This window comes from Pseudoalteromonas sp. SG45-3 (assembly GCF_014164075.1).
Classification (GTDB): Bacteria; Pseudomonadota; Gammaproteobacteria; order Enterobacterales; family Alteromonadaceae; genus Pseudoalteromonas; species Pseudoalteromonas distincta.
This window is the reverse complement of record NZ_JACJEN010000001.1, coordinates 895-116,237: the sequence shown is the minus strand read 5'-3', so window position 1 is coordinate 116,237 and position 115,343 is coordinate 895. Positions and strand designations below refer to the sequence as shown.

Sequence of the window (115,343 nt, the reverse complement as noted above, 5' to 3'; positions counted from 1 at the left end):
GCGTAATGGTAAGAGTCGCGATTATCTTTAATAACATAATCAACGACACCTAATTCAAGCATTTGTTGGCGCTTGTACTCATCTATTTTTGAGGTTAAAACAACCGTAGGAATCTTTTTAGATAAAGTATATTTTGCGACTTCACCGTGAGGAGCATCTGGCAAGGTTAAATCAACTAACGCAAGCGTGTAGTCGTATTTTTCTACGTAAGTGGCACATTCAGCTAAAGACCAAGCAAAATCGATTGCCACATCAAGGTATTGTGCAGTTAAGTGGCGAAGTACCTGCTGCACTACTTTACTGTCTTCAACCACTAATACTCTTTGCATAAAGCTTCTCTTTACCTTTAATTAGTTTTACCACAAAACGACAAATACCACGCAATTACTGCAATAGCATTAGTCATAAACATCCGGTGTAGAGTGCACTTATGTGCTTGAAAGCGTAATCCGTTAGATTTTTTGGTGATAGCCTGTATAAAAAATCAATACAAGTAGGCCGCAATATACCTGAATTTTGCAATTAACTAAATAAAGAAAGTAAATCCAAAATAACTATAAAAGCGATTAATACGCGCCTTTCAATGTATTAATACCTTACTTAACCAGTATTATCGGCCACTAGTCTCAATACTTTTGTTATTTAACTCATTTTTATCTTTAATGATGTATCAACAATAATAAGGACACCTAATGAAGCTTAGTCGTATTATCAGTTTACCGATAACCGTTATTGCATTAATAATTAGTACAAGCACGCTTGCCGATAACCAACGTCGTATTGGTGTAGACAGCAAAGTAGTTACCCAACATAAGGCTAAAATTAATGGCCAGCGTTTTAGTTATACCGTAGCTACAGGCACACAACCTGTATGGGATGATAAAGGCGACGCGGTTGCTACACTACAATACACCTACTACACACGTGACAAAGTTGACGACAGGACAGCTCGCCCATTACTTATTTCATTTAATGGCGGGCCGGGTTCGGCTTCTGTATGGATGCATCTTGCTTATACTGGCCCTCGCGTATTAAAAATTGATGACGAAGGCTATCCAATTCAACCTTATGGCGTAAAAGACAACCCATATTCTGTACTTGACATTGCCGATATTGTTTACGTAAACCCGGTAAATACTGGCTATTCTCGCGTACTTGAAAACGAAAAAGGCGAACTGCCTTCCAAAGCAAAACAAAAAGAGTTATTTTTTGGTGTTAATGCCGATATTAAATACCTTGCTGAGTGGTTAAATACTTTTGTAAATAGAGCACAGCGCTGGCGCTCGCCTAAATTTTTAATTGGTGAAAGCTACGGTACAACACGTGTGTCAGGTCTTGCTCATGAGCTTCAAAACAGTCAGTGGATGTACATAAACGGTGTTGTTCTCGTATCACCTACTGACATTGGTATTAAGCGCGACGGCCCGATTAAAGCCGCTAACCGCCTACCTTACTTTGCAGCGACTGCTTGGTATCACAAAGCACTTAACGCCGATTTACAAGCTAAAGATCTTGATGAGTTATTACCTGAAGTTGAAGAGTTTACTGTAAATGAGTTAATCCCTGCGCTTGCTAAAGGTGGCTTTATTAATGCTGATGAAAAGCGACGCATAATTACAAAAATGGCGCACTACGCAGGCTTATCAGAAAAGTTTGTTGAGCAAAATAACTTAGATATTCCAACTCAGTTTTTCTGGAAAGAGCTACTACGTGAACGTGGTCAAACTGTAGGCCGCTTAGATTCTCGTTATTTAGGAATGGATAAAAGAGACGCGGGTGAATCCCCAGACTACTGGGCTGAACTTACCTCTTGGTTACACTCTTTCACTCCTGCAATTAATCACTACTTGCGTGAAGAGCTAAACTATAAAACGGATGTAAAATATAATTTATTTGGTAATGTTCACCCATGGGATAGAACCGGTAATAATACAGGCGAAAACCTACGTTTAGCAATGGCACAAAACCCTTACTTAAACGTGATGATCCAATCAGGATACTTTGATGGCGCAACCAATTACTTTGACGCTAAATATACGTTATGGCAATTAGACCCAAGCGGTAAAATGAAAGACCGTTTGAGCTTTAAAGGCTACAGAAGCGGACACATGATGTACCTTCGCCACGCTGATTTAGAAAGCTCTAATAACGATTTACGTGACTTTATACAGCACGCTTTACCCAAAAAAGGGCAAGCGGCTAAATACTAATATACCTAAAACAAAAAATGGCTCTTTAAGAGCCATTTTTTATGTGCGTTTTTCATATCGTAAACAATAGCTTTTAAGTTGTGTGACTACATCGTTAAAGCACTCTTCCAGCTGCTGTATATAATCACCTTTAACTATTTCACTCTCTGCCTGTGTTTCTATCTGTTGGCATATATTTGCCAACTCAATAGCCCCCACAGACTTTGAAGACGACTTTAATGCATGAGCCTGAAAAGCTAAATCAACATAGTTTTTACTTTTAGCATACGCGTTAGCTAATTTAATTTGCTCCCCTGCTGTTTGTAAAAACGCATTAAATACCATGCAATGTACGCTAGGATCATCACCAAGCATTGCTTTTAGTAGCGTAATATCTAATTGATCAAAACTATCTGAAGCTATACTTTCACCATCTGATTTTTCTGAACGTGTATTGACCATAGTTTGAGAATGCTCCATCAATAACGACTTTAATTTAACAAGCTCAATAGGCTTTGTTAAAAAGCCATTCATTCCACAAGTATAACAATTATCTATGTTGTTTTTGGTAATGTTGGCCGTAATTGCAATTATAATCAGTTCATCAAAATGAGTGTTTTCGCGTATTTTTTTGGCTAACCCTAACCCATCGAGTAAGGGCATTTGAATGTCGGTTAGTAAAATATCAAAGCGTTTATTTTGTATGGCCTCCCAAGCTTGCTCACCGTTACTTACAAAAGTAGAGCACACTCCAAGCATAGTTAATTGCTGTTTTAACACTTGCTGATTTGTAACTTGATCTTCTGCCACTAAAACCTCAAGCGTAGGAAGCGTTACCGCATTTAAGCTCTGCTGTGTTATTTGAGGGGCTTGCACTTGTGCTGGCAAGTCAGTTTGATCAAAACTGTTAAAGTTTAGCGTAAAACAAGAACCTTTGTGCTGCTCGCTTTGTGCGCTCAAAGACCCTTGCATACGCTCTACCAGCTGCTTAGTTATCACTAAACCAATACCGGTTCCATTTACTTTACTGGTTTCAGCGCCTAAGCGGTCAAAAGGTTTAAATAGGCGAGAAATGTCATCTGGAGAAAATCCACATCCGGTATCTATTACATCTATTTCGCATTGTTTATTACTTAACACCCGACAATTAATATTAATACTGCCATTTGGTTTGTTGTATTTAATCGCATTTGAAAGCAAGTTAAGCATCACTTGTTTAAAGCGGCGCTGATCAATATAAATACTCAACCCTTCTAAGGACTCAAAACCGTGAGTTTGCAGTGTTATTGATTGCCCTTTAATAAGCTCAGTGACAAGCTCTACTGACTCTTCTAATATGCTTTTAATAGGCACATAAGAAAAACTAAACTGCATATTACCCGACTCAATAGCTGTTAAATCAAGCACATCGTCTATGAGTAATAGTAAATGTTCTCCAGCTTGATAAATGCTTTTCGCGTTTTCTTTTTGTACTTTATTTGCACTCTCATCATATCCATACAGCTGGGCTAAGCCTAAAATTGCATTTAATGGAGTTCTTAATTCGTGGCTCATACTGGCCATAAAATCTGACTTTGCTTTACTTGCAGACTCAGCTTGAATTCGTAATGCATTTAATTTTTGATGGTTATTCGCAACCTCATCAACCATATTATTAAATGCATTTATTACACTGCCCACTTCATTTTGTTGTTGTTTATCTATATGGCAATCAAAGTCGCCTTTGGCTAAACGTGAAAACCCAAGTTTTAGCGTCCTCAACGGCGATGTAACCCTGTAATCCACCAGCCAAGCCAAACCTATAAAAACGATAACTAAAATAATAAATTGTATATATATTAAGGTGTAATGAAGTTTTGAAGATTCGTTAATTTCATTAGTAAAATTAACAACCAAGCTAATATTAGCCAGCGGTTTGTCTAAAAATATCACCTGTTGAGATAACAGCATGTCGCCGTTTTCATTTGCTCCAACCCAATTATCAAGCGGATACAATTGGTTTTTTGAATCAACATCAACAATTTTAATACTTTTCCAATTAGGGCGAGTTTGAAGTTGACTGTCTATCTCTTCATATAGCTCTGCATATTGCCTAGTTAACAACGGAGTCGTTATAGAAGTCGATAACTGCGCTAAAGAACGCTGAGCAGCCTTTGAAAGCCCATCGTTTACCCAACGCGCTTGTTCAGGTAATGCGTAAAACATAAAAAGACATGCCATAAGCAAGCCACAAAGCAATACAACAATAAAGCTTTGCGCCCTTAAACTACGAAACCCTCTAATTTTCAACATAAAATGAGCGCAAGCCCCACTGAGTTAACTGCTGATACTCTGCTAAAGTTGCAATACTAGGTTTAATAATTGGGATACCTGCAAGTAAATGTTTATGCTCTGCGCTTTGCCCTATATCTAAAATAGCTTGTTGCACTTTTAACTGTATTGCAGCATCAACCCTTGGGTGGGCGACAATTGGGTGGCGACTAATTTCACGCGTTTTATAAAGAATTTTGAGTTTATTTTGTAAGCTTTCTGGTTGTTGTTTAAATGTGCCCATTACACCACCGCCCGCCATTGTTGAGTGCAGTGCTACATTTAAATATACCGATGGATGAGTTTGGACATATACAGGCTTTATTGTTAGCCCGTATAACAATGCTAAATCAGCTCTCATTAATAATGACGCACCTAATGCGTTAGGTGCAGGGAATGCTATTTCAGCGCCCTTTAGTTGGCTTAAATTATCAATATCACTGTCTTTGTTTACGAGCAAAATACCTTGCAGCTTTCGCCCTGCATCTTTTATTAGTGGTAAATACCCCTGTTTTTCGTATGCTACAACACTATGCCATGGGTTCATGTATGCAAAGTCGTACTCGCCATTAGCAAAGGCTTTTTCAAATACAGGAATAGACTCAACTGTAATTAGCTTTATTGTTACCCCTGTTTGCTTACTTACTTGCTTTAACAAAGGTTGCCAAATAGTATTTAGCTTTTGCGGCTCGTATTGCGGCACTACACCAAAGGTATATTCTTGAGCTAATAAGAATGAGCTGTGTATCAAACATAATATAGCCACTAAATACTTCATCAATTCTCCAAATAATAGCGTGTCATTATTGCTTAAGCGTAGTTAAAGACTACTCAACACACCATTAAATTATTATATATTCGATATTTAGCATTGACCTGCTTTGATTACAGGTAGTTTTGGAGTGTATTTTTTATCTGTGAGCATATGATGCAAGTTCATAAATGTGATGTAAGTACTTTTCAATCCGACCTTATTGCTTAGCCAAGTAGGTATTGCCCCATCAGGCAAAGCATATACTTGGTACTCAATATCAAGGCGGCCTTTGTCCTCACTCAGCAGCCAGCGTGCATTTAAAGTAGTAATTCTTATAACGCCATTGTTTTTGGGCTGCTTATTAGGGCGAGCCTTAATAAGCAATTGGCTTTTATTTGCAGTCAGCTGTGAATAACAAGAATAAGTAATGCTATCTCTATCTCTAACAGGCCAAGGAGAATTAAAATAACTGTACACTAAATTTTCTGATGGGCTTATGTGCTTAATAACCTTTACCTGAGATATATTTTCGAGCCATTGGGGTGCGGCATCGGTATCACTAAGTAATTCTAAAAACTCATTGGTGGATACGCCTTTCACGCTCATCTGCGCTTTTACTTCAAAGGTATTATCACTGTGGCTTTGATAATACACACTTACGCCATTTTTGTTTTTATACAAATGCCATATGGGCTCAGCGTAAGTGTTAAAACTAACTAATAAAAAAATAACGAATAAACACTTTTGCAACTGAATTTTATTACAAAAGCGCATCATTTATTTTTGCCAGTAAGGTTCTATGTCAAGTGAAGCAAGGCGACTTTGCTCCATGGCACTGACCAAATATTCAGACTTTTGTTCAAGCCATGACTGGATTTTAGCAAGCTGTTCGTCCTCTTGCCCTGCACATAATTGCTTTAAATACTCAAGCGTACTTAATTCATAAATACCATGAGAAATATCAAGCCAAGGCAATCTAAACTCTAGGCGTTCTTCTTTATCAAATAACGATCCTAAACAGTTACCGCTCAGTAGGCTATTTTCAAGCTGAGTTCGTAGGTTTAAATACGAAGCGACATCGAGTGTTTGCTCCTTTGGAAGCAACTCGTGCAGGTTTTTCCAGTCTTTATTGAAAAGCCTATTGGCAATAGACGACACATTTTGCTCAGCCGCTTGAAGCTCTGCTTGCCCCCAGTCTTTACGCCATTGCTTATCGATTAACCAGGTAGTTAACGATAGTAATAAACGATTATAACGTGCGCTGTGAAACAGTGCATTTATATCGTCAATGCTTGGCTGTAACTCTTTTAAGTCTCCAATGACTTGAGCAAGTGCTGGCGCCGCATTAATTTTTTTATAAAAAGCATGGCGTTTAGACGTGTACGTTTTTAATTGAATCGCGTTTTCTACCCACGCTAATTCACTTAATAACCATTTAAGTTCGGTACGTAAGTGCTCTGTACTTTCTTTAGATACTATATCGTCGTATAGCCAAAAAGTATGGCGGATTAAACTGATGCCGTCAGTTACGCGTTTAAGTGTTTTTAAACTTGGCTTATCGAAATAGCATTGCTCGTGCTTTTGTACAAAGCGAATGCCAAAGTTCATGGCTTCAACTAAAGCACGCTCTTGAGTAGTCGACTTTGGTAATTGTACAAAACCAATAGATTTGCTTGGCATTAAAGGTTTTTCATCAGCAAGTCGATAACCACGCGCGGCCTTAGAATACAAACCTAAGCGTATGCAGTTTTGGCTAACTAGTATATCTGCAAATGCAAACAGCTCATTACGACTGCCCTCAACTAGCTCAATTTCTAGCTCGCTAATAATTTCAATTTTACCCGAAGCCGCAATTTCACCTTTATCGAGTACGACTTCAATTTTAGCGCCACTTTCGGTTTCAATTAACCAAGTACGACGAATGAAGTTAGTACTAAATATTGGATACAAGTTTTTTGAGATGGCGCTTATTTGCATGCCATGAGGCCAAATATCAGCATCAAACGCCATTAAATTAGGGCGGCTTGATTCAATTGGTAAATTGTACTCTGGACGTTGGTGTAAACCACCTACCACTTCACCTGCAAGCTTTATAGTTTGCTCGCATTCGCTGTCAGAACAACGCGTTCGAAAGCCTATATCAAGCGCTCTAAGCTCTCTGCTTGGCGTATCGTAGTATGCATTTTGTAAGCTGCGAGACGGTTTATTCTTCACCGTTTTTGCAAATTGAGTAATTAACGAGGGGATCAGTGGAATAACGGCATCTGATACCAAAAATTTCAGTTCTATCTCAGTATCCATTCGGTTTGCGGATTACCTTTAAAATAAATAAGTGCTCAAAATAAACAAAGCGCCTTAACAATGCAAATTTTTTAACCTTATTTTAGGGCCTGATGACCTTTGTGGATTAAATTTCGTTCTATCTAGGAGCAATTTAATCATAGCGTGAGGCTTGTAACCTAGTGGACTCGATAACTACTCCTGCGTTACCGTACTGGGTTACAATATCAGTCTTGCTATTGATCTATTTAATCCATACTATCTAACTACTTATGTGAAATAAAAATCACGTTCATAACGGACGCAGTTAGATCAACAAGGTAGATAAATGCTAAAACATTGTTTATTAGGGCTACTTTTAACAGCCACCACATTCATGAGTTATGCACAAGAAGCACAACCTGCAAATTCAACGAATGCAAACACCGCTTATATTATCGATAATCTATACACTTTTATGCGCTCTGGGGCGAGTAAAAATTATCGACTACTCGGCTCTGTAGATGCTGGAACAAAGTTAACCTTGTTATCAAATGAAGAAAACGGCTTTATAAAGATTAAAGATGATAAAGACCGCGAAGGCTGGATAGAAACTAAGTTTATTACTAAAACAGCGGGCTTACACCAACAGTACAAAACACTAAGTAGCGAAATGAGCACTATGCAAGAAAAGCTACGTCAAGCTCAAATAGAACTTCCACAGCTACAAGAACAAAACCAAACTTTAACAGATCAAAATCTGCAGTTATCTGCTCAAATTACTAAGCTTAAAACAACGCTAGAGCAAGAGCGCACTCAAAAAGAAGCTGCTAGCTCAAAAGAGAAACGCCAGCTACTGACTTACGGTGGTGCTATTGCGTTTTTAGGCCTGTTTTTAGGTATTATATTAACGATAGTGCTGTCACGTCGTAAGCGCTACGAAGGTTGGGCGTAAAGCTCCATCCAACTAAATACAAAAAGCCGCTTTACAGCGGCTTTTTATTCTCTGTACTTTCATGCAGTTCGAGTTTTGGTGCACTCATACCTTTGAGCAACCGACCAAATATATCAGCGCCGGTAATAATGCGTTTCACATCGCTCCACACTAATACCACATCGTGATCAATGGCCCCATCAAACGATTTATCTAAAGAATGATTAGCCCGTATTTTTAAAATCACTTCACTCAAACGCATCGCTTCATCAGCAACAATTATAGGTCTGTGACAATAGTGATAAGGGTCAAACGTATCTGGCTCAAATAACGCTGATCTTAAAAAGCCGTCAGCATCTACCACTAATAAAGGCCAACCGTCTTCATTGGTAATGATCACCCAGTTATAACCTGACTTATGTAGTTTGCGTAAAAACTCATTATCAGTTGTTAATGTAAGGTCTGGGAAAATAGGCAAATCAAGCTTAGTAGGCAAAGCAATAATCGAGTCTGGATCAATTACCTCACCCTCTTTGGTTACGCTTATTTCATCTAAGCTAAAAAAGTTAAGCGCGCCTATTCCCTCAACGTGTTGAACATCAGCTTCTTCAGCCTCTATGTGTTTGCGAATAATACCCCTGAGCTCACTTTCAGCAAAGTACGTAATCCCCTCTTTGCCTAACCATGCATCGAGTATTAAAGCCGTTGGCTTAGCAACTATATAAAACAGAATCTGATAAAACTTAATTAACGGCGAAAGTAGGCTCGCCATTTTTAACGCATTACGCGAAAAATAAGCCTGTGGTGTTATTTCACCAATAATAGTAATTGCGATAGTTGAGAATAAAAACGAACTTGCGCCCATTAATACCGAATCAGAAAGTAGTGTAAGTAGTACGTTAATACCTACGTTACCCCACAAAATAGTCGATAATAAAAAGTTAGAGTCGTTTCGAAGGGCCATGACTTTTATGGCCGCCTCGTTCCCTTTTGCACTTTCCATTTCAAGCTGAAGCCTACTTAGTGAAAAAAACGCTAAGTTTAAGCCCGAAAATATTGCCGATTGTGAAATACACAAAGCAATTGCACACCAAATCATGACTTCAAAGGTCATTGTATTTTCCTGTTAGTAATACCAATTCACTTAATTAAGCGAATTGGTATAAGGCTTATAAAAGCAATAAACTGCCTAAACCTAAAAAGGTAACAAACCCAACAATATCGGTAACGGTAGTTAAAATTACCGAACCAGATAACGCAGGATCAATTTTCATTTTGTCTAAAATAGACGGAATAACAACACCTGCTAGTGACGCGGCCACTAAATTCAATAATATGGCTACCGTAATCGTAATACTAAGCATTAAGTCGTTAAACCATAAAAAGGTAAGTAGGCCGATTACAAACGCCCATACCAAGCCATTTACAGCGCCAACACGCAGCTCTTTTTTAAGCAACGCATTACGGTTTGAATCTGTAACCTGTCCAAGCGCTAAACCTCGCACAATAACGGTTAATGTTTGACTACCTGCAATTCCCCCCATAGAAGCGACCACTGGCATTAATACCGCTAGTGCTACAACTTGTTCTATCGTTGCGCCAAATAAACCGATAAACCACGACGCTAAAAAGGCAGTAGCTAAATTAATACCTAACCATATGCCACGGTTTTTAGCACTTTTTCGCACACTTGCGAACAGGTCTTCGTCTTCACGTAAACCACCGGCTTTAGCGGCTGCTTCATCAGCAATTTCTTGTCGTAATTCATAAGCAGAGGCAATGGTTAATCGCCCAAGTAATTTGTTATCAACATTAACCACTGGCAGTGCCATTTTTTCACTGTGGATCACCACTTCTGCCGCTTCATATAAATCATCATCAGCATGGAGCGATGAAAAGTCATGATTTGCCAATGTCATTAAGTTATCGGTGTCGCTGGCTTTTATTAAATCATTTACCGCAACCTCACCTATTAAACTACCCTTGCGGCTTACTAAATAAATAACTTCACTGTATTGCGGTAAACCTTTGTGTAGCAATTTTTTAGCACCACCGGCTGTTAGCTTCTCCGATACTTTTAAAAAGTCAAAACCTAACCAGTGACCTAATTGCTCTGGCGGGTATTGCTGCGCTAAATCATATTGTTTGGTTTGCGCTTCATCGAGTTGCTTTTTTGCATACTCAACAAATCGCTCTGGTATAACTTCTTCAAGTTCCAGTAGCTCTTCTACATTAACTTCATCAAGAAGTTTAAAAGCCTCAGTGTCTTCTAGCGTTTGTAGCAACCACAAACAACTATCTTCACTTAAATTAACAAAAATTTCGTGTTGCGTGTCTTCATCAAGCAACTGCCAAATTTCAAGTCGTTGCTCTTTTGGTATCGCCTCAAAAAGTAATGACAGGTGCTCTGTTGAAAGCGTTAACTGCGCATCTGCTAATAATTTATTTTTGCGTTCTGTTGTATCGCATTGCAATAAATCATTTATGAGCTGTGGAAGTTGGTCTACCGGATACTCAATCATCTTAAAACCTTAAAATTTAAAAGCGCACATTATTTATAGTCTACTTGAACAATAAAAAATTGCAGAAAAAACGTGAACTTATTAAGCATGCGCAAGCTATTTTTGCGCATTGTATGGGCAAACTAAATGCAGTACTAATATTTATTTTAAAAAATTAAAAAAACAGTAAAAGGAATTATTTTTGAGGGATTAAACAACAAGTAAACAAACTAAAGGGATTACTTATAATAAAAAAAATCCCATATTAGCTAGGCTAATATGGGCAAAATCACACAATGAATTAGGTGTTTTTAAATTACGGTTTATGCTTTAAATTAAAGTCTATCAGTAATATTTCGTACTAAGTCAGAATCTACAAATTGAGTAATAAGTGCAGTGCCCCACGCATAGCCACGCTGTATTGGGTAACCTTTAAAAATCCAGCGTTTACGCACGTGATTAAAGCGCTCTAAATAGTCTTGCTTTTTTTGTGGCAGAGGCTGCTCACCCAATTTATTCCATGCTTTATATACGCCTGACATGTCAGATCCTCGCATAAAGCGTTGCAACCAACGTGGAAAACGAGAAAAGCTAATAGTGGACTGAAAATCAATAAAGTAAGGTTTACCGTCTGCGCCGCATAAAATATTACCCATATTACGCAAGTCTAAATGCACGATGCCTTTGCGATGCATTTTTGCTACTTGACGCTCAAGCTCACTAAAAAAGTTAACAGGTAGTGTTTTGTCTTCATGAATTAAAGCGCGCAGTGGCGTGCCTTCAATATAGTTATAAGCAACCGCTATCGGCGACAATCTACAAAAGCGGTTAGCAACTGCATCAAGCTCTGCTAAACGGCTCAACCCTTTATACTCTTGATTTACCGACATTCGTGCAAATGTTTTGCGGATAAACCAGGGGCTTTGGCTAAAATCTTTAACGATTAAATCAAATTCATTATCTTTATATCGATACACAATCGCGTTAGCAAAACGTCCCTTATGGACAACACTTAAGTGATGTTGCATAAAAGTATGTTCTGGAAATTGCTGTTGTAATTGTACTAACAAATTATTTTCAATCATAACAAACCTAACAAGATGATAACCTTAATTGCCTAGGCAACTATATTATCAAAGTTAGATTCTGCGCACAATCAGATCAACTAATTAGCACGCTAACTTTCTATTGAAACAGTATCGCTATTTTATTGATAATCTACTTTTGGGGGGAGTCTGGCAGTGAATCAAGATTATTTATAGCTTTGAATAGTAAGTCGATTATTTGGTTTTTTTCTGGCTCCGAAAAACCACTTAATGCTTGCGCATAGACTTCGTTCACTACAGGCATAATTTCAGGACAAAGAGCTTTACCTTTTTCACTTAAACACAAAATAGTTGAGCGCTTATCAAGCTCACATTGCGTTTTAATAATGAGTCCTTTTTCTTCAAGTCGGTTTAGTAAGCGGCTCATAGCGCCACGATCATAAACCATATACTCGCAAAGTCCTGCAAGCGTATTAACCGACTCTCTCGCAAGTAGTACAACCACAATATATTGCGCAGAAGTTAAGTCCATAGGAAGTAACTTGGCATCAACATGAATGGCTAATCTCGAACGTAAAAAAGAGACTAAACGCCCCAAATCTTGCTCTGGCGCTAACTCTTCTCGAGTACAACGTTTAATTGATGGCATGTTTTGCATGGTTATTCCACTGTATAAGTATATTTGCATGCTGATAGACCTTAACGCATACAAAAAATTCAATAATTTTTATAAAAAATCGCCCACAAAAATAAAGCCGCTATTAGCGGCTTTTAGTGTAGGGCTTTAAGCTTTGTTAAATTTTAAATTGGCCAACTAAGTGTCCTAAGCTTTCACCACGCCCAGCTAAATGCTGACCAACTGAAGAGGTGGTTTTACTTGAAATAGTTAGCTCATTAACTATTTCTTGAATAGCAAATACATTACGGTTTATTTCTTCTGTAACGCTACTTTGCTCCAGCGCCGCTGTCGCAATTTGTGTGCTCATGTCGTTAATTGATCTAACTGAGCTTGTTACAGCGCCTAAACTTTCTGAAATAGCACGAGAGGATTCAACAGAGCGATTACAACTACTTTGGCTTGCTTGCATTGCTGCAACTGCATCTGATACTAAATTATGTAGCTCACTCAACATTTCACTAATCTCTAGTGTGCTAACTTGAGTACGACTTGCTAGGCTTCTTACTTCATCGGCTACAACTGCAAACCCTCTGCCTTGCTCACCTGCTCGCGCAGCTTCTATTGCAGCATTGAGTGCAAGTAAGTTTGTTTGCTCGGCAATTCCACCAATTACGCTTAGTACACTATTAATCTTTTTAGATTGATCACTGAGTGAATCAACCTGTTCAGCGGCTAGGTTTATCTCGCCCATTAGATTGGACACCTCACTGAGTGAAATATCAACACACTCTTGAGCTTTAGCAACTTCTTGCGTTGCCGCTTGAGTTGACTCTGCCACTTGGTTTGTATTTTGAGCCACCTCATGAGAAGTAGCCGACATTTCGGTAATAGCCGTCGCAACAAGATCTGTTTCATGATTGTGATTAAGTAACTTGTCTTCAATTAATCGTGTTTGTGTATTTATGTCACCAGAAGCTGTTTTTACATCGTGTGTTACATCAACCACATTAGCAATAATGCCATGTAGCTTACTTACAAACATATTAAATGCTTCGCCAAGTTGGCCTATTTCATCGTTAGTATCAATGTCTAGACGCTTGGTTAAGTCGCCCTCACCTTTTGCAATATCGTCAAGGCTTTGCGCCATGCGCTGTATTGGTTTTACCATTGTATTTGCGGCAACTAACGCACATATAATTGTTAAAACAACCCAAAATAAAGCAATTAATAATAAGGTCATTACCTTATCATTCATGTGCTTTTGCATTGCTGTTTGGTATTTAAGTAGCTCTGCGTCTATATCATCCATATATGCGCCAGTACCAATCATCCAGTTTGTGCCTGGTATCATTGCTGCATAGCCCATCTTTTCAACTAAGCCTGTGGTATTTGGTTTTTGAAAATGATAGTTAAAAGCGCCACCGCCTTTTCTAGCTTGCTCTAATAAGCCCACTATTATTTTTTTACCGTTAGGGTCAGTCATCCCTATTTTGTTTTGCCCTTCAATAGCATCACCTAGTAATGCATGAAAAACACTAATGCCATTGGTGTCGTATATAAAAAAGTAACCACCTTGGCCAAATGTTAAGTCTCTTAAAGCGTTTTTAGCATCTTGCTCAGAGCCATTTGCTAATTGATAGCGAACAATTTTGCTAGCAATTTCAATTTCGGTACTTAGTAACGTTTGCTTGTCACTTATTAACTTAGTTTGAAATGCTTCAAAATTTTGTTGCTGATTTTTATTCTCTAAATAATAAGAACTCAGCATTAAGCTGATTAAAAGTAGCATTAGCGGTAAAATAGCTAGTAACAGCAATTTGTTTTTCAAGCTTAAATTACTCATTTTTTCTCCGAGGTGAATAAAGGTGTGTGTGCAGCAACAACTAAAATCTAGCAAAACGAATATAGTTTGCAGATTTACTTATTTGCCCAAAATAACTTCGCTCATTTATATCGCTTTAAACTTATATTAAGAAAAGCATAGGTAAAATTAGGTAGGACCAAGTTAGTTAGAAGTCAGCTTAGCCATATTATAATCCCAACTCGGCATTTTAGACACCAATAACGCAGAGACCTTAGTCTTAATAAAAATAATTCATCCAACGTTTATCCATTATTTAAAACACTCTCTATAAATAATATCCACGTAGCCTTACTGCTTTTATTTAAGTCAATTAGTTTTAATTGCAGCGAGTTAGATTATTTGTAAGCGAGTATAAACATTGACCTCAAGGTTAAATTAATATGTAGAGATTAATTTTTTATTAACATATAATAACCCTATCTTCCTAGTACCAAATAACCAGATAGATTGAAACATATTGTTTTGAGCCACTGTTATGAATTAATAAAAATGAATTACTAATGAAATATATTTTATATCTTGTGCTTTTAATCTCTAGTCAAGTATTTGCAAAGCCTGTAAATAATAGTATTGCATTTTACTATTCATACCCTATGCCTCTAGCCGAAATGACCTTTTATTCACGCGTTGTAGTTCAGCCAGAACACGTCACTGAGCACGAACTTAATTGGTTGAAACAACGTAATATTGCTGTTTATGCTTATTTAAGTGTTGGCGAGTCTTTTAATAGAAATAAGTCCTCACTTAGTATAAACCCCAACTGGAATAGCCATATTGCCGATTTAGCATCAGCACATTGGCAACAACATATTCAAAGGAGCGCTGAGACATTAAAAGCACGTGGTTTTAGCGGCTTATTTTTAGATACTCTAGACAGCTATCAACTTTTAGATGACAAGCACAGTAAACCCGAACAACAAGCTGGATTAGTCACCATAATAAGCTCTCTATCTGAAACTTTTGATAAGCACCTTATTCTCAACCGGGGCTTTGAGTTATTGCCTAAACTCGCTGATTTAGCCAATGATTTAGTGGCGGAAGGTTTATATAGCCATTACAACCCAAACGACAATAGCTATAAACTGACCAACAAAAACGACCAAGATTGGCTAAGCGCACAATTAAAAAAAGCAAAAAACTTAGGCCTCAACGTCCAAATTATTGATTATGCAAAGCCCGATAACCGCCTCGCTATGGCACAAAAGATTATAGATGCAGGTTTTAATCCATGGGTGACAGATGGGCACTTACAAACATGGGGTACATCATCGATAACACCTGTGCCTAGGCGAATATTAATCCCTTATAATAGCGATATTTCACCCTTAGTTAAAAAATCCGTTCATTCAAAGCTTGCTACAGTCATAGAATACTTAGGGTATATTCCTGATTATGTAGATGTAGCTAAAGAAAGTTTACCTAAAATAGATCCCAGTTTACATGCCGGCATTATTTCTTGGACTACTCATAGTATATTTTATAGTACTGAGATTATTAAATGGCTGGAAGGGGGTTTAAAAATAGTACCGGAGCTAATATTAGGGGAATTACCTCAATCAAATAAATTACTGATTAGTTTAGGCGTAGAAAATATAAATAATGCGCAACCTGGCCCTTATGAAGTTAAATACTTTGCCGATTGGCTAAAAGGTGAAACTACAAAAGCACCTGTAATTATCAGACCAAATTCCCTTAAGTTAACCTCAGACGCCACAGCGTTAATTAGCATTAGTTCAGCAAATGGTAAAATCCTAGCGCAAGGAAGTAAGACTAAACTAGGTGGCATAATAGTAGCCCCTTGGCTAATTGATAATTTACCACTGGAAGGCAGTAAATGGGTGATAGACCCTAAGAACTTGTTAACAAAAGTACTAAATTTACCCACAATATTAGCTCCTGATACAACGACTCTGAGCGGAAGGCGTATGTTAACTTTGCACATAGATGGCGATGGATTTAGTAGCGTTGCGCACTTCAAAGGTAAGCCATACAACTCAGAAGTTATTCGCGATGAAATAATAAAAAGGTACAAATTGCCATTAACATCCTCCATAATACAAGCAGACATAGAGCCTAACGGCTTACATCCAAAACAAAGTGAAGAACTTGAGCAAGTTGCAAGAGATATATTTAAACTACCTTATGTAGAGGTTGCATCACACACATACAGCCACCCTTACTTTTGGAAAGTGCTATCAGGGATACAAAACATAGATGAAGATGATACGAAATACGGACTTAATTTAAATATTCCTGGGTATCTCTCTGTCGATTTAGAAAAAGAAATTTCAGGGTCAATTCAATATATTAATGAACGACTGACGCCAAAGAATAAAAAAACAGTATTAATTCTATGGTCAGGCGATGCGGTTCCAGGACCAAAGGCTTTAGCCATAGCAAGAAAAGCTGGCGTGCTCAACGTGAATGGTGGTAATACTTCAGTAAAAGCTGATAACCCAACTCTTACAAATGTATCGCCAATTGGACGACCTGAAGGTGACTTGTTATACCAAATTTATGCACCCATTATTAACGAGAACGTATACACCAACTTGTGGCATGGGCCTTATTATGGTTTTAAGCGCCTAATCGAAACATTTGAAATTACAGAAAAACCATACAGATTAAAACCCTATAGTATTTACTTTCATTTTTATTCTGGTGAACTACCTGCTGGACTTGATGCCCTGAAATATAATATAGACTACGTACTTGCAAGACCGAATACGCCAGTACATTTAAGCCAGTATGCAAAAATAGCTAAAGACTTTTATTTTTCAGCTCTTGCTAAAAACAGCAATAACGAATGGGTTTTTAGCTCTCAAAGTATTCGAACATTACGTATTCCCAATGATTTTGATGTTCCTAATGTAGCTCAAAGTTCAGGAATATCCGGCGTCACTCAAAAGGGTAATTACATTCATATAACTGATGATTTAGCAAAGCTTAGCTTTGATCACAGCCAAGAAAACAATGTACCGTATTTAGCTTCAGCTAATGTCTCCATGGATAATTGGCAAGTGAATGGAGCTGTCAGTTTTAAAGCCTGGGTGCCTGCTAAAATTGATTTAGTTAATGGGCGTTCTTGTGAGTTTGTTTCTAATGATGGAAAGCGCTTTAAAGGTAAATCAAATGCTGATATCACACAGTTTAGTCTGCCAAAAGGTCAATTCTACGGTTACTTAAAATGTAAAAGAGCTGCTTGATGGTGAGTAATAAAAAACTAAGCTCTTATTGTAAGTAACATATTGATACATTCTTTTATCGTTTTTCTAAGTATAGGTTTGTAGGTTGCTCTTAATAACTCGAGTGGCAAACCAATGGGTTTTATTGTGGTGAGTTAATCAAACCAGCATGTTATTATACCCCTTGAGTATATGGTTGAATTAACATGTAGAAATTAATCTTCCATTAACATATAATAACCCTATATTACTAATACCAAATAGCTAGATAAATTGGACCGCATTACTTTGAGCCACAGTTATAAATTAATTGAAATGAATTACTAATGAAATATTTTTTATACCTAGTGCTTTTAATTTCTAGTCAAGTATTTGCAAAGCCTGTGAATAATAGTATTGCATTTTACTACTCAGCACCGATGCCATTAGCCGAAATGACCTTTTATTCTCGCGTTGTAGTCCAGCCTGATCTTGTGACTGAGCACGAACTTAATTGGTTTAAACAGCGTAATATTGCTGTCTATGCTTATTTAAGTGTTGGTGAGTCGTTTATTGAAAGTAAGTCTTCACTCGCAGTTAACCCTAACTGGAATAGCCATATTGCCGATTTAGCATCAGCACATTGGCAACAACATATTAAAAGTAGCGCTGCGGCATTAAAAGCACGCGGCTTTAGCGGCTTATTTTTAGATACCCTAGATAGCTATCAGCTATTAGATGCTACACACAGTAAACCCGATCAACAAGCTGGGTTAGTCACCATAATAAGCTCACTATCTGAGACTTTTGATAAGCACCTTATCCTCAATCGGGGATTTGAGTTATTGCCTAAACTCGCTAATTTAGCAAGTGACTTAGTTGCTGAGGGTTTGTATAGCCACTTCAATCCAACCGACAATAGCTATAAAGTGACCAACAAAAACGACCAAGATTGGCTAAGCGCACAATTAAAAACAGCACAAAGTTTAGGCCTCAACGTCCAAGTTATTGATTATGCAAAGCCCGGTAATCGCCTTACTATGGCACAAAATATTATAGACGCAGGTTTCAATCCGTGGGTGACCGACGGTCACTTGCAAACGTGGGGCACATCATCAATTACGCCGATCCCTAGGCGCATTTTAATCCCTTATAACAGTAACGTAAAACCACTCATATACACTACCGTACACTTAAAGCTTGCGACCATGATTGAGTATTTGGGGTACATACCTGATTACATAGATATGGCAAAACGCGACTTACCTTTGGTTGACCCTAGCTTACATGCCGGTATTATTTCGTGGACCTCAAGCGATGCATTTTACACCCCAACACTTACCAATTGGCTTGAAGCTAATTTAGGTGTTGTGCCAGAACTTATTTTAGGCGAGTTACCACAGTCAACTAAATTACTATTTAACATGGGTATTGAGTCGTTAAACACACTACCTGAAGGTCCATATAAACAAGATAGCTTTGCACCTTGGCTCAAAGGAGAATCCACAACACCTCCCCCCTATCGTTAAACCATATTTACTAAAATTAGCAACTAATGCGACTCCTTTAATTACAATAAAATCAGCTGATAACACAATAATTGTACAAGCGGCTAAAACTAAATATGGTGCAGTCGTGGTTGCTCCTTGGCTAATTGATACATTTCCGATGGAAGGCAGCAAATGGGTTATTGATCCGCGTACATTGCTTACTCAAGCAATGGGGTTACCACCTATATTAGTGCCAGATACAACCACCGAAAGCGGCAGGCGAATGCTTACTTTGCATATCGATGGAGATGGATTTACAAGTATTGCCCACTACGCAGGTAAGCCTTATTCAGCAGAAGTAATTCGAGATGAAATAATTAAACACTACAAACTACCGTTAACGTCATCAGTGATCCAAGCTGATATTGAAGAAGGCGGTATTCATTCTAAACAAAGTGCCAAACTCGAAGGCATTGCGCGTAGTATTTTTAACCTGCCTTACGTAGAAGTTGCTTCACACACCTATAGCCACCCCTATTTTTGGACTGCTCTATCTGGGCAAAAAAAAATAGATGAAGACGACACTGATTACGGTTTTCATCTAGATGTACCTGGCTACAACACAATTAGCCTTAAAAAAGAAATTACCGACTCGATAAAGTACATTAATGACAAGCTCGCACCTAAAAATAAAAAAACAGTGATGATGTTATGGTCAGGCGATGCAACTCCTGGTCCTAAAGCGCTTGAACTGGCTCGTGATGCTGGCGTGTTAAATGTCAATGGCGGTAATACTGATGTAAATGCTGATAACCCAAGCCTTTCTCACATCTCCCCTATCGGTCGCCCTGAAAGAGATTTGCTGTATCAAATTTATGCCCCCATATTAAATGAAAATGTTTACACAAACTTATGGCATGGCCCTTATTACGGCTTTAGACGCTTAACCGAAACATTCGAAATAACAGAAAAGCCATATAGGTTAAAACCTTACACTATTTATTATCACTTTTATTCAGGTGAAGTTCTTGCGGGCTTAGACGCTCTAAAACACAACATAGATTATGTTTTAGCAAGGCCAAATACACCGGTGCATTTAAGCCACTATGCAAAAGTAGCAAAAGATTTTTACTTTTCTGCACTTGCAAAAAACAGTAATAATGAATGGTTATTTAGCTCAAAGTACATTCGCACTCTGCGCATACCTACCGATTTTGATGTGCCAAACATAGCTCAAAGTGAAGGTGTATCTGGTGTAACTGAAAAAGGTGACTACATACATATTATAAATAACATAGCTCGCCTTAGCTTTGATCATAGCCAAAATAGTAAAAAACCTTATTTAGCATCTGCAAATGTTGTTATTAATAACTGGCAAGTTAACGGACCGGTTAGTTTTAAAGCATGGGTGCCCGCTTCACTTGATTTAATTAATGCACGCTCTTGTGAGTTTGTATCTGGTTTGGGTGAGCACTTTAAAGGTATTAACCGAGGTAAATTAACACATTTCAAAATACCTGCAGGTGATTTTTATGGTTACCTTAACTGCGACGGAGCCGCACTATAATGAATACTACAAAGCGCCCTCAGTTAATTTCAGTAAAAACAATATTAGCGATATTAGCCGTAAGTTGTTTTGCACTTTATGCATTATTTCCACATACCTTATTTTTTGAAGATGATGCACTTTCACAAGACTATACCTTTGAGAAGTCTTACCTTAATGCAGCGCTCAATACAGAGCCCGACAACGAAAAGCTACGCGCAAAATTAGTTGAGCTACATATAGGGCTTAGTGAGTATTCACAAGCTACTAACGAGCTTGAAAAGCTACCTAGAGGTGAGCGCAAAGCAACACTTGAAATAAAGCTGCTCTACTCATTATGGCTAGCAAGCGGTGCTAAAGTTGACGACCGCTTTGAAGAGTTATCTTTAAAAATTGGTGCTCATAAAAACTGGAACGAACAAATATTAACTATTGCAAAAGCAGTTGGGTTAAATGCAAAAGTTGCTCAGTACTATCAAAAAAATAAACAGCCTCTCCTTGCAGCCGATTACTGGTTAAGCGCAGGCGAACCAGACAAAGCATTCGCTATTTATAAAACAAATATAAATGCTGATATTGCAGCTAAAGCGATTGAAACTGCACTTGGTGCAAATAACCCGATACAAGCTTATGCATGGTGGAAAACCTATGGCGACCAAGCCAATATTAAACGCACACTTTATTTGGCTAACTTAGCAGGCAATACAGAAGATGCGGCTCAAGCCATTGAAAGTTTATTAAAGACCGATCCAAATAACAGCGAGTACTTAACACAAGCAATGCACCTGCGTTTAGCAAATGCAAATGCAAAAGGGGCAGAGCAATTACTTGCAAAGCTATTACTACAAAGCCCAGCTGACAAAGAGCTACATTTATTAAATTGGAAGATAAAGCGCTGGCAAAACAAGCCTAAAGAAGCACTTCGAGAGTTTAAATGGCTAATGTCTAACAAAGCTGTAACTCCTGCGATGCTTACCGATAGTATTAACGATGCCACCGCTTTATATTTATACCAAGACGCTAATGATATATACGAATATAAAGCCCAAAATAGAAATCTAAAAGGTAATGGCTTTGCTAATTGGATGCAAGCTAACGAATTTATTGGTAACACAAAGCAAGAATTAAATAATATTGAACGCTTTGAGCAAATAAATGGTAAAAGTGCATTATCACAATATTGGAAAGCAAAAGTACTTCACGATACTGGTAATTTAAAAGCATTAAGAGCTTTGTGGCCTACATATAAAGGGCCTAAAAATGAAGAAGATTTACTTTGGATTGCCCGCGCATTTTGGCTAGATGATGACTTTTCTACAGCTCTGCAAGTACTAAAAAACAAACATGAAAGTTCTGACGATGAGTTTTGGAGCGCCAATGTTGACATGGCAATGCGAGTTAAGGACAAAGCTCATGAGCTATATGCATTAGAGAAGTTACAAAAAATAAGTCCTTTGAGCGTAGGCGACATGCTGCACTACCAACAACTGCGCTTTGAAGGTCGGCCTCAGGAGCTTCTTGATTATTTATGGAAAAGTGAGTCGCAAACTGACCGTCAATTGATTCAAATTGCATTATTAAGCACACAAGTAAATGATGCTAAATCAGTTGCACGTATTCATGCTGAACTTGATAAACAACGATATAATAAAGCTCTCTATCCTGCTTGGTTAATTCTTTCTAATTGGTATCAAAACCAAAGTGATTTAAATTCAGCTTATACAACTTTAAACCGCGCTGCTAAATTAAGCGAATATGACTCTGATGTTGTGCTTGCACAAGGTTGGTTAGCGCTGCAAATGCATGACACTGTAATGATTGGCCGCATTTTAACGCGCTATTCTCAAAGCGACACTTCCTATGCGTGGACGCAGCTCTTAGCTAGCCTATCTATTCACGAAAAGTCATATAACAGTGCCTACTTTTATTTGCGTAAATTGGCCATTGCAGAGCCAAGTGACTTAACAACACTGGTTAACTTAGCCGATGTAATGAAACAACTTGGATATTATGCAAATGCTGCTGAACTTAATCACTATTTACTGCAACACTTACCTAAAGATAAATATGCATACAGAGGCTTAATGTTTCGCTGGGCGGGCGCGATGGCTGTTCCTCATTTAATGCAATTAAACACAATGGAAGAACTTGCCCCCGACACTATTGGTGAGCCCCAAACAAACTGGTGGTTAGCACGCCGAGCTGCACAAAAATTAGAGCCATGGCAAAAACTACAACTTTATATGACCAACGGCGAATTTAATAAAGCGAAACAGCTTATAGCTGAAGGTTCACTAAGCAAACTAGATGAGCTAAACGCCCTACTCTATTTAAAACAACCCTATGCCACCATGCAACGTTGGTACGAAGAACTCACTGGCGAGGCAAATGAATCGCAATTGAGTTTACTCAGAAATGCACGCGCATCCTATTTTAGAGCGCTTGAAATAAACCTATCGCCAGAGGCTGGTTTAAACAGTAGCCAGTACGATGTAAACGTTTATTTTCCTTATGCTAATGGGCAATGGAAATTAAGTTTAAGTAATCAGCAAAACCTTGATAACAACGGGTTACTGTTTGCAATAGAAGATAAAATGACCTTTGGTCGTTGGTATTTTGATGCAAAAATAGATTCGCACCAAGGCAGCTTAGTTAGCCGCCAAGGTCTTAGCATAGACTCTCGTTATCAATGGGATTCACGAACACAGGTAGGTTTAAAGCTTGAATATAATGTTGAAAACCGCCAATCAGAAGCACTACTTAGCTATGCTCAGCTAGATAAAGCCACGGCCTATGTTAACTACAATATTGATGGTAGACAAAACGTACAGCTATCAGCAGCAGCGATGTCTTTTTCTCGAAGAAGCGATGGCAGCTCACTAATAAGCGGCCAAGAATATAATGCTCGTTACCAATACAGCATTTTAAAAGACCGCCCAATTTGGAACGCTTATTTTAGTGCGCAATGGCAAGACTTTGAACGTGTTAATGCATTAATAAATACAGATTCAAGCAGAAGACCGCTAAGAGTTGACCTTCAACCATTTAGACGTTTTGCACTAGGGACCTCATTTGCTTCAACTGGTTCATTAGAACCTCCTTATTTAGGCGCAAGCCCTTCGTGGTTATTTGATATAAGTACTGGCTATCAAACACTTAACGATACAGTAGATGTATCAGTTTCAAGTGGCGCAGGTTGGTCTGTACTGGGCGATGATTTATTTAAATTACAGCTGGGTTACCAAAGTAGTAATAAAGTGGGTAACTCAGATACACAATTACAATTAGGTTATTACGTACATTTTTAATGTTAGGAGAGAGTATGTTTCGTTTAATTATACCGTGTTTGGTATTACTATTATCAGCATGTACCACCAGCAGAGTTGCTGATGATGTAGAGCTTAGCCCTTTAAAAACAGTGGCATTAATGCCACTTGTTAATCATGCTCAAACACCGCTTGCCGGTGAGCGTGCTGAAGATATTTTAGCCAGCATTTGGCAACAAAATAAATTACCAACTCTAATACGTGCACCTCGCGTAAACAGCAAAGAGCTTCCACCACTGGATGATCAATACCGTTTAGACAATGCTATGCAATGGTTAAGCACTCAACAAGCTGACTATGTACTAACAGGCAGCATTGAAGAGTGGCGCTATAAAGCAGGCCTTGATGGCGAACCTGTTGTTGCACTTACATTATCACTCACTGTAAATGGACAAACCACACCAGTTTGGACAGGTACTATTGCTAAAAGTGGCTGGGGCCGCGATAGCATTGCAGCAACAGCACAAGATGTGATTGCCGATTTAATTTCTTATATAGAGGTTAGTGAGTGAAAACACATTTCCTTAGACCAAGAGACGTTCCTGAGCTACAAATATGGGCTGAGGTATTTATATTTACCGCGCTTGCTTTAGGGCTGCCTGTATTATTTAACGCACAGGACCCATTTTGGACTGAGGGAGGGTTTTCGTGGCCTGTACTTGGCCCACTTTTAGTTTCTTTACGCTATGGCTTTTCAAAAGGCTTTATTAGTATTTTATGTTTGCTTGTTGGCCAACTTTTTTTACTTCAAGCAAATATTTTATCACCGCAAAGCGACTTCAATATTAACGCTATGATTGGCTACATTATTGTAATTATGATCACAGGCGAATTTAGGGATGTGTGGGAGCGTACTAATCAACAGCAAAGTATTCAGCTTGAGTACGTAACAGATCGTCTTGAAACATTTACTCGTCAGTATCATTTAATTAATTCATCTCACGATAGAATTGAGCAAATGCTAGCTGGCCATACGTTAAGTTTACGTGAATCACTACAAGCAGTAAGAACCTCTATCGGGCTATTAAAAGAAAGAAGACTTGATAGCGCAGCGCAAAAAATAATCGACTTGTTTGTTGAGTACGGTTCGCTAGAAAGAGCGGGGTTATATAAAGTTGAAAACGACAGTGTTTTAGAACCACCACTTGCCTCTATAGGTAAGATGAGTCAAATAGCTAAAAACGATCCTCTTATATTAGCGATGATCGAAGAAAAAGAATTAGTATCGGTAAAAGACGAAAAAGCATCATCGGGTATAAGTAAATACCATATGGCAATCCCACTTATCGACGTAAACAATACTATTTACGGCGCTATTTTGGTTGAAAGAATACAATTTTTTGCGCTTAAAAATACAACTCTAACATTACTTGCTGTAATGGCTGGGCATATTGGCGACCTACTGCGCCATGAAATAACAAACCCAGTAATGACTTATGAAGAGTATCCATACTTTATTCGCCAAGTTAAACGTGCGAATAAAGAAGCAAAACGATACAACATTCCATCGCAGCTACTAAAGATAAAAGCTAATAATATTACTGATAAATCCACTCAACTTATGAGTTATTTAAGTGAAGCACGCCGTGGTTTAGACATTTATTTGTACGATAATCAAAATCAGGTATTACTGCTATTGATGCCATTAGCTGATGAGCTTGAAAAAGCAGGGTTTATCGCCCGAATGAACACTTGGTGTAAAGAGCGCACTGGTAGCACTTTAGCTGAGCTTGATATTGTTATTGAGCAGCAACTTGCACTACCTATAAGCTCAGATGACATAAAGAGATTGGTTTCACTTTCATGATTATAATTATTGTAGCGGCTATATTAGGGTGTATTTGTCAGTACTTTGCACTAATAGAAGTACTGGAAACACCTGATTGGTTTTTAGCTATATTATTGCATGCTATCGCTAGCATCTTTTTTGCTATTGTTAGTTATGTTTTTATACCTAAAAAATACAAAACGACTCCTTATAGCTCTTTGCTACTCATGTTTTTATTATTGTTTACATTACCAGTACTTGGAATTATAGGTGTTGTAGTAGCGCTTACATTTGCTCTTTGTAAACCTCTCAAGAATGACGAGATAGAAATAGAGGAGCATAAAATACCTGAGCTTCCTTTTGAAGCCAGAGCAATATCAGCAAATCCAACCTATTCAATTGGTGGACTTAAAGCAATTTTGAAGCACGCTAATGAGCCAAATAAGCGTTTAAGTGCTGTAATGGCGGCTCGTCACATGAGTGACTCACAAGCTATTCCTATTTTAAAGCTAGCACTTAAAGATTTAGAAGATGATATTCGCTTGCTCGCCTACTCAACCCTTGATGGTAAAGAAACCAAACTTAACGAAAAAATCAGTTTGTATCAGCAAGAAATAGCAGTTACAACTAAGCAGCCAAAATTGAGTCATTTACAAAAACAGCTAGCCGAACTTTATTGGGAACTGAGCTATTTAGGCTTAGCCCAAGGCGCACTGCGTAAATACGTTTTAGAAAAAGCAGAAGCACTTGCATTGCAAAGTATTGAGCACGTAAAAACACCTGCAACTTTTATATTTTTAGGGCGTATATCTTTAGCCTTAGACAAATACGAAATAGCCCATGAGTATCTACTTAAAGCAACTGAGTTTGGTATGGCAAGGCGCCATGTATTGCCTTATAAAGCCGAAGTTGCCTTTTGTATGAACAAGTTTGACGACTGTAAACGCTACTTAAAAGAACTCCCAGAACAACCTAAGGGCAGTGAATTACGTCATTTGCAGGAGTATTGGCATGAGTAATAAAAATGCAGACATTTTACTGCTTTTAGAAGGCACTTACCCTTATGTACGTGGTGGCGTATCTAGCTGGGTTCATCAAATAATTGAAGGGTTACCTCATTATAACTTTGAGCTTGTTTTTATAGGTGGAGCACCAGAGCATTATGGCGAGATTCAATATACTTTGCCTGAAAACGTTACCAAGCTGCATGTTCATTATTTAGTGGAAAATGACACATCTGAAATAAAAGCTAAGCATGGCGTTAAATATAAAAAAGAGCTCTTTGATTTTTGGCAGCAACTACAAAATTATTTTAGGGATTGTGATGAGCCCATCCCAACTGAGTTATTAAAGTTTGCATTTGAGACTTTGGCTAAAAAAGACGGTATTAACGAAGCCGACTTTTTATATAGTGAATCATCGTGGCAAGTACTCACCAATTACTATTCAACTTTTTGTGATGAATCCTCTTTTATTGACTTTTTTTGGTCATACCGCAATTTATATAAACCGCTATTTAAAATAGCCGAAATTGCACGCGGACTTCCAAAAGTTAAACTTATTCACTCAATATCTACTGGGTATGCTGGTATTTTAGGATCTGGTGCCAGTGTAATAAGCGATACTCCCTTTTTGTTGACCGAGCATGGTATTTACACCAAAGAGAGAAAAATAGATCTTATTCAAGCCAGTTGGATCAAAGAGTCTGAGCAAAGCCTAGGTAAAAACTTAAATACCGAAATGGGCTTTATTCGCCGTATGTGGATCAGCTTTTTTGAGCAAATCGGCCGAACAACATACCAAGAAGCAGATAAGGTCATTTCGCTATACGGCGGTAACAGGCAGCGCCAAATAAAGGATGGTGCAGCGCCAGAAAAAGCATTTGTTGTACCTAATGGAATTAAAACAGTGCGCTTTATTGAAGCGCTTGAGCAGCGTCCAAAACAGATACCACCAGTTGTTGGATTAATTGGACGTGTAGTGCCTATAAAAGATATTAAAACCTTTATACGTGCGATTAAAGAGGCGCAATCGATGCTGCCTGAAGTAGAAGGCTGGATCATCGGCCCTTATGAAGAAGATCCGCAATATTACAAAGAGTGTGAACTACTGGTAGGCAGTCTTGATTTACAAAGCAGTGTAAAGTTTTTAGGTATGCAAGATATTACCAAAATTTTGCCTAAGCTCGGAATTGTAGCTTTAACCTCGATTTCCGAAGCGCAGCCTTTAGTACTTTTAGAAGCAATGGCGGCCGGTGTGCCTGTACTTGCTAGTGATGTTGGCTCGTGCCGCGAAATAATCGAAGGCGGAACTGATGAAGATAAAGCATTAGGTAAAGCCGGTGAAGTTGTCTCAATTGCTTCACCTAGCGAAACAGCACAACAAATATCAAACATGCTAACAAATGAGTAAGTTTGGCTTGAGTATCAAAAAAGTGGTTTAGACCGCGTACAAAAATTTTATGACGAGAGCCACATGTTTGCCCGTTACGATAAACTTTATAAGGATACAATGGCATGGCCGGAATAGGTTTTGAGATACGAAAAATTCTCAAAAAAAATACCCTGCTCTCAGTTTTTGAAGCATACGGCTACGCGGGCTTAATAGGCTCAGGCCCTTGGCTGCTCTCTATTGTAGCGTTAATGCTAATTGGTATTTTAAGTTTAGGCGTTGTATTACCCAAAGTACTTATTATTCAGTTTTTAACGCTTGTTACCTACATGATGGCAGCTTCACTTATTTTAACGGGTGGCTTGCAGTTATTATTAACTCGATTTATTGCCGATTTATTTTTTCAAAAAGAAGAGGCAAAAGTACTGCCTAATTTACTTGGTGCGCAACTTATAACAACAATAGCCGCATTATTGGTGGGCTTGGCTGTATGGCCTATGCTCCCTATACCCGTTGTTACTAAGATTATAATTTTAGGTGCCTTTGTAAGCTTATGTAATCAGTGGCTTGGCGCTATTTTTCTATCGGGTATGAAAGAATACCGGTTGATTTTGATTACCATGCTAAGTGGTTATGCCTTTATGGTACTGCTTGCATATTTATTAAGAGACTGGCAGTTAGACGGCTTGTTTTTTGCGTTTTTTGCAGGCGAAGCTCTACTCTTTTTTAGCTTTTTGTTTATGATTATTCGCCGCTACCCAGGTGAAAAACTTATAAGCTTTGACTTTTTAAGCAATAAAAAAGTGTATTACAGCCTATTCTTTTGTGGTCTGTTTTATAACATTGGTGTGTGGGCTGATAAAATCATTTTTTGGTATTCACCAAGCACATCAATACAAATTATTGGCACGTTAAGAGCCAGCCCAATTTACGACTTACCTATATTTTTAGCCTATTTGTCTATTATTCCCGGTATGGCAGTATTTTTAGTAAAAATGGAAACCGATTTTGTAGAAGAATACGACCGTTTTTACACAGCTATTCGAGAGGGTTCATCGTTAGAAGAGATTTACTATTTAAAAGACAATATGATCCAAACTGCACGTGCCGGTTTATACGATATATTTAAAATTCAAGGTATTACCGTTGCCTGCTTATTATTATGGGGCGAGCAAATACTTACCTTTATTGGTATTGATCCAAACTATAAAACGCTTTTATTTATTGATGTAGTTGGTGTGGGTGTACAAGTTATATTTTTGTCTATTTTAAATATTTTGTTTTATTTAGATAAACGCTCAACCGTCCTATTTTTAGCGGGGCTATTTTTGGTAATAAACGTTGTTTTAACTTTGCTATCAATCGCTTTTGGGCCGCAATTTTATGGTTACGGCTTTGCTCTCTCAACTATTGTTACCTCTGTTGTTGGGTTATTTTGGCTTTCTAAACAATTTGAAGATTTAGAATACGAAACGTTTATGCTGCAATAGCATAATATAAAGGCTGCTTATGCAGCCTTTATATTTAAAGCTTTTCGTACAAAATTAAAATAATTAATTATTGGAAAGCGGCTGATACACACCATGTTTATAGCTCACATAAGCGCCTCAGTTTAAAGTAAAAAAGACTAGCTCAGTAAATGTATAAAATATGTATAAAACAAAGGGCTTATAAAAACCAAGCCCCTACCTTGGCTTAGCTAATCTCTTATACAATTAGACTTAACTAGTTTAGCTTTATACTAAATGAGGTAGCCGTTGCAATTACTTACTCACCCATCGCGCTTTAAAACCACGCGTATCAACATGTATAAATGCGCCTCTGTGCGACTTAGGCCCATAAATACCTAAACCACCTAGCAAACCTTTAAATGATTCACGTCTAGCTAACGACTCCACTATATCGCCCATCGCTTTAGCGTCACCAATTGAATGCTTACCGTCATTATTTATATCATCCATACGGTAGTTGCCATCGTTATCTATAAAAATATCGGCAGCATCACCAAATACATGTCGGCTAAGTTTTACATTGCCAATTGATTTGTTGTAGTACGGAGTTCTATAACCGCTCATAACCACCATATTACTAACCGGTATACCTTCTAAAATCAGTTCTTTGCGTATTTTTTCTAGTTTAAGTAACAACTTATTTTGTAAAAATAAATACTTTGGGTGCTTACTTCGCTGCTTACTAACAAATTCTTTTAGTGAAAAGTGAGGTGATATTTTTACGTTTTCATTTTCAGGCGTTACCTTAACAAAGCCATCGGGCACTATGTAGTGTGAAGCGTCTTTAATCTGTGAAGGTTTAGGATAGTGCCCAATGTGGTAATACTTGAGCTTTCCTCCTTCAACATTGTCTGCCGGTACTTTTACAAATACGTTGATTTTCATACGCTGTTTTTTATCGGGCGACTCAATAATTACCGTTGTTAAACCGGGCTCTTTGGGTGCTTGCCATTGCCAACGGTTGGTGTCTGTAAGCTTAGATTTCCCCTGAGTGTTAATTAGCGTGTAAGCATTTTTTGATTGCGCAAAAAGCACTTCAAACTCAACTTGCTCTTTGGGCATTACAAATACTGAAAACACCGAATATGGCATAACTATATCGTTAATTTTTAGGCTAAATTCTGCATCTTCAAAGTTGGCTTTGTTTTTTATATCAACTACCTGATGCGCAGGCTTTGTAGGCGCGGCAGCAAATACACTATTGCTAAATATAATTGTAAATATGGCGATAGAAATATAATGAATAAATTGCATAAACCCTCTCATTATTTATTTTTTAACAAAGCGGCAATCACCGACTGTTCATCATTTTTTAATAGTGCTTTTTTATCGCGTTGATATATGTCATCTCTAAAGTTAACCAGCTTATTTTCGTCAACCCATGCAGTCCAATAAACTAAATGAATAGGAAGAGGCTCATCTAAATAAAACGTCTTAGTACTGTTTTGAGCAAGTGCGCTGTCTATATGATTGAGTGTTTGTGCCTCTCCTTCGTACTTAATAATTTCACGCGCTAACGAAAAAGGCTTTTCTATTCTTATACAGCCATGCGATAAGGCTCGGTTTGCTTGGCTAAAGCGGTGCTTTGCTGGTGTATCGTGAACATAAATTGCTTCGGCATTGGGGAATAAATACTTAACTTCCCCTAGGGGGTTTTCTTCACCAGCACGTTTTACTAAAAAGTGATCAAATTGGTACGGCTTAATAGAATCCCAATCAATATTGCTTGGATTAACAGTTTGTGAGTCTAGGTAGCTGTTTTTTCTAATTTCAATATTATTTTTTACAAGATAGTCAGGATCCTCGGCTACCTTTGGAGCAATTTCTTTGGTGGCAATTGAGGTGGGTATACGCCATTCAGGATTAACTACAAACTTTTCTATTTCGTCGCTAAATGCAGGTGTTTCCCAACTTGGTTTACCTACAATTACGTTATTTTTTAATTTTACATCGCCAGCTTTTACAAATCGTAAGCTGTATTCAGGAATATTTACATACACATATTGCTCATCACTTGCGCCTGCAAAGTTAGTTATTCTATAAAAGTTAAGTTTTAATTTATCGAGTTTTTGTTGTGCGGGCACATTAAGCGATGCAAAAGTACGCTTACCCACTCGGCCATCAACTTTTAAACCATGGCGGCTTTGAAATTGCTTAACAGCTTGCTCTATACCTTTATCAAACGTGCATATAACTTCGTCGCACACATTAGTTTTTAAGTCACGCTCTTGATATAAACGCTGTGCAAGTAAGCTCACCTGTTTATTATTACTGCCTAGTTCAAGCAATTCATCGTTATATAAGTGTGTAAAACCACCTTTGTTAACTATTTCTTGATACCAATTAATGGCTTTTTCTGTACGTTCAATTAACTGCGCTGAATATTGGTCAAAGTAGTAGGTGTCATCAGCTTGCACGTACTTTTGTGAGTTGTAAGTAGTTAGTGAAGAGTTAGCGAGTACCACACTTTCAAGCTCATTGGCAGCGAGTGTTGGTGCAGAGCATAAGCCGCTCATGCCAATAAACAATGCAGTTTTTAAAGTAAAACCCTTTGCTTTAGTAAGCGCTTGATTTGAAAATGATCCCTTCACTGTGTACCTCCTCGCTAAATATCGTTGATAAATGCTTATGTACTTACCACTAAGTAGTACACTGGAGGTGCAACGGTAATGCCAAATTAAAGTTTCAAAATAAACAATTGAAATTTAATGACTTTTTAAAAACCCTTATTCTAAACGTTAATAAATTAAATTAGAGAATATGTAATTAATATGCTCAAGTGTGTAAAGTTGCTATGGCAATTAATCTTTTAAAAAAGCTAAAAAACCACGTTCATAACGACTCAAGTACTTTGTTTTTCGTGGTAATGAAAGGGACTCTCTCCACGCAGTTTGAGTATCTTCATCTTCTTTACACAGGGTAATTAAATCGGGATACACATAAGATTTGCGTGCTATAGCTGGAGTATTACCAAGTTGCTCAGATACGCTATCAAGCATGCTTTTTAAACTAAGCGCCCCTTTAGCTTTAGCTAATTGTTTGAATGCAATAACGCTTGCTCGCCAAGTTCTAAAGTGTTTTGCACTAAACTCCTCGCCCATTATTTGCTGAATGTATTGATTTATTTCACTTGATGTAACATTTGTGCGCTCACCTTCATTTATATACTGAAATAAATGCTGCCCGGGTAAATCTTGTAAGTCTTTTATAACATGGCTAAGCACCCTGTCGGTTATATTTACTTCACGTTCTTTACCTGACTTGGCACGATATTTTAGCTGAATATTTTTGCCCGTGAGTTTTGCATGGCGTGTTCGTAATGTTGTAGCACCAAAACTTTTATTTTGCTTTACGTTACGCTCGTTACCTACCCTCAACGCACCTAAATCCATAAGTCTTACAACTGCTGCTAAAGTGCGTTCAATATTAAGCTCATCGCCTTGTAAGTCTGTTTCTAAACGCGCTCTTAACAAAGGGAGTTTATTACCAAATACTCCACATGCTTGGTATTTTTTTGCTTCTTGTTGCGCCCTAAATTCGGGATGGTAGCGGTACTGCTTTCGCCCCTTACTATCAAATCCTGTCGCTAAAATATGCCCGTTTTCTTCTGGGCAAAACCAGGCGCTTTTATAGGCAGGCGGAAATGCCAATCCATTCAAACGATCAACCACATTTTGCTCTTTTATTTGCTTACCGATTGGATCAAAGTAAAGCCAACTTTTATGTTTAAGTTTACGAGTGATCCCTGGTAAATTATCGTCTACATAAATTAGCTTCATTAACCCTCCAGTTATATTTAAACATGCGTCGGAATATAAATGTATCACTTTAAAATAACCTTAAACTGAACAAGATTATTGATATATAATAAAAAACCAACAACAATTATAAATACTTAATATATATTAATAATTCTATTTAGGTTTTCGTAAAAGTAGGTCGAACTTACGCGCCAGCAACAAGTCTATTACGATTAAACTCAATGCACTTAGCGCTAAAAAAAAGCTACTTAAGATAGATTTATTATCCTAAGTTCAGATTAATTACACTTTGTCCCCCGCAGTTGGGGTGCTGTTTAAATGGAGAATTCAATGGCTTTTGATTATGGATCGATTGATCTTGGACTAAAAAACCCCTTCAAACTGGAAGGTAAAGTAACAGCATTAAGAGGACTCATTGAGTCTATAGCAGGTATTAGTTTACTTGTTATTGCTGCGGGCTCTGTGAAAGAAGATACAACCGCGGGTTGGATTTTAATGGTGTTTGGCATGCTTATTTTAGCATTCGGCATTCGCTCACTATCGGCAGGTATTTACGCAACACTTAAATACTTTGTAGGTAGAAACCACCCAACTTCACTTGCTTATAACTACAGTAAATCGCAAGCATCAACCGCTCAAGAAGAACAAAAAGAAGTAGCCTACACAGCGCAATCACTTGAAGAAATGCTGGTTGGTCGTAAAAACAGTACATTTAAAGAGCCTAATGGTTTTTTATCACGCTTACTTCACAGCTTAATCCCTAAGTTATTGTTTCTACCATATCCTATTCGAAATGTTGCCCAGCGATTATTTGGCTCATGGGTAAGCACCTTTGTCGCCCTTATTGCTTATGGCCTTGTTGCATTTGTATCTTTGTCGGGCTTTACCGGTGAAGCTGGGGAATTAGCATTTCCGGTCTATAGTGCAATATTAATGTTTTACGTGCTTTTTTCGTGGCGCTCTACAGGTAAACCTATCTCTCGAAATGCAGAAAAGAATATTGAAGCACTTGGTACTGGTGCGCTTGCTAAAATTATTTCTTTATCTTTTATTTTACCCATCGCTATTGGTCTTTCTATGTCATGGTTGATGAAAGAGCAGCACATTAGTAAACAAGAAATAGATAGCTGGCTTGAGCAACTGCCTAGTCTTCATGCTGGAATATACTTAATTGCAATTATTATATTAGCAACTCTAAGCTGTGCGCTTGCTTTTATCATGATTAAAGCGCGTTTAAATTCAGTTACCCCTTCAGCTGAAGTATCTGAACTACGTGAAAACTGGCAAGAGTCTGTTCATCCAGACGAGATTTTCATAAACCTCGATAACCTAGTAATGGCTAATCGCCGTTATAAAGAAGTACCTAACAGAGTTTACAGAGAATTAGACCCTAAGCTTCAAGAACAAATAGAAGGTAAAGGCGGTTTTAAAGGTGAAATGATCCAAGAGATTCAGCCTAAACTGCACTCAATGGACTTAGGTAAAAACTTTACACTCGCGAGATTACTTGCTTTGGTGAGCGGTAACTTACTTTATATTGTAGCGTTAGCATTTACTGTACTTTTAGCGTATTCGTTTATTAATATTTACCATTACATTGATGCGGCAAATATTAATAGTTTTAAACAGGCATTTAATAACCAACATGTCATTCAATTTAGTGAGCTATTAATGACAAGCTTTCACTTATTGCTAATAGGCGTACTTATTAAAGCATTTGCGCAGTTACTTGCAAACACAGCGCATCTATTTTTTGCAGAAATGCAATTTGAGTCACTGCTTGTGTACTTTAAATGTGAAGGCACTTTTACTGAGTCTAAAATATCAACAGGTACTGGTATTCACGATAGCACCCGCTCAGAAAATACTTTAGTACGCAGTAGCATAACGCCTTGGATTATTGTTTCTCGTGTTATCTCTACTACGTTTGCTGCAACAGGTATGAAAAACCTTGAACATCCTCGCCACATTATGGAAATGCATAAAGACGAAGGACAATTACAAGCAATCAAAAAAGACGTTATTTCATTCTTAAAAGACCGCGAATCTATCGCCTCAATCACCAGTGAGCGTGATTTAGGTAATGCGTCACAAATACATCAACTAAACCAACAAACGCGCGCTATACCTACTCAGCAAGCGATAGCGAAAGATGATGAAGAAGCTGCCGGGTATTTAAGACAAGAAGAAAACTTATCTCCCGAGCCTAAGGGTTAATTAACCTCAAACCTAGATAATTTTTATTAATGCCACCTTGTTAACTTAGGTGGCATTTTTTTTAACCTCTATTCAATACTTTTTAACTTTATTACCTCTTTTGCACTCAACAACATGATTAATATTGGATTAGTTCACAAAGCCCTTGCTTTATGTGCCAAAACACAAATAATGAAAGGATTAATTACAGGGTAAGAATGAGGACAATGAGCTATATACTAACCACCCAATGTGCTGATGATGTAGGCTTAATAGCTAAAATTACAGGGCTTTGCCATAAAAATAATTTAAACATTACGCGTAACAACGAATTTGTAGATAAAGACGCGCAGCGGTTTTTTATGCGTACAGAGCTTACAGGCGAGCCACAAAGCGACTTTTTAGATCAACTACGCGCATTGTTGCCACAAGGCGCTAAACTTGCGCTACATTGCGGCGCAAAAACTAAAGTAGTTTTATTGGCAACTAAAGAAGCTCATTGTTTAGGTGGTATGCTGTTAAAGCAATTTGAACAAACTCTTAATATTGAAGTACTCGCTGTAATTGCTAACTATGCTGATTTAGAGCCGCTAGCTAAAGGGTTTGGTGTGCCATTTCATGTTGTATCGCACGAAGGGTTAACCCGTAGCGAACATGATAAAAAGGTAGGCGATTTAATTGCCAGTTACAATCCTGACATTATTGGTCTTGCTAAATACATGCGTATTTTAAGTCCTGAATTTGTGGGTCGATTTGAAGGTAAAATAATTAATATTCATCACTCATTTTTGCCAGCATTTATAGGGGCTAAACCTTATCATCAAGCATTTGAGCGCGGTGTAAAAATTATTGGTGCTACCGCTCACTTTGTTAATAATGAGCTTGATGAAGGGCCTATTATTTTGCAAGATGTAACCAGCGTTACACATGCTAATACCGCCGAAATGATGGCTAAAATGGGCAAAGATGTTGAAAAAACAGTGTTTTGTAAAGCACTTCAACTTGCCTCAGAGCATAAGCTATTTATTAATGGTAATAAAACTGTGGTGTTTTCTTAGCATTAATCCAACTGCTTAATTATTCTACATATAAAAAATGCCAGCATTGTTGCTGGCATTTTTTTATCATAAATAAGCTAATAACTTTTTAAATGTAAATTATGCCTGCTCTATTGGTTCGAGCTTTAATTTAGCGGCAATTAAAACGGCTTGGGTACGATTGTACACACCGAGTTTTCTAAATATGGCTGTAATGTGTGCTTTTACTGTCGCTTCTGATATGTGTAGTTCATAAGCAATTTGCTTATTAAGTAAACCTTCGTGCAGATATTGCAGCACTCGGTATTGTTGAGGCGTTAATGAGGCAACTTGCGCTGCTATTTCTCTATCTTCACCTTCAATTTCAGCTACTTTGTTTTTTAGCTCTTTTGGTAGCCATGTATCGCCTTCAAGTATTTGGTTAATTGCACTGGCAATATCATCAGACGATGATGATTTAGGAATAAAACCCATAGCGCCGTAACCCATTACTTTAGAAACGATATTCACGTCTTCACTACCCGAAACAACGGCAATAGGTAAGCTTGGGTATTCTTCTCTAATACGAATAAGACCATATAAATCACCATTACCTGGCATGTGAAGGTCTAGCAGTAATATATCAAGATCCTCTTGCTCGCTTAACACTTGCAGTGTGCTGTCAAAATCGGATGATTCAAAAACCTCTAAACCCTCAAATTTTGCGCTCAGTGCGCCCTTTAGTGCTTCACGAAATAACGGATGATCGTCCGCTATTAAAAACTGACTCATGGTTCACTCCTAATAAATTCGGCTGCCAGTTAGGTTTAAAACCTTTACTGACAGCCGATATACTACGTTTAGAATCAACTTGTAATCAAGTTTTTAACGCACATTTAACGATTTAATCTGTTCTCGATTAGTTCATCGACAACTGAAGGATCGGCAAGCGTTGACGTATCACCGAGTTGTTGGTGCTCATTTGCAGCGATTTTACGTAAAATACGACGCATAATCTTGCCTGAACGTGTTTTTGGCAAACCCGGTGACCATTGAATCATATCTGGAGATGCAATTGGGCTGAGCTCTTTACGAACCCAATTACGTACCTCTTTAGTTAATTCATCGCTTACAGTTACACCTTCGTTAGGCGTAATGTAAACATAAATACCTTGGCCTTTAATATCATGGGGGTAACCTACAACAGCAGCTTCTGCTACCGCTTCATGCGCAACTAACGCACTTTCAATTTCGGCAGTACCAAGGCGGTGCCCAGACACATTAAGTACATCGTCCACACGGCCTGTGATCCAGTAATAACCATCTTCATCACGACGACAACCATCGCCTGTAAAGTAAACTCCTGGGTAGGCGCTAAAATAAGTTTGTTCAAAACGTTCATGGTCGCCATAAACAGTTCGAGCTTGCGATGGCCAACTATCTAAAATAACTAAATTACCATCTACGGCACCTTCGAGTGTATTACCTTCAGCATCAAATAATGCAGGCGCAATACCAAAAAATGGATGTGTTGCAGAACCTGGTTTTGTATCAGTAGCACCCGGAAGTGGTGTGATCATAATGCCACCGGTTTCTGTTTGCCACCATGTATCAACAATCGGGCAATTAGATTTACCAATACTCTCGTAATACCATGTCCACGCTTCTGGATTTATTGGCTCACCTACTGAACCTAAAATACGTAAACTATCGCGATGTGACGAAGCTGTAGGCTCATCACCTTTAGCCATTAGTGCTCTAATTGCTGTAGGGGCGGTATATAAAATAGTAACACCGTGTTTATCAACTACTTCGCCCATACGCCCTGCAGTTGGATAAGTGGGGACTCCTTCAAATAAAACCTGAGTACAACCGTTTACTAATGGCCCGTACGCAATGTAACTGTGGCCTGTGATCCAACCTACATCGGCACTACACCAATACACATCATCTTCTTTTAAATCAAATACGTATTCATGTGTCATTGATGAGTAAACTAAGTAGCCACCTGTAGTATGTACAACACCTTTAGGCTGACCAGTAGAACCTGATGTATACAATATAAACAAAGGATCTTCAGCATTCATTGGCTCTGGCTCACACTGTGCCGGTAAGTCAGCAACTAGCTCGTGCCACCATATATCGTGCTCATTCCAATCAACTTCACCGCCTGTTAATTGATGCACAATAACGTGTTCAATTGTGGTTACAGTTTCTTGCGCTACCGCTTCATCTACATTTGCTTTTAATGGAACACAATTTCCTGCTCTGCGTCCCTCATCAGAAGTAATAACAACCTTAGCACCAGAATCTCTAATACGATCAGCAATAGCCGATGGTGAAAAACCACCAAATACAACAGAATGAATAGCACCAATACGTGCACAAGCTTGCATTGCATACACCGCTTGTGGGGTCATTGGCATATAAATAGCTACGCGGTCACCTTTTTGTACACCCAGTTTTTTTAAACCATTGGCAAATTTAGCCACTTCGTCATGAAGTTTTTGATAAGTAATGTTCTCACTTTGAGAAGGATCATCTCCTTCCCAAATAAGCGCAATTTTGTCTGCTTTCGTTTTTAAGTGGCGGTCAATACAGTTGTAAGACGCATTTAAATAGCCATCTTCATACCATTTAATACTGATGTGGCCTTTATCAAAAGAGGTGTTTTTAACTTTAGTGTAAGGAGTAGACCAATCGAGGCGTTTGCCATGCTCACGCCAAAAACTTTCTGGGTCATCAATAGATTGCTTATAAAGCGTATTATATTTATTTTTATCAATGAGAGTCGCATCTTTAATATGCGCAGGAACTGGATAGATACTTTGTGACATCTTCGTCTCCATTTAAATTACTTGCCTTAAGCTTTTATCAAGGATTACTCAGCAGTACTTTATTAAGTATTAGACCTTAGTTGTACTCTACTCCAATTTACTCATTTGTAGTTTATAATCCACCTGCTTTCAATTTTTTACATAAATAATACAACGCGTTAAATGTAAGTAAATGCAAACTAATCAACTCTAAAACCTTAGTCTTATAGACCAATAGGTAATTGAGTAAATATTGCACATATTCAAAAGTGTTTGTGTACTTTTTAATAAAGATATTTGCGGTATTACTTGCTAAAGCTTTATTTAACGAATGAAAACAATATGTGTATTGAAAAGCCAAACTAACACCCTTTTTTAATCGTAAGTAATACTAGTAGCAAGTAATACAACCTTACATGAAAAAAAAAGCAACAAACAACAAGTAGCCTATAAAGGACACCACAATGAAATTTACCCCATTAAAAACATTAGCAGCAAGCGCTGTATTATGTGCATTATCAAGCACTGCTTATGCAGCGACTGCCGCAAAAATTGGTGATACGGAATTTACTTACGGTGGATACATTAAACTCGACTCTATGTGGAGTGATTATTCAGCGGGTGCTCCTGCAGGCTCAAACGTAGGTCGTGACTTTTACGTACCAAGTACGTTAACAGTTGGCGATGATAACAGCTCAGATGCTGTATTTGATATGCATGCTCGTGAGTCACGTTTTAACTTTGGCACAGCCACTGTTATGGATAACGGTAAAACCGTTAATACTAAAATTGAAATTGACTTTTTGGCCTCGGCTGCTGGCGGTAATGAGCGAGTTTCAAATTCTTACGCCCCGCGTATTCGCCATGCCTTTGTGACTTACGATGGTTGGTTATTTGGTCAAACATGGTCTAACTTCCAAAACGTGGGGGCGCTTGCTGAAACGCTTGATTTTGTAGGCCCTGCTGAGGGCACTGTGTTTGTGCGTCAATCGCAAATTAAATACACCACTGGCGCATGGTCGTTTTCATTAGAAAACCCAGAAAGTACAATTTCTACTACTAGCGGTATGGTAGTAACTGATGATGCATCATTGCCTGACTTTACAGCTCGTTACACACACAAAGCCGATTGGGGTAACATTGTGGTTGCAGCGCTTGCTCGCCAACTTACTTATAAAGTAGGCAGTGTTGATGCAGATGAAACTTCTTTTGGTATTAGTGCATCAGGTAAAATAAACCTTGGTGAAGACAACCTTAAATTTATGCTTACTCAAGGTAAAGGCTTAGGCCGTTACGTAGGCTTAAACGTTGCTCACGGTGCTGTACTTAATGGTGATGAACTAGATGCAATTGATTCGACTTCTGGTTTTGTTGCTTACCAGCACAAGTGGACAAGCCAATGGCGTTCAACGTTCTTATATTCATTCTTCAGTGCTGATAACAACACTGATTTATTAGCTATTTCTGGTGATCCGACTGAATCAAGCCAAAGCTATAGCGCTAACATTCTATACTCACCGGTTAAACGTCTAACTTTTGGTGCTGAGCTAAAGCATGCTGAGCGTGAAACTGAAAGCGGCGTTGATGGCGATTTAGACCGCTTACAGTTTTCTGTTAAATACTCTTTTTAATAGCTAAAAAGCTAACTACTTTAAAAAGCGGCCTAGGCCGCTTTTTTTATAAGCGAGATTGAGTTCTATATAATTCATCAATTCGTACCTAAAATCTTTATATGTGGCGCTAAAATCCAAAAAAATAGAATTATTATTGATAAAAACACCAAACACAATTGCAAATCGATATCATTTAGATTAAGTTACGCACTTCTTTTGAACTAACTGGAAAAACTTATGTCGTCCCCTCAAGTTTTGCGTTTATCTAAACTAAGCTTTGCTACTTCTTTAATTTTATCTGGTTATGCACTTGCTGATGAGGCAAATGTAAAATCTGAACCTCTCGAAAAAATTGCGGTATATGGTCAGCATCATAAAAACTACATTACTGAAGAAGCGCAATCGGCTACCAAACTAGGTTTAACAATTAAAGAAACACCACAATCAATCTCGGTAGTTTCACGCGCATTAATGGACGACTTTTCACTAGACGATATAAACTCAGTACTTGAAAGCACGCCAGGCGTAACAGTAGAGCAAATAGAAACAGATCGTACTTACTTTAAGGCCCGTGGTTTTGAAATTACAAACTTTCAAGTTGATGGCTTAGGGATCCCACAAAGCTCAGGCTCTATTCAAGGCAGTCTTGATACATCAATTTATGACCGTGTAGAGATAGTTCGCGGTGCTAATGGTTTAATGACTGGCGCTGGTAATCCTTCTGCAACTGTAAACATGGTTTTAAAAAAGCCAACTTATACAACACAGGCAAATGCATCAGCATCTTATGGCTCATGGAATAAAAAACGTTTAGATTTAGATGTATCTACGCCAATAAATGAAGACCACGCTGTACGCGCTGTATTTACAAAGCAAAAAGCTGACTCATATTTAGATCGTTACGAAACAGATAAAACAATTGTTTACTTAGCCTACGAAGGCAAATTAACAGACAACACATTATTAAGCGTTAACTATGTTAACCAACAAAAAGACGCAGATAGCCCGCTGTGGGGTGCACTACCTCTTTATTATACAGACGGAACAGCAACCGATTACGACGAATCAACCAGCACTGCTGCTGACTGGTCTTACTGGGATAACAGTGCTGAGCAAGTATATGTAACACTTGAACAAAACTTATCGGCAACATGGGTAGCTAGAGCACGTTATGCTCACATCGAAAACGAACAAGACTCAGAGTTGTTCTACGTATACGGCACCCCTGATAAAGATACTGAACTTGGTTTAACAGGTTATGCTAGCCGTTATGATTACGAAGATAAGCATGACTTATTTGATTTATATGCCAGTGGTAAGTTTGATTTATTTGGCCAAGAGCACGACCTATCATTTGGTGTTAGCCAAGCTAAAATGGATTACAACGAGCAGTCTCTTTACGATTACACTACAGGCAATGGTTTTCCAGCTATGCCATCACTTAAAACGTGGGATGGTGTAGTACCAGAGGCAACACTTGCTGATGGCTTAAATGGTAGTGATATTACTAACGAGCAAAAATCAGCTTACATATCTACTCGCATTAGATTAAGTGAGCCTTTAAGTGTGCTCGCTGGTGTGCGTTATACCGATTGGAAAACAAAAGGGAACGCTTACGGTGTTGAGCAAACAAGAAGCGACTCTGAAGTTATTCCTTATATTGGCACGGTGTACGACTTTAACGAGTCTCTATCAGCTTATGCAAGCTACACAGAAACATTTGTACCGCAAAAAGAGCTTGATATTAATGCCAACCAATTAGCTCCCGTAATAGGTAAAAGTAGTGAAGTTGGTATAAAAGCACAGTTACTTGATGACCAAATTTTCGTAACTTTTGCTTACTTCGATGCAAAGCAGGAAGGGCTTGCCATAGCTTTACCCGACTCACTACCTAGTGATACGCGTTATTATGCAGCAGATGGTATTAACAGCAACGGCTTTGAAGTTGAACTAAGTGGTCGAATAACCGATGATTTAAGCGCAAGTGTAAGTTTTAGTAACCTAAATATTGATGGTGATGATTTAGTTAAAGATTACACACCTGAAAACCAACTTAAAGTGGCCGCAACCTACCAAGTACCTTTAGTTGATGGTTTATCATTTGGTGCAAACTATCGCTGGCAGGATTCAACTAGCCGAGTTCAAGTCGAAGATGCAAATGGTATTGCAAGCGTCACTACTCACCAAGATGCATACGGGTTACTTGATTTAATGGCCACTTACGAAATTACAGATAACGTAGGAGTCACTTTCAATGTAAATAACACCACCGGTGAAAAATATTTGCACAGCCTGTACTGGGCACAAGGTTACTACGGTGCACCTCGTAACTACGCCCTATCTGTAAACTGGCAATTATAAATATATTTGATTAATTAAAGACTCTAGATTTTTTTAATTCAATAGAAAAAAACGACACATTTTTAATGTGTCGTTTTTATTTTATCTAACCTGATGTAAGTTTTTAATAACAAAAAAGCGCTAATCATTACTGATTAGCGCTTTTCAAAGCTCGGGTCAAATCAAGCTTAAAAACTCATTTGGGTGCAGTTTAAAGGTCTGGATCGTCGCCTAACTTATCTTCACCGTCTTCAGGTTCAATAGTTGCTTTTAGTAAAAGCATTTCGCGTAACTTACCTTCGATCTCATCTGCAATTTCTGGGTTTTCTTTCAAAAACTTAATTGAGTTAGATTTACCTTGGCCAACCTTGTTGCCACTGTAACTGTACCAAGCACCTGCTTTTTCAACAATTTTATGCTTAACACCTAAATCAATTAACTCGCCTTGCTTAGAAATACCTTCGCCATACATAATGATAAATTCAGCTTGTTTAAATGGCGGCGCTACTTTGTTTTTAACAATTTTAACGCGGGTTTCGTTACCAACAACTTCATCACCTTCTTTCACAGAACCAATACGACGGATATCAATACGTACCGATGCGTAAAACTTAAGTGCATTACCACCCGTTGTTGTTTCTGGGTTACCAAACATAACACCAATTTTCATACGGATTTGGTTAATGAAAATACATAACGTGTTAGAACGTTTAATATTACCAGTAAGCTTACGTAATGCTTGTGACATTAAACGTGCTTGTAAGCCCATGTGCGAGTCGCCCATGTCGCCTTCAATCTCAGCTTTTGGTGTAAGTGCAGCAACCGAGTCAATAATAACGACGTCTACTGCGCTTGAACGTACTAACATGTCACAAATTTCTAGTGCTTGCTCACCTGTATCAGGTTGAGATACAAAAAGGTCATCAATATTTACACCTAGTTTTTGTGCATATACAGGATCAAGAGCATGCTCAGCATCAATAAAGGCACATGTTTTACCTTCTTTTTGAGCTTCTGCGATAACTTGTAAAGTAAGCGTTGTTTTACCAGATGACTCAGGACCATACACTTCAACAATACGTCCCATAGGTAAGCCACCTATGCCTAAGGCAATATCAATACCTAGTGAACCTGTAGATACAGATTCAATGTTTAACGCTTTGTTGTCACCCAATTTCATAATTGAGCCTTTACCAAATTGACGTTCAATTTGTGATAGTGCTGCGTCTAACGCTTTTTGTTTGTTATCGTTCATTTTGTTCTCCAATCCAGCTAATGCGAACAAGTATACTGTATGAAATCACAGTATCAAGCTAATTTTTTCATTTTATCTCATCTATTACACTTTTTAATGCAAATACAATAGCTTGCAGTCTTACTTGAGCCCTATCACCAGTAAATATTTGTTTAAAGGTCAGTACTTTGTCATCAATTTGTATGCCAAACCATACAAGTCCAACAGGTTTACCTTCTGTCGCCCCGCCAGGCCCTGCAATGCCCGATACAGCTATAGATATATTAGCGTTTGTTGCTTTAATAGCACCTACTGCCATTTCATGGACTGTTTGCTCGCTCACAGCACCGTATTGATTTAATGTACTAGCACTAACATTGAGCAAATCTTGCTTTGCTTGGTTACTATAAGTGACAAATGCACGGTCGATATAAGCTGAGCTTCCAGGTGTATCGGTAAGCGCATAACTCACTCCGCCACCAGTACATGACTCAGCAGTAGTGATCCATAAGCATTTATCCGTTAAAATAGCGCCTAATTGCGCAGCAAGTGTTTTAATCTCTTGATGTAATTCCATATTCAGCCTTTGGGTAAATACATGTCGTTTGATCTTTATGCACCACACACTATAAAACAACAAACCCCTATGATGCAGCAGTATCTAAAAATAAAATCAGAGCATCGCGATATTTTATTGTTTTATCGTATGGGCGATTTTTACGAACTTTTTTTTGATGATGCAAAACGCGCCGCTCAATTACTCGATATTTCGCAAACTCATCGTGGTAAAGCTGGCGGCGATCCCATTCCTATGGCTGGCGTACCCTACCATGCGGTAGAAAACTACTTAGCACGTCTAGTCCAAATGGGTGAGTCAGTCGCTATCTGCGAACAAGTGGGAGACCCTGCAACCAGTAAAGGCCCTGTTGATCGTAAAGTAGTGCGTATAGTTACACCCGGTACAATTTCTGATGAAGCGCTTTTACAAGAACGACAAGACAATCTCCTTACCAGCGTTTGGCAAAGTAAAAAAGGCTTATACGGGATTGCTTATTTAGACATTAACTCTGGTCGTTTTAATATTGTCGAAGTAAATACCGACGAAGCCTTTAGCTCAACTATTCAGCGCCTATCACCAGCCGAGCTTCTGTATAGCGAAAGCTTTGAAAACGTTCATTTAATTGAACATATAAAAGGTGCTCGCCGTCGCCCAGAGTGGGAATTCGACTTAGATACGGCTCAGCACTTATTATGCGATCAGTTTGGTACTAAAGATTTAGTTGGCTTTGGTGTTGATAAAGCCCATAGCGCGCTTGTTGCTGCAGGTTGCCTAATGCAATACGTAAAAGATACACAACGTATTGCACTGCCACATATTCGTGCAATTACGCTTGAGCACAACGAACACGCTGTTATTTTAGATGCCGCTACCCGTAAAAATTTAGAATTAACTGTTAATTTATCGGGCGGGTTTGAAAATACACTTGCTCAAGTACTTGATAAAACAGCAACGCCTATGGGTTCTCGCTTACTTAAGCGCCGTATTCATACACCAATTCGTAATAAAGACGAGCTAAATTCACGTTTAAATGCAATTAGCGCTATTTTAGATGCGCAGCTTTGCGGTGAATTACACGAATCATTAAAAGAGATTGGTGATGTAGAGCGTGTTATTGCACGCCTAGCTTTATGTACTGCACGCCCGCGTGATTTAACTCGCCTGCGCAGTGCGCTACAAGCACTTGCACCACTGCATACTTTGTTAGCTGACGCTAACGATCCTCGTATAGCAGGTATCATCAAGCACTCGCCTGAACTCCCTGATTTACAAGCGTTATTAGAACGAGCTGTGATAGAAAACCCACCGGTACTTATTCGTGACGGTGGTGTTATTGCTCCAGGTTACAATAGTGAACTTGATGAGTGGCGTAACTTAAGCAAAGGTGCAACCGACGTACTTGAGCAATTAGAACTGCGTGAACGCGAACGTACGGGCATTAGTACGCTTAAAATTGGTTATAACCGCGTACATGGCTTTTTTATTGAAGTAAGTAGAGCTAATGCGCACTTAGTGCCAGCCGACTACATTCGTCGCCAAACGCTTAAAAATAACGAACGCTACATTATTCCAGAGCTTAAAGAGCACGAGGATAAAGTACTCGGTAGCCAATCAAAAGCTCTCGCGCTTGAAAAACAACTATACGAGGAGCTGTTTAGATTTATTGCTCCACATATTGAGCAGTTGCAAATGATGGCAGCAGCATTGGCCGATTTAGACGTTTTAAACAATTTAGCTGAGCGTGCATTCGCACTCAATTATGCAAAACCAGAATTGTGCGATAACGACAATATAAGCATTAAGCAAGGTCGTCACCCTGTTGTTGAACAAGTAATGAAAGAACCGTTTATTGCTAACCCTGTTGAATTAAACAGCCAACGTAAAATGCTAATTATTACCGGTCCAAACATGGGCGGTAAATCAACCTATATGCGCCAAACGGCACTTATTGTTTTAATGGCTCACATTGGCAGTTATGTACCCGCTGACAGCGCTAAAATTGGTAATATCGACCGCATATTTACACGTATTGGTGCAAGCGATGATTTAGCATCAGGGCGTTCAACCTTCATGGTAGAAATGACCGAAACAGCAACGATTTTAAATAATGCAACTGCGCAGTCTTTAGTATTAATGGATGAGATTGGTCGCGGTACAAGTACTTACGATGGACTCTCTCTTGCGTATGCAACAGCCGATCATTTAGCATCAAAAATATCTGCTAAAACATTGTTTGCTACGCACTACTTTGAATTAACAGAACTTGCTGAGCAAACTACGGGCCTTGTAAACGTACACCTTGATGCAATAGAGCATAATGACACGATTGCGTTTATGCATACAGTTCTCGACGGTGCAGCAAGCAAAAGCTTTGGTTTACAAGTAGCAGCTCTTGCAGGTGTGCCAAAAGCTGTGATTGCACAAGCAAAGCAAAAACTTAAGTTGCTTGAAAATCATCAAAGCGTTACTGCACCAAATACAGAACAACAAGCCTTTACTTTTAATAACGAAATTGCACAAAGTACACCTTCTGAAGTTGAAGAGCAGTTAAGCGCAATCGACCCTGATAATTTATCGCCACGCCAAGCGCACGATTTGTTATATAAACTAAAAGCATTGCTGTAATTTATATCACCTAATTTACAAGCATAAAAAAAGCCGAAGAATAAACTCTTCGGCTTTTTAACACACATAGTCTCTTAAACTATTTAACTAGTTACGAAAACTGATTAAACAAGCTATCTGTACTTAAACCTTCTTGTTGCAAAATGTCTTTTAGACGACGTAATGCCTCTACCTGAATTTGTCTTACTCGCTCACGTGTTAAGCCTATTTCACGACCTACATCTTCAAGTGTAGATGGCTCATAGCCAAGCAGTCCAAATCGACGTGCTAACACTTCACGTTGTTTAGGGTTTAATTCACCTAACCAATCAACAATATGTTTATTAATATCATTATTTTGTACTTCGCCTTCAGGACCAGCACTTTTTTCATCAGGAATGATATCAAGTAGTACACTGTCGTTTTCGCCACCAATAGGCATGTCTACTGATGCAATTCTTTCGTTTAAACGTAGCATTTTAGTAACGTCTTCAACGGGTCTATCTAGGCAAGCTGCAATTTCGTCAGCTGTTGGCTCATGGTCAAGCTTTTGAGTTAACTCACGCGCTGTACGTAAATAAACATTAAGCTCTTTAACTACATGAATAGGTAAGCGAATGGTACGCGTTTGGTTCATAATGGCACGTTCAATTGTTTGACGTATCCACCATGTAGCGTAAGTAGAGAATCTAAATCCACGCTCAGGGTCAAATTTTTCAACTGCGCGAATTAAGCCTAAGTTACCCTCTTCAATTAAATCAAGTAGAGCAAGGCCGCGATTATTGTAACGACGTGCTATTTTAACAACCAAACGTAAGTTACTTTCAATCATACGTTTACGTGAGGCTTCACACCCTCGAAGTGATTTGCGAGAAAAAAACACTTCTTCTTCAGCACTAAGCAAAGGAGAAAAACCAATTTCGCCTAAATAAAGTTGAGTTGCGTCAAGATTTTTAGTTACTTCTTCTTTAGCAAAGATTTCATCGTCGTCTACTTTATCTAGTAGAGCTGTGCTTTCATCAACATCGATGTCATCGAACTTTTCGTCAGTCGTAGTATGTTTGTCAAGTTTTGCTGCGCTAGCCATAAGCCTTCTCCCGAGCAATTATCAATACCTAAAAATTAGGGTAGGTATTTAGCAGGATTGACAGCTTGCCCTCGGTAGCGGATTTCAAAGCGAAGCGCGGTGACCGGAGATTCTGAATTACCAATTTCTGCTATTTTTTGTCCTGCCTTAACTTTCTGCTTTTCTTTAACAAGTAATTTCGAGTTATGTGCATAAGCACTTAGGTAATCATCATTATGTTTCAATATGATTAAACTACCATAACCTCGAAGGGCGTTACCCGCGTATACCACTGTTCCTTGTGCCGCAGCTAAGACTGAAGCCCCTTTGCGATTAGTAATCTGTAAACCTTTATAACCGTTTTCCTTATTAGAAAAGCGTTTGGTAATTTTGCCCTGTGCAGGCCAAAACCACTTAACTTTACTGCTCGACAAACGTTTAGTATTACTAATTTTGTTACTGGCTTGTTTCTGAACATACTCTCGTTGTTTTGGGGGATCAAGCTCTTTCTTTAAAATTTTGTTATTTTTTTGTAATTTTTTTATAGACTTTTTACTCGAATTCGTATAATTTCCATTCCTTTTTGTTTTTTCGGGCTTAGGGAGTAAGGAGATGTTTTGCCCAGGGAAAATTGTGTAAGGTGATGGAATTGAATTGTTTTTTGCCAACTCCCTAAAGTCTTGCCCAGCACTAAAGGCAATAGAGTAGAGCGTATCTCCTTTTTGTACTTTATAGCTAGCCCCATTAATGTTAACAGTATGACCTAAATCATTAACATTATTATTTAAGCTACTAACAGGTGCAGGAACATGGCGAGAAGAGCAACCAAAGAGAAAAATACTAATAAATATAGTTACATACAGTAAACACTGTTTATTCATTGTATTTTTCCCCTAAATTAGAAAATTGATATTTTTAACGCTTAACGCAATAAAAAGTAAGCTAGCGCAATTAATACCACTAATCCCCAACCAAGTATTTCAATATACTGACGTAATTTTCGCTCCATTTGAGCTCCGCCCCACTTCATTAAGGCTGAAACTAAAAAGAATCGCGCACCGCGCCCAATGGCTGATGCTATTAAAAATGGCAAAAATGCCATTTGTAAAACGCCTGCGCCAATCGTAAATACTTTATATGGTATAGGCGAAAAACCGGCTAAAAACACAACCCAAACACCGTAATCCTTAAACCAGTTTAGTGCTATATCAAACTTTTCTTGCCAGTGCATTTGTGCAATCAATGGCTCTACAACGGGTTCAAATAGCCAAAAACCAAGTAAGTAACCAACCACTCCACCAATAACCGATGCTATTGTGGCAAAGCTTGCAAATCGCCATGCTTTGTTTGGTTGCGCAAGTGACATAGGTGCAAGCATTACATCGGGTGGTATCGGGAAAAAAACTGATTCTGCAAAGCTCATAGCAGCTAAGTAACGTTCCGCATGACGGTGTTTTGCCCACACTAGGGCCATATCGTATAACTTGGTAAACAACTTCAAAATGAATTCCTATTCAATATCGCCAGGTACTAACGGCACAAATCTAACGGGGGCAATAACATGCTCTTTATAATTATCGCCTTTGCGGATAACCATTACTAATTTTTGATCGCTCTCACCAATTGGGGCTAATAACACGCCACCATCGGCCAACTGAGCAAGTAAATCTTGCGGAACTTTAGAGGCCGCAGCAGTCACTATAATACCATCAAACGGCGCTTGTGATTGCCAGCCTTGCCAACCATCGCCATGCTTCATGGTTACATTATATAAATCGAGTTGCTGCAAACGTCTTTTTGCCTGCCACTGAAGTGTTTTAATACGCTCTACCGAGTAAACCTTTGTAAACGTTTTGGCCAATATTGCAGTTTGATACCCAGATCCTGTACCTATTTCTAACACTTTATTGCGCACACCTGCTAAACGAAGTAGCTCTGTCATGCGCGCTACTATGTAAGGCTGAGAAATTGTTTGCCCTTGCCCAATAGGTAGCGCTGTATTTTCATAGGCTTTGTGTTTAAGCACATCATCTATAAAAATATGGCGCGGAATATCAGCTATAGCACTAAGTACTTGCGTATCTTCAACACCTTCACGCTTTAGTAAGTCAGAAAGCGCTTTTGCACTGCGGGTATAATTAGCGAGCACGATTAATCTCCAAATCGGCTAACCACTCTCCTACTGCCTTTAAGCTATCTTTAGCTGTCATATCAACACTCAGTGGCGTAACTGAGGCATAGCCATTATTGATTGCGTAAAAGTCGGTGCCTTCACCAGCATCGCTTTCGGTGCCAAGCGATCCGTACCAATAAATATCACGGCCCCAAGGATCGGTTTGTTTCGTCATCGTTTCGGCTTTATGACGAGCACCTAAACGTGTTACTTGCACCCCTTTTAATTCACTTAATGGAATATCTGGCACATTAATATTTATTATTTGATCTTTAGGCAGCGGATGCGAAGCCAAGCCTTTAATAATATTGACGGTAACTGCAGCGGCTGTTTCAAAATGATCGCCATTATGTGAGCAAAGCGATACCGCAATTGCAGGCAGACCTAAATGGCGACCTTCAGTTGCAGCGGCAACAGTACCGGAATAAAGCGTGTCATCGCCTAAATTGGCACCATGGTTAATACCTGCAACAACTAGATCTGGCTTTTCATCAGCTAACTGATTTACGCCTAAATGTACGCAATCAGTGGGTGTGCCATTAACTGACATAAAACCATTTTCGAGTGTAGTCGCTCGTAGCGGGTTCATAAGTGTTAAAGAATTACTCGCGCCACTACAGTTGCGATCAGGTGCAACAAGGGTTACATCTGCAATTTGTATAAGCGCCTGATATAAAACCGCAATGCCTTTGGCATTTACGCCATCATCGTTACTTAACAGTATCTTCATTTATGCCATTATCCTTTTCTTTGCGCTCTCGAGGGCTAGCATCAGTGTAATCCACCAGCTCACGTAATAATGCGGTTGCAAAACACCCTTTTGGCAAACCAAAGCTTAGTTTTAGTGTGGTTTCATCAAGTGTTTCAACAGTTAAGTTTTGTGGAATTAAGCGCAGCATTCGGCGCTCATTTTTAAGGCCTAACTCACCTAAACCATCACACCATGTTTGGTAAGGTGCAAGCCATACTTTTTCTTGCTCGGTTAAGCCTTTTTCACTTTTACCCACCATAGGTGCCGACATCATAATATCGCCAGTGGCTAATCGCTCTATGTTTTCGTCATTAATTGCATCTTCAAAAAATGCATTGCTGCCGCTAAGCATAAATACTTCACGATGCATTGTTTTAGCTAAACCATGCTCTTTTACACGCAGGCTCACTAACTGATTAAATACATGCGATCGTGCTGCTGAAATAATAATACCGCGCAACTTTTTATCGCGAATACGCTCACCGGCAAACATTTTTTCAGCCATAACTAAGTTATGACCACCATGACCAAAGCGCTGCTCGCCAAAGTAATTAGGCACACCTGCGCGCACGGCATTAATACGGCATAGGATATCAAGAGGCTTGGTTACGTTACGAAGCGTAATAGTAAATTTATTACCTTTGTGGCAGCCCGTACGTAACTTACGGTCGTGGCGCTGTTGCGACACAATAAAAATACTCTCACTATTTAAATCGCTAAAATCGATAGGCTTTTTAATCGGTACTTTTACACTAAACCACTGTGAGCACACGCCGTGGCGATCTTTCATGCCTGCATAGCTTACGTCTCGCGGTGAAACACCCGCACGCTGCGCAATTAGCTTTGCAACGTATTGCGTGTTTTCGCCTTTTTTAACCACCTGCAAACACACGTGTTCGCCACTGCCGGTAAATTCTATACCTAAGTCTTCATCAACCATAAAGTCTTCAGCTGTGGTTTTAAAATCAGCTTTAGAAAGCGGCGCACCGTATAAATAATTTAAATCGCTCATGCGTTTTTTGTACTCGCAAGCTCTTTACTCATAATAACCACCGCATGGCTCGAAATACCTTCTTTGCGCCCTTCAAAGCCTAGCTTTTCGGTAGTAGTGGCTTTAACGTTAATTTGGCTAAGGTAGCAATTTAAATCGCTGGCTAAATTAGCGCGCATAGCTTGAATATGTGGCAACATTTTTGGTGCCTGAGCAACAATAGTCACATCGCCATTACCAAGTACATAACCTTGTTCTTTCGCTAAGCCCACCACATGGCGAAGTAAAATACGGCTATCGATATTTTCATACTCGCTAGCTGTATCGGGAAAGTGCTTACCAATATCACCCATTGCAAGTGAGCCTAAAATAGCATCGCATAATGCATGAATAGCAACATCACCATCTGAGTGCGCTAAAAAGCCCTGTGGGTAATCAATTTTTTCACCACAAATTGTTAACGGGCCTTCGCCGCCAAATTTATGTACGTCAAAACCATGGCCAATTCGTATCATAATCCACTCTCGTTTTGTTGTTTATGTAATAAAAACCCAGCCAGGTCTAAATCCTCTGGCGTGGTTATTTTAATATTATCGCTACGACCTGCTACAAGCTTAACCGGTTTACCCGCCCACTCAATTGCACTGGCTTCATCGGTAATAGTAGCCCCGCTTGCTAATGCGTTTTGCAGTGCATTTTTAAGCTCGTCATATTTAAAAAACTGCGGGGTAAGTGCTTGCCATAAATCGTCTCGCGGCACAGTTTGTAGGGCATGAGTGTGGCCGCGTTTTATGGTGTCTTTTACTTTGCTAGCTAAAATACCGCCTTCATCAGCGCGTATACATTCATAAATTAAACGTTCTATATCACTAATATTAACTAGCGGACGCGCAGCATCGTGCACCAACACCCATGTTGGTGGGTTAGGCGCTAAAAAAAGCAGGCTGTTAAGCACCGAGTCGGCTCGCTCTTTTCCGCCACTGGCTCGCACAATGCGATTATCAAGCAGTGGGAGTTCGTCAAAATAGGGGTCGCTGTCGCTAAGGGCAACAACAATAGTGCGTAATTGAGGTAATTGAGAAAGTTTAGCTAAGGTGTGTTCTAAAATGGTTTTACCGGCTAATTGTATATATTGCTTAGGCGCATTGTGCTGCATTCTACTGCCAACACCCGCAGCAGGTACAATTGCTGCAATAGTCTGTTTATTTGTCATATTGTTTGCCCGGTAAAACACGAATAAATGTTTCGTCCGGTTTAATCATTCCCAATTCGTTGCGTGCACGCTCTTCAATGCCTTCTTGGCCAAGCTTTAAGTCTTCAATATCTGCTTTAAGTACTTTATTACGTTTAATGAGTTTTTCGTTGGTTTGATGATGCGACGTTACTGCACCTTTTAGTCGTGTGTAGTCTTGTAAACCATTATGACCAAACCATAACCTGTATTGTACAAACAGTGCTAAGCACAGTAAGCCAACTTGAAAAATACGCATTTAACACTCCTTATTTTAAATTCCAAATACCTTAACTTTAATACGCTAAGGGGCGCTTTAAATTGCGCCAATTAATACTACCCGCTAAAAGCATTTCGCGTAGTGATAAAACCCGTGGCATGCAACGCTTCGAAAATTGCCACTGATGCCCGCAACATGCAGCGGTTAAACTCACTTTACTTGGCTTTATTAGCTGAGCATTTTGCTGCTCTAGCCCATTTCCTAAAAAATCAAACCAACCAAGCTCGTTACAATGCAGCTTATTTTCGCCTAACTGATCGATACTGTCTATTCTAAGACGCACCTGATCGTAGCCATGCAATATAACGGGCACAATAAGCCCCACTTTGGCATACGTTTGATAAAAAAGTTCATTAGCTTGAACATTCACATCGGGTGGGGTCGGTTTTTGCTTTTCAAGCCACGTACCATTTTGTGCATCAAGCGTAAAAGGCGTGTCACCATTGGCAACTAACGTTGCCGCTCGCTCAATATAATAAGGTAGGCTTTTTAACTGGCGGCGCAGTTTATCGGCATTAGGCTCTGCAACTAATCGCTGAACCTCACGCTGATAAAACGCATTGCACAATTGTGCATACAACACTTTTTGTGCATCAGTTTGCCAAATTTCAACTTGCTGTTGAGCACCAAGTGACTGATTTTTAGCGACCAAAAGCTGTACTCAAAAATATTCAGGTAAATGTTTTATAACACAGTATTGAATGTTTTTTAAGCGCAGCGCACTATTTTAAGCGCTTGGCTTTTCACCTAATTTTGCTTTACCTGATTCTAAAAATTGCACAACCGTATTACGCTTTTTACCAATCAATAAACTGCCATCAGCTAAAAACATAAAGTTTTGCCAATTGCGTTTAAATACATCAAACGTCGTTTCGATAATATTATCGCGTGCCATACAAAAATAAACCGTGGTGTTAGCTTCCCAATCTAAAAACGTTAAGATTGCTTCTGGTGGTAACGCATCGCCATTTTCCCACGCATCTTGCCAATCTACTTCTTGGCTAAAGCTTTTTTCTTGACCACACCAATCGGTGTCTTCAAAAAAATCAGGGTGATCAAACTCACGGCTCACCATGGTTGTCCAAAGTACGGCTGCGCGCTCGTCGCTCATAGGCTTTATTTTTGCTGCGTCTTCATCAGATACAGGTAAATCTTTGTGGCGAAAAACCCACGCCTTTTTGTAATCATCTAAAGAAATATAGTTCATAGTATTGGCAAATTAGTTAACATTAAAAGTGCAAAGCCAAATTATACAAGAGATCAAAACATGACTACAGCAATAAAACCACTTTCCCTAAAACCAGGCATATACCAACACTACAAAGGCCCGCAATATAAAGTTATTCATGTTGCCACCCATAGCGAAACCGAGGAACAGCTTGTGATTTACCAAGCACTTTATGGTGAATTTGGTATATGGGCGCGCCCACTTAGTATGTTTTTAGAAACTGTTGAAAAAGAAGGTGAGGTCATACAGCGTTTTGCTTATATTGGACCTGCTGCTTAACTATGGCATTATAACAAAATAACTTACTGCTCAGACCAGACAAGGGTACACCGTGCAATTTAATTCAACTGACAATTACATAGCGAGTAGCGCACTTAAACAAGCTGTAAATGCTGCCATTATGCTCGAAAAACCACTTTTAATTAAAGGCGAACCTGGCACAGGTAAAACCATGCTGGCTGAGGAGTTGGCTAAAAGCTTAGATACCACGCTTATTCAGTGGCATATAAAATCGACTACTAAAGCGCAGCAAGGTTTATACGAGTACGACGCGGTTTCGCGCCTGCGCGACAGCCAACTAGGTGACGAGCGTGTACACAATATTGGCAACTACATCGTTAAAGGTAAGCTTTGGCAGGCATTTACGTATGCAGAGCTTAACGGCAAACGCCCAGTGCTTTTAATTGATGAAATAGACAAAGCCGACATAGAGTTCCCAAACGACTTACTACTTGAGCTCGATAAAATGGAGTTTCATGTTTATGAGACTAACGAGCGCATTGTCGCAAAAGAGCGCCCTATTGTGATCATCACATCAAATAACGAAAAAGAATTGCCGGACGCATTTTTACGCCGCTGCTTTTTTCATTATATTGATTTTCCTAGCAGCGACGAAATGCAGCAAATTATTGACGTGCACTACCCTAACGTTAAACAGGATTTAGTACGCCAAGCACTTGAAGTGTTTTTTAACCTGCGCGAAGCAAACGGCCTTAAAAAGAAACCTTCCACCAGCGAATTACTCGATTGGTTAAAGCTTTTAATGGCTGAAGACATAGACGCTAAAACACTGCACGACAAAGCGCAAAAAGGCGGATTAATGCCAATGTTTGGCGCCTTACTTAAAAACGAGCAAGATATAAGCCTAATCGAAAAACTCGCCTTTATGAGCCGCCGTTAAGATGTTGATTGCGTTTTTCTTCAAACTGCGTGAATACCGCCTACCTGTAAGCCTGCGCGAATTACTCGATTTAATTAACGCCTTAAAAAAAGGCGTTATATTTGCCGACGTAGACGCCTTTTACCATTTAGCACGCACCATAATGGTAAAAGACGAAACGCACTTTGATCGATTCGACAAAGCCTTTAGCGACTACTTTAGCGGTATTGCCGACCTTGATTTGCTCGAGAGCTTAAAGCAACAGCACAACCTACCTGAAGATTGGCTACGTAAAGAGTTTGAAAAACACCTAAGCGATGAAGAAAAAGCCCAACTAAAAGCCATGGGCGGGCTCGACGAGCTTATGAAAACCCTAAAAGAGCGTTTAGAAGAGCAACAAAAACGCCACGCTGGCGGCAATAAATGGGTGGGCACTGGCGGCACATCACCTTTTGGTGCATACGGCTATAACCCAGAAGGTGTGCGTATAGGGCAAGACGGCAACCGTAACCGCCAAGCAGTAAAAGTGTGGGATAAACGAGAATACAAAAACCTCGACACCGACAGAGAAATTAGTTCGCGCACAGTTAAACTCGCCCTTAAAAAGTTACGAAAGTTCGCCCGCACTGGCGCAAGCGACACGCTAGATTTAAACGAGACTATTCGCGCTACTGCAAAACAAGGCGGCATGCTTGATGTAAAAATGGCGCCCGAGCGCCACAATGCAGTAAAAGTATTGATGCTATTTGATATTGGCGGCTCAATGGATGACTACATTCATACCTGCGAAGAGCTATTTAGCGCCGCCCACAGCGAATTTAAACACCTAGAGTTTTACTACTTTCATAACTGTTTATACGAGCACGTTTGGCAAGACAACGCGCGCCGCCATTCAAACGTGATTGACACCATGACGCTGATTAATAAATTTACCAGCGACTACAAAGTAATATTTGTCGGTGATGCCACTATGGGCCCATATGAAATAGCCTACCCTGGCGGCTCGGTAGAACACTACAACGAAGAGCCCGGCAGTGCATGGTTATCACGTGTCACAAACCACTTTGATAAAGTCGCCTGGCTCAACCCACAACCCGTTGAACACTGGCCATACTATCAATCGATTGGCTTTATAAAAGAGCTAATGAACAACCGCATGTATGCGTTGAGTTTAGATGGGATAAGTAGAGCGATAAAAGAGCTGAGTTAAAGTGAATAATAGAAATATATTAAAATTAATTTTGTTTGCATCACTTATTATAAATTTGGTTTTTATTACTATCTTTATAAGTGACTCTAAAAAGAATAAAAGCATTTATTTATTAGCAAGCAATGTTGAAGCTAAATGCTTGAATGATTGGAAATCACAAGACTCTAGGGTGCCTTTTATTACCTCTCATCAAATTTTAGGACCAGATCCTTTTACTGAGTATAACCTTTTAGAGCTGGGAGGTTATGATCAGTCAACATCTTTCACATACGAATTCTCAGCATGTTTTAAAGATAAATTTTCTACAGTAAGAACAATTGCAGAGATGAAATATGCTATTGATTTCATGGGTAAGCAATCAAAAAATGTTGGATTTTATAAATTACCAAATTCTGACGAAATTGTTGTTTACTCAAATGAGTAACAATTAGGCTAGATTGGCTAAACTCACAACTCGTCGAGCATTGGCTGCACTATCAATCAATTGGCTTTATAAAAAAGCTAATGAATAATCGCATGTATGCGCTTAGTTTAGATGGGGTCAGTGGAGCGATAAAAGAGCTGAGTTAGATGCGAACTAACGACAGTTCAGTTCCTGCAGCTAACCTTCTAGGCGTGTATCTGAAACTCTGTTGGGTGGCGCCTTCGGCTTAACCAACCTACCTTTTGACGTAGGTCGAATAAGTAGCGAAGCCACGCCATCCGACAAAAATGAAGAATTTACTAGAAACAACCCGACTTACCGCGTTATCAGACCTCTCAATCTATAAAAGTATCCATACCAAGCTTCTCTGCGAAGCTTTTATTACGCCTATGCGCTCTAGTTGCAATGTCAGATAGCTTAATTAATTCTTGTTGACCATATGCAATAACATTTCTCATAGCTGTTTTATCAATAATTTTTATTTTTTCTCTTAACCAAGTCCCACTAACTGTTTGGTCATATTCAGAAGGAAGATCAAAAGGTGAGAAATCTTCACCAATTAAATAACAGTAAAACTTCTCGATCTTTTTAGTACTAAAATTTGCAATTAATGTGCAGTATTTTTCAGTTTGCTGTAGATGTTCAGACAAATCAATATCAGCAGCTTTAAACTCAACAAGTACACACTTCCCTTCATCTGCAAAAATAAAAATGTCTGGACGTTTAGCTATCTTGAGCTGAAGTTTTTTAATTTCCTCTTCTGGAATATCTTTCAGCATAAATACCCCTGATTCAGATTGAATCTTATTCAGGGGTACATCAGAAAAACTGTCAAAATATATAAATTCTTCATCTAAAATCCAAAGATCATTTAGGTTACCGTTGGATTTTCGTTTAAATACTAAATCATGGATAAAGCCCTCTTTATCTCTTCTACTTTTCCCTTCAGAAAGATCTTTTGTTTGAGCTATCAAGTCATTATTTAAAATTTTATCAAGTAATTTTGCAACTAACTCTCTTCTGACAACATATTTAGAAAGCTCTTCTTTATTTTGAGCACCAATCAATGAAGATAATTCTTCTGATTTTTTCTCTAAATCCTTTTGATAGTTTGCTGCTGTAGGGTCCATTAGTTCTAATTGTTCAATTACTTTTCTGGCTTTATTACTTTTATCTGCAACATATTTCGCTTCTTCAATATGCAAGTTTTTAGTGATAATTTCTTCATTATCGCTCAACTTAACTACCTTCTTAACACTCATAGCAATATGATTTGAGATTCCTAACTCTTTAGCCAATAACATAACTTTTCTTTCTGCACTTTCTTGAGCTAGCTCTATTTCTTTATATATGAGTTTCAGCTGCTTATTAGCCTGCTCAATTATGTCATCAATATAAACCTCAGCTTCGGTGTCAAAAATTGAGTTTGATAGCTCTTTTACATCTGCTTTACTAGGTATAGTAAAGGAATCGACTGAATGATTAACATTATCTGGCTTATCCAAAAAATCACCGTAAAAAGCAGTAATCATTTTATGACCTAAATGACCATTACTTTTTTTCAAAACAGAGTTTTTCACCTCTTCAACTGGAATGTCTTTACTGCATAAAAATGCACCATGAATATCAACATCTTCAGCAGGAAAACTAAACACACACCAACTAAATTTTTCAGGTTTAAAGCCTTTGGGCTTGCGCCAACCAATGTCCCCATTATCGTCAAAAGATTCTTGATAATTCACATAAAAGTCACCGCTATCGGTAGGTTTTGGAAAATCATCAGGCTTTATAGTCAAAGTTTCATCTTCAGCAACTTGGTAAGTAAATTTTAAATTAATCGTGGGAAATACCTTTCCTTTGGTTAATTCAAGATAAGCTCTCAAAGCAAATTGCGACTTAACCCATGAGACGAAACTGCTGAACTTAAGTTTTGAATAAGCATTATTATCTTGCTTATGATTTCTTAGTTGCTTCAACGTTACTGTAGTTTTTAAATTATTTTTATCAATTAATTCCGATACACTGTCGTCATATATAAAATTATTTTTACAACTGCTAAATTCTCTTAAATAATAATCTTCATTTTGACGGTAAATACTTTTTACAGATACTTCACCAAACCGATGTAAATATTGAAGTCTACCCGACCCCCTGTTATTGAACCCCTTACTTCTATCCAAAAGCCTTTCAAAGCGTTCAAATGACTCTTTGTTAAATCCAGCTCCAGAGTCTGTTATCTCAATAAACTCAAGTCGTTTGGAACTTTCATCTTGATCGTTAAAGTAAAGCTCAATTGTTATATTCCTGTCGCCGCTTTCGTCAAGCTTAAAGATGGACTCTAAAGAATTGTTAAGAGCTTCAACTATTGGAGAAAAAGGGTTTTTTGATGCTTTAATTAAGTTAAGCATCCCTTGCAAGTCACTATATGGATTTTTACGCATTCATATTATCCCTTGAATTTATTAAGCACCAATCACAGTAGTTATAACTGAATAAACATTGTTGCTGTAGCAACTTTAAGGTTTTTACAATAAAATTAATAGCTATTACGATCAACTCTAAAGATGACGATTTCGTAGTGAGTAAAATCAGCTCAACAAATACAAAAAGAAAACTATCCCTTCGAAGGCTAATTCAAATTTACTACAATGAAAGTTAGATCCCTTTACTCATAAACAAGCTGTACGGATCTAGCTCATAATCACCAAACGGCTCGCACTCTTTAAAACCAAACTGAGTATAGAGCTTTTGTGCGGGCAAGAACGCATCAGCGGTGCCGGTCTCTAAACTTAATTTTTTATAACCTCGCAGTGTTGATTGCTCAATAATATGCGTGAGCAATTTAGCAGCGATGCCTTGGCGTAAATAGCTGCTTGATGTGCGCATTGATTTAATTTCGCCATGCGTTGTATTTAGTGCTTTTAAAGCGCCAACACCCGCTAAATTATTATCAATCCATAAGCTATAAAAAGTTATATCGGGCTGAGTGAGTTTACTCACATCAAGTGCATGTACGCTCTCAACGGGTGAGTGTTTTAACATATCGTTATGGTGTGCTTGTAGTAGCTTTATAACGTGTGGGTTTGAAAGCTCACCTATTCTAATATCCATTTATGCCTCGTTTAATCCTAGAATTTAATGCTTGAGGGCTTTAGGGCTTTAATTAAAACCCTAAAGTAAGTGGCTCTATTTAGGCTGCTAGTTTCCATACTACAAACGCAACAGCAAAGCCTACTAAATACACTAAACCTAACCACGTTAAACTACGTAATAGCACGCTGTGCTTTATAGCAGGCTCTGAGCGCACAAGGCTAAAGTTGAGCCATGCAAATACAGGCGTTGTAACAAATGAAAGTGTCATTGCAAACGTAAGCATGGGGCCAAGGGCTGATTTAAAAAATAAAATAACGGCCATACCGGCAAGTGCTTGTAGTATTAACCAAATATTTAGACTGTGTTTTGATTGCCCAAAGCCAAGTAATTTATGGGATTCGTTAAGCGTACGCGCGTAACCATCAAGCACGGTAAGTGTAGTACCAAACATACATAAAAAAGCGATTGCTGATACAAGCGGCCTTGCCCACTCGCCTATTGTTAATGCGTACATATCAATAAGCTGCTTGGCAAACGCGACACCGCCGAGTTCTATACTACTGGTCTGCCCGTACTGCACTAATACACCTAAGCTAAAAAATACCAAGGCTAAGCCAGCTGTAAGCCAGTAACCTACGTTAAAATCGAACAAGCCTTGGCTTTTAGAAACTGTTTGCTGGGCTTGTTTTTCTTTTAGCCATAAAGAACTTAATGCAGATATTTCGATAGGGGCTGGCATCCAGCCCATTAAAGCCACCATAAAGCTCAGCATAGCAAGCTCATATGGTGATGGACCAACATAATCAGCAGGCGCCATTGGGCCATTACTAAACGCGATAACTAACGCAATAACGGTAGCCAGCGTTAATAACCCCATTATGCCTTTGGCCACACTGTCGAGCGCTTTAAAGTGCCCTAACAATAATATGGCTAAGCACACTCCTAATAATATCCAACATAGCAGTGTTACTTCTATCACTACGGGCAACGCGTAATGCAGTAAGCTTGCAGTAAGTAGTAATACGCCAGCGGTATTAACTACGGCGGCTACAATGTTTAAACCGATAAAACTGTAAAAATAAAACGGGCCTTTGCTTTTATAGCCCTCCACTAGGCTATTTTTAGTGGCGAGTGTGTATTCCATACCAAAGCGAAAAAACGGGTACTTTAAAACATTAACAACGAGGATAAGCCAAAATAATTGCCAGCCAAATATTGCCCCAGCTTGCGTAGAGGCAACTAAGTGAGAACCGCCAATAGCGGCTGTTGCCATGAGTATTCCAGGTCCAAGCGCACCTAGTCGAGACTTCCATACTGCTTTTGTTGTGTGCATTAATTTCTCAAAATATGTGTGTTATACGCTGCTTTTATTAATTTTTTTAATCAATAAACTGCAAGAACGCATAACTTACCTAAATTACAGGCAATAAAAAAGAGCCATACGGCTCTTTTTTACAATACTTTGTGACTAAATTTTATTTAAGATCCATCTCTTGGATGATCTCGTGTGCGATTTCAGGTGTAGTGCTAACAGGCTTTTCGTGTAAGTTTGCTTTTATCTGCCCTTTTCGATGTTTTAGTGCCGCATCGAGTTTTTTAGCTGCGCTTGCAATGGCTGGGTACATAACTTCGTTTTCCCCTTTTACCGATATGCGCGTGCCTTCGTAATTAGTGCTAATTTCAGCTTGGATTTTATGATGCTCTTTAGACAAAATAATATCGAGTGCAATAAGCGATGGAAAGTGGCTCTCGATTTTTGAAAATTTTTCGTTGATGTGCTCTCTAATAGAGTCAGTAACTTCAACATGGTGACCAGAAAGATTAATTTTCATAGGGTATCCTTTTATTTGTTACCTCATAAATAGTATTGGGGGCTATTTAGATTAACACAAGGAAAAAAGAGAGATATTTGAGGTTTATTTACGGTTTTTGGTGATTTAAATCATGTGTTGCGCAAAGTTTATGCAAAGCCCATAGTACATGGGCTTTCAGACGTCTAGCTGTATTGATTAATCTGTGTACGAACAACAGTAGTCAGCAAAATCAGATACTTTTACTTTAAAGCTTACATTTGCATCAACATTAAACGATTCACCTGCGTTAAATGTTTTCCACTCACTCGCCTCTGGTAATAAAATATCCCATTGGCCAGCTAAAAGCTCCATGCATTCTTTTTGGTTTGTATCAAAAACAAACTCACCTGGTTGCATAAAGCCTAACGTTTTCGCTTCGCCATCACCTAAAATAACGGTACGGCTTGACACTTTTCCGTCAAAATATACATTGGCTTTTTTTACTACACTTACGTTATCAAACTTTGGCATTTTTAGCTCCTGCTATTAATTTAAGGTTATTATTTATAAATTTTATCGCACTACCTTGCCTGATAGCTTACTTTCTTGCAAGGAAAGCAGCATTGATAAAGGTGAAGTTGCTTCATGTAAAGGCATAAAAAAACCCGCAACATGTGCGGGTTTTTCAATTACTTACTTTATTTAATCAAAGCGATTAAAAAAGTTCGTTTGCTTTACTTACAATGTTTGCCACTGTAAAACCAAAGTGCTCAAACAGCTCGCCTGCAGGTGCTGACTCACCAAAGGTAGTCATACCTACTACTGCGCCGTTTAGGCCTACGTACTTGTACCAGTAGTCAGCAATACCTGCTTCTACTGCTACGCGGCGTGAAACAGATGCCGGTAATACGCTTTCTTTGTATGCTGCGCTTTGATCTTCAAAGGCATCAGTACATGGCATAGATACAACACGTACCTTTTTACCTTGGCTGCGTAGTTCGCTTGCTGAATCTTGTGCTAGTTGCACTTCAGAACCTGTTGCAATAAAGATAATCTCTGGGTTGCCGTCACAGCTAAGGATGTAACCACCCTTCTTAACATCTGCTAATTGCTGTGCGTCACGGGCTTGTTGCTCAAGACCTTGGCGAGTAAAGATTAACGATGTAGGACCGTCTTTACGCTCAATAGCTTGTTGCCATGCAATTGCCGATTCAACTTGGTCACATGGACGCCAGTTGTATAAGTTAGGCGTTAAACGCATGCTTGCAATTTGCTCTACTGGTTGGTGAGTTGGACCATCTTCACCTAGGCCGATTGAATCGTGCGTGTATACAAAAATGCTTGGTTGCTTCATTAATGCAGCCATACGTACGGCATTTTTTGCATATTCAACAAACATTAAGAACGTAGCACCGTAAGGAATAAAACCTTTATGAAGGGCAATACCATTCATAATTGCCGACATACCAAACTCACGTACACCGTAGTAAATGTAGTTACCGCTTGCGTCGTTGTGCGTTAAACCTTTAGAGCCATCCCAAATTGTTAAGTTTGAGCCTGCTAAATCGGCTGAGCCACCCATGAATTCTGGTAATAACGGACCAAATGCGTTTAATGCATTTTGCGATGCTTTACGAGACGCTGGGTTTGCAGGGTTTGCTTGAAGTTGCTCAATGTACGCTTGAGATTTTTCAGCCCAATCGCCAGGAAGTTCGTTATTAATACGACGCTTGTATTCAGCCGCAAGCTCTGGGTATGCTTTTGCGTATGCTGCAAATTTTTCGTCCCAGCTTGATTCAAGCTGCTGACCTTTTTCTTTGCTATCCCATTGTGCGTAAATATCATCAGGAATTTCGAACGCATCGCCAGTCCAACCTAAGAATTCGCGAGACGCTTTAATTTCATCATCACCTAGTGGTGCACCGTGACAATCGTGGCTACCAGATTTATTAGGTGAGCCGTAACCAATAATTGTTTTACAACAAATTAGTGATGGTTTATCGGTAACACTTTTAGCTTCTGCAATTGCAGCACTTATAGCATCGCTGTCGTGGCCATCAACACCACTAATTACATGCCAACCGTATGCTTTAAAGCGAGCTGGCGTGTCATCCGTAAACCAACCTTCTACTTCACCATCGATTGAAATGCCGTTGTCATCCCAAAATGCAACAAGTTTACCCAGACCTAATGTGCCTGCAAGTGAACCAGCTTCATGAGAAATACCTTCCATAAGGCAGCCATCGCCCATAAATGCATAGGTAAAATGATCAACAATATCGTGACCTTCACGGTTAAACTGGGCAGCTAGCGCCTTTTCAGCAATTGCCATACCTACGGCATTTGTGATCCCTTGACCTAATGGACCCGTAGTAGTTTCGATTCCTGGTGCATAGCCATATTCAGGGTGACCTGGTGTTTTAGAATGCATTTGACGGAAGTTTTTAATTTCGTCCAGTGGTAAGTCGTAACCACTTAGATGCAATAGAGAATAGATAAGCATTGAACCGTGGCCGTTTGAAAGAATAAATCTGTCACGGTCAGCCCACTCTGGATTTGTTGGGTTGTGTTTTAGATAATCGCGCCATAATACTTCTGCGATATCAGCCATGCCCATAGGGGCTCCAGGGTGACCAGATTTGGCCTTTTGTACTGCGTCCATTGACAAGACGCGAATAGCATTTGCAAGTTCTTTGCGAGATGGCATGAATTCTCCTACCTTTATGTGTATTTGCGCGGGTATTTATGTGTTTGTTTATGCACCCAAGTAACTTGGGTTTGTTTATATTGACCATTCTTACTTATTGTGGGGGCTGTGTGCAATTAAAAACCCTATAAAAGTGAGGCATTATGAATATTTTTTAAGACCAAAAAGTTATTAGTAATTTTATTTAGACGTCTAGGCGTAAAAACACTATGCAAGGTGTTTTGTTTTCGATAAAATACGCCCCTTAATTTTTTAGCGCTAATACCGACGTTTGTGAAGCGCAATATTTGTGAGCAGAATTACAATGGCAAAACATTTATTTACTTCTGAATCAGTTTCTGAAGGTCATCCGGATAAAATCGCCGATCAAATCTCTGATGCGGTACTTGATGCTATCCTAGAGCAAGACTCTCATGCCCGTGTTGCGTGCGAAACTTACGTAAAAACAGGTATGGTTATGGTTGGTGGTGAAATCACTACTAGCGCATGGGTTGATATTGAAGAAATTACACGTAAAACAGTACGTGAAATTGGCTACACGCATTCAGACATGGGTTTCGATGCAGATTCATGTGCAATTTTAAACACTATTGGTAAACAGTCTCCTGACATTAACCAAGGTGTTGACCGTACTAGCCCAGAAGAACAAGGTGCTGGCGACCAAGGTCTTATGTTTGGTTACGCATGTAACGAAACAGAAGTACTAATGCCTGCGCCAATTACTTACTCACACCGTTTAGTACAGCGCCAAGCGCAAGTACGTAAAAGCGGCGAGCTTAACTGGTTACGTCCAGATGCAAAATCTCAAGTTACTTTTGCATACGAAAATGGTAAGCCAGTAGGTATTGATGCAGTAGTACTATCTACTCAGCACAGCGAAGACATTTCGCAAAAAGATTTAGTAGAAGCGGTGATGGAGACTATCATCAAGCCGGTACTTCCTGCAGAGCTTATTACAAGCGCGACTAAATTTTTCATTAACCCAACGGGTCGCTTTGTAATTGGCGGACCAATGGGCGATTGTGGTCTAACAGGTCGTAAAATCATCGTTGATACATACGGTGGTATGGCTCGTCACGGTGGTGGTGCTTTCTCTGGTAAAGATCCATCAAAAGTTGACCGCTCAGCTGCATACGCTGCACGTTACGTTGCTAAAAACGTAGTTGCGGCTGGCCTTGCTGATAAATGTGAATTACAAGTTTCTTACGCAATCGGTGTTGCAGAGCCTACATCTATCAGCGTTGAAACGTTTGGTACAAGCAAGTTAGAAGAAAGCCGTTTAATCGAGCTTATTCGTGAACACTTTGACCTGCGCCCTTACGGCTTAATTCAAATGCTTGATTTAGAGCGCCCTATCTACCTTCCTACAGCGGCTTACGGCCACTTTGGTCGTGACGAATTCCCTTGGGAACGTACAGATAAAGCTGATGCACTTCGTGCAGCTGCAGGCCTTTAAGCTAAAAGTGTTGAAGTAAATTAAAAACGGCCCTTAATAGGGCCGTTTTTGTATCTAAAACTTATCAGTTACATTGTTTGTAGTACGTCTACAAAATAACTATAAAATCAACCTCGAATTCTTTTGTACTTTAGGTATATACTCATTTCATTATAAAAGCTTTAGGGATAGTTAAATGGCCGATAACTTTCGCGTTATATTTGCAGGACTTGCCGATAACGTTGACATAAAAACAGCGTGCGCAAACTTAGCTGCAAAATTAAAAACGTCAGATGAAAAAGTAGCTCTTTTTTTTAAAGGTAAGCCGCTGTTTGCGCCAAGCGATAAAGACAAAGCGTTAAAACAGACTAAGTTATTAGCAAGCCTAGGTATTAAAAGTAAGCTGCAAGCTGTTTCAAATGCGATTCAAAATAGCTCCCCCGCAGCTGCAAATAACAACCAACTTGATGAACGTATTTTTGATGCACTTGATTACATCACTAGCAGCTTAATACGCCTTGAAGAAAAGCTAGATGAGCTAGAGCAACGCCTTCCTGAAGCTCAATTAAATACACCAGACGAAAGTGTAGACGAATGGCAAAATGATGACCTAATGCTAGATGAGGATTTAGCGACTCCTAAAAAACGCAGTAACTTACTTTTATATTCATTGATTGCAACTGCCACCATTTTGCTAGTCGTACTGGCTGTTTTTTTGATTTTTCCCGATTTATTCTCTTTTTAAAAATGGCTAATTAGTTTAATGAGCAATAAACGCGCACAAATAAGAGCTGAAATTCGTAACACCCGTAAAAACTTGTCAAATAATCAGCAAATAATTGCTGCGCAATCGCTAAAAATGAATTTTATTCAACACTTAAAAAGCGAAAACACAACGAATTCAAAGCATATTGCCATTTATTTAAGTAACGACGGAGAACTAGACACTTCATTGTTAATTAAAGAATTATGGAACTTAAACCACGTTGTTTATCTACCTATAATACACCCATTCAATGGCGCTAATTTACTATTTCAGCGCTATGAGAAAAACTCACCCATGAGGGCAAATCGCTGTGGTATCTTGGAGCCTAAGCTGAACTGCTCTCAAATATGCCCATTACCAGCGCTTGATTACCTCCTTATGCCATTAGTGGCATTTGATAAACAAGGTAATCGCCTAGGAATGGGAGGTGGGTTTTACGACCGGACATTGGCGCGTTTACACGAACAAAATTGGCAAAAACCACAACTAATTGGCCTTGCACATGAATGCCAAAAAGTTGATGCTCTACCAATCGAGTCATGGGACGTACCTCTTAAAACCATTATCACCCCAGATAAAACATACTGTTGGTAACATTTAATTTTGGTTACTAACCGCATATTTCTGACATACATGAGCACAAAGCAATGACACAAGACGAATTAAAAAAAGCAGCTGCTTGGGCAGCTCTCGAGTTTGTAAAAGAAAACACCATTGTAGGTGTCGGTACAGGCTCTACTGTTAATCACTTTATTGATGCCCTTGGCTCAGTAAAGGACACTATTGTAGGCGCTGTATCAAGCTCAGAAGCGTCAACTGCACGTTTGGAAGCGTTAGGTATTGAAGTGTTTGAACTTAATAACGTTGATGCTTTAGATGTATACGTTGACGGCGCTGACGAAATAAACGCTCAAAACGAAATGATTAAAGGCGGCGGCGCAGCGCTAACACGTGAAAAAATAGTAGCAGCAGTTGCAAAACAGTTTGTGTGTATTGTTGATGACACAAAGCTGGTAGATACATTGGGTGACTTCCCGCTTCCGGTAGAAGTTATTCCAATGGCGCGCAGCTACGTTGCACGAGAATTATTAAAACTTGGTGGTGACCCTGTTTATCGCCAAGGCGTAGTTACCGATAATGGTAACGTTATATTAGATGTATTTAACTTAAAAATTACCAATGCCAAACAACTTGAAACACAAATCAATTCAATTGTTGGCGTAGTTACCAACGGCCTATTTGCGATGCGAGGTGCTGATAAAGTGATTATCGGTACCAAAAATGGGCCACAAATTAAATAGGATGAGGTTATGAGTAAGGTATCGTTAGCAAAAGACAAAATTAAAATTCTCTTGCTTGAAGGTGTTCACCAAAGCGCTGTTGAAACGCTAAAACGTAACGGTTACAGCAATATCGACTACGTTAAAACATCCTTACCTGAGGACGAGCTTAAAGAGCGCATTAAAGATGTTCACTTTGTAGGACTTCGTTCTCGTACTCATATTAACCAAGCTGTATTAGACTCAGCTGAAAAGCTAGTTGCTATTGGTTGTTTTTGTATTGGTACAAACCAAGTTGATTTAGATGCAGCACGCGAACGTGGTATTGCTGTATTTAACGCTCCATTTTCTAATACTCGTTCAGTTGCTGAACTTGTACTTGGCGAAATTCTACTTTTATTACGTGGTATTCCAGAGCGTAATGCAGCGGCTCATCGTGGTGGCTGGTTAAAAACAGCAAATGGTTCGTTTGAAGCACGTGGTAAAACATTAGGTATTATTGGCTACGGTCACATTGGTACTCAGCTAGGTATTATGGCTGAAAATATCGGTATGAACGTGGAGTTTTACGATATCGAAGATAAGTTATCACTGGGCAATGCAACACAAGTTCATAACCTTACTCAGCTGTTACAACGCTCTGATATTATTAGCTTACATGTACCAGAAACACCGCAAACTAAAAACCTTATTGGTACAGCAGAACTTGCAGTTATGAAGCAGGGGTCTATTTTGATCAATGCATCACGCGGAACTGTTGTTGATATTGATGCTCTTGCAGAAGCGCTTACAGAGAAAAAACTAAGTGGTGCAGCAATCGATGTGTTCCCTACTGAGCCAAAATCTAACGATGAAGAATTTGTATCGCCACTGCGCCAATTCGACAATGTTATTTTAACGCCGCACATTGGTGGTTCTACACAAGAAGCGCAAGAAAACATTGGTATTGAAGTAGCGGGTAAATTGGCTAAATATTCAGATAATGGCTCAACTATTACTGCGGTTAACTTCCCTGAAGTATCGCTACCTGAGCTTGCTAATCGTAGCCGTTTATTACACGTACACCACAACCGCCCAGGTGTACTAACGCAAATTAACCAAGCGTTTGCACAGCACGGTATTAATATTGCTGCGCAATACCTACAAACAGACGCATCTATTGGTTATGTAGTTATTGATGTTGATACAGATCAATCTGAAGTAGCACTTAAAGAACTGAGCGCTGTTGAGGGTACAATTAGAGCACGTATTTTACATTAACCATTCTTTGATATTAAAAAAGGGTCCTTATGGACCCTTTTTTGTATTTAGATTACATATACTTTCTCAAGTATTTTTTGAATACCGGATCTGTTGCAGCCAACTCTTTTTGCTCAGCTAATATCTCTTTTAAAATAGCGCCTGAGGTAAGCGGGTTAGCAAGAACCACTCTAAATACAACCGTTGGTTGATTGTCGTATTTAGAAGGCGTTAAGCGTGTACGTGATACAAATGAGCGACCAGACTCGCGTTGACGCTTTTGCATACTGGCAGTAAAACGGTTCAGTGAAGCAAAAATATCTAACCGAGTTGCAGCATCTGCATCGGCTATTGCTTGTTTAATTTGCTTAGGTACATAACGATACGTTAATAAGCACAACTCAGGCTCCGAAATAAGCTCAAAGTCTTCATCAGCCTTAATTAAATCAGCAAAGTAATGTGCTTTTTTGATGCTTCGATCAATCAGCATTTCGTAACCTTTACGACCAATAACACGTAAGCAAGCATGTACTAACATTGCCATACCAGGTCGGCTGCCTTCAAGCGTGTGGCTACCTAAGTCTTTTGAACCTTTACGTAATATATACTCAGCGTGATGCTCTATTGCATCAGTTGCAGCGGGGTCTTTAAATAAAACCAAACCCGCTCCCATTGGTACATACATTTGTTTATGTGCATCGATGGTAATTGAATCTGCTCGCTCAATCCCTTTTAGTAAAGGACGGTGCGTACTCGATAAAAGGGTCGCTCCCCCCCATGCTGCATCTACATGAAAATGGCAGTTAATGTCTTGTGCTAAGTCGGCCATTTCATCAAGTGGGTCAATATTACCGGTTTCGGTTGTCCCCGCGACCCCAATAATCGCCATTACTTTAATACCTTGCGCTTCAAGCTCACGTGCTTTTTCGCGCATAGCTGTTACATCGACTTTATTATTTTCACAGGTTTTAATACCAATTAAGTTATCGCGACCAATGCCGAGTAAATCAACCGATTTACCTAACGAGTAATGCCCGCGTTCTGATATTAATACCGCTAAACCTTTATAACCGTAATGCAGCATACCAGCAATTAAGCCTTGTGCACCTATACCTCTAAAATCGCCATCAGGTTTTAATAAGCGGTTTCGCGCAATCCAAAGCGCAGTAATATTAGCAACCGTACCACCAGAGCAAAATGCACCTAATGAGGTTTTAGCACTGTGCATCCATTTAGAATAAAATGAGTCTTCTTGCCCATAAGCTAAATGATGCATCATCCCAAGCACTTGACGCTCAAGAGGCGTAAACGCTTTAGATGTTTCTATTTTTACTAGATTTTGATTTAGCCCTACCATCAATTTTGACAGCGGTAATAAAAAGTGCGGCAAGGCAGAGGTCATGTGACCAATAAAACTAGGCGCAGCTGTATGCACAGAATGTGCAACAAGTTGCTCCATTATGTCTTGGGCATAAGCAGAGACAAACGTTGGATCTTCTGGGATCACTGCCGATTGAAAATCTTTTTCTATTTCATGTAATGGTTTTTCAATTGCCGCTATATTTTCGTTTAGAAAACCTGCTAAATTACTCGAAATTTCAAGCTCGATTTTGCTTAAAGTTGAGTCTGGCGCTTCAGGTACAGTAAATATACGCTTAAGGCTTTCTTTAGAGGCGACGGCACAACGCTTTTGATCCATCTTAATACCTAGTGTGTGTGTAGCTAAAACACGCGCTTACCGATCAAAAACGCCTACTTATTAGGACATTTGGAGCAATCGTGTTTCTTTAAAAATTGCGCTAACTTTACTGCAATATAACTAAAATGTCTCGTTTAAACCTATAAAAGCAATCAAAGCGATGACAAAAAAATGATAATTTAGGGTCTATTTATCTTTCAAGGTTAAATTTTCAGCAGCCTGTTTGGTATTTAGGCAAGGCAGCGCCTATGTAGTGTGGTTATTCCCCATAAATAGGCGATAACGTAGCATTAATGCCAAACAGGCGCTGCCCAAAGGGTTCTGCCTAGGGTCTATTTACTCTTTGTTGCTCGGTTTTTACTTAGACCACTAGGTTACAAATCTCGCGCCGCGATTAAATCCCCCCTAGTTTGAACAAATTATAATCCGCAAAGATAAACAGACCCTAATTAAAACTCTACCAAACCTAATTATTTATTGGGCATTTACTTATTTTGGGTATAATAAATTTGATAACAAAAAAGGGACACATATGCCAGAAGGAAGAGTCAAAGTTAGTTGGATAGTGGCAGGCTTTAGCTTGTTTTTAATAAGCTTGCTAACCTACGTTTACTACACTTACCAAACCACGCGTGCTGAAATAATGCAGTCGGTTGATAATCGCTTACTTAATGCCGCCACCAGCGTTAAACATATTTTAGGTGACGATTATTTAAGTGCGGTTAATCAAGGCGATAATATAAGTTTTTCTTACTATCAAGATAAAAGTAAACAACTCTCTGAGTTTGCTCAAGCACTTGATATTGCTTATGTCTATTCAATGATTTTAAAAGACGGTAAGGTGCTTTTTAGCTCATCAAGCTACACGCAAGACGATCAGAATAATGGCAAGGTAACTCAATTTTTAGATCTCTACCCTGAAGCTACCGATGCAAATATAAGTGCTTTTTATTCAACAGAGCCAGTATTTGAAATATCGAGCGATCAGTGGGGCCACTTTAAAACAATTTTTATTCCTTACGTTGACCCAATCAACGGCAATACCTATTTAACGGGTGCCGATATAACTATTTATGATTTAAACGAGAAACTTAAAGAAAGCGTATCAAAAGCAGCTGCAATGGCTAGCTTCTTCTTTTTTATCGCGATACTCGTTGCCGCCATATATATTTATTTACTAAAACGGTCTTTAGCAACTGACTCAAGTACTGGTTTTTCAAATCATATTGCACTTGAGTACTTTATTAAAAAAAGTAATGCTCATCACATGCAATTAGCCGTTATTTGGGTTAATGAAATAGAAGATATAAACAGTTTTTATGGCACTGAAGTGGGTGACAAGGTAATGAAAAACTTACTTATTCACTTTAAACTTAGAAGCTCTACGCATTGCCATATATACAGACTAGCAACAAATAAAATAGTATTACTCGCGCCTAAGGAAATGAGTAATGACGAATTTACCGACCTCGTAAAAACATATAACTTTAATACACCGGTATTAACTGACCCTTTTATCTACATAACCCTATGTGCAGGTATTGCCAGTGGTAATAAATCGCTACTACTTGAAAACGCTCATATAGCAGCGCTGCAAGCTAAACAAGGCAGGCATAGTGTAGTTAACTACTCAAAAGCGCTACACGATGTAAAAACGCAATATCAATACAATGTAGAAATGGCTAAAGAAGTGCGAGAAGCGTTTGATAACAATCGTATAGTGCCTTACTTTCAACCCATTATTGACACAAATACCAATAAGGTCGTTCAATACGAATGTTTAGCTCGAATGGTAACAGCACAAGGGGAAGTATTAAAACCTGATGCATTTTTAAATGTTGTTACCCGCTCAAGAATGGACGGAATACTTACCCGTACTATATTTTCACAATGTGTTAGTCGCTTTAGAAAAACCGATATTTGCTGGAGTTTAAATATAACAGCACAAGATATGCTCGACCCTAATTTAAGTGAGTTTATTGCGGACGAACTTAAGCGCTACCCGCATCCTGGTAATATCACATTAGAGCTTTTAGAAACCCAAGCTATTGCCAACTTCTCTGAAGTAAAAGCATTTATTGGAATGGTTAAAACAAAAGGCGTTAAGGTTATTATTGATGACTTTGGTAGTGGTTATTCAAATATATCAAACGTACTTAAGCTTGAAGTAGATGGTATTAAATTAGATGGCGCACTAATAAAGCAAATAGTGAATGACAAAGATATCTACTTGTTTATTGAGCATATAGCCAGCTTTGCTAATCAACTTGGTTTACAATTAATGGCAGAATCGGTAGAAAATACAACCATAGTAACCGCACTTAAAAAGGCGAATGTGACACTAATGCAAGGCAACTATTTTGCCCACCCAGTGCCACATGTTAATACGGTTACAGAAGAATTAGCACTTTGACTTACTTTAACCAGGGCGTGTTGATCTTTGTGGATTGAAATTTGTTCAATCTAGGGGCGATTAAATCGCGGCGCGAGGTTTGTAACCTAGTGGGCTAAGTAAAAACTGAGCAACAAAGAGTTAATCGTCCCTAGAAAGAACCCAAAGGGCAGCACATGTTTGGTCTTTATGCTGCGTTATCGCCTATTTATGGGGAATAACCACACTACATAGGCTCCGCCTTGCCTAAAAACCAAACATGCTGCTGCAAAATCAATCACGAAAGGTCAACACGCCCTAGGTAAGTTTATAACGAGTCGGTGGCTTTGCTGGCCACTGGCCCAGTATTTACGCTCAAAAGGCGTAATTGCATCGTCTGACTCATAAAGTGTTACATCGCAAGGGTTGCCTGTTAATTCAAGCGCCCGAGCAAACTCCTTAACGTAAATATCCCAATTGCTGCGCACTTCTAATTTTCCACCTAACTTAACAATAAATGGAAAAATAGCTGCGCCATGCCAGCGCCTACGAATATGCTTAGATTTAGGCCACGGGTTTGGATACAACAAATAATGGTGCGTAGGTTGCCAATTGGCGGCTACCGCTAAACGCCAAAAGTCATTTAAATCTGCTTGCACTAAGATGTACTGACCACTGTCGGTTTGCTTATATTCAACATCATGCTTATCTAATCGGTGCGACGATTTATCAATACCAATTATAAGTGCATCAGGGTGGCGCTTAGCTAAGTTAGCTGAGCTTTCACCCACGCCACAACACGAGTCTAAAATAAGCGGGCCACTAAAGGCTTGTACTTTAGCATTAACCTCGTCAAATGCGGCTTGGGTATGCGCTGCTATTGGCTTTTTAAATTCAGCATCTAAATGCTTATTTACTATTTCATCAAGCTTTTCGTGAATACCCGCTTGATTAGATACAATACTACGTGAATTTGCATCACTCATTAGTGTCTTAGCCCCACACCTTTTTTAATTAAAGTTAGCGCTAAAGTAAATAACACCGTAATAAACACCAAAATAACGCCTAGCGCTACACTTAAATCAACATCCGACACACCTAAAAAGCCATAGCGAAATGCATTTACCATGTAAATAATAGGGTTTATTTGCGATACGTTTTGCCAAAATTCTGGCAATAACGTAATTGAATAAAATACACCGCCTAAGTAAGTTAATGGCGTTAGTATAAAGGTGGGAATAATGCTTATATCGTCAAAGCTATTTGCATAAATTGCATTAATTAAGCCACCTAAAGCAAACACAGCTGAGGTTAAAATAACGGTCGCCATAATTACAAAAATATTATGAATTTGAATATCAACAAATAATAACGATACACAAGTAACTATAAAGCCCACCATAATACCGCGCGTCATACCGCCGCCCATATAACCCAGTACAATGATGTAATTAGGCACAGGTGCAACTAAAAGCTCTTCAATGCTTTTTTGAAATTTTGTTGAGTAAAAACTAGAGGCTACGTTGGAATAGGAATTAGTAATAACCGACATCATTATAAGGCCAGGTACAATAAACTCCATATAACTAAAGCCGCCCATATCACCAATACGTGAACCAATTAAGTTACCAAAAATAACAAAATATAAGCTCATCGTAATTGCTGGCGGCACTAAGGTTTGTACCCAGATACGTAAAAAACGAATACACTCTTTAATCCATAAACTCTTTAAGGCTACGCCATATTTAAACATTTATTCGCCCCGCCCTTGCTCTAATAATCCTACAAATAACTCTTCTAGTCTGTTTGCTTTATTTCGCATACTCAATACTGTATTTCCTTGGCTTGTTAATGCGCTAAATACCGCATTTAAGCCCTGTGATTTAGCGACTTCTACTTCAACAGTATGATCGTCCGTCATCGTGAACTTATAACCTTCAAGCGTGACAGGGTTTGCTGGCATTTTTAAATCTAAAATAAAGGTTTCTTTATCAAGTTTTGCAAGCAGTGCTTTAATGGTGGTGTTTTCAACAATTCGACCAGAATCAATAATCGCTATGTTTTTACACAGTAACTCAGCTTCTTCAAGGTAGTGTGTGGTCAAAATAATAGTAACGCCTTGCTCATTTATTTGGCGTAAAAAATCCCACATTGAACGACGAAGTTCTATGTCTACACCCGCTGTTGGCTCATCAAGTATAAGTAATTTTGGCTCGTGCATAAGGGCGCGTGCAATCATTAATCGACGTTTCATTCCGCCTGAAAGCGTACGTGCTTGCTTGTCTTTTTTCTCTAACAAACCCAGCTGCGCTAAATATTTATCAGCACGTTTATGGGCTTCACCACGTGGCACACCATAATAACCGGCTTGGTTAACCAGTATTTGGCTAAGCGTTTCAAACTGACTAAAGTTAAATTCTTGCGGCACTAGGCCTAAATGCGCTTTTGCAGCTTCTAAATCAGTATCAATATCACAGCCAAATACTTCTACTTTGCCTTTTGTTTTATTAACAAGTGACGAAATAACACCAATAGTGGTTGATTTACCGGCTCCATTTGGACCAAGCAAAGCGAAAAAATCGCCCTCTTCAACTTGTAAATCAACGCCTTTAATTGCCTCAACACCATTTTTATAAACCTTGGTAAGGCCTTCTATATTTAAAGCAATATTTTGCTTATTCATTACTTACCCTCACCATAACCCCAACGTTTTGTTAGGTTATGCTCAATGTTTAAATGATCTAAAATTCTCGCCACCATAAAATCAACTAAGTCTTCGATACTTTGTGGCTTATGATAAAAACCAGGTGCGGCTGGCATAATTGTTACCCCTAGACGAGATAACTTAAGCATGTTTTCTAAATGAATTTCGTTAAATGGTGTTTCGCGAGGCACTAAAATGAGCTGTCCGCGTTCTTTAATTACCACATCAGCGGCGCGCTCTAATAAATTATCAGACGCCCCCACTGCAATTGCAGAAACCGATCCGGCACTACATGGGCATACTACCATTTTTTTAGGAGCAGCAGAGCCCGAAGCCACAGGGCTAAACCAGTTATCTTTACCGTATACTTTTAGCTGTTCAGGTTTGGCATTAAACAGCGTACTTAACTGCTCTGTGGCTTTATCTTCATTACCAGAGAGCTTAATATTTGATTCTGTATCAAGCACCACGCGTGCTGCACTTGAAATGAGAACGTAGACCTGAAATTGCTGCTCTAGTAATACTTCAAGTAACCTAAGCCCATAAGGCGCACCCGATGCACCACTAAATGCGAGCGTAATTCTATCTTTAAATTGCACACTATTCTCCGCTGTATTTATCAGCTAAGCCATCAACAAGGTGTTGATGAAGGCCATTAAAACCACCATTGCTCATAATTAAAATATGTTGATTAGGCTCAATATTTTCAAGCACTGTATCAATAATTGTTTGTGTGCTGTTAAAGCACTGCATGCCTGCTTTATCTGCTTGCTCTTTTAGCGACCAATTTAGATTCTCTGGTTCAAAAAGGAGTACGTTGTCAGCATCACGCAGTGAATCTAATAATGTATATTGGTGCACGCCCATTTTCATGGTGTTTGAGCGCGGCTCTAAAATAGCGATAATTTTTTCATCGCCTACTTTTGCGCGCAATCCTGCAAGCGTAGTTTTAATTGCTGTTGGGTGATGCGCAAAGTCGTCATACACTTTAATATTATTTATATCCGCCTTTAGCTCCATACGCCTTTTAGGGCTAATAAACTCTCCTAAAGCATCAATACTATGATCAATGGCTATACCCACATGGCGCGCTGCTGCGATAGTCATAATCGCATTTTTAACGTTATGCTCGCCTATTGCTTGCCAACAGACAGTGCCCTGCTTTTCGCCATTAAGTAATACATTAAACTCACTTCCATCGGCTTTTATTAATTCATAGCTCCAATCATCGCCTAGCGTTTCGCTTTCGCTCCAAAGCCCTTGTGCTATTACGTCATTAAGCGCTACGTCTTGCTTTGGCCAAATTACCTTGCCGCTTTGAGGTAATGTACGCATTAAGTGATGAAATTGTTTTTTTATTGCGTTTAAATCTTCAAAAATATCAGCGTGATCGAATTCAAGATTATTTAAGATAAGTGTACGCGGGAGGTAATGCACAAACTTACTGCGCTTATCAAAAAAAGCAGTATCGTATTCATCGGCTTCAATAACAAAAAATGGCGTTTCACCCACTTTTGCCGATACACCAAAATTTTGCACTATGCCGCCAATTAAAAACCCTGGTTTTAAACCTGCGTACTCTAACACCCACGCAAGCATACTTGCTGTGGTTGTTTTACCATGCGTACCAGCAACCGCAAGCACCCAAGAATCTTGCAGTAAGTTATGCTTAAGCCACTCAGGGCCTGAAGTATAAGGCAGGCCTTTATCAAGCACATATTCAACACATGGGTTACCCCGGCTCATTGCATTACCAATAACGACCATATCTGGCTTTGGCTCTAACTGAGATACCGCGTAGCCTTGAGTCAGTTCAATGCCAAGCTCTTCAAGTTGCGTACTCATTGGTGGGTAAACGTTTTGATCGGAACCCGTTACTTTATGACCTAATGATTTAGCAATGGCTGCAATGCCACCCATAAACGTGCCACAAATGCCCAAAATATGTATATGCATATACTTTCCTTAAATCGTATGGTCACTTTACAGCTATGCAAAGTTTAATGGCGCTATAATGCCAAAATTCGTGCTTAGTTACCATTGCGAGTAAGCATTTCACTCGTGCCAAAATGACCACTTGATAATAAAAAAGCCTTCTTAATTAGAAGGCTTTTTTATTAGTCATTATTTGCTACATCATTAAAAATACTATCAAACCTATACCGAGCAATAAACGATATATCACAAATGGCAACATGCCCATTCGCTCTATTACTTTTAAAAACATAAATATACATGCATAAGCCGATAAGAACGATAGCACTACACCTAGTAATAATGTATTCCAATCAACCACATGGTCACCCAAAGCAAGCTCTGCAGTATAATAAAGCCCCATCATAGAAATAATTGGAATTGCCAGTAAGAACGAAAAACGCGCTGCGCTTTGCTTATTCATTCCAAGCATTAAACCAGCAGTCATCGTGATACCTGAGCGAGAAGTTCCCGGGATCATTGCAACAGCTTGTGCAAAACCAATAATAAGTGCTGTTTTCCAATTAAGCTGATAAATAGTTTTAATTTGCTTACCTTTTGCATCCGCGTACCAAAGCAATAAACCAAACACAATTGTGGTAGTAGCAATTACCCAAGCGCTTCGTAGGTACAACTCTATAAAGTCTTTTAAAAGTAAGCCTAAAATAGCGGCAGGCACAGTGCCTAAAATTATCCACCAACCTAGCTTACTATCATCACTAGTACCCTGTGCTCCAAAGGATTTAAACCACGCACTGAGTATGTCGACGACCTCTTTGCGAAAATAAATAACAACAGCAATTAAAGTACCAACATGGACTGCCACGTCAAACGCAAGCCCTTGATCTTCCCAGCCTAAAATTTGCGATGGGAGAATTAAGTGCGCAGAACTAGAAATTGGTAAAAACTCAGTAAATCCCTGTATGAGGGCTAAAATAATTATTTCGATGATACTCATGGGTTAGAAAACTCCACCTTCCATAGCTTTTGTTGAGGGTTATTATATTCATTCCATAACTGCGCAATCGTTTGTTTAGCTACAGGATGATAGAAATCTGGGGCAACCTCGCTAAGAGGTTGTAATACAAATGCGTTTTTAGTTATTTCATCTCGTGGTAATTGTGCTGGAGAAGCGCAAATTACATCATCATAAAATAGTAAATCTAAATCGAGCGTTCGTGGACTAAACTTTTTATCGTTCGCTGTGCGTCCATTATCACGCTCTATTTGTTTTAATAAAGCGCATACATCAACAAGCGACATATCAGTTGTAGCGCCAACGACTGAATTATAAAAATTATTGCCAGCAAACCCTACTGCTTCACTTTCAAAAACAGACGAGTGTACAATATGTTCAAAGTGCTGCTTAAGTGCAATTAATGCACATTGTATATAATGCGCTTTATTTATATTTGACCCTAGGCTGATATAAATTTGAGCCATTTAGTCAGTTGCCTTAACACGTGTAATTTCAACACCTACAGTTTGCGCTTGTGCTACTGCTGCTGGTTTACTTACTCTTATAGTAACTTGTGGAGTATTAAACTCGCTTAAAATAATATGCGCTAATTGTTCAACTAAAGTTTCTAGCAACTCTACAGGTTTTAAAGTGCAGTGCTCAATAACTCGCTCACTTACTTTTGAGTAATCCAGTGCTAAATTAATATCGTCATTTTCAGCTGCAGGCTTAATATCGCTTAGCATTTCAATATCAAAATAAAGGCTCTGTTTACTTTCTTTTTCAAAGTCGTACACTCCAATAATAGTGTCGACGTGCAATTGAGATATAAAAACCTTATCCATTGATACTCCAAATAACAACAAACTACTAAGCAACTATACTAAGCATCAATAAAATTAATACTGTATATGGTTTAGCCAGTGTTTAAATATGTAAAAATAACTTCTACAATAGCAAAATAACTAAACTAGCTATTAAATAGCCTGTTAATAATTTTTACGATAAATTTTGCTGTCAATAATAGCCTAAAAGCACTATCAATTGGTATAGCAATTAAAAAATAAGGAAGCGCGTGTTAGCCACTATAATGTTTGTTTTAGCTTATTTACTTGGGTCGATTTCGTCGGCTATTTTAGTGTCGCGGTTGTTCAAACTTCCAGACCCTCGTAATAGTGGTTCTAACAACCCAGGAGCTACAAATGTTTATAGATTAGGCGGAGCATTTCCGGCTTGCTTGGTTCTAGTGTTTGATATTTTAAAAGGCACTATTCCGGTATGGGGGGCTTATTTTTTAGAAGTTGAACCTTTAGAGCTTGGTTTAGTCGCAGTAGCTGCTTGTTTAGGCCATATGTACCCACTGTTTTTTAGCTTCAAAGGCGGTAAAGCCGTAGCAACGGCATTTGGCTCATTATTACCTATTGGCTTATCATTGGCAGGTTTACTTGTGTGTACTTGGTTAGTTATAGTGGCAATAACACGCTATTCATCACTGGCGGCGCTTGTAGCTGTATCTTTAGCGCCCTTGTATACATGGCTAATAAAGCCACTTTATACTCTTCCCGTTACTTTTATCACGCTGTTAATTATATTTCGTCACCGTACTAATATTATTCGATTATTTAGTGGGGAAGAACCAAAAGTGGGTGCTAAAAAAGCACCCACCGATGAAAACAAAAATATCTAAAATATGAGTCATTAAATCGACTCAAGGCTATCTATAGGCCAACGAGGTTTTGTTTTCATATCAAGCGTGGCAAATTGCCCTGCTTTTAAGCGTTGCATTCCGGCATAAGCAATCATTGCACCATTGTCGGTACAAAATTCAGTACGCGGATAAAACACTTCGCCTTTCATACCTTTCATTACGCGTTCAAGCTGAAGTCGAAGCTGTGTATTTGCACTCACACCACCGGCGATGACCAAACGCTTAATACCTGTTTGTTTAAGCGCACGCTTACACTTAATAACGAGCGTATCAATAACCGCCGTTTGAAATGCATGCGCTATATCAGCTTTGGTTTGATCGTCGTCGTCATTTTCACGAATCGTGATTGATGCCGCTGTTTTTAAACCACTAAAACTAAAATCAAGTCCTGGCTTGTCGGTCATAGGGCGAGGAAATACAAAACGCTTTGCTACGCCTTGTTCGGCCATTTTAGCTAAGCGTGGACCACCGGGGTAATCAAGACCAAGTAACTTAGCCGTTTTATCAAAGGCCTCGCCTGCGGCATCATCAACTGACTCACCTAGTACTTCGTATTGTCCAATACCTGCTACTTTAACCATCATGGTATGACCGCCCGATACAAGCAATGCAATAAACGGAAACTCAGGGGTATTTTCCTCAAGCATCGGAGCAAGTAAATGCCCTTCCATGTGATGTACTGCTACCGCAGGTATATCCCAGCCGTATGCTAATGAACGACCAATAGACGTACCTACCAATAATGCACCAACTAGACCTGGGCCTGCAGTATAAGCAATACCGTCTAAATCTTCAGGGCCACAACCTGCTTGTGCAAATGCTGCATCTATAAGTGGTAATGTTTTACGAACATGATCGCGCGATGCAAGTTCCGGCACTACACCGCCGTAATCAGCGTGTACTTTTACTTGGCTGTATAATTGATGAGCTAACAAGCCTTTTTCGTCATCATATATTGCAATACCCGTTTCATCACATGACGATTCAATGCCTAAAATTCGCACTGTACTTCTCCTGCCTTTTAAATTCTACTTTGCTTCTTTTATAACGTAAGACCAATATTTGTTTGGCCATCTTCAAGGGCAAACTTTTTAAGTGCCTTTACGCTATCAGAGGTAATACGCCCCATATTTTCTACAAAATCAATTAGCTCACCTAATACTTCAATTTCGTACTGCATTAATGGGTGCTCTCTCACTGCTGTGTTATCAGCAATCTCACCTTCAACCGTCATTTGATATTCAATAAAGCGAGCCACTGTTGCTTGAGATATTTTGCTCACACTAATGAACTCTTGCTCATCTTGCGCCACTAAACCGTGCATTAAGCTAAGTAAAGACGTTGCAGCATCAATAGCAGGATAAGTACCAAACATATCAAAATCAGCAAGTTCAGGAACATTTGGCTCTATTTTTTCAACTTGTTTTTCGAGATCTATTTTACTTTTAGGCAGTAATATTTTTTCCCAACAAACATTAAGCGAATTACGTAATAAGGTTTCATCACCAAAACCCGTTGCTTCGCTAAATAAACCGTAATTTGGCAGCATTCGCTCTATTAAAGCACTTGCTAAGACGGCCTTTTGTAAATAGTTAAGCTCTCTAATACGCTGAAAATTATTTGCTTTAGTCATTCTTTAACGTCTCACACGACCAACAAAAATCAAATGTTGATCCATTATGCTCATTACAATTAGGGCATACCCAATCTGGAGCGGATTGTTTTACTTGTTGATAGTTTACCAATATTTGCCGCGCATGGCGCTCTTTTATCGCATAAACCTGCACACTAACTTGCGCCTGATCATATGGAATTTCTCCAAGCGCCCCTTGGAGCATCTCGCCTTTAATTTTACACTCTATTCCAGCAGTTTGTATTAAGCCTTTTACGATATTCGCTTCCAAGGTATTTTCAGCTTTATAAATTGTAACCCATTGAAAAGAGCTATCTGTTGAATTGTTATTATTAATATTTTGCAATATTCACCTCATTTATTTTGTGTTAACAATATCCTGCGCTAAATTATTAGCATGCTGTACTTTTAAGGAATAAACATGACACTAACAACCCCTGGCTTACTTTTTCCGGCCATATCGCTGCTATTACTCGCCTATACAAACCGATTTTTAGTTTTAGCGCAATTAATTAGGGAGCTAAATGCGCGTGAAGGTGAATCTATTCGGCCTGTTGTAGTGGCTCAAATCACTAACTTACGTAAACGTATTAAGCTAATTAGAACGATGCAAGTGTACGGGGTAGCCTCTTTTCTACTGTGTACACTATCAATGTTTGCATTATTTATTGAGTTTAATGCCACAGGAATTATTTTATTTGGCATTAGCTTAGCTTGCTTAAGTTTATCGTTATTAACGTCTTTATTTGAAATACATATTTCCTGTGATGCAATCGAGATAGAACTACAAAGCATTGAAAATAAACCACTAAGTAGCCGAATAAATAGAAATTTTGTAAAATAGTTTATTATAAATAAAACACTCTATTATTTGTCACAATCATGTTGTATGAACGCCCCTTTTTGTGGCGTACTTTTTTATTAATTAGAACAATTTAATCCAAATATACTAACTAACTTACTGACTACAAATAAGTTTACTTAGCTAGCCCATTGCAAAAACATAGATAAAATACAATAAACAACTAGTTATGAATTTAAAAAGTAATACTATTTGGTCGCTTTTCTCTTTAATTAATACTAAAAGGGGGGTATCCTGCTGGAAACACGTATGAACTTGCAACCGTATTTCAATATAGAATTTTACTAAACTTTAGAATAAAAATTAATATATTTGATGTCCGTGGTATCTGCGACTTACTTATAAAAAGGGACTATAAAGTGAGATTTGAACAATTAGAGCAATTTGTAGCACTTGGTATATTACGTCATTTTAGACAAGCTGCTGAACAAACCCAAATTAGTACTTCAGCGCTAACGCGCAGCATTCAAACACTTGAAGATGAAATGGGATATGAGTTAGTAAAACGCTCAACACGCTCTGTTAAATTAACGCCAGAAGGCGAGCTTTTTCTAGAATATGCTAAAACAACCCTATCGGAACTTGAGCTAACGAAAAAGCGGATTTTTCAATCAGTAAACGGTAATGCCAATGAAAAGCTCGTTATTGGGTATACCAATAAGGCAAGCAGCATAGTCCCTATTTCTTGTGGACAGTTTTTAGCTCAATACCCTCATATAAAAATTGAGATGCAGCTACAAGATCAGCAAGAGTTAACACGCAAACTCCAACAAGGTGAAATAGACATTAGCGTATACTCTCAAGCTATTAATAGTATTGGCAGTGACATTCACTTACCTGATCAGCTTGTGTTATTTGTTTCAAAAAACCACCCTCTTGCCCATAAAAACGATATAAGTAAACAAAACCTTGATAACTATCCGATGTTTGGCTGTTTCTCTGAGTCTAAACAAGTACAAACTATGCTTAATGAAGCAATTGATTCTTTAAATAAATCATCAAGTATTAAAGTGGGCAGTATTGAGCAAGTAATGGCAGGTGTAGTTAAATCAGATCATTTTGCTATTGCAAGCATTGAACATGCTAATGCAATCGCAGAGAATTCTGAATTAGTACAACTTAAAACAAATAAAGATTTAAACCACGAACAACTCGTTGTACAAACAAGCCAACAGACGTCGATTACTGAACATGTAGAGCATTTACTATCGCTTATAAAAAAAGCGGGTGCTGCATTTAGCTAATCTGATGTTTCAAAAAGTGCGGCACAATAAACAGTAGCTTTTAACAGCTTTTCGGCTACACTGTCGCACCTTTTTTAAACAGCTGATGTGAATGAACACACTTTTTGGTCCTGATGTCTATTTAGATGATATAGAACGCCAAGGATATACCGTAATTCATAACGCGCTTATTGCCGATTTAGTTAACGATTTAGTTGCAGACTGCCACCGTATAAACCCTCACTTTAGCCTTGCTGGTATTGGTCGATTAAATGACTTACAAATAGATAAAACCGTACGTACTGATAAAACCTATTGGTTTGACGGCAGCTCTCAAGCACAGCTTACCTATCAAGCAATAATGCAAAGTATAAAGACCACGTTAAATCGCAGTTTTTTTATGGGGTTATTTGATTACGAATGCCATTATGCAAAATATACACAGGGTGATTTTTACAAAAAGCACTTAGATGCATTTAAAGGTCGCTCTAATCGAGTATTTACAACGGTACTTTATTTAAATACGCCTAAGCAAGGTGGCGAACTTGTTATTTATAAACCTAAAAGTAAAGAGATAGAAATAACAATTAAACCAACTGCTGGCACATTAGTAATGTTTGAAAGCGAACGCTTTGCCCACGAAGTACTTCCCGCCGTTGACGATCGCTATTCTATTGCAGGCTGGTTTAGAAAAAACGCCTCTATTAGCGGCATTATTGATCCGCCCCGATAACTCCTAATAGAGCATTTTAACAGCCTTTATTGAGGCTTTTAAAATGCTATTGGGTATGAAAGTAATAACCCTATAAAGATAGCCAAACCCACGTAATGATTATTTAAAAACGCTTTAAAACAGGCATCTCTTTCACGTTTATGAATAAGCGTTTGTTGGTATGCCAATAGGCCCGCAGCAATACTTAAACCAACGCCAAATGCGACACTTAAATGATTGCTTATACCAATAAAAGCAACCAACGCTATAAATACAGCATTAAGTAAAAAGATAATATGGCGCTCGTATTTACCAAATAAAATAGCGGTTGATTTTACCCCTATTTTTAAATCGTCGTCCCTATCAACCATCGCATACATGGTATCGTAAGCCACTGTCCAGCAAATATTGGCTATAAATAATAACCATGCCTGCTGTGGTAGTGCATTAATTGAAGCCATATAAGCCATAGGAATAGCCCAACCAAATGCAGCCCCTAAAATAACTTGAGGTAACTGTGTATAGCGCTTCATAAAGGGGTAACAAAAGGCTAAAGCCAAAGCACCAAAAGAAAGCAAAATAGTATTGACGCTAAGCATTAATACTAAAATGAACGCAATAACTATGAGTAGTAAAAATAGGCTAAGTGCTTCACCACTACTCACCTGTCCTGAAGCTAGCGGCCGTTGAGCTGTGCGTTTTACCGAGCCGTCTATTTTTCTATCTGCAAAATCATTAATTACACACCCTGCGCTACGCATAACAACAACGCCCAGCGTAAATATAATAAAGTTGAGTAAGCTCGGCACCCCACTATTAGCAAGCCATAAAGCCCAGTATGTTGGCCAAAGTAATAACAAGGTACCAATGGGCTTATCTATACGCATTAACTGTATATAATAAGGAATATGTTTTGGCTTTAAAGCGGCTAATTTCATGAGTATAAATATGCTCCAGGTAAAAACACTTCACACACTAAAAACTTATATTCTTTGAGTGAGAATACACTTCGACGCCCTAGTAAGTTTTTCTCGGGTAAGTTCAATTTTGTAACTAATTGCTGAATAGGGTGCGTGTCATCAAAATAAGCAATTTCTATATCCGTTCTTTTTAATGCTGGGTCTTGAAAAATCACATCACCTAAAGGACGCTCGCCCATATTGTGCAAAGGATTAATAGAATCATTTTTAGGAAGCCAGCTTTGTGCGTACACCACAGGTTTGTTATCGCACAGTAAGAGAACTTCTCTATTAATAGCTGTTTTAGCTGTGCTGTTTAGTAGTAAGTTTTGCTCTGGGCTTAAAGTAAATAACTGCTCACTTAATACCTTTACATTAAAAGTTTTTGAGTTACTTTTTAATTTAGCCGTTAATGAATTCTGTTCAAAAAGCCACTCTTGCTCTAGAGGAGATAAGTCACTTATATAAGAAGTGGACTGCCAATTAGCAGATATAGACAGAGGATAAGTAATCACAATAGCTCAACAAAATAAAAAACAACGAGATGATACCATTGCCAAAGCTTTTGAAAAAGTGATGTTTTATAACCATAAATAATTGCTTGGCGCTGTTTATTACCTACTATTAAGTATAAACTATTTGTAACAAGTTTTAAGAAACGCTTTAAATATGAAAAAAATAGTATACGCAGGTCTTTTTACGTTCTTTGTAAGCGTTATAAGCTTTACAGCTCGTGCTGAATCCACAGTTGGTTATTTTGGTTTTGAGCCAGATATAATCACCAACTACATTGGCGCATCAAGTAAAAAAATGGGCTATGTGCGTGTAACTATTGATTTAATGCTTACTGATACTTCTGATATTGCAGTGGTTGAACACCACACGCCATTACTTCGTGATGCCCTAGTAGAGATTTTATCTAAAGAACCAGAAGGAAAAATAAAATCACTTACTGGCCGTGAAGAAATACGTGCAAAGTGCGCCGAAAAACTAAAAAGCCTGCTAAAAGAAGAAACAGGACAAGAGATCATCCGTGAAGTCTTGTTCACTAAATATTTATATCATTAGTATTTAACGTTTTGCGTTAAATATTTTGGCGGTATAGGCAAAAGCCATACCGCTAAGTAACCCACCTAAGTGCGCCCAATTAGCCATACCTACAAACAATACATCAGCAAACCCAAGCACTAACCAAATCAACATAAAGCCAACAATAGCCGTACTTACAAGCGCAGGCTTGTTAGGATTTAAAAAGCTATGAATCCAGCAAAAACCAAGTAGCCCATACACCACACCACTCAAGCCGCCAAAATTGGGGCCAACCATTAAGTATTGTGCCCAATTACTTATAAGTGCAGTTACTAAAAACAAACCTATTAGGGTGAGTTTTCCGCATTGTTTTTCGATATTGTCACCAAGCGACATCCACCAAATTAAATTAAACACTATATGCATCGCGCTAAAATGTACGAGGGCGGGCGTTAACCAACTTAAAGGCTGCGTAGGTTTAAACTGCATCATGGTGTAAATAGTCTCAAAACCACCTAGTAAAAAAGCAAAATAAATTATAACGCTTACAATACTTACGGTTTGATTTAACCAGCTAAGCGCTTTAAATCGCGTCATTAGATTAAGTGATTGCCCTTGGTATTTAAGCGGCGATTGTGTGCTACCTACATCCCATGAAGCTTGTTGATAGCGTTCATGGTTAGGGTTTTGTGTAAATTCGGCCCATAAAGGTTGTATTTGATGAAAATGCTCAGGCGCAACACTAATAATGACATTGCTACCATCTGAGGAGCTTAATTGTCCTTGTAAACCTTGGCTTTTTAAATAATCTATAAAGCCCTGTGCGGCGCGCGGGTTATTTAAACTGCCAAGCTCTATCATCGCTCTACTTTCTCGCTGTAAGCAGCTTCCCAAGCTGTAAAGCCGCCATCCATACTGTAAACGTCTTCAAAACCTTGCTCAACTAAGTAGCTAGCTGCGCCTTGTGAGCTCATACCGTGGTAGCAGACAATAATAATTGGCTGATCGAATTCTTTTTCCATCATAAATTGTGCGATATTACCGTTAGAAAGTGCTTCTGAGCCTGGAATGCGACCGGCTTGATACGAATTAGGATCGCGAATATCTGCAATTACCACGTCTTCTTTATCTAAAAGCTCTAACGTTTGCGCTATAGAAATATGTTTAAATGCCATTGAAATCTCTTTAATTAATAGTATAAAAAAGGCGGCTAAAGCCGCCCTTCTTGTAATTTAGTTAGGAACTAGTCCCAGTTTAAAATCACTTTACCTGACTGACCTGAAATCATCATATCAAAGCCAGCTTGGAAGTCATCCACAGAATATTGATGTGTAATGATTGGGTTTAAATCTAGGCCAGATTGAATCAAACTTGCCATTTTGTACCACGTTTCGAACATTTCGCGACCGTAAATACCTTTAATCACTAAACCTTTAAAAATAACTTGGTTCCAGTCAACTGCCATATCAGATGGTGGAATACCTAGCATGGCAATTTTACCGCCGTGGTTCATATTATTAAGCATTGAATTAAACGCGCTTGGCACACCTGACATTTCAAGGCCAATATCAAAACCCTCTGTCATACCTAGCTCTTTCATTACATCTTCAAGCTTTTCATTGGCAACGTTTACAGCGCGTGAAGCTCCCATTTTACGTGCTAAATCTAGGCGGTATTCGTTTACGTCGGTAATTACAACGTGGCGAGCACCAACATGTTTTGCAACAGCTGCTGCCATAATACCAATTGGGCCTGCACCAGTGATAAGTACATCTTCGCCAACTAAGTCAAACGATAGTGCGGTATGAACTGCGTTACCAAATGGGTCGAAAATAGAAGCGAGTTCGTCAGAAATATTATCTGGAATTTTAAATGCGTTAAATGCAGGAATAACTAAATATTCGGCAAATGCACCTTCACGGTTTACACCTACACCCGTTGTATTACGGCATAAATGTACACGCCCTGCACGACAATTTCGACAATGCCCACACGTAATATGCCCTTCACCAGATACGCGGTCGCCAACCTGAAAGCCACGAACTTCTTGGCCCATATCAACGACTTCACCAACATATTCATGGCCAACAACCATAGGCGTTGGAATGGTTTTACTTGCCCATTCGTCCCACTTGTAAATATGTACGTCGGTACCACAAATAGCTGTTTTGCGAATTTTAATCAGTAAGTCGTTATGACCTACTTCTGGCTTTGGTGCATCTGTCATCCAAATGCCCGGTTCTGCTTTTAATTTTGATAATGCTTTCATAATCCACACTCAATTAAAAAACCGAAGCGAGGCTTCGGTTTAAAATAAAATTAAATAACGCCCATTTCTTTACCAATACGGGTAAATGCATCGATAGCTGTATCGAGTTGCTCAATACTATGTGCCGCTGAAATTTGTGTACGAATACGCGCTTGCCCTTTTGGTACTACAGGGAATGAAAAACCGGTTACGTAAATGCCTTCAGCAAGTAATTTATCAGCCATTAACGAGGCTACTTTGGCATCTCCTAGCATTACGGGGATAATTGCATGATCTTTACCTGCACACGTAAAACCAGCAGCTTCCATTTGCTCACGGAAATATTTAGCATTTGACCAAAGTTTAGCGCGAAGCTCGCCGCCATTTTCAAGCATTTCAAGTACTTTAATTGATGCAGTAACAATTGAAGGCGCTAATGAGTTTGAGAACAAGTACGGGCGTGAACGCTGACGTAACCATTCAACAATTTCTTTTTTACCTGATGTATAACCACCTGAAGCACCGCCCAGCGCCTTACCTAATGTACCGGTGATAATATCTACACGGTCTAATACATTACAGTACTCAGGTGTACCCTTACCGTTTTCGCCAACAAAGCCAACTGCGTGAGAGTCATCTACCATTACAAGCGCATCATATTTATCGGCTAAGTCGCACACAGCTTCTAAATTACAAATAACGCCGTCCATAGAAAACACGCCATCGGTAGCAATTAGTTTAGTTTTAGCACCGGCTTCGTCTGCTGCAATAAGTTGCTTCTCAAGATCAGCCATGTCGTTATTTGCATAACGAAAACGTTTAGCTTTACATAAACGTACACCGTCAATAATTGATGCATGATTTAATGAATCAGAAATAATAGCGTCTTCTGCGCCTAAAATAGTTTCGAACAAACCTGTATTTGCGTCAAAACATGAAGAATATAAAATAGTATCTTCTGTTTCTAAAAACGCACTGATTTTTTGCTCTAGTGTTTTATGGATATCTTGCGTGCCACAAATAAAACGTACTGAAGCCACACCAAAACCATGATTATTTAAACCATTCTGCGCCGCTTCAATTAACTCTGGGCTATTAGCTAAACCTAAGTAGTTATTAGCACAAAAGTTGATTACTTTACCTGATGCAACTTCGATTTGAGCTTGCTGCTGGGACTTAATAATACGTTCGTTTTTATACAAACCTTCGGTTTTTACGTCTTCAATTTGCTGTTGTAACTGGCTAAAAAAAGCAGATGCTCTCATCTAGGTTCTCCATATATTTGAACGGGTAAACAACCGCACTTTCGCGGCTGTTTATTATGCGGGGTATTGTAAAAGTTTAATGGGTAAAATGCACGGTTTGCAGTTCGTCGCAAACGCCCTCAGTTGGAAGGAATTCCTGCCAGTTTACAGGCTGTTTATTTATGTTTTTAAAAGTGCAGGTAAACTACTTATAGAATCGATAATTAAATCAGCTTCTTGCTTAGCGCTTTGGTCAAAGCTTTGCCCTGAACGCACTAAAACGCGTGTAGTGATGCCCGCTTTTTTCGCAGCCTGCATATCACTGAGTTTATCGCCCACCATAATACTGCAAGCAGGGTCGATATTATGCTCTTGTATGCCTTGTAATAACATTCCTGGCGCAGGCTTTCTGCAACTGCACTCTTTCAAATATTCAGGGCGCGCTTTTTTAGGGTGATGCGGGCAAAAATACACATCGGTAACTTCAATGCTGTGGGCACTAAACTGGTCTTTCATCCAGTCGGTCAGTGCTAAAAAATCAGCTTCGGTGTAATAACCTCGACCAATTCCAGATTGATTAGTGACGATTATGATTTTATAGCCTGCATCATAAAATGTTTTACAAGTGCTAAAAACACCGTCAATAAATTCAAATTTATCGCTTTGATACACATAACCATGATCAACATTTACCACGCCATCTCGGTCTAAAAAAAGCGCTTTATTTTTTTGTTGTGCATTCATTACAAAGACTCTTTTTGTACAACATGGTCAAACATCGCTTTTACATCATCAACTGTAATTTGGCTCATTAGATCATCGCCTTTTACGCGTGTCCCCCACGCTACTTGCTCAGCCGTTTTACCTGTTTGCTTAAACAAGTTTTGATGATAAACCTCTACCACGTAGTCTTGGTATAAGTAAGGACCTGTGCGTGCTGGGTTTGAATGAGCATATAAACCAATAACCGGCGTACCAACTGTTACTGCCATATGCGCAGGACCCGTGTCGGGCGCAAGCACTAAGCTGCCACGCTTTAACACGCACAACAACTCTTTGAGTTTTGTTTTACCTACTAAATTTAAAATAGGCGTGTTGCTGTGCTCAATAATGCTATTTGCTAGGTTAATTTCAAGCTCTGTTGGACCACCCGTCAATACCACCTTAAAGCCTTGCTCGCTTGCATAATCAGCCAATGTGGCATAACGATCAGCGAGCCAATTACGCTGCGCTTTACTAGCTGCGGGCGATATTACTAATAGTTTATTATTTAGGTATTCTGGTGTTAGTAACTCATCTGCAACCGCTTGGTCTTGCTCGGTATATGGCATGTTCCAACTCGGTTTATAATCAGAAACACCAATGGCTTTTGCAAAACCTTTAAAGCCTTCAAGCACATGCGCCTGAGCTTGTGGCTCTATTCGTTTATTAATAAATAAGCTATGTAATTCTTTTGAACGAGCCCAATCGAACCCTATTTTTACTTTTGCAGGAATACAGCGCGCTACAAGCCCAGCCCTTAATGCAACTTGCATATTAAGAAGCACATCAAATTTTTGGTTGTTGAAGCGTTGCTTTAAGCTTTTAAGCGCTGCTTTGCCTTGCTTTTTATCAAATACCACCAGCTCAACACCCGGTAAGTCAGCAAGTAACATGGCTTCTATTTTGCCAATTACCCAGGTGATTTTTGCATTCGGGTGTGCCTTTTGAATAGCTTGTACAGCACTCACACCATGACATACGTCACCAATGGCAGAGAGTCTTAATATACAAATAGATGAATAATTAGGAGCTTGAGTCACACATTCCCTTAGGTATTAAATACAAAAGCCGATCTTAAATTATAATCACGCTATTGCAAGCACTTATCCTGCGCTTTAAAACGCGCTAATATAGACTCATTATTTAGCAATTACACAGAGCTATGTTTAAACAACACGTGCAAGGCAATCACACGCTATTAAGCCACCCTAAATACACAAGCCAAATTACCCTCGATTGGTTTGATGCAAACTATTGGCAACAACAAAATAAAATTGTGGGCGCTAAAAAAGGTCGAGCAACTGCGTGGTTTTTTAAGCAAGACGAATTAACAGCCGTACTTAGGCATTATTGGCGCGGTGGCTTAGTGGGTAAATTGCTAAGCGATCAATATTTATACCCAGGACTTGAACAAACCCGCGTATTTAAAGAGTTTAGCTTAATGAGTAAGCTTATAGAGCTTGGTTTAAACGTACCAACCCCTGTTGCAGCTAAAGTAACCCACAGCGGATTAATTTACCGTGGTGATATTATTACCGAGGCTGTTAAAGGCGCTAAAAGTGTACTCGATATATTAATTGAACGCCCATTGACTGAAGATGAGTTGGAGCGCATTGCTAAAACAATCGCGCTATTTCATTCAAAAGGTGTGTATCACGCCGATTTAAACATTAATAACATATTGTTTAATGATACTGGTGATGTGTATATTATCGACTTTGATAGAGGTGAAATAAGAGCGCCGAACCCACAGTGGCAACAAAGTAATATGGCACGCCTTGAGCGCTCATTTTTAAAAGAGCAAGGTCGAAATGAAGTATTTAATTGGCAAGTGAATGACTGGCAAACTCTGCACAGCAACTACCTCAAAGCGCTCGCCAATATCAGTTAACCTAATATCAGTTAACCTAATATCAGTTAACTTAGTTAGCCAAAGCTAAATACTGCAGAGCAACCTGCTCTGCCTGTACTTGTTTTAGAATATCTGCGTTTTCTACATTTGGCTTATCTGCTAGCACCTGCATAACGGCATTGGCTAATGCCTCACTTTGTTGAACGGGTACTAAATATTTACTCAGCTCGCCTGTTAATATCTCGCTTGGTCCAAATGTACAATTAGTGCTAACTACCGGAGTACCCACCGCTAAAGCCTCAATTAATACCGTTGGCAGCCCTTCAAAATCAGAGCTCAAAACTAAAGCTTTGGCATGCTTAATCCAGTTGTATGGGTTTTGTTGAAATCCAGGCACTACTAACTGTTTATCTATGCCATATTGCTGTGCAAGCTTTAACGCTTTTGCAGGTTTATTACATAAAAGGACTAACTTGTATTTTTTATCAAGCTTTGCAAATGCTGCAAATAATATATCGTGGCGTTTTTGTTTGGCGAGCCTTCCTACATGAATTAAGTAAGGCTCATTTGGGATGTCGTTATTTTTCTCATTTGCTTGTTGGTTTATTTTTTCAAAATCGAACGGGTTATAAATAGTCGCGATTGCACTTGGGTTAATTAAATCCCCTTGTGTTATTTCTTTTTCAACACCCTTTGATACGCAAATAAGTGATTTACCATTTAAGTTTTGCTTACTTTTTTTAAGGTATAAATATGAAAATGGACCTAACTTTTTTTGACGGGCAAGTTCTGAATTGACGGAGTTATGAATAACAAAGTGAACATTTTTGATATTACTACGTGCAAGTAAATTATTACTTCTATCAAGGTTAGAAAGCACTAGGTCAATATTGCCAATCTCGCTTTGTTTTTTTTCAAACCACGCTTCTAATCGCAAAATACTATTTTTTCGCTGCCAGAATCTATCTACTTTAGATGCTCTATCAGGAAAAAGGCTGTCAACTTTAACTATATCAGGAATGTCATACTCAGCGTTGCTCGCAAGAGATAATATAGTGACATTGTGCTGTAGTTTCGCCATTTTTTCAGCCAAAGTAAGCATTACTTTTTCAGCACCACCACCTACTAGTGAATCAATTACAATCACTATATTCATAAGCGATCTCCTACAAGCATATTTTTTATACCAGTAGTGATCACGTCGAAGCTATGTGTACTATCGAGTTGCTTATACTTACCAATAAATTCACTATAAAAAGGCTCGGTAATAACTTGAGCTATTTTCGTTGTAATTTCATCAATATCAAGATTTGCTTTTATTACAACACCTGCATTAACGCAATGATCCAAACGTGTATTTTGATCTTTTGAGATAGCACATGCCACAACAGGGGTTTGAACTGCAATTGCTTGCAATAAAGTATCTCCACCACTAAGTAATGCGACTTTAGCTTGGCTCATTAATGCCAAAAATTCGGTTCCTTGCAGGCTTGATAAACAAGTAACCTCATCACTTTTAGGAATTGCTTTATTATAATTTGCACCAAACACAACAACTGCTTTTAACCCAGTATGCTTAGTAATTTTAAGCGCGGCTTTAAAGTAAACCTCAGCACAATTAAGATTATTTAATATATGCCCGCCAGAACCCGCATTAACAATAAAATAGCCATCAGATACTAAGTTATAGCGATTTAAAACATCACGTTTTTGCTCACAAGAAGCAAATGCAACAAAAGGGCCTACATTACGAGGGGGTGCCAAGGGAAACATGTCTAACTTCGCACTTTCAGCCCATGTAAGTGGCTCAATACAATAATCAGGCTGTACAACCCAATGTGTATCAATTAAATTAATCCTGTTTAGCTTCAATCCCTTAGCGCGTTTTTTTGCATGCTGAGAAATAAATATAACTTTAGCGCCTACTTTTTTAGCCGCTTTCATATGCCCTGCACGTCCTGCACAATCAAAAACAACGACGTCAGGTTTAAATTGCTCTATAAAGTCGCAAACAGAATCAAGCTCTTTAGTCGCTGAGTGTTCAAGCAATGTGGCTTCAAAAGGACACTTTTTTGCGTAGCTTGTATGCTTGTTTAGTATGAAGTGAATATCGAGAGAATCAGTAAGTTCTGCCTTTAAACTTTGAGCCAACAACAACGAGCGCATATATTCACCAATGCCTTCTGGTGATGATACGGGAATAAATAAAAGTCGTTTGTTGCTCATTACATTCTCAATTTCCTATTTGAACTCCAGTATACCAATCAGATACTTATTACGATAGCTAGGTTACATTTTAATATATTAAATTAGCTCTATAAATTTGATTATTTACTGCAATAACAAGCTTAGGTTGATAAACTTAGCCGCAATCTAAATCACAAGGATCTGAACTTTGCGAAACAGAATTTTTCTACTTTCTACTCTTTTTTGCGCTATGAGCGCGTCAGTTAATGCTGAACCATGGGTAAAACCCGATGATTACGGTCTTAGAGCTGATATTCAACAATTAGCTGATGCCGGTGTTATTTTAGCTCCTGTAACTACCTATCCGCTTATGTGGAAAAGTTTTATAAGTGATGTGCAAAGCATTCCGCTTGAGCAATTATCTCCAAGCTTGCAAGATGCTTTACTTCGCGTTAAGCATCGATATAAATCAGAAAATAGCAGCTCGCATAGTCTTCAATTATCTGCTTTTGCAGCCACAGATCCGATCATAGCAACAAGCTTTGGTGCAACAAATACACAAGAAACAGAGCTTTCAGCAGCTTACGCTTATTTAGGCGATAACTTTGCAGCTAAAGTAGCTATAAATTACAGAAGCGACGGTAAAAAATGTTTAGTTGATGGAAAAACGACTGACGATATAGTTACCGATGAGCAAGCTTTAACCGATTGTAACGATACCTCACTTGACGATAGTTACTTAGCTTACCGTTTAGGTAACTGGATTTTTAGAGCCGGTGCTGTTGAGCAATTTTGGGGACCTGGTGTTGATAACAGCTTAATTATGTCTGGTAATGCGAAACCTTTACCTGCACTAAGTGTAACTAGAGAAAAAAGTACTGCTTTTGAAACACCATGGTTAAGCTGGATTGGTCAATGGGGCTTTACCGCACAAATGGCTAAACTTGAATCTACACGTGTAATTCCTGATGCTTTACTTTGGAGTACTCGTGTTAATTTTCGCCCTATTCAGCAGCTAGAAATTGCACTTAGTTGGTCTGCACAGTGGGCTGGTGACGGACAACCGGGTTCTGCAGGTGATTTTATTGATGTTATAACTGGCCAAACAACTTGCACTAATGGAAATGACAACTGTGACAGTCAATTTGAGTCAAAAATAGGTAATCAGTTAGCGGGGATTGATATTCGCTGGTCAGGTACTTTATTTAACCAGCCCTATGCTATTTACGGCAGCACAATAGGCGAAGACGCAAGTTCTCAATTTAAGCCCTCCGACAGAGCATACCTTTTTGGTATTCAAACAAACCAACGCCTATATGATCTAAACATTTTAATCAACGCAGAGTATATTGACACAGGTGTCACATGCACTGAGCTTTTAACTCGTCAAAACTGTTACTACGAGCACATAGACTACAAATCAGGATATCGCTACCACGGTCGCAATATTGGCTCAACCTTTGATAACGATACGCAATCGTTAGTGTTCACGATTTTAGGTCAGCTTTCTAACGGCGATGATTGGCAAGTGAAACTACGGAGTGTTGATTATAACAGTGATAATACTGACCGCTATGGAAACAATCCAGACTTAGGTAACACTATTACTAAAACAGGCTTTAATAGTAAGCAATTAGAGCTTCGTTATAGAATGCTTTCTATGGGCGGCCGCGTCACTTTAGGTGCTTTTGCATCTAACAATGACGGTGCTGAAAACGATACATCAGCATTTGCTAAGTATGAATTAAATTTTTAGTAAGTTACTTTATTAAAAATAAAAAGGGATGAAAACACTGTTTTCATCCCTTTTTTGTATTTTTTAAGCAAACTTAAATCAGTAATTATACCAATTGCATTAAATTAGTGTTCTATTATAGCGATAAGAAAACAGCTCAATAACAAGGCTAAAATTATGATACATAGTTGTTCTATATAAATAGTTTTTAACGTAGTTAGTGAGTTATTTAATACGCTAAAATGATCATGTTTTTAATAAAATTGGTATTACTGTTTAATTTTACTAATTACTTTTGATGTTGAGCACCCATCTAAAAATTCAAGCACTTCAACTTTTCCGCCATGACGAAGTACATGCTCAGCACCCGCTATTTGCTCTACGGTGTAGTCGCCACCTTTAACTAAAATATCAGGGCTTATTTGCTCAATTAATTTAGCGGGAGTATCGTTTTCATCTAAGCTACCAAACGGAATAACCCAATCAACTGATGAAAGTGCGCTAAGTACCATCGCACGCTCATCTAGCGGGTTAATAGGGCGTTCTGCCCCTTTTAAGCGCGTAATAGATTCATCGTTATTTAATCCAACAACGAGCCTATCGCCTCGCGCTTTAGCTTGTGCTAAATAACGTACATGCCCAGCATGTAAAATATCAAAACAGCCATTAGTGAATACAATGGTTTCGCCGTTTTGTTTTGCAAATTCAATATGCTGAAGTACATCATCAAATGGTGTTTGGTAATGCTCACCCGTAGTATGTAAATACTGACCAAGCTTGCGGCTTAGCTCTTCTGGCGAGACGGTTGCAGCCCCAAACTTACTCACAACGATACCTGCGGCTAAATTAGCAATTTCGACAGCATCTTTAGGTTCCATGCCCGCGCCAAGCATAACCGCGAGTGTAGCTATAACCGTATCACCGGCCCCGGTTACATCGCTTACTTCAAGCTCTTGCGCTGCAAAATCAAATTTTTCATCTGCACTAATAAGCGACATACCTTGCTCAGAACGCGTAAGTAACATAGCTTTAATGCCATTTTTGCTTATTAAATCACGCGCACTTGCTGCTAAAGCCTCTTCTGAATCGGTTTGACCACCCGCTAACTTAAACTCATGTAAGTTAGGTGTAATGTAATCAGCACCTTCATATAAATGTAAATCTGGCGATTTAGGGTCGATTAAAACCGTTTTTCCGGCGCTCTTAGCAAGGCTTACCATTTCTTTAATTAAGCTTAAAGATCCTTTGCTGTAATCAGAAAACACAATGAAGTCGTATTCATCAAGTACAAGCTCTAAGCGGTTTAATAAAAGCTGGCTGTGTTGCTCGGTAAATGTTTCTTCTAAATCAAGGCGAACGAGTTGTTGATGGCGGCTAATAACACGCATTTTTGAAATAGTCGGTAAATCACATACACTGACTAATTGTGAGCTTATTTTTTCACCTTTTAGGATGGTCTCTAAAATCTGCCCGCTTTCGTCCTCACCAATTAAACCCAATAAGCCAACTTTTGCATCTAAACGCGCTATATTTTTTGCAACGTTAGCTGCGCCACCGGCTTTGTCTTCAAATTTACTTACTTTAACAACCGGTACTGGCGCTTCTGGCGAAATTCGACCTGTATCACCATACCAATAGCGGTCTAGCATTACATCGCCAACAACTAATATTCGTGCCGCTGATAAGTTTTTTAATAACGATAAATCCATTACTGCTGCTCCGCAACAACCATATCCATGGCTTCACATAACCAGTGACCTATAAACATGTGAGCTTCTTGAATACGTGCTGTTTCGTCATTTTTTATAATAATAGGTAACTTAGCAATGTCTTTTACTTTACCGCCATCACGTCCAGTTAATGCAACAGTAAAAGCGCCTAGTTTATTTGCAGCCTCTAATGCTAAATTAATATTGTTACTAGTACCTGATGTGGTTAAACCAATAACTAAATCTTCTGGCTTGCATAGCGCTTGAACTTGGCGTTCAAACACCGTATCAAAGTGATAATCGTTGCTGTGCGCTGTTAAAATTGAGGTATCAGTGGTCAATGCCATTGAGGCAAGCGGACCACGTTCTAATTTATAACGCACTACAAATTCTGCAGCTAAATGCTGTGCATCTGCTGCACTACCACCGTTACCAAACCAAACAATCTTGCCACCAGCTTGTAATGCACTATGGCATGCTTCTAACAATTGCATAGATTCTTGATGATAAGCCTCCATCGTTTCAAATAATGCCTGATGACGGTTTAATGTTTCAACGTAGCTAGTTGCCACTGAATCGATAATTGACATGAAAAAATTCCTCTTGGAACTGAAATGGCAGGAAAAATTAAATTCATTATTCCATAATTTTATTTAATTGTGTGTATTTTATCGGGTTATAACTGAACCCAGACCATATTTTATAACGAGTCTGTTTAGAAAACGGCTATTTCACGGTAAACTAACGCCACTTCCCTTTAAGAAAGATCAGTATGGCACGCATTTTTTACTCATTCGCATTAATTATTATTAGCCCACTGATTGTATTTTATCTCTATATTTTACGAGGTAAAAAAAACCAAGGCTATCGTGCACACTTTAAAGAGCGCTTTGGGTTTGTCAGTAAGTCTTTATTTACGGTTAAAACTAAACCTTTAGTTTTTCATTGTGCTTCTGTTGGCGAGGTACTTGCCGCAACGCCACTTATTAAAGCTTTGCAAAAAGTGCATCCAAATTTAAATATACTTATAACCTGTAATACTCCAACAGGCAGAGAGCAAATACTTAGCCAGTTTAAAAATACTGTAGCGTGTAGCTATTTACCAATCGATTTCCCGTTTGCGACGGCTCGATTTTTAAAGCGTATAAAGCCACAAGCATTATGTATTTTAGAAACCGAGCTATGGCCAAATTTAATGGCGATAAGCCACAAAAAAAACATACCAGTGCTTGTCATCAATGCAAGACTCTCTGAAAAGTCACAGCAGGGCTATCAAAAGGTCGCTAAATTAACGCATATTATTATGCGCTCAATTACGGTACTTGCGAGTCACAATAAAACAGATGCTACACGCTTTATTGAACTTGGTCTTGAAGCTTCAAAAAGCCATGTAACAGGCTCAATAAAATTTGATATAACACCAAGTGAAGAGCAACTAGCTAAAGTACTCAACCTTAAACAGCTTTATAGTAGTAATGAACGCTTTGTATGGGTGGCAGGCTCAACACATCCTGTTGAGCATGAGCTGGTACTTTTAGCCCATCAAGAATTACTAAAAAAGCAACCGAACGCATTACTTATAATTGCCCCGCGCCATCCAGAGCAATTTGACAAAATGGCAGAGCTTTTAACGCAAAGCCCACTTAGCTTTAGCCGTCGTAGCCAAAATAACTATAATAATGAGCAAATACTCCTTGCTGATACGCTTGGTGAATTACAGTGTTTATATGGCGCTGCAAATGTGAGCTTTATTGGTGGCAGCTTAATTCGCAGAGGTGGGCATAACCCACTGGAATCAGCAGCGTTTTCGGTAGGTGTAATAACAGGTCCACACACATACAATTTTGACCATGTTTATCCAGAGCTAATAAAGCTCAAAGGTGCTGTAGTGGTTGATAGTAACGACGAACTAGCTAAGCAGCTTATAACGTTTAGCCAAAACACAAAAGCGTGCCAAACCTTAGGTATTAAAGCTGCGCAATGCGTAGCTAAAAACCAAGGTGCTATACAAAAAACACTTAACATTATTAATCAATATTTAGAGCCAAAACCGTGACCAACATAGCTATAAGCCAAACCCGTGAATGGGTGTCATCTGTTATTGTTAAATATAACTTTTGCCCATTTGCACGTAAAGAAGTGGAAAATAACTGTATTCATTACATAGTAAGCTCTGCAACGAGCATGGATGATGCTGTAATGGATATGCTTGAGCAATGTGTTGAGCTTGACCGTGAACCAGAGCGCGAAACAACCCTTATCATGTTTGACAATGGCTTTAGTGACTTTGAAGACTTTTTAGACTTGGTCGATTTAGCTAATGCACTTTTAGTCGCGCAAGGCTTTGAAGGTAAGTATCAAATCGCTAATTTTCATCCTGATTACGTATTTGCTGACAGTGATGAAACCGATGCCGCAAACTACACAAATAGAGCGCCCTTTCCTACATTGCATTTAATCCGCGAAGCAAGTATGAGCGAAGCACTTGATAGTTATAACGAGCCTGAATCTATTCCTGAGCATAATATAAATCTAGCAAGGCGTAAGGGGATTGATTTTTGGCAGCAGTTACTTGAAGGCTGTAAAAAACCGAGCGCTTAAATGCTCGGTTTTATTTTGGTTTGTGCAGAACAAGACAATAACAAACGCTTATTTTTTAACCCAGTTACCATTTACTTCAACGTAATGACCACTTTGGGTTTTTTCAATTGTTTTAGCAGCAGCAAGTGCTTCTACTTGTGAAAGCGACAAGTTATTCTTTTTAGCGAGCTTTAAGTACTGCGCTTTACGCTTTGCATTTATGTCATCAACAACGGCTTTTGCCTCTGCGTTTTGTACAACAAGTCCTAAATAACCAGAGCTATCTTCACCTACTAGACCTTGGTTTTTAGCGTCATCAAGGCTAATAGCCCACGCAGAGAAAGACATACATACTGCACTAACTAACGTAATAATATTTAATTTTTTCTTCGTATTCATGTTCTAGCTCCTCAAAATAACTCACTGTCGTCACTAAATAAATTGTCGAGTTCTTTATCTACTTTTACGCGAATTTCGTGATCGACCTTCACATTTAAATTAATAGTAATGGGCTCTTTAGCAGACACCTCAACACGATGCGTGCAAGCACTGAGTGCACTAATAGCACTCAGCGCGAGCAGTACTTTTATCAATAACGACTGTCTCATTATTAGTTTCCTTTTTGTGAGTATTGTTGCTCAACTTTTTGTGTAATTTCGTCACTTAAACGCAGTGCGCGTAAAAGTGTAAATACGTTTTCTTCGTGGTTATAATTAAAGTTAACCTGCTGCTGCTCTGCTTTATTATAGCCTTGCAAATTAACCCCTAGTTTTAACCAACCATCATTTTTTAGTGCCACACTGCTATTAAGTTTTTGAATATCTAAATTAGTTAATAGCCCTAACACAGGTTGTAACTCTTGCTGTTGCTGCATTACTGAATCAAAAGCGGCATTATTGGTAATTTTTAAATTACCTGTTCCTTGGCTAAATAAGCTACCGTCAATTATTTCAATTTTTCCACTATCAAAGTGAACCGGTAAAGACCCCGCCAAGCGTCCCGTTAATACAATGCCCGACTTATCGTCGAGTGTAACAAGTTTGCTTGCATCAATATTTTCAAACTTAACATTAGCAACTTGGTTTGGCTTCCCTACTGTGTAGCTATCTAATGAAAACTCACCACCAAACAAACTTCCTTTTACATCATTTATAAGCGCGGTATTACTACTCACTTGCCACTGCCCTTCAACCGCTTTAACTACGGCACCCGCCCTAAGCTCATTTAAATTAAAGGTAGTTGGTTTTACATTAAGCTTACCTGAATTATATTCCCCGCTAAATGTACTGCTTAAATCGCTCGCAAGGTAATCGTTATACAATGCACTTGTATGACTAATCCCTATATTGAACAGTGCATTTTGTAAGTTTATATCGCCACTAATATAGCCATTAAATTCGCCCTCTGTTAACTGTGCAAGTGGCTCAAATTGACTAATAAACGCATTTAACGACAGCGCACTTTGTTCAGGAATAACCACTTCAAATGGATGAGCTTGCGACGACATATGATGATTTATCACTAACTCAACATCGTTTATAAATGCGTGATGCGTGGCTTTTAGTGCACGGCTTTGCAAGCCCGTAGACTCTACTTTTATATTATTAAGTTTTATGTCGGGGCTATTAACAGCCTTTATATTCGTTTTTGCTGTTAGATCAGCAAATAACTCACCTACGCCTAAATTAGCATTTGCTGTTAATGTGTTACTTATATCTGTGACTTTAAACTCTTTATATTCTGCGCTTTTTAATTGCTGAGTTAACGCTACCTCTGCGTTTAACTGTTTATCCATTTTTGCTATTAAATCACCTTGGTATTGCACTGCACTTATATTAAACGCATCTACACTATTAAGCGTTAATTTAGCATTTATAAGCCCAATTGGTTTTGAGTCTATAAACTCACTTATATTAAAGTGACCACTAAGGCTAAGCCCATCCGCTGTTGCGGGTACAAACTCAGGTAAATTTTCAAGCATAACGGCGTAATCGCCTTTAATTGCAGTGCCAGATAACTGAGCATTAACGTTAATATTATTTATATCGGGTGTATTTATTTGAGCTGATAAAGTTGACTGTAAGTCTTTAAATGGAGATGTAATATTTAGTGTTGTATCTGTTATTAAAATATCAAATTGCTTATCGCCCACGCTTACCAAATTAATTGCAGGCACCCTCAACCCACTAGCCTCTAAGCTAATTGATTGAGGGAGTTTAAGTTGCCAATTTAAAGGAACTTGTTTGCTAATAAAGCCTGCATATTCACTTGGTGGAATTAACTCAGTACAGCTTGGTGTTAAATTAATTTTGTTATTAAGCAAATCGGTATTAAACATTAACGCTTGGCTATTTAAATTAAAACGCGTCGCCAATTTACCAGTGGTTAATACGTTAACTTTGCACTGCTCATACGTGTGAGCAAACTGGGAGCTAATATCGCCATTTAACTCAAGTTCTATACCATCAAAGCTAAATGCTTGCTGAGTATTAAAGTTAAAATCTGCTATTAATGTATTTTTAGTGTTTATAACGTGCTTTAAAAAAGTGTCATTAATTTCAAACTGACCCCTTACTTTATTAGCAGTCAAAATTGCACTTGCGTTTATATCACCTGAGACATTAAATTTATTTAGTTCGGGTTCTAATATGCTTATTTTAAGTGGCTTATTGAGCTCATCACTTTTTACTACAAGCTGTTTAATATTGATTAATGGGCGATTTAAGGGAAGTGCTAAATCGAGATTTTTAGCAAGCTGATTAGCATTATCACTTTTAGGGAGTGGATTAACAGTTAGCACTGCATTTTCAATATCTACACGCTTTGTATTTGCAGTAATACCAGTAAGTTGTAATTGTTGATTTTGATAATTTAAACACACTCTGTCAGCATGAATATTTAAGCTAGACGTGATTGAAAAATCAAGGCAGTTTAATGTGACACCCGCTTTTTCGAGCTCAGGCGCTATAACCCACTGTAATAAAGGCAAGCGAAATACATAACCAAGCAGTAAGGTACTTAGCAATAAAACGCCAACAATTAAACCAATTCGCTTAAACATACTATCCTTAAATGCTTTGTGCTTTTAGCTATACTAATACCAACCTGCATAAATCTTTGATCAATTTAACGAATTAAATTGCACTATAACGTCGTTAAAAGTTTTTTATTTAGAACAACTAGATATAAAAACTTTTGCCTAGTTCTAGCGTAATTTTTTTAACGTTAAATAGACCCCATATATAAGCAGATTGGTATAATCAAAAAAGGCTGCACAATGCAGCCTTTTTTATTTTACAGTAAGATTATGAATCTAACTTGTATAAACGTAAATATAATTAACCTACGTTTTTACGTGCATTACGGAACATACGCATCCACGGGCTATCCTCGAGCCACTCATCTGGGTGCCAAGAGTTGGCAACGCTTCTGAATACACGTTCTGGATGCGGCATCATTACAGTGGCACGACCATCAGTTGACGTAATACCGGTAATACCTTCTGGAGAACCATTAGGATTCGCTGGGTACAGCGTTGTAGGGTTACCGTAGTTATCTACAAATTTAACCGCTACAGTGCCGCTATCAAGCGCCGCTTTAGTGGCTGCATCGTTTGCAAACTCAGCATGACCTTCACCATGAGAAACCGCTATAGGCATACGCGAGCCAGCCATTCCGTTAAAGAACACAGACGGATTCTCTTGTATTTCTACTAAACTAAAGCGTGCTTCAAAACGCTCTGATTTATTAGTTACAAAGCGCGGCCAATGTTCAGTACCAGGGATCAACTCTTTTAACGTTGATAACATTTGGCAACCGTTACATACGCCTAAGCTGAAAGTATCTTCACGGTGGAAAAAGTTTTGGAATTGATCGCGTGCCATGTCGTTAAACAAAATAGACTTAGCCCAACCTTCACCCGCACCAAGTACGTCACCGTATGAGAAACCACCACAGGCCACTAAACCTTTAAATTGCTCTAGTGTTAAACGACCTTCTAAAATGTCGCTCATGTGTACATCAACGGCTGCAAAACCTGCGCGATTAAACGCCGCCGCCATTTCTAAATGAGAGTTAACACCCTGCTCACGTAAAATAGCCATTTGCGGTTTAGCACCGGTTGCAATGTATGGCGCTGCTATATCTTCATTTAAATCAAAGTTAAGTTTTACGTTTAAGCCTGGATCTTTTGCATCAAATTTAGCATCAAACTCTTGCTTAGCACACTCAGGGTTATCACGGCGCGCTTGCATTTGATACGTTGTTTCAGCCCAAATAGTACGAAGCTCAGTACGCGTATGATTAAGTACCGTATTTTCGCCACGGTTAAACATAATCGTATCGTCACTGTTAAGCGTGCCAATATTGTGACTAATGGCTGCTATACCATGTTGTTCAAACACCGCATTTACTGCATCTAAATCAGCATTTGCAACTTGAATTACCGCACCTAGCTCTTCGTTATAAAGCGCTTCAATGTCTGAACCTGTTAAAGCTGCTAAATCAACAGTTACACCGGTATGACCCGTAAACGCCATTTCAGCTACTGTGGTAAATAAACCACCATCTGAGCGGTCATGATAAGCAAGTAACTTACTATCAGCCACAAGTGCTTGCATTGCGTTATAGAAGCCTTTTAATAACTCAGGGCTATCAACATCAGGGGTTACATCACCTAATTGCTTATAAACTTGTGCAAGGCTTGATGCGCCCATGCGGTTTTTACCCGCACCTAAATCAACTAATATAAGCGATGTATCGCCTTTATCTGTGCGCAGTTGTGGAGTTACTGTTTTACGTACGTCGTCAACACGACCAAACGCAGTTATAACCAGTGAAAGCGGCGATGTTACTGACTTCTCTTGTGAGTCACCTTCATCTTTCCATGTCGTTTTCATCGACATAGAATCTTTACCTACAGGAATCGTTAAACCAAGCGCAGGACAAAGCTCTTCGCCTACGGCTTTAACAGCTTCATATAAACCAGCATCTTCACCTGGGTGACCCGCTGCTGCCATCCAGTTTGCCGATAACTTAATGTTTTCAAGGCTACCAATATTTGCACAGGCAATATTAGTTAACGACTCTGCCACAGCTAAACGAGCAGATGCACCGTAATTAAGTAATGCAGCCGGAGTACGCTCACCGAGTGACATAGCTTCACCGTGGTAAGTATCATACGTTGCCGCAGTTACAGCACAGTTAGCAACAGGTACTTGCCAAGGACCAACCATTTGGTCGCGCGCTACTAAACCCGTAACTGAGCGATCGCCGATTGTTATTAAGAATGTTTTTTCTGCAATGGTTGGTAAACGCATTAAGCGCTGCGCTGCATCTCCTGCATTTATTGATGTGATATCAAGCGCTTTGCCAACAACTTGCTTTGACGTTACATCGCGGTGCATTTTAGGTGCTTTACCTAATAATACGTCCAGCGGCAAATCAACAGGGTTATTTTCAAAGTGGCTGTCTGACACTGTTAAGTGAGGTTCAGCTGTTGCTTCACCAATAACAGCGTACTGGGCACGTTCGCGCTTACAAATTGCTTCAAAGCGGTCAAAGTCCTCTACGCCAACAGCGAGTACATAACGCTCTTGTGATTCATTACACCAAATTTCGTGTGGTGCCATGCCTGGCTCATCGTTAGGGATGCTACGTAATTGGAACTTACCACCACGTCCGCCATCATTAACAAGCTCAGGAAACGCGTTAGATAAACCGCCGGCACCTACATCATGGATAAACGCGATTGGGTTTTCGTCACCTAGCTGCCAACATTTATCGATAACTTCTTGGCAACGACGTTCCATTTCTGGGTTTTCGCGCTGTACTGAAGCAAAGTCTAAATCTTCGTTTGACTGACCTGAGGCCATACTTGATGCAGCACCACCGCCTAAACCAATGTTCATTGCAGGCCCGCCTAGCGCAATTAATTTAGCGCCTACAGGAATATCACCTTTTTGAACATGATCAGAGCGAATATTACCTAAACCACCGGCAAGCATAATTGGTTTATGGTAACCACGTACTTCTTCACCATTATGGCTTGTTACTTTTTCTTCGTAAGTACGGAAGTAGCCTAATAAGTTAGGACGACCAAACTCATTATTAAATGCAGCGCCACCTAGTGGACCTTCTGTCATTATATCAAGTGCGTTTACAATACGACCCGGCTTACCAAAATCGCTTTCCCACGGTTGCTCATAACCTGGAATACGTAAATTTGATACAGTAAAGCCAACTAACCCTGCTTTTGGCTTAGAGCCACGACCAGTTGCGCCTTCATCGCGAATCTCACCACCAGAACCTGTAGCAGCACCTGAGAATGGCGCAATAGCTGTTGGGTGGTTATGAGTTTCAACTTTCATTAGTATTTCAATGTCTTCTTGATGATACGCATATTCACCTTGCGCATTTGGGAAGAAGCGACCCGCTTTTGAGCCTTTCATTACTGCCGCGTTATCTTTATACGCCGACAATACATTTTCAGGATTTAGCTCAAACGTATTTTTAATCATTTTAAACAGCGATTTTGGCTGCTCTTTACCATCGATTGTCCAGTCAGCATTAAATATTTTATGGCGACAATGCTCTGAGTTCGCTTGTGCAAACATAAACAATTCGATGTCGTTAGGGTTACGTCCTAACTTTGTAAAATTTTCTACTAAGTAGTCTATTTCGTCATCAGCAAGCGCAAAGCCTTGCTCAACATTGGCTGTTGCTAGTGCTTCGCGTCCACCACCTAAAATATCGACAGACGACATTTGGCGTGGGGCATCACTGCGAAACAGCTGAGCCGCATCTTCAAGTTCATTGTGTGTGGCTTCAGTCATGCGGTCGTGCAATAACGCAGTTACTTGTGCAAGTTGTTCTGCGTTTAAATCACCTTCAACATAATAAGCAATACCGCGTTCAACACGGTGAACCTGCTTTAAACCACAGTTGTGGGCGATGTCGGTAGCTTTAGATGCCCAAGGTGAAATGGTACCTGGGCGAGGTGTAACAAGTACAAGTTTGCCAGCTGGGGTATGCTCAGCAATAGTTGGACCGTAAGTTAATAGTTTTTCAAGCTTGGTTTGCTCAGAGCTACTCAACGGCGATGTTAAATCGGCAAAGTGAGCATACTCGGCGTATACGTTAGTGACTGGAAGTTGCGATTGTTGGCAACGCGCTAAAATTTTATTAACTCTGAACTCTGAAAGTGCTGGTGCACCACGAAGGATCAACATAGGTAATTTCATCCGGGGTTAGGGATTGAACGATATTTTAGGCACGCATTATAGTCCAATTAGCATTCAGATTTAACTCAAAATTACGCTTTTCATAAAATTAACTTTTTAGCTTTATTTATAGCCTCTTTTGGTTAATAAAATAAAAGGTAAAGTGACGCGATGGCTTAGTTTTGCTATAACGGTGGCTGGCGAGCTTAAGGGGCACTCAATGTTCAAAGAAAAACTAATAATAATCATTACTTTAGTTATGCTGTTATGTGCATGTGATATGCAAGAGCAGCCAACTCAACTCGCCCAAATAAAAGAACAAAACAAAATACGTGTGGGTACACTTGCAAGTGCTAGTAATTATTATCAAGCCGTTCAAGGTGAACAAGGCTTTGAATATGAGCTATCTCAAGCATTTGCTGAATATCTAGGTGTAGAGCTTGAAATAGTGCCATTTTTTAACTTATCCGATATGTTTGAACGCCTTGAAAGCGGTGATTTAGATTTAATTGCCTCAGGACTTACCTATAATAAAACCCGTGCAGAGCAATACCGTTATGGACCAACTTACAGAACAATCAGCCAAAAATTAGTTTATAAGCAAGGACGTGTTCGTCCTCGAGAGTTTGCCGACTTAGATGGCAACTTTACTGTTATCGCTAAAAGTAGTCATTCGCTTACTCTGCAAAAAATGAAAAAAAACAATCCAGATCTTACTTGGATAGAAAGCGAAGAGTTTGATGAAGAAGAACTACTTCAAGCAGTTATTGATGGCGAGATTGATTACACACTCGCTGATACACATACGCTATCGTTATTTCGCCGTTATCATCCAAATTTAAGTATCGGTTTTTCTGTTAGTCATAACGACCCGATTGCATGGATACTTAATAAATCAAAAGATGATTCTTTATATTCCTTATTAGTGCCATTTTTTGGCGATATAAAACAGAGTAATCAGCTCTACGTACTTGAAGAAAAATACTTTGGCCACGTACGCCAATTTAACTATGTAAATACCCTTGCTTATATCGAAGCTATCAAAGAAACCTTACCAACATACCAACCATGGTTTGAACAATATGCTGGTAGCCTTGATTGGCGTTTATTAGCGGCACTTAGCTATCAAGAATCTATGTGGAATCCTCGTGCTAAATCGCCAACAGGCGTTCGCGGTATTATGATGCTAACCCGCAGTACAGCAAAACAAGTAGGTGTTACCAACCGCTTAGAGCCAGAGCAAAATATTCGCGGTGGTGGTAAGTATTTAAGTAAACTGATTAAGCGTATACCTGATAGAATTCCTCAACCTGATAGAACATGGCTTGCACTAGCGGCTTACAATGTAGGTTGGGGGCACGTTAACGACGCGCGTATAATTACCGAGCAGCAAGGCGCAAGCCCTGATAAATGGGCTGATGTAAAAAAACGCTTACCGCTGTTAATTAAAAAGCGCTATTACCGTAAAACTCGCTATGGTTATGCGCGTGGCGATGTAGCGGTTAAATATGTTGATAATATTCGTCGCTATTACGATGCACTTGTTTGGCTAGATGAGAATAATGCTATTGCTGTAGAGTCTGAGCCAGAACCAATCACAGAGCAGAGCACTGATACCGAGCCAAACTTAAATGAAGAAAGTGACGATAAAAGTAACAAAGATGAAGCGCAAACAGAAAAACAACAGCCTATAATTGAGCCCGAACTACCAAGTGAAAACAATAACTAAGATTTATATAGGTATCAGTTTTTTGAGCAAACCAGTAAGCAAAATTTAAGTAAATTAAATATCTGTTTACTTGTCATCAAATGATCACTAATGTGTATTACTTGTATATTATTATTTTATAAGATATACCCTGCGCCTTTCTCACTCTTGCATTAGGAGAAAACATGCTAAAACGTAGACGCACACAAAAATTAAAACGCAATGTAATTTATTCAACAGCCACACGTCGTCGTGTTATGCTAAGAAAACTGCACAAAAAAATCATCTGGCGCCGCCGAATGTTTGCTATGCAGCAAATGGCTGAAACAGAAATAGAGCCAATCGCTAGTTAACTCTAGCTAGGTTTATTTATTTGTTCATCACGAGCAGCTTTCTTAGCTGCTTTAATTTGCGCTCTTCTACGCTTAAAAAAATTCGAAATAGTATCACCGCATTGCTGTGCCAAAACACCACCGCACACCTCAACTTGATGATTTAACCTCGGCTCTTGTAATAAGTTCATAATTGAACCTGCAGACCCTGTTTTAGCATCGAGGGCACCAAATACTAAACGCTTTATTCTGCTATGCACCAACAGTCCTGCACACATAGAGCAAGGCTCTAACGTTACATATAGTGTGCAATCAATTAAGCGGTAATTATTAAGTACTTTTCCAGCTTCTCGCACTGCAATCATTTCCGCATGGGCTGATGGGTCGTTATCCGTTATTGAGCGGTTGTACCCCACTGAAATTAGCTGGTTATCTTTTACTACAATTGCTCCAACCGGAATTTCATCAAGCAACTCTGCTTGCTTTGCATACAAAAGCGCTTGCTCCATCCAGTAGGAATCATTAAATGGCTCGTTCATTCTTTCTACTTAAATAACTTTTTATGCTGTAATTATACCTAGTTAGCACTCTAAAGTGCGTCATTCATTACTTTATTGCAAAAATAAAACGATATTTACCTGTTTGTAATGGCTCACTAGTGTGGATTTACGCTATAATCTCACGCTTTTTTTATTTAGCTCACAACACGGGTAGCAAATGAAATTTCCTGGACGCCGCAGGCATAAACATTATTTTCCAGTGGAAGCCAAAGATCCACTTACTAATCAACTTAACGCAACAGAGCGATTACAACGTAGTTATATTACGGGTATCGATCAGATCGTTGTTGATATAGAGGCAAAAGTTGATCAAGCTTTCCTTGACGAATTTCAACTACGTAGAGGTATGTCACAAGTTATTGATAGCGACATAACGAACGCCTTATACGATCGTTTAAAATTAAACGATATGGTTGATTTTGAGTTTGCCGGTGGGACCATTGGTAACACTATGCACAACTACTCTGTACTTGCAGATGATCGCTCAGTTTTATTAGGCGTAATGAGCGAAAATATAAAAATAGGTAGCTATGCTTACCGCTTTTTATGTAATACCTCAAGCCGTGTAGATTTAAACTATCTTCAACCAGTAGATGGGCCTATAGGTCGTTGTTTTACATTAATTGATGAAACCGGTGAGCGTACTTTTGCAATAAGTGCGGGCCTAATGAATCACTTACGTCCTGAATCTATCGATAAAAACCTTATTGAAAATTCATCAGCATTAGTGATCAGTGCCTACCTCATGCGTACGCAAGGTAGTGAAACGATGACTGAAGCGACTATGCAGGCGGTAAAATACGCTAATGATGCAGGTGTGCCAGTTGTTCTTACACTCGGAACTAAATTCTTAATTGAACAAGACCCGACCTGGTGGGCAAACTTTGTTGAAAAGCATGTTGATATTCTTGCTATGAACGAAGAAGAAGGGTTAGCTATTACAGGTTTTGAAGACCCTCTTCAAGCTGCCGATAAAGCACTTGATTGGGTGGATTTGGTAATTTGCACCGCTGGCGAAAAAGGCTTATTTATGGCCGGCTACGTAGACGAAAGCTTAAAGCGTGAAACCGAATATCCGTTACTACCAGGCGCCATACCTGATTTTAATCGATACGAATTTTCACGTGCTATGCGTAAAACCCAGTGTGATGAGCCTATCAGAGCATATAGTCATACAGCCCCATTTATGGGTGGACCTGACTCAATCAAAAACACCAATGGTGCAGGTGATTGCGCACTTGCGGCTGTGCTTCATGATTTGTCAGCGAATGTTTACCATAAGCTTAATGTGGCAAACTCAGCTAAACATCAGCAACAAGCTATTACTTACTCGTCACTATCGCAAATTAGTAAATATGCTAACCGAGCTAGTTATGAAGTGTTAGTTCAGCACTCTCCTCGTTTATCTCGCGGTTTACCAGAACGCGAAGACTGCTTAGAACAGGTTTATTGGGAACAATAATAACGGTGGGAGCAATCATTGCTCCCTATCAACTTCCTAAAAAATAGAAATATCGAGCTTTTTAGATAGCAGTTCCAACGCTGCAATTCCTGCAACCGAATTACCAAACGAATTAAGTCCCGGAGAATAAACAGCTACCGTAAACTTATTTGGTAACACGGCTAAAATAGTCCCTGACACTCCCGATTTACCTGGCATACCTACTCTGTAACCAAAATCCCCCGCAGCATCGTATAAGCCACTGGTAAATAATAGCGAATTAAGCTGCTTATTTTGACGGCTACTTAAAACACGATCGCCCGATCGATTATCAACACCTTTATTTGCTAAAAAATTATAAGCTTTGGCTAATTCAATACAGTTGAGCTCAATAGAACAAAAGTTAAAGTAAGACCATAAAACATCATCGACTTCATTTTCAAAATTACCAAACGACTTCATTAAATGTGCCATAGCAGCATTACGGTGTCTAAATTCATACTCAGAATTAGCTACTTTTTTATCAATCACTATCCCTCTATTACCAGCTAACAACCTAAAGGTCTCGAGCATAGAGTGCATTGGTGCAGATAAGCGGCTGTATAACGCATCACACGTTACAATTGCGCCTGCATTTATGAAAGGGTTACGAGGAATCCCTTTTTCAAACTCAAGCTGTGTAAGCGAATTAAAGGCAGTACCTGAAGGCTCCTTTCCAACTCGATGCCAAAGTTCATCACCATAACGTTGCAGTGCCATAGTAAGTGTCATAACTTTTGAAACAGACTGAATGGTAAAACGTTGAGAGCAATCCCCCGCACATACAGTCTTACCATCAGTTGTATAAATAGCGATAGAAAATTGCTCAGGATCGACCTCTGCAAGGGCTGGTATATAATCAGCTACTTTTCCTTGTGATAATAAAGGGCGTACTTCATGTGCTATTTCATCAAGCACCTTTTGGTAATCAGCTGTAGGCAAACTAGACCTCTATATCATCATTCATAAAAATTGGATTTTAGCACGCGCGAATAAACGCAACTAGTTTTGTTGTTGAATTTAATGGGGGATGTTTTTCTTAATTTAAAAAAGCAAAAAACGTCACATTACTGTAACGGGTTTCTCTTAATTAAATATTGGTAATATCGTAGTGCCACAGCGTTGGAGAGCCACATAGCAAATACTACACTATCTTTGTGTCGGGGCGTCCTTCTGCGGGGGCTCGCCCTAGAACTATTTTATTTCGCCACTGAGTTCGGCATGGACTATTTACAAAATTTCAAAAAGCAAAAACCC

99 protein-coding genes and 2 pseudogenes (1 of these 101 running past the window's edge) are annotated in these 115,343 nt (G+C 39.0%); 37 read left to right on the top strand and 64 right to left on the bottom strand.

Translation table 11 applies throughout. From position 1 onward, the window contains the following. On the bottom strand, positions 1 to 329 hold the start of the coding sequence (locus tag H5126_RS00515; protein ID WP_002958922.1) for a diguanylate cyclase domain-containing protein. The gene continues 895 nt to the left of window position 1, outside the view; only the first 329 of its 1,224 coding nucleotides appear in the window; the start codon lies at positions 327 to 329; its stop codon lies beyond the left edge, outside the window. 363 nt (positions 330 to 692) lie between these two features. Here H5126_RS00515 and H5126_RS00510 point away from each other — a divergent pair, with 363 nt between their 5' ends. Continuing rightward, entirely contained in the window at positions 693 to 2,210 is a 1,518-nt protein-coding gene (locus tag H5126_RS00510) for a S10 family peptidase (RefSeq protein ID WP_182721286.1), read from the top strand. 39 nt (positions 2,211 to 2,249) lie between these two features. Here the strand turns inward: H5126_RS00510 and H5126_RS00505 are convergent, their stop codons facing one another. From H5126_RS00505 to H5126_RS00490, 4 genes are all read right to left on the bottom strand, one after another. Then, positions 2,250 to 4,481, bottom strand: a complete 2,232-nt coding sequence (locus tag H5126_RS00505) for an ATP-binding protein (RefSeq protein ID WP_182721287.1) — start codon at positions 4,479 to 4,481, stop codon at positions 2,250 to 2,252. Then, positions 4,468 to 5,277 (bottom strand): phosphate/phosphite/phosphonate ABC transporter substrate-binding protein, encoded by an 810-nt coding sequence (locus H5126_RS00500; protein WP_182721288.1) that lies wholly within the window; start codon positions 5,275 to 5,277, stop codon positions 4,468 to 4,470. The genes H5126_RS00505 and H5126_RS00500 overlap by 14 nt, the downstream gene beginning before the upstream one ends. Before the next feature lie 87 nt (positions 5,278 to 5,364). Further along, complete coding sequence (locus H5126_RS00495) at positions 5,365 to 6,030, bottom strand: START domain-containing protein (RefSeq protein WP_154903669.1); 666 nt, start codon at positions 6,028 to 6,030, stop codon at positions 5,365 to 5,367. Continuing rightward, complete coding sequence (locus tag H5126_RS00490; protein ID WP_024596277.1) at positions 6,031 to 7,554, bottom strand: CYTH and CHAD domain-containing protein; 1,524 nt, start codon at positions 7,552 to 7,554, stop codon at positions 6,031 to 6,033. 307 nt (positions 7,555 to 7,861) lie between these two features. Here H5126_RS00490 and H5126_RS00485 point away from each other — a divergent pair, with 307 nt between their 5' ends. Next, the gene (locus tag H5126_RS00485; protein WP_002958928.1) at positions 7,862 to 8,467 is read left to right on the top strand and encodes a TIGR04211 family SH3 domain-containing protein; all 606 of its coding nucleotides are present in this window, start codon (positions 7,862 to 7,864) and stop codon (positions 8,465 to 8,467) included. A gap of 31 nt (positions 8,468 to 8,498) precedes the next feature. Here the strand turns inward: H5126_RS00485 and H5126_RS00480 are convergent, their stop codons facing one another. The 5 genes from H5126_RS00480 to H5126_RS00460 all read right to left on the bottom strand — a co-directional run bounded on the left by H5126_RS00480 (position 8,499) and on the right by H5126_RS00460 (position 14,455). After that, the gene (locus H5126_RS00480) at positions 8,499 to 9,560 is read right to left on the bottom strand and encodes a DUF21 domain-containing protein (RefSeq protein ID WP_024596278.1); all 1,062 of its coding nucleotides are present in this window, start codon (positions 9,558 to 9,560) and stop codon (positions 8,499 to 8,501) included. 55 nt (positions 9,561 to 9,615) lie between these two features. Continuing rightward, entirely contained in the window at positions 9,616 to 10,968 is a 1,353-nt protein-coding gene (locus H5126_RS00475; protein ID WP_165724231.1) for a magnesium transporter, read from the bottom strand. A 314-nt stretch (positions 10,969 to 11,282) separates the two neighbouring features. Then, a complete protein-coding gene (locus H5126_RS00470; protein WP_024596279.1) occupies positions 11,283 to 12,032 on the bottom strand; it encodes an RIO1 family regulatory kinase/ATPase in 750 nt (249 codons plus the stop codon). A gap of 133 nt (positions 12,033 to 12,165) precedes the next feature. Continuing rightward, on the bottom strand, positions 12,166 to 12,681 hold the full coding sequence (locus tag H5126_RS00465) for a MarR family winged helix-turn-helix transcriptional regulator (protein WP_231388420.1): 516 nt from the start codon (positions 12,679 to 12,681) through the stop codon (positions 12,166 to 12,168). Positions 12,682 to 12,787: 106 nt separating this feature from the next. Next, positions 12,788 to 14,455: a methyl-accepting chemotaxis protein gene (locus H5126_RS00460; RefSeq protein WP_154903671.1), complete on the bottom strand. Its 1,668-nt coding sequence runs from the start codon at positions 14,453 to 14,455 to the stop codon at positions 12,788 to 12,790. 521 nt (positions 14,456 to 14,976) lie between these two features. Between H5126_RS00460 and H5126_RS00455 the strand changes: the two genes are divergently transcribed. The 8 genes and pseudogenes from H5126_RS00455 to pelG all read left to right on the top strand — a co-directional run bounded on the left by H5126_RS00455 (position 14,977) and on the right by pelG (position 29,651). Beyond that, on the top strand, positions 14,977 to 17,682 hold the full coding sequence (locus H5126_RS00455; protein ID WP_182721289.1) for an endo alpha-1,4 polygalactosaminidase: 2,706 nt from the start codon (positions 14,977 to 14,979) through the stop codon (positions 17,680 to 17,682). Between the two features lie 305 nt (positions 17,683 to 17,987). Next, a pseudogene (locus tag H5126_RS21620) lies at positions 17,988 to 20,697 on the top strand (endo alpha-1,4 polygalactosaminidase). Further along, entirely contained in the window at positions 20,697 to 23,984 is a 3,288-nt protein-coding gene (locus H5126_RS00445; protein ID WP_182721404.1) for a tetratricopeptide repeat protein, read from the top strand. The pseudogene H5126_RS21620 and the gene H5126_RS00445 overlap by 1 nt, the downstream one beginning before the upstream one ends. A 14-nt stretch (positions 23,985 to 23,998) precedes the next feature. Next, positions 23,999 to 24,514: a protein PelC gene (locus H5126_RS00440; protein ID WP_182721403.1), complete on the top strand. Its 516-nt coding sequence runs from the start codon at positions 23,999 to 24,001 to the stop codon at positions 24,512 to 24,514. After that, the gene (locus tag H5126_RS00435; RefSeq protein WP_182712257.1) at positions 24,511 to 25,809 is read left to right on the top strand and encodes a PelD GGDEF domain-containing protein; all 1,299 of its coding nucleotides are present in this window, start codon (positions 24,511 to 24,513) and stop codon (positions 25,807 to 25,809) included. Before H5126_RS00440 ends, H5126_RS00435 begins: the two co-directional genes overlap by 4 nt. Then, positions 25,806 to 26,789, top strand: a complete 984-nt coding sequence (locus tag H5126_RS00430; RefSeq protein ID WP_024597303.1) for a hypothetical protein — start codon at positions 25,806 to 25,808, stop codon at positions 26,787 to 26,789. Before H5126_RS00435 ends, H5126_RS00430 begins: the two co-directional genes overlap by 4 nt. Further along, a pseudogene (pelF, locus tag H5126_RS00425) lies at positions 26,782 to 28,299 on the top strand (GT4 family glycosyltransferase PelF). Before H5126_RS00430 ends, pelF begins: the two are co-directional and overlap by 8 nt. Then, positions 28,287 to 29,651, top strand: a complete 1,365-nt coding sequence (pelG, locus tag H5126_RS00420) for an exopolysaccharide Pel transporter PelG (protein ID WP_024597305.1) — start codon at positions 28,287 to 28,289, stop codon at positions 29,649 to 29,651. Before pelF ends, pelG begins: the two are co-directional and overlap by 13 nt. A gap of 273 nt (positions 29,652 to 29,924) precedes the next feature. Here pelG and H5126_RS00415 read toward each other — a convergent pair whose 3' ends face one another. The 3 genes from H5126_RS00415 to H5126_RS00405 all read right to left on the bottom strand — a co-directional run bounded on the left by H5126_RS00415 (position 29,925) and on the right by H5126_RS00405 (position 33,451). Next, positions 29,925 to 30,926, bottom strand: a complete 1,002-nt coding sequence (locus H5126_RS00415; protein ID WP_182721402.1) for a D-Ala-D-Ala carboxypeptidase family metallohydrolase — start codon at positions 30,924 to 30,926, stop codon at positions 29,925 to 29,927. An 11-nt stretch (positions 30,927 to 30,937) separates the two neighbouring features. Continuing rightward, positions 30,938 to 32,263 carry a murein L,D-transpeptidase gene (locus tag H5126_RS00410; protein ID WP_182721401.1) on the bottom strand — a complete coding sequence of 442 codons (1,326 nt, stop codon included), beginning with the start codon at positions 32,261 to 32,263 and terminating at the stop codon, positions 30,938 to 30,940. Between the two features lie 210 nt (positions 32,264 to 32,473). Beyond that, the gene (locus H5126_RS00405; protein ID WP_182721400.1) at positions 32,474 to 33,451 is read right to left on the bottom strand and encodes a DNA topoisomerase IB; all 978 of its coding nucleotides are present in this window, start codon (positions 33,449 to 33,451) and stop codon (positions 32,474 to 32,476) included. A 312-nt stretch (positions 33,452 to 33,763) separates the two neighbouring features. Between H5126_RS00405 and H5126_RS00400 the strand changes: the two genes are divergently transcribed. Together H5126_RS00400 and purU are read left to right on the top strand one after the other, a co-directional pair. Further along, entirely contained in the window at positions 33,764 to 35,650 is a 1,887-nt protein-coding gene (locus H5126_RS00400) for a hypothetical protein (protein ID WP_182720474.1), read from the top strand. 206 nt (positions 35,651 to 35,856) lie between these two features. Further along, positions 35,857 to 36,687: a formyltetrahydrofolate deformylase gene (gene purU / locus H5126_RS00395; RefSeq protein WP_024597310.1), complete on the top strand. Its 831-nt coding sequence runs from the start codon at positions 35,857 to 35,859 to the stop codon at positions 36,685 to 36,687. 99 nt (positions 36,688 to 36,786) lie between these two features. Here the strand turns inward: purU and H5126_RS00390 are convergent, their stop codons facing one another. Both H5126_RS00390 and acs read right to left on the bottom strand, forming a co-directional pair. Beyond that, on the bottom strand, positions 36,787 to 37,437 hold the full coding sequence (locus H5126_RS00390; RefSeq protein WP_002958948.1) for a response regulator transcription factor: 651 nt from the start codon (positions 37,435 to 37,437) through the stop codon (positions 36,787 to 36,789). A gap of 104 nt (positions 37,438 to 37,541) precedes the next feature. Continuing rightward, positions 37,542 to 39,482, bottom strand: a complete 1,941-nt coding sequence (gene acs, locus H5126_RS00385; RefSeq protein ID WP_024597311.1) for an acetate--CoA ligase — start codon at positions 39,480 to 39,482, stop codon at positions 37,542 to 37,544. A gap of 443 nt (positions 39,483 to 39,925) precedes the next feature. On the opposite strand from acs, the gene H5126_RS00380 reads away from it, so the two are divergent. Both H5126_RS00380 and H5126_RS00375 read left to right on the top strand, forming a co-directional pair. Further along, positions 39,926 to 41,092 (top strand): DcaP family trimeric outer membrane transporter, encoded by a 1,167-nt coding sequence (locus tag H5126_RS00380; protein ID WP_024600614.1) that lies wholly within the window; start codon positions 39,926 to 39,928, stop codon positions 41,090 to 41,092. A gap of 219 nt (positions 41,093 to 41,311) precedes the next feature. Further along, entirely contained in the window at positions 41,312 to 43,435 is a 2,124-nt protein-coding gene (locus tag H5126_RS00375) for a TonB-dependent siderophore receptor (protein ID WP_182720475.1), read from the top strand. Between the two features lie 190 nt (positions 43,436 to 43,625). Here the strand turns inward: H5126_RS00375 and recA are convergent, their stop codons facing one another. After that, complete coding sequence (recA, locus tag H5126_RS00370) at positions 43,626 to 44,669, bottom strand: recombinase RecA (protein WP_002958952.1); 1,044 nt, start codon at positions 44,667 to 44,669, stop codon at positions 43,626 to 43,628. A 67-nt stretch (positions 44,670 to 44,736) separates the two neighbouring features. Beyond that, the gene (locus tag H5126_RS00365) at positions 44,737 to 45,225 is read right to left on the bottom strand and encodes a CinA family protein (protein WP_024597314.1); all 489 of its coding nucleotides are present in this window, start codon (positions 45,223 to 45,225) and stop codon (positions 44,737 to 44,739) included. A gap of 21 nt (positions 45,226 to 45,246) precedes the next feature. Here H5126_RS00365 and mutS point away from each other — a divergent pair, with 21 nt between their 5' ends. After that, positions 45,247 to 47,832: a DNA mismatch repair protein MutS gene (mutS, locus tag H5126_RS00360; RefSeq protein WP_182693730.1), complete on the top strand. Its 2,586-nt coding sequence runs from the start codon at positions 45,247 to 45,249 to the stop codon at positions 47,830 to 47,832. 91 nt (positions 47,833 to 47,923) lie between these two features. Here the strand turns inward: mutS and rpoS are convergent, their stop codons facing one another. The 11 genes from rpoS to H5126_RS00305 form a co-directional block, all read right to left on the bottom strand. Continuing rightward, positions 47,924 to 48,898: an RNA polymerase sigma factor RpoS gene (rpoS, locus tag H5126_RS00355; RefSeq protein WP_002958955.1), complete on the bottom strand. Its 975-nt coding sequence runs from the start codon at positions 48,896 to 48,898 to the stop codon at positions 47,924 to 47,926. Between the two features lie 35 nt (positions 48,899 to 48,933). Then, positions 48,934 to 49,758 carry a peptidoglycan DD-metalloendopeptidase family protein gene (locus H5126_RS00350; RefSeq protein ID WP_182720476.1) on the bottom strand — a complete coding sequence of 275 codons (825 nt, stop codon included), beginning with the start codon at positions 49,756 to 49,758 and terminating at the stop codon, positions 48,934 to 48,936. A 41-nt stretch (positions 49,759 to 49,799) separates the two neighbouring features. Next, the gene (locus H5126_RS00345; RefSeq protein ID WP_002958957.1) at positions 49,800 to 50,378 is read right to left on the bottom strand and encodes a YqaA family protein; all 579 of its coding nucleotides are present in this window, start codon (positions 50,376 to 50,378) and stop codon (positions 49,800 to 49,802) included. A gap of 9 nt (positions 50,379 to 50,387) precedes the next feature. After that, complete coding sequence (locus tag H5126_RS00340) at positions 50,388 to 51,026, bottom strand: protein-L-isoaspartate(D-aspartate) O-methyltransferase (protein WP_002958958.1); 639 nt, start codon at positions 51,024 to 51,026, stop codon at positions 50,388 to 50,390. Continuing rightward, positions 51,016 to 51,780: a 5'/3'-nucleotidase SurE gene (gene surE / locus H5126_RS00335; RefSeq protein WP_024600608.1), complete on the bottom strand. Its 765-nt coding sequence runs from the start codon at positions 51,778 to 51,780 to the stop codon at positions 51,016 to 51,018. The genes H5126_RS00340 and surE overlap by 11 nt, the downstream gene beginning before the upstream one ends. Next, positions 51,761 to 52,813: a tRNA pseudouridine(13) synthase TruD gene (truD, locus tag H5126_RS00330; RefSeq protein WP_182720477.1), complete on the bottom strand. Its 1,053-nt coding sequence runs from the start codon at positions 52,811 to 52,813 to the stop codon at positions 51,761 to 51,763. The genes surE and truD overlap by 20 nt, the downstream gene beginning before the upstream one ends. Further along, entirely contained in the window at positions 52,810 to 53,307 is a 498-nt protein-coding gene (gene ispF / locus H5126_RS00325) for a 2-C-methyl-D-erythritol 2,4-cyclodiphosphate synthase (protein ID WP_182720478.1), read from the bottom strand. Before ispF ends, truD begins: the two co-directional genes overlap by 4 nt. Further along, positions 53,304 to 54,005: a 2-C-methyl-D-erythritol 4-phosphate cytidylyltransferase gene (gene ispD, locus H5126_RS00320; RefSeq protein ID WP_182720479.1), complete on the bottom strand. Its 702-nt coding sequence runs from the start codon at positions 54,003 to 54,005 to the stop codon at positions 53,304 to 53,306. Before ispD ends, ispF begins: the two co-directional genes overlap by 4 nt. Further along, positions 53,995 to 54,282 (bottom strand): cell division protein FtsB, encoded by a 288-nt coding sequence (gene ftsB / locus H5126_RS00315; protein ID WP_002958963.1) that lies wholly within the window; start codon positions 54,280 to 54,282, stop codon positions 53,995 to 53,997. The genes ispD and ftsB overlap by 11 nt, the downstream gene beginning before the upstream one ends. Before the next feature lie 37 nt (positions 54,283 to 54,319). Beyond that, a complete protein-coding gene (locus H5126_RS00310) occupies positions 54,320 to 54,955 on the bottom strand; it encodes a hypothetical protein (protein ID WP_002958964.1) in 636 nt (211 codons plus the stop codon). A 75-nt stretch (positions 54,956 to 55,030) separates the two neighbouring features. Then, entirely contained in the window at positions 55,031 to 55,510 is a 480-nt protein-coding gene (locus tag H5126_RS00305) for a DUF2947 domain-containing protein (RefSeq protein WP_002958965.1), read from the bottom strand. 60 nt (positions 55,511 to 55,570) lie between these two features. Here H5126_RS00305 and H5126_RS00300 point away from each other — a divergent pair, with 60 nt between their 5' ends. From H5126_RS00300 to H5126_RS00285, 4 genes are read left to right on the top strand one after another with little or no spacing between them, the layout of a single operon-like run. After that, positions 55,571 to 55,810, top strand: coding sequence for a DUF1653 domain-containing protein (locus tag H5126_RS00300; protein ID WP_039486721.1), 240 nt, complete (start codon positions 55,571 to 55,573; stop codon positions 55,808 to 55,810). Between the two features lie 52 nt (positions 55,811 to 55,862). Continuing rightward, positions 55,863 to 56,711 carry a MoxR family ATPase gene (locus tag H5126_RS00295; RefSeq protein WP_182712268.1) on the top strand — a complete coding sequence of 283 codons (849 nt, stop codon included), beginning with the start codon at positions 55,863 to 55,865 and terminating at the stop codon, positions 56,709 to 56,711. 1 nt (position 56,712) lies between these two features. Beyond that, on the top strand, positions 56,713 to 57,900 hold the full coding sequence (locus H5126_RS00290; protein ID WP_182720480.1) for a VWA domain-containing protein: 1,188 nt from the start codon (positions 56,713 to 56,715) through the stop codon (positions 57,898 to 57,900). A gap of 1 nt (position 57,901) precedes the next feature. Beyond that, on the top strand, positions 57,902 to 58,324 hold the full coding sequence (locus H5126_RS00285) for a hypothetical protein (RefSeq protein ID WP_182720481.1): 423 nt from the start codon (positions 57,902 to 57,904) through the stop codon (positions 58,322 to 58,324). 335 nt (positions 58,325 to 58,659) lie between these two features. On the opposite strand, the gene H5126_RS00280 is transcribed toward H5126_RS00285, so the two are convergent. The 6 genes from H5126_RS00280 to tkt form a co-directional block, all read right to left on the bottom strand. Further along, positions 58,660 to 60,765 carry a hypothetical protein gene (locus tag H5126_RS00280; RefSeq protein WP_182720482.1) on the bottom strand — a complete coding sequence of 702 codons (2,106 nt, stop codon included), beginning with the start codon at positions 60,763 to 60,765 and terminating at the stop codon, positions 58,660 to 58,662. Positions 60,766 to 60,979: 214 nt separating this feature from the next. Beyond that, a complete protein-coding gene (locus tag H5126_RS00275; RefSeq protein WP_182720483.1) occupies positions 60,980 to 61,435 on the bottom strand; it encodes a GNAT family N-acetyltransferase in 456 nt (151 codons plus the stop codon). Positions 61,436 to 61,514: 79 nt separating this feature from the next. Next, entirely contained in the window at positions 61,515 to 62,690 is a 1,176-nt protein-coding gene (locus tag H5126_RS00270) for an NRAMP family divalent metal transporter (RefSeq protein WP_165743886.1), read from the bottom strand. A gap of 202 nt (positions 62,691 to 62,892) precedes the next feature. Then, positions 62,893 to 63,249 (bottom strand): ribosome hibernation-promoting factor, HPF/YfiA family, encoded by a 357-nt coding sequence (gene hpf / locus H5126_RS00265; RefSeq protein WP_007376058.1) that lies wholly within the window; start codon positions 63,247 to 63,249, stop codon positions 62,893 to 62,895. A gap of 177 nt (positions 63,250 to 63,426) precedes the next feature. After that, the gene (locus H5126_RS00260) at positions 63,427 to 63,741 is read right to left on the bottom strand and encodes a pyrimidine/purine nucleoside phosphorylase (RefSeq protein ID WP_182720484.1); all 315 of its coding nucleotides are present in this window, start codon (positions 63,739 to 63,741) and stop codon (positions 63,427 to 63,429) included. Positions 63,742 to 63,925: 184 nt separating this feature from the next. Further along, positions 63,926 to 65,917, bottom strand: coding sequence for a transketolase (gene tkt / locus H5126_RS00255; RefSeq protein ID WP_182720485.1), 1,992 nt, complete (start codon positions 65,915 to 65,917; stop codon positions 63,926 to 63,928). 304 nt (positions 65,918 to 66,221) lie between these two features. On the opposite strand from tkt, the gene metK reads away from it, so the two are divergent. From metK to serA, 5 genes are all read left to right on the top strand, one after another. Beyond that, positions 66,222 to 67,373 carry a methionine adenosyltransferase gene (gene metK, locus H5126_RS00250; protein WP_002958976.1) on the top strand — a complete coding sequence of 384 codons (1,152 nt, stop codon included), beginning with the start codon at positions 66,222 to 66,224 and terminating at the stop codon, positions 67,371 to 67,373. 175 nt (positions 67,374 to 67,548) lie between these two features. After that, positions 67,549 to 68,097, top strand: a complete 549-nt coding sequence (locus H5126_RS00245; protein ID WP_182720486.1) for a hypothetical protein — start codon at positions 67,549 to 67,551, stop codon at positions 68,095 to 68,097. A gap of 18 nt (positions 68,098 to 68,115) precedes the next feature. After that, a complete protein-coding gene (locus H5126_RS00240; RefSeq protein ID WP_182720487.1) occupies positions 68,116 to 68,712 on the top strand; it encodes a 5-formyltetrahydrofolate cyclo-ligase in 597 nt (198 codons plus the stop codon). 53 nt (positions 68,713 to 68,765) lie between these two features. Then, the gene (gene rpiA / locus H5126_RS00235) at positions 68,766 to 69,419 is read left to right on the top strand and encodes a ribose-5-phosphate isomerase RpiA (RefSeq protein ID WP_002958979.1); all 654 of its coding nucleotides are present in this window, start codon (positions 68,766 to 68,768) and stop codon (positions 69,417 to 69,419) included. A 9-nt stretch (positions 69,420 to 69,428) separates the two neighbouring features. Then, the gene (serA, locus tag H5126_RS00230; RefSeq protein WP_024595232.1) at positions 69,429 to 70,658 is read left to right on the top strand and encodes a phosphoglycerate dehydrogenase; all 1,230 of its coding nucleotides are present in this window, start codon (positions 69,429 to 69,431) and stop codon (positions 70,656 to 70,658) included. Between the two features lie 52 nt (positions 70,659 to 70,710). On the opposite strand, the gene panP is transcribed toward serA, so the two are convergent. After that, entirely contained in the window at positions 70,711 to 72,336 is a 1,626-nt protein-coding gene (panP, locus tag H5126_RS00225) for a pyridoxal-dependent aspartate 1-decarboxylase PanP (protein ID WP_002958981.1), read from the bottom strand. A 532-nt stretch (positions 72,337 to 72,868) separates the two neighbouring features. Here panP and H5126_RS00220 point away from each other — a divergent pair. Continuing rightward, on the top strand, positions 72,869 to 74,749 hold the full coding sequence (locus H5126_RS00220) for a GGDEF domain-containing protein (protein WP_033020723.1): 1,881 nt from the start codon (positions 72,869 to 72,871) through the stop codon (positions 74,747 to 74,749). Positions 74,750 to 75,015: 266 nt separating this feature from the next. On the opposite strand, the gene H5126_RS00215 is transcribed toward H5126_RS00220, so the two are convergent. The 8 genes from H5126_RS00215 to folB form a co-directional block, all read right to left on the bottom strand. Further along, complete coding sequence (locus tag H5126_RS00215; protein WP_182712275.1) at positions 75,016 to 75,693, bottom strand: tRNA (guanosine(46)-N(7))-methyltransferase TrmB; 678 nt, start codon at positions 75,691 to 75,693, stop codon at positions 75,016 to 75,018. Next, positions 75,693 to 76,460: an ABC transporter permease gene (locus tag H5126_RS00210; protein WP_002961025.1), complete on the bottom strand. Its 768-nt coding sequence runs from the start codon at positions 76,458 to 76,460 to the stop codon at positions 75,693 to 75,695. Before H5126_RS00210 ends, H5126_RS00215 begins: the two co-directional genes overlap by 1 nt. Beyond that, positions 76,461 to 77,390, bottom strand: a complete 930-nt coding sequence (locus H5126_RS00205; RefSeq protein ID WP_182693157.1) for an ABC transporter ATP-binding protein — start codon at positions 77,388 to 77,390, stop codon at positions 76,461 to 76,463. Then, positions 77,390 to 78,010, bottom strand: a complete 621-nt coding sequence (locus tag H5126_RS00200) for a flavin prenyltransferase UbiX (protein WP_002961027.1) — start codon at positions 78,008 to 78,010, stop codon at positions 77,390 to 77,392. Before H5126_RS00200 ends, H5126_RS00205 begins: the two co-directional genes overlap by 1 nt. A 1-nt stretch (position 78,011) precedes the next feature. Beyond that, complete coding sequence (gene mpl, locus H5126_RS00195; protein ID WP_182720488.1) at positions 78,012 to 79,367, bottom strand: UDP-N-acetylmuramate:L-alanyl-gamma-D-glutamyl-meso-diaminopimelate ligase; 1,356 nt, start codon at positions 79,365 to 79,367, stop codon at positions 78,012 to 78,014. Between the two features lie 175 nt (positions 79,368 to 79,542). Further along, positions 79,543 to 80,343 (bottom strand): undecaprenyl-diphosphate phosphatase, encoded by an 801-nt coding sequence (locus H5126_RS00190; protein ID WP_182716854.1) that lies wholly within the window; start codon positions 80,341 to 80,343, stop codon positions 79,543 to 79,545. Further along, a complete protein-coding gene (gene folK, locus H5126_RS00185) occupies positions 80,340 to 80,828 on the bottom strand; it encodes a 2-amino-4-hydroxy-6-hydroxymethyldihydropteridine diphosphokinase (protein WP_024604057.1) in 489 nt (162 codons plus the stop codon). The genes H5126_RS00190 and folK overlap by 4 nt, the downstream gene beginning before the upstream one ends. After that, positions 80,829 to 81,188 carry a dihydroneopterin aldolase gene (gene folB, locus H5126_RS00180; protein ID WP_024604056.1) on the bottom strand — a complete coding sequence of 120 codons (360 nt, stop codon included), beginning with the start codon at positions 81,186 to 81,188 and terminating at the stop codon, positions 80,829 to 80,831. A 230-nt stretch (positions 81,189 to 81,418) separates the two neighbouring features. On the opposite strand from folB, the gene plsY reads away from it, so the two are divergent. Continuing rightward, complete coding sequence (gene plsY / locus H5126_RS00175) at positions 81,419 to 82,030, top strand: glycerol-3-phosphate 1-O-acyltransferase PlsY (protein WP_002961038.1); 612 nt, start codon at positions 81,419 to 81,421, stop codon at positions 82,028 to 82,030. Between the two features lie 11 nt (positions 82,031 to 82,041). On the opposite strand, the gene tsaD is transcribed toward plsY, so the two are convergent. Genes tsaD through H5126_RS00160 form a run of 3 tightly spaced genes read right to left on the bottom strand, consistent with a single transcriptional unit; the run spans position 82,042 to position 84,030 of the window. Beyond that, positions 82,042 to 83,055: a tRNA (adenosine(37)-N6)-threonylcarbamoyltransferase complex transferase subunit TsaD gene (gene tsaD, locus H5126_RS00170; protein ID WP_024595490.1), complete on the bottom strand. Its 1,014-nt coding sequence runs from the start codon at positions 83,053 to 83,055 to the stop codon at positions 82,042 to 82,044. Positions 83,056 to 83,093: 38 nt separating this feature from the next. After that, complete coding sequence (locus H5126_RS00165; protein WP_002961040.1) at positions 83,094 to 83,684, bottom strand: YjaG family protein; 591 nt, start codon at positions 83,682 to 83,684, stop codon at positions 83,094 to 83,096. Beyond that, positions 83,677 to 84,030 carry a DUF2007 domain-containing protein gene (locus H5126_RS00160; RefSeq protein ID WP_002961041.1) on the bottom strand — a complete coding sequence of 118 codons (354 nt, stop codon included), beginning with the start codon at positions 84,028 to 84,030 and terminating at the stop codon, positions 83,677 to 83,679. Before H5126_RS00160 ends, H5126_RS00165 begins: the two co-directional genes overlap by 8 nt. A gap of 75 nt (positions 84,031 to 84,105) precedes the next feature. Here H5126_RS00160 and H5126_RS00155 point away from each other — a divergent pair, with 75 nt between their 5' ends. From H5126_RS00155 to H5126_RS00145, 3 genes are all read left to right on the top strand, one after another. Next, positions 84,106 to 84,528: a DUF2721 domain-containing protein gene (locus tag H5126_RS00155; protein ID WP_002961042.1), complete on the top strand. Its 423-nt coding sequence runs from the start codon at positions 84,106 to 84,108 to the stop codon at positions 84,526 to 84,528. Between the two features lie 377 nt (positions 84,529 to 84,905). Further along, complete coding sequence (locus tag H5126_RS00150) at positions 84,906 to 85,790, top strand: LysR family transcriptional regulator (protein WP_182720489.1); 885 nt, start codon at positions 84,906 to 84,908, stop codon at positions 85,788 to 85,790. 91 nt (positions 85,791 to 85,881) lie between these two features. Next, positions 85,882 to 86,502, top strand: coding sequence for a 2OG-Fe(II) oxygenase (locus H5126_RS00145; RefSeq protein WP_002961046.1), 621 nt, complete (start codon positions 85,882 to 85,884; stop codon positions 86,500 to 86,502). A 38-nt stretch (positions 86,503 to 86,540) separates the two neighbouring features. Here H5126_RS00145 and ubiA read toward each other — a convergent pair whose 3' ends face one another. Continuing rightward, on the bottom strand, positions 86,541 to 87,419 hold the full coding sequence (ubiA, locus tag H5126_RS00140; protein ID WP_182720490.1) for a 4-hydroxybenzoate octaprenyltransferase: 879 nt from the start codon (positions 87,417 to 87,419) through the stop codon (positions 86,541 to 86,543). Then, positions 87,416 to 87,955, bottom strand: coding sequence for a chorismate lyase (locus H5126_RS00135; RefSeq protein WP_002961048.1), 540 nt, complete (start codon positions 87,953 to 87,955; stop codon positions 87,416 to 87,418). Before H5126_RS00135 ends, ubiA begins: the two co-directional genes overlap by 4 nt. Before the next feature lie 154 nt (positions 87,956 to 88,109). Here H5126_RS00135 and H5126_RS00130 point away from each other — a divergent pair, with 154 nt between their 5' ends. Then, the gene (locus tag H5126_RS00130) at positions 88,110 to 88,508 is read left to right on the top strand and encodes a flagellar basal body-associated protein FliL (protein WP_182720491.1); all 399 of its coding nucleotides are present in this window, start codon (positions 88,110 to 88,112) and stop codon (positions 88,506 to 88,508) included. 3 nt (positions 88,509 to 88,511) lie between these two features. Here the strand turns inward: H5126_RS00130 and glpG are convergent, their stop codons facing one another. From glpG to H5126_RS00100, 6 genes are all read right to left on the bottom strand, one after another. Continuing rightward, positions 88,512 to 89,330: a rhomboid family intramembrane serine protease GlpG gene (glpG, locus tag H5126_RS00125; protein WP_024595695.1), complete on the bottom strand. Its 819-nt coding sequence runs from the start codon at positions 89,328 to 89,330 to the stop codon at positions 88,512 to 88,514. Next, positions 89,327 to 89,644: a thiosulfate sulfurtransferase GlpE gene (glpE, locus tag H5126_RS00120; RefSeq protein ID WP_010554397.1), complete on the bottom strand. Its 318-nt coding sequence runs from the start codon at positions 89,642 to 89,644 to the stop codon at positions 89,327 to 89,329. The genes glpG and glpE overlap by 4 nt, the downstream gene beginning before the upstream one ends. 68 nt (positions 89,645 to 89,712) lie before the next feature. Further along, complete coding sequence (gene tdh, locus H5126_RS00115; protein ID WP_024595694.1) at positions 89,713 to 90,738, bottom strand: L-threonine 3-dehydrogenase; 1,026 nt, start codon at positions 90,736 to 90,738, stop codon at positions 89,713 to 89,715. A 50-nt stretch (positions 90,739 to 90,788) separates the two neighbouring features. Further along, positions 90,789 to 91,982 carry a glycine C-acetyltransferase gene (locus tag H5126_RS00110; protein WP_002961055.1) on the bottom strand — a complete coding sequence of 398 codons (1,194 nt, stop codon included), beginning with the start codon at positions 91,980 to 91,982 and terminating at the stop codon, positions 90,789 to 90,791. 159 nt (positions 91,983 to 92,141) lie between these two features. Then, positions 92,142 to 92,705 (bottom strand): D-glycero-beta-D-manno-heptose 1,7-bisphosphate 7-phosphatase, encoded by a 564-nt coding sequence (gmhB, locus tag H5126_RS00105; RefSeq protein WP_182720492.1) that lies wholly within the window; start codon positions 92,703 to 92,705, stop codon positions 92,142 to 92,144. Next, positions 92,705 to 93,763, bottom strand: a complete 1,059-nt coding sequence (locus H5126_RS00100; RefSeq protein ID WP_182720493.1) for a glycosyltransferase family 9 protein — start codon at positions 93,761 to 93,763, stop codon at positions 92,705 to 92,707. Before H5126_RS00100 ends, gmhB begins: the two co-directional genes overlap by 1 nt. 122 nt (positions 93,764 to 93,885) lie before the next feature. On the opposite strand from H5126_RS00100, the gene H5126_RS00095 reads away from it, so the two are divergent. Beyond that, positions 93,886 to 94,614, top strand: coding sequence for a 3-deoxy-D-manno-octulosonic acid kinase (locus H5126_RS00095; RefSeq protein WP_182720494.1), 729 nt, complete (start codon positions 93,886 to 93,888; stop codon positions 94,612 to 94,614). 31 nt (positions 94,615 to 94,645) lie between these two features. Here the strand turns inward: H5126_RS00095 and H5126_RS00090 are convergent, their stop codons facing one another. Then, a complete protein-coding gene (locus H5126_RS00090; RefSeq protein ID WP_182720495.1) occupies positions 94,646 to 95,731 on the bottom strand; it encodes a glycosyltransferase in 1,086 nt (361 codons plus the stop codon). Beyond that, positions 95,728 to 96,801, bottom strand: a complete 1,074-nt coding sequence (locus H5126_RS00085) for a glycosyltransferase (RefSeq protein WP_182720496.1) — start codon at positions 96,799 to 96,801, stop codon at positions 95,728 to 95,730. Before H5126_RS00085 ends, H5126_RS00090 begins: the two co-directional genes overlap by 4 nt. Before the next feature lie 211 nt (positions 96,802 to 97,012). Here H5126_RS00085 and H5126_RS00080 point away from each other — a divergent pair, with 211 nt between their 5' ends. Beyond that, positions 97,013 to 98,518: a capsule assembly Wzi family protein gene (locus tag H5126_RS00080; protein WP_182720497.1), complete on the top strand. Its 1,506-nt coding sequence runs from the start codon at positions 97,013 to 97,015 to the stop codon at positions 98,516 to 98,518. A 248-nt stretch (positions 98,519 to 98,766) separates the two neighbouring features. On the opposite strand, the gene hldE is transcribed toward H5126_RS00080, so the two are convergent. Both hldE and H5126_RS00070 read right to left on the bottom strand, forming a co-directional pair. Beyond that, positions 98,767 to 100,206 carry a bifunctional D-glycero-beta-D-manno-heptose-7-phosphate kinase/D-glycero-beta-D-manno-heptose 1-phosphate adenylyltransferase HldE gene (gene hldE, locus H5126_RS00075; RefSeq protein WP_182721487.1) on the bottom strand — a complete coding sequence of 480 codons (1,440 nt, stop codon included), beginning with the start codon at positions 100,204 to 100,206 and terminating at the stop codon, positions 98,767 to 98,769. Next, positions 100,206 to 100,796, bottom strand: coding sequence for an SIS domain-containing protein (locus tag H5126_RS00070; RefSeq protein WP_002961065.1), 591 nt, complete (start codon positions 100,794 to 100,796; stop codon positions 100,206 to 100,208). Before H5126_RS00070 ends, hldE begins: the two co-directional genes overlap by 1 nt. Before the next feature lie 182 nt (positions 100,797 to 100,978). On the opposite strand from H5126_RS00070, the gene waaA reads away from it, so the two are divergent. After that, complete coding sequence (waaA, locus tag H5126_RS00065) at positions 100,979 to 102,262, top strand: lipid IV(A) 3-deoxy-D-manno-octulosonic acid transferase (protein ID WP_182721486.1); 1,284 nt, start codon at positions 100,979 to 100,981, stop codon at positions 102,260 to 102,262. Then, on the top strand, positions 102,259 to 102,807 hold the full coding sequence (locus tag H5126_RS00060; protein ID WP_002961067.1) for a DUF1415 domain-containing protein: 549 nt from the start codon (positions 102,259 to 102,261) through the stop codon (positions 102,805 to 102,807). Before waaA ends, H5126_RS00060 begins: the two co-directional genes overlap by 4 nt. A gap of 48 nt (positions 102,808 to 102,855) precedes the next feature. Here H5126_RS00060 and H5126_RS00055 read toward each other — a convergent pair whose 3' ends face one another. The 4 genes from H5126_RS00055 to purL form a co-directional block, all read right to left on the bottom strand. After that, a complete protein-coding gene (locus H5126_RS00055) occupies positions 102,856 to 103,185 on the bottom strand; it encodes a YdbL family protein (RefSeq protein ID WP_002961068.1) in 330 nt (109 codons plus the stop codon). Between the two features lie 11 nt (positions 103,186 to 103,196). Next, on the bottom strand, positions 103,197 to 103,394 hold the full coding sequence (locus tag H5126_RS00050; RefSeq protein WP_007378800.1) for a YnbE family lipoprotein: 198 nt from the start codon (positions 103,392 to 103,394) through the stop codon (positions 103,197 to 103,199). 2 nt (positions 103,395 to 103,396) lie between these two features. Then, the gene (locus H5126_RS00045; protein ID WP_182721485.1) at positions 103,397 to 105,847 is read right to left on the bottom strand and encodes a YdbH domain-containing protein; all 2,451 of its coding nucleotides are present in this window, start codon (positions 105,845 to 105,847) and stop codon (positions 103,397 to 103,399) included. Positions 105,848 to 106,124: 277 nt separating this feature from the next. Next, the gene (gene purL, locus H5126_RS00040) at positions 106,125 to 110,015 is read right to left on the bottom strand and encodes a phosphoribosylformylglycinamidine synthase (protein ID WP_182721466.1); all 3,891 of its coding nucleotides are present in this window, start codon (positions 110,013 to 110,015) and stop codon (positions 106,125 to 106,127) included. A gap of 211 nt (positions 110,016 to 110,226) precedes the next feature. On the opposite strand from purL, the gene mltF reads away from it, so the two are divergent. Together mltF and H5126_RS00030 are read left to right on the top strand one after the other, a co-directional pair. Continuing rightward, on the top strand, positions 110,227 to 111,735 hold the full coding sequence (mltF, locus tag H5126_RS00035; RefSeq protein ID WP_182696573.1) for a membrane-bound lytic murein transglycosylase MltF: 1,509 nt from the start codon (positions 110,227 to 110,229) through the stop codon (positions 111,733 to 111,735). Positions 111,736 to 111,899: 164 nt separating this feature from the next. Continuing rightward, positions 111,900 to 112,067, top strand: coding sequence for a hypothetical protein (locus H5126_RS00030; protein WP_002961076.1), 168 nt, complete (start codon positions 111,900 to 111,902; stop codon positions 112,065 to 112,067). 2 nt (positions 112,068 to 112,069) lie between these two features. Here H5126_RS00030 and tadA read toward each other — a convergent pair whose 3' ends face one another. Beyond that, entirely contained in the window at positions 112,070 to 112,585 is a 516-nt protein-coding gene (gene tadA, locus H5126_RS00025) for a tRNA adenosine(34) deaminase TadA (RefSeq protein ID WP_002961078.1), read from the bottom strand. A 178-nt stretch (positions 112,586 to 112,763) separates the two neighbouring features. On the opposite strand from tadA, the gene H5126_RS00020 reads away from it, so the two are divergent. Further along, on the top strand, positions 112,764 to 114,068 hold the full coding sequence (locus H5126_RS00020; RefSeq protein WP_182721467.1) for an inosine/guanosine kinase: 1,305 nt from the start codon (positions 112,764 to 112,766) through the stop codon (positions 114,066 to 114,068). A gap of 36 nt (positions 114,069 to 114,104) precedes the next feature. Here the strand turns inward: H5126_RS00020 and glsB are convergent, their stop codons facing one another. Beyond that, the gene (gene glsB, locus H5126_RS00015; protein ID WP_002961081.1) at positions 114,105 to 115,028 is read right to left on the bottom strand and encodes a glutaminase B; all 924 of its coding nucleotides are present in this window, start codon (positions 115,026 to 115,028) and stop codon (positions 114,105 to 114,107) included. Between the last annotated feature and the right edge of the window lie 315 nt (positions 115,029 to 115,343).

Excerpts from the sequence above, each read along its gene's own strand:
- H5126_RS00510 (WP_182721286.1), top strand. The coding sequence starts at position 693 with ATGAAGCTTAGTCGTATTATCAGTTTACCGATAACCGTTATTGCATTA.
- H5126_RS00505 (WP_182721287.1), bottom strand. The coding sequence starts at position 4,481 with ATGTTGAAAATTAGAGGGTTTCGTAGTTTAAGGGCGCAAAGCTTTATT.
- H5126_RS00500 (WP_182721288.1), bottom strand. The coding sequence starts at position 5,277 with ATGAAGTATTTAGTGGCTATATTATGTTTGATACACAGCTCATTCTTA.
- H5126_RS00495 (WP_154903669.1), bottom strand. The coding sequence starts at position 6,030 with ATGATGCGCTTTTGTAATAAAATTCAGTTGCAAAAGTGTTTATTCGTT.
- H5126_RS00490 (WP_024596277.1), bottom strand. The coding sequence starts at position 7,554 with ATGGATACTGAGATAGAACTGAAATTTTTGGTATCAGATGCCGTTATT.
- H5126_RS00485 (WP_002958928.1), top strand. The coding sequence starts at position 7,862 with ATGCTAAAACATTGTTTATTAGGGCTACTTTTAACAGCCACCACATTC.
- H5126_RS00480 (WP_024596278.1), bottom strand. The coding sequence starts at position 9,560 with ATGACCTTTGAAGTCATGATTTGGTGTGCAATTGCTTTGTGTATTTCA.
- H5126_RS00475 (WP_165724231.1), bottom strand. The coding sequence starts at position 10,968 with ATGATTGAGTATCCGGTAGACCAACTTCCACAGCTCATAAATGATTTA.
- H5126_RS00470 (WP_024596279.1), bottom strand. The coding sequence starts at position 12,032 with ATGATTGAAAATAATTTGTTAGTACAATTACAACAGCAATTTCCAGAA.
- H5126_RS00465 (WP_231388420.1), bottom strand. The coding sequence starts at position 12,681 with ATGCAAATATACTTATACAGTGGAATAACCATGCAAAACATGCCATCA.
- H5126_RS00460 (WP_154903671.1), bottom strand. The coding sequence starts at position 14,455 with ATGAGTAATTTAAGCTTGAAAAACAAATTGCTGTTACTAGCTATTTTA.
- H5126_RS00455 (WP_182721289.1), top strand. The coding sequence starts at position 14,977 with ATGAAATATATTTTATATCTTGTGCTTTTAATCTCTAGTCAAGTATTT.
- H5126_RS00445 (WP_182721404.1), top strand. The coding sequence starts at position 20,697 with ATGAATACTACAAAGCGCCCTCAGTTAATTTCAGTAAAAACAATATTA.
- H5126_RS00440 (WP_182721403.1), top strand. The coding sequence starts at position 23,999 with ATGTTTCGTTTAATTATACCGTGTTTGGTATTACTATTATCAGCATGT.
- H5126_RS00430 (WP_024597303.1), top strand. The coding sequence starts at position 25,806 with ATGATTATAATTATTGTAGCGGCTATATTAGGGTGTATTTGTCAGTAC.
- pelG (WP_024597305.1), top strand. The coding sequence starts at position 28,287 with ATGGCCGGAATAGGTTTTGAGATACGAAAAATTCTCAAAAAAAATACC.
- H5126_RS00415 (WP_182721402.1), bottom strand. The coding sequence starts at position 30,926 with ATGCAATTTATTCATTATATTTCTATCGCCATATTTACAATTATATTT.
- H5126_RS00405 (WP_182721400.1), bottom strand. The coding sequence starts at position 33,451 with ATGAAGCTAATTTATGTAGACGATAATTTACCAGGGATCACTCGTAAA.
- H5126_RS00400 (WP_182720474.1), top strand. The coding sequence starts at position 33,764 with ATGGCTTTTGATTATGGATCGATTGATCTTGGACTAAAAAACCCCTTC.
- purU (WP_024597310.1), top strand. The coding sequence starts at position 35,857 with ATGAGCTATATACTAACCACCCAATGTGCTGATGATGTAGGCTTAATA.
- H5126_RS00390 (WP_002958948.1), bottom strand. The coding sequence starts at position 37,437 with ATGAGTCAGTTTTTAATAGCGGACGATCATCCGTTATTTCGTGAAGCA.
- acs (WP_024597311.1), bottom strand. The coding sequence starts at position 39,482 with ATGTCACAAAGTATCTATCCAGTTCCTGCGCATATTAAAGATGCGACT.
- H5126_RS00380 (WP_024600614.1), top strand. The coding sequence starts at position 39,926 with ATGAAATTTACCCCATTAAAAACATTAGCAGCAAGCGCTGTATTATGT.
- H5126_RS00375 (WP_182720475.1), top strand. The coding sequence starts at position 41,312 with ATGTCGTCCCCTCAAGTTTTGCGTTTATCTAAACTAAGCTTTGCTACT.
- recA (WP_002958952.1), bottom strand. The coding sequence starts at position 44,669 with ATGAACGATAACAAACAAAAAGCGTTAGACGCAGCACTATCACAAATT.
- H5126_RS00365 (WP_024597314.1), bottom strand. The coding sequence starts at position 45,225 with ATGGAATTACATCAAGAGATTAAAACACTTGCTGCGCAATTAGGCGCT.
- mutS (WP_182693730.1), top strand. The coding sequence starts at position 45,247 with ATGTCGTTTGATCTTTATGCACCACACACTATAAAACAACAAACCCCT.
- rpoS (WP_002958955.1), bottom strand. The coding sequence starts at position 48,898 with ATGGCTAGCGCAGCAAAACTTGACAAACATACTACGACTGACGAAAAG.
- H5126_RS00350 (WP_182720476.1), bottom strand. The coding sequence starts at position 49,758 with ATGAATAAACAGTGTTTACTGTATGTAACTATATTTATTAGTATTTTT.
- surE (WP_024600608.1), bottom strand. The coding sequence starts at position 51,780 with ATGAAGATACTGTTAAGTAACGATGATGGCGTAAATGCCAAAGGCATT.
- truD (WP_182720477.1), bottom strand. The coding sequence starts at position 52,813 with ATGAGCGATTTAAATTATTTATACGGTGCGCCGCTTTCTAAAGCTGAT.
- ispF (WP_182720478.1), bottom strand. The coding sequence starts at position 53,307 with ATGATACGAATTGGCCATGGTTTTGACGTACATAAATTTGGCGGCGAA.
- ispD (WP_182720479.1), bottom strand. The coding sequence starts at position 54,005 with ATGACAAATAAACAGACTATTGCAGCAATTGTACCTGCTGCGGGTGTT.
- ftsB (WP_002958963.1), bottom strand. The coding sequence starts at position 54,282 with ATGCGTATTTTTCAAGTTGGCTTACTGTGCTTAGCACTGTTTGTACAA.
- H5126_RS00305 (WP_002958965.1), bottom strand. The coding sequence starts at position 55,510 with ATGAACTATATTTCTTTAGATGATTACAAAAAGGCGTGGGTTTTTCGC.
- H5126_RS00300 (WP_039486721.1), top strand. The coding sequence starts at position 55,571 with ATGACTACAGCAATAAAACCACTTTCCCTAAAACCAGGCATATACCAA.
- H5126_RS00290 (WP_182720480.1), top strand. The coding sequence starts at position 56,713 with ATGTTGATTGCGTTTTTCTTCAAACTGCGTGAATACCGCCTACCTGTA.
- H5126_RS00280 (WP_182720482.1), bottom strand. The coding sequence starts at position 60,765 with ATGCGTAAAAATCCATATAGTGACTTGCAAGGGATGCTTAACTTAATT.
- H5126_RS00275 (WP_182720483.1), bottom strand. The coding sequence starts at position 61,435 with ATGGATATTAGAATAGGTGAGCTTTCAAACCCACACGTTATAAAGCTA.
- H5126_RS00270 (WP_165743886.1), bottom strand. The coding sequence starts at position 62,690 with ATGGCAACAGCCGCTATTGGCGGTTCTCACTTAGTTGCCTCTACGCAA.
- hpf (WP_007376058.1), bottom strand. The coding sequence starts at position 63,249 with ATGAAAATTAATCTTTCTGGTCACCATGTTGAAGTTACTGACTCTATT.
- H5126_RS00260 (WP_182720484.1), bottom strand. The coding sequence starts at position 63,741 with ATGCCAAAGTTTGATAACGTAAGTGTAGTAAAAAAAGCCAATGTATAT.
- tkt (WP_182720485.1), bottom strand. The coding sequence starts at position 65,917 with ATGCCATCTCGCAAAGAACTTGCAAATGCTATTCGCGTCTTGTCAATG.
- metK (WP_002958976.1), top strand. The coding sequence starts at position 66,222 with ATGGCAAAACATTTATTTACTTCTGAATCAGTTTCTGAAGGTCATCCG.
- H5126_RS00245 (WP_182720486.1), top strand. The coding sequence starts at position 67,549 with ATGGCCGATAACTTTCGCGTTATATTTGCAGGACTTGCCGATAACGTT.
- H5126_RS00240 (WP_182720487.1), top strand. The coding sequence starts at position 68,116 with ATGAGCAATAAACGCGCACAAATAAGAGCTGAAATTCGTAACACCCGT.
- rpiA (WP_002958979.1), top strand. The coding sequence starts at position 68,766 with ATGACACAAGACGAATTAAAAAAAGCAGCTGCTTGGGCAGCTCTCGAG.
- serA (WP_024595232.1), top strand. The coding sequence starts at position 69,429 with ATGAGTAAGGTATCGTTAGCAAAAGACAAAATTAAAATTCTCTTGCTT.
- panP (WP_002958981.1), bottom strand. The coding sequence starts at position 72,336 with ATGGATCAAAAGCGTTGTGCCGTCGCCTCTAAAGAAAGCCTTAAGCGT.
- H5126_RS00220 (WP_033020723.1), top strand. The coding sequence starts at position 72,869 with ATGCCAGAAGGAAGAGTCAAAGTTAGTTGGATAGTGGCAGGCTTTAGC.
- H5126_RS00215 (WP_182712275.1), bottom strand. The coding sequence starts at position 75,693 with ATGAGTGATGCAAATTCACGTAGTATTGTATCTAATCAAGCGGGTATT.
- H5126_RS00210 (WP_002961025.1), bottom strand. The coding sequence starts at position 76,460 with ATGTTTAAATATGGCGTAGCCTTAAAGAGTTTATGGATTAAAGAGTGT.
- H5126_RS00205 (WP_182693157.1), bottom strand. The coding sequence starts at position 77,390 with ATGAATAAGCAAAATATTGCTTTAAATATAGAAGGCCTTACCAAGGTT.
- mpl (WP_182720488.1), bottom strand. The coding sequence starts at position 79,367 with ATGCATATACATATTTTGGGCATTTGTGGCACGTTTATGGGTGGCATT.
- H5126_RS00190 (WP_182716854.1), bottom strand. The coding sequence starts at position 80,343 with ATGAGTATCATCGAAATAATTATTTTAGCCCTCATACAGGGATTTACT.
- folK (WP_024604057.1), bottom strand. The coding sequence starts at position 80,828 with ATGGCTCAAATTTATATCAGCCTAGGGTCAAATATAAATAAAGCGCAT.
- folB (WP_024604056.1), bottom strand. The coding sequence starts at position 81,188 with ATGGATAAGGTTTTTATATCTCAATTGCACGTCGACACTATTATTGGA.
- H5126_RS00165 (WP_002961040.1), bottom strand. The coding sequence starts at position 83,684 with ATGACTAAAGCAAATAATTTTCAGCGTATTAGAGAGCTTAACTATTTA.
- H5126_RS00155 (WP_002961042.1), top strand. The coding sequence starts at position 84,106 with ATGACACTAACAACCCCTGGCTTACTTTTTCCGGCCATATCGCTGCTA.
- H5126_RS00145 (WP_002961046.1), top strand. The coding sequence starts at position 85,882 with ATGAACACACTTTTTGGTCCTGATGTCTATTTAGATGATATAGAACGC.
- ubiA (WP_182720490.1), bottom strand. The coding sequence starts at position 87,419 with ATGAAATTAGCCGCTTTAAAGCCAAAACATATTCCTTATTATATACAG.
- H5126_RS00130 (WP_182720491.1), top strand. The coding sequence starts at position 88,110 with ATGAAAAAAATAGTATACGCAGGTCTTTTTACGTTCTTTGTAAGCGTT.
- glpG (WP_024595695.1), bottom strand. The coding sequence starts at position 89,330 with ATGATAGAGCTTGGCAGTTTAAATAACCCGCGCGCCGCACAGGGCTTT.
- glpE (WP_010554397.1), bottom strand. The coding sequence starts at position 89,644 with ATGGCATTTAAACATATTTCTATAGCGCAAACGTTAGAGCTTTTAGAT.
- tdh (WP_024595694.1), bottom strand. The coding sequence starts at position 90,738 with ATGAAAGCATTATCAAAATTAAAAGCAGAACCGGGCATTTGGATGACA.
- H5126_RS00110 (WP_002961055.1), bottom strand. The coding sequence starts at position 91,982 with ATGAGAGCATCTGCTTTTTTTAGCCAGTTACAACAGCAAATTGAAGAC.
- gmhB (WP_182720492.1), bottom strand. The coding sequence starts at position 92,705 with ATGAATGCACAACAAAAAAATAAAGCGCTTTTTTTAGACCGAGATGGC.
- H5126_RS00095 (WP_182720494.1), top strand. The coding sequence starts at position 93,886 with ATGTTTAAACAACACGTGCAAGGCAATCACACGCTATTAAGCCACCCT.
- H5126_RS00090 (WP_182720495.1), bottom strand. The coding sequence starts at position 95,731 with ATGAATATAGTGATTGTAATTGATTCACTAGTAGGTGGTGGTGCTGAA.
- H5126_RS00085 (WP_182720496.1), bottom strand. The coding sequence starts at position 96,801 with ATGAGCAACAAACGACTTTTATTTATTCCCGTATCATCACCAGAAGGC.
- H5126_RS00080 (WP_182720497.1), top strand. The coding sequence starts at position 97,013 with ATGAGCGCGTCAGTTAATGCTGAACCATGGGTAAAACCCGATGATTAC.
- hldE (WP_182721487.1), bottom strand. The coding sequence starts at position 100,206 with ATGGATTTATCGTTATTAAAAAACTTATCAGCGGCACGAATATTAGTT.
- H5126_RS00070 (WP_002961065.1), bottom strand. The coding sequence starts at position 100,796 with ATGTCAATTATCGATTCAGTGGCAACTAGCTACGTTGAAACATTAAAC.
- waaA (WP_182721486.1), top strand. The coding sequence starts at position 100,979 with ATGGCACGCATTTTTTACTCATTCGCATTAATTATTATTAGCCCACTG.
- H5126_RS00055 (WP_002961068.1), bottom strand. The coding sequence starts at position 103,185 with ATGAATACGAAGAAAAAATTAAATATTATTACGTTAGTTAGTGCAGTA.
- H5126_RS00050 (WP_007378800.1), bottom strand. The coding sequence starts at position 103,394 with ATGAGACAGTCGTTATTGATAAAAGTACTGCTCGCGCTGAGTGCTATT.
- H5126_RS00045 (WP_182721485.1), bottom strand. The coding sequence starts at position 105,847 with ATGTTTAAGCGAATTGGTTTAATTGTTGGCGTTTTATTGCTAAGTACC.
- purL (WP_182721466.1), bottom strand. The coding sequence starts at position 110,015 with ATGTTGATCCTTCGTGGTGCACCAGCACTTTCAGAGTTCAGAGTTAAT.
- mltF (WP_182696573.1), top strand. The coding sequence starts at position 110,227 with ATGTTCAAAGAAAAACTAATAATAATCATTACTTTAGTTATGCTGTTA.
- H5126_RS00030 (WP_002961076.1), top strand. The coding sequence starts at position 111,900 with ATGCTAAAACGTAGACGCACACAAAAATTAAAACGCAATGTAATTTAT.
- tadA (WP_002961078.1), bottom strand. The coding sequence starts at position 112,585 with ATGAACGAGCCATTTAATGATTCCTACTGGATGGAGCAAGCGCTTTTG.
- H5126_RS00020 (WP_182721467.1), top strand. The coding sequence starts at position 112,764 with ATGAAATTTCCTGGACGCCGCAGGCATAAACATTATTTTCCAGTGGAA.